Consider the following 115,343-nt stretch of genomic DNA (forward strand, 5'->3'; position numbering starts at 1 on the left):
AACATATAAACACTCATTTGGCGCTACTCGAATCTCATTAGCAGCTTGCAGTAGTGGTGCAGGGTGAGGTTTACGCTGTGCTAATGAGTCTCCGCCAAGTACAGAGGCGGCTAACTTTAGTTCAGGAAAATGAGGTAACAGCACATGCGTTAGGCCAATGGGTTTATTGGTGACGATTCCCCAAGGAATTTGGTGTTGATCAAGCTTTTCAATAAGCGCTGCTACCCCAGGGTATAAGCAGGTATGCTCGGCAATGTGATTTTCGTAGTAATCGAGAAATTCAATACGCAATTGTTCATAATCAAAGTTTTTTAATCCCGCACCAAAGCCCAGTTCTATCAAGCCTTTTGCACCATCTGAAGCAACTGGTCGATAACGCTCGCGTGGAACTTTGGGTAAACCGTGACTGGTTAACACCGCATTTAATGCCTCGCCAAGGTCATTCGCGGTATCGAGCAGTGTGCCGTCTAAGTCGAACAAAACACCTTTGTAATGTGGTGCGCCATTTAATGTTGATGACATCGTCATTAGCCGACCTTTTGACAGCAGATAATATAGTTAACGTCTAAACTGCCACCCAGTTTATGATTTTCTGTGATCGGGTTGTAGTGAATACCAGTAGCATCAATACATTTCAATCCGCTACTTTCAGCCCAGCCTATTAGTTGCGATGGTCTAATGAATTTGTCGTGATCATGGGTGCCATCAGGCACAATCTTTAAGACCTTTTCAGCTGCTAAGATTGCAAGTAGGTATGATTTAACTGTTTTATTTAATGTAGAAAAGAAAACATAGCCGTTTGGTTTTACCATGTCTGTACAAGCTTGGATGATAGAGGCTGGATCGGGCACATGCTCCAGCATTTCCATACAAGTCACCACATCGAAGTGCTCAGGGCATTGCAGTGCTTTTTGCTCCGCTGGGATTTTCTCGTAGTTAACATCTACACCAGATTCCAGTGCATGCAGCTTAGCAACATTTAGTGGCTCTTCGCCTAAATCAATGCCAGTAACCTTAGCGCCTAATTTAGCGAGGCTTTCTGACAAGATACCGCCACCACAGCCAACATCAAGCACTTGCTTTTCAAACACTGACTCAACATGCTGCAAAATAAATTGACGTCTGAGTGGGTTAACTTGATGAAGCGGTTTAAAGTCGCCCGTTAAGTCCCACCATTGGCTAGCAACTTGTTCGAATTTAGCGATTTCTTGAGGGTTTACATTGATTGAGTCTGACATAGGAGGGTTTCTAATTGCTTGAGTCTCTATATTATTTAATTGGGATTTTAAACTAAGCGTTTAGCGAAACCTAGCGCTGAGAAAACAAAAAAACTAATAAAGTTGCTCACATGAATTCAAGTACTAATTCAGGCGACAGTTTGAGTGAAAAAGCTGAATATCGTTCAGGTTTGATAAGACTAAATCTCGCTAAGATTGATTTTCAATCACTAACTACTTAGATTGAAGAAGAGAAAGCGATCGATATTAAGTCGAACAATAATTAAAAAATAACAACAATAAACAGCATTAACAGAGCAAAATTATTATGAAAAGCGTCATAGAACAATTAGCCAATTATAAAAGTGTTCATTTAAACAAGAACAATATCAAAAGCCATATCGTTGGCGTACCGATGATCATATGGTCGATCGCCTTATTGTTAAATATGTTTAGTTTTGAGGTCACAATTTTCGGGCATGAAATGGTTATAGGCTTAGCTATCGTCGCCGCACTTGTTGTATTGCTATACTATTTTGCATTGCATGTGCCGCTAGCCTTGATGATTGCATTGCTCTTTGGACCTTTAGTGATTAGTACACAGTTAGTGGTCGATATGGGGCAACCAGTGCTTATTGCATTGGGCGTCTTTTTTATTGGCTGGGTGATTCAATTTATTGGCCACGCCTATGAGCGAGCTAAACCGGCTTTTATAGACGACATCAATCAGCTGCTGATTGGCCCATTATTTTTAATTGCCGAATTGTATTTTGCGCTTGGCCTAAATAAAGAAATGGCGGATGAAGTTCATCAAAAGGCCGTTGAGAAGCGTAAGTTGTTTGAGCAAGCGAAAGCGGTTTGATTAAAAAGCTGCTTGATCATATAGCATAAGTTTGAAAGAGTACCGGCAAGCACGCTTAGTGGCTTGCCGTCATCTCATGGATTGTGCTGCTATCGTTTGCTGTGAAGTTCTCGCTGCCAATACGATCACCTAGTCCACTTAATACGGTAACCATACCTTTACATACCGCAAGAATTTGTTTGTTTTGTTTAAAATCGTTGGGTAATACAACTCGCCCATTGTCACGGCGAGGGTAACGACCATAATGATGCTTAAGTTGAACGTCATTATTGTCTAAATACAATACGGTCACTAGCTGCTTATTGTCAGACACGGAATCAGTCATCACTTCTCCTGATTAAAAACTAATCTCATATTATACCCGTTCATCGGTGTGTGTCTTTTTTCAGACTGTACTAATTTGTAATCGAAATGTAGTAGGTATAGATGGAGCAGAGAATGTCAGTCCTTGCTAGAAGAAAAACAGAGGGTAATTACACCTTGTTGCTTAATTTGATTTTGCATCCATTAAATCGATTAATTGTAGAGTTTGATTAATAACTGAGCGATTAATGACGAAGTTAGTATTTTAGTCAATATTAAGTCTTTACTTGGCTTTTAAATAATTTAATTTATCGTTTATTTATCAAGTGCTTAATGGCTCTTGTTTGACATGCTCGGCAAAGCTTGAAATTGCTAGCTTTAATATGCAAAACTAACCGCTACAAAGCGTTATGGCATCCCCTTTTTTTGTGGTAGTATGCTGACCTTAAATTAAAATAATAATTTCGAAAATTTCTGTATTAAATAGGGATACCATCGATTTATGTCCGATCTGGCAAAAGAAATTCTCCCAGTCAATATTGAAGACGAGCTAAAAAGCTCTTACCTCGATTACGCGATGAGTGTAATCGTGGGCCGTGCGTTACCTGATGTACGCGACGGTCTAAAGCCTGTGCACAGACGCGTACTATACGCCATGAACGTACTGGGTAATGATTGGAACAAACCTTACAAAAAATCAGCACGTGTTGTTGGTGATGTAATCGGTAAATACCACCCACACGGTGACACTGCGGTATACGACACAATCGTTCGTTTGGCGCAAGACTTCTCAATGCGCTACATGCTAGTTGACGGTCAAGGTAACTTCGGTTCAGTTGATGGTGATTCAGCGGCGGCAATGCGTTATACCGAAATTCGCATGAATAAGATCTCGCATTCTATTCTTGCTGACTTAGAGAAAGAAACCGTTGATTTTGTGCCAAACTACGATGGCACCGAGCAAATTCCAGAAGTGATGCCAACCCGCATTCCTAACTTGTTAGTTAATGGTACCTCAGGTATTGCCGTTGGTATGGCGACGAATATTCCGCCGCATAACTTAACGGAAGTCATTAACGGTTGTTTAGCCTTAATTGATAACAGTGAGCTGACGATTGATGACTTGCTTGAATACATCCCAGGCCCTGATTTCCCAACGGCGGGCATTATCAGTGGTAAAGCGGGTATTATTGAAGCGTACAAAACGGGTCGCGGTAAAATAAAGATCCGTGCTCGCGCTGAAATTGAAGTTGACGACAAATCGGGTAAAGAAACCATTGTCGTTCACGAATTACCTTACCAAGTTAACAAAGCTCGCTTGATTGAAAAAATGGCCGAGCTGGTTAAAGAAAAACGCTTAGAAGGTATTTCAGCACTGCGCGATGAGTCTGATAAAGACGGTATGCGTATGGTCATCGAAGTTAAGCGCGGTGACGTCGGTGAGGTTGTTCTAAACAACTTGTACAAGCTAACCCAAATGCAAGTGTCTTTTGGTTTAAATATGGTGGCACTAACTGACGGCCAACCGAAATTATTTAACCTAAAAGAAATGCTTGAAGCTTTCTTACTTCACCGTCGTGAAGTAGTGACTCGTCGTACGATTTTCGAATTACGCAAAGCACGTGACAGAGCCCATATCTTAGAAGGCTTATCAATTGCGCTTGCTAACATCGACCCAGTTATCGAGCTAGTGAAAAGCTCAGCTAACCGCAGAGAAGCTGAAGAAAAACTAGTTTCGCAAGGTTGGGCATTAGGTAATGTTGCTGGCATGCTTGAAGCGGCTGGCTCAGATGCAGCTCGCCCTGAGTGGTTAGAGCCGCAATACGGTATTCGCGATGGTCTTTACTACCTAACACCAGAGCAGGCTAAAGCAATTGTAGATTTACAGTTGTACAAGCTTTCTGGCATGGAACACGAAAAGATTCTAAACGAGTACAAAGAGTTATTAGACTTAATTGCTGAACTACTGCACATTCTTAACTCGCCAGCGCGTTTGATGGAAGTGATCAAAGAAGAGCTAGAAGCGATTCGCGATGAGTTTGGTGATGAGCGCCGCACAGAAATTACCAGTGCTTCGCATGATATTTCACTTGAAGACTTGATTAACGAAGAAGACGTTGTTGTAACGCTTTCTCACGAAGGTTATGTGAAGTACCAAGCACTAACAGATTACGAAGCACAGCGCCGTGGTGGTAAAGGCAAAGCGGCCACTAAGATGAAAGAAGAAGACTTCATCGAGCGCTTATTGGTGGCCAATACCCACGATACTATTTTGTGTTTCTCAAACCGCGGTAAACTTTACTGGTTGAAGGTTTATCAATTGCCACTGGCGAGTCGCACGGCTCGTGGTCGTCCAATTGTTAACTTACTACCACTAGAGAGCGATGAACGTATCACAGCAATTTTACCAGTGCGTGAGTACGAAGAAGACAAATACATTATCATGGCGACTGCGTCTGGTACGGTGAAGAAAACGCCATTAACGGCATACTCTAACCAACGTGCTAACGGTATTATCGCCTTGAACCTACGTGATGATGATACGCTGATTGGTGTTGATATTACCGATGGCTCGAACGATATCATGCTGTTCTCTGATGAAGGTAAAGTAGTTCGCTTTAACGAGAAACAGCGCGATAGCGAAACTGGTGAAGTCAAGCTTGATCCGGAAACCGGTGAAGAGTTGTTAGCACTTCGTCCTATGGGTCGTACCGCAACCGGTGTTCGTGGCATTAACCTTGAAGATGGTCAGAAAGTGGTATCACTTATCGTACCGAAAAATGGTGGCGCGGTCTTAACCGTTACTGAAAATGGTTACGGTAAGCGTACAGAGCTAGCTGAATACCCGGCGAAGAGCCGTGCAACCAAAGGTGTTGTATCAATCAAAGTGAGCGAGCGTAACGGTAAAGTCGTTGGTGCAGTTCAAGTTGAAGATAACGACGAAATCATGATGATCACTGACAGCGGCACACTAGTACGTACGCGTGTTAACGAAGTGAGTGTTATTGGCCGTAACACGCAAGGTGTTCGTTTAATTCGTACCGCAGAAGATGAGCATGTGGTTGCACTTCAACGTATCGATGAAATCGAAACCGAAGAGTTAGTTGACGGCGACATTGTTGAAGGTGAATTAGCTGAAGGCGAAACCGTTGCGGCAAGCGAAGCAGCACCAGCGTCTGACGCTGAAAGCTCAGCTGAAAACCTCGATGGCGAGTCGTATAGCGATCCCGACGCCTAACGCCCAAGGTATAAGATAAAGGAAAAATGGGCGGCTTATCCGCCCATTTTTTTTCGCTAGAGAAAATGATAGTTATTAAATAGTTAGAAGGAAGTTTTGAGAATGTCTGCAACCTATAATTTTTGTGCAGGACCAGCGATGTTACCAACGCCAGTGATGTCAAAGGCACAGACTGAATTTACCGATTGGCAAAATAATGGCTGCTCAGTGATGGAGCTCAGCCATCGCAGTAAAGCCTTTATGCAGCTCGCTGCCAAAGCCGAAGCAGATCTCAGATCACTAATGAACATCCCTACTAACTATAAAGTGCTATTTATGCATGGCGGTGGTCGTGGTCAATTTTCGGCGGTACCACACAATTTATTACCTGAGAGCGGAAAAGCGGATTACGTGATTTCAGGCTCTTGGTCAAAAGCTGCAGCCAAAGAAGCCGCTAATTACGGTGAAATTAATACCATTGAAGTTGTCACTAAGACAGGTGACAGTCAAACGGTGCTAGCACCAGCTGATTGGGTATTGTCTAAAGATGCAGCTTACGTGCATTACTGTCCGAACGAAACTGTGGATGGCATTGAAATCTTCGATATTCCAGAAACGGGTGATATTCCGCTGGTTGCCGATATGTCGTCAACAATCATGTCGCGCGAAATCGATGTTAGCCGCTTTGGTTTAATTTACGCCGGTGCGCAAAAAAATATTGGCCCGTCCGGTCTAACCATCGTCATTGTTCGTGAAGACTTATTAGGTAATGCCAGATTAACTACGCCATCTGTACTTAATTACGAATTCGCTGCTAACAATGATTCAATGTATAACACACCACCAACCTTTGCCTGGTATTTAGCGGGCTTAGTGTTTGAATGGTTAACCAAGCTTGGCGGTGTTAAAGCTATCGAGCAAGTAAATAGAGAAAAAGCGGCGTTGCTTTACGACTATATTGATAGCAATGACTTCTATGTCAATAACATTGATAGCCAGTATCGCTCGTTAATGAATGTGCCATTTTGGTTAGCAGATGAATCGCTAAATGATGCCTTCCTGGCAGAGGCTGAGCAAACGGGTTTATTGGCATTAAAAGGCCATCGCAGTGTTGGCGGTATGCGCGCTAGTATTTATAACGCCATGCCATTGGCAGGCGTACAAGCATTAGTAGACTTTATGACGGATTTCGCTGACCGTAATAAATTGAACTAAATAGAGTCACTAAATCAAAGTGATTAAAGAGATTGAAGGAAGTTCTATAGTGGAACAATTAACACTACAACCGATCAACAAAATTGACGGTGAAGTATTTTTACCGGGCTCTAAGAGCCTTTCAAACCGCGCCCTATTAATTGCCGCATTGGCAAAAGGCACGACGAAGATTACTAACTTATTAGTGAGTGAAGATATTGAGCATATGCTCAATGCACTCACGAGCTTAGGCATTGAATACCAATTAAGCGATTGCGGCACTGAATGCATCGTGGCTGGTAACGGTGGCTTTTTCAAAGCGGAAGCGCCACTTGAGCTATACCTAGGTAACGCGGGCACGGCGATGCGTCCACTATGTGCAGCATTAGCGGCGAGTGAAGGTGAATTCGTATTAACGGGTGAGCCGCGCATGAAAGAGCGCCCAATTGGCCACTTAGTTGATTCACTCAACCAATTAAATGCCGATATTGAATATCTAGAAAACACAAATTACCCGCCATTAAAAATCAAAGGTAAAACCCTAGGTGGCGATCGTGTAACCATTGACGGTTCAATTTCAAGTCAGTTCTTAACGGCAATTCTGATGATTGCACCGTTATTACCAACTGATACAAATATCGAAATTGAAGGTGAGTTAGTGTCTAAACCTTACATTGATATCACGCTTGATATTATGGCCAAATTCGGTGTTGACGTTGAAAATCAAAACTATCAATCATTCATTGTCAAAGGTCAGCAAAGCTATCAAGCACGTGAACGCTACATGGTCGAAGGTGACGCATCGTCTGCTTCTTACTTCTTAGCGGCGGGGGCGGTTAAAGGCGGTGAAATTACTGTCCATGGCGTAGGTACCTCAAGTGTTCAAGGTGACAAGCATTTTGCTGATGTGCTGGAGAAAATGGGCGCTGAAGTGATTTGGCAAGAAGAGTCAATCACGGTTAAAGGCAGATCATTAACGGCAGTTGATATGGACATGAACCATATTCCAGATGCGGCAATGACAATCGCAACAGCTGCTTTATTTGCCAAAGGTACGACGAGTATTCGCAATATCTATAACTGGCGAGTCAAAGAAACCGATCGCTTATCGGCAATGGCGACTGAGCTACGTAAAGTAGGGGCAGTAGTGGAAGAGGGTGAAGATTACATCTCAGTTACACCGCCGGAGTCGCTAACACACGCTGCTATTGATACCTACAACGATCACCGCGTCGCGATGTGTTTCTCGCTGGTGGCGCTAAGTGACACCCCAGTGACAATTAACGACCCTAAGTGTACAGCAAAAACCTTCCCTGATTACTTCGATAAATTAGCTCAGGTTTCAAAATAACCCTACCAAGTATCTTGTTGAACCTGATCTAGATCAACTTTTGCACTATAGGTGCATTAAAAGTTGAACTAGTCAGGCAACAAGCCTTCTAAGTAAAGCTAAAAAATAAATCGGCGCGCTAGCGAAAGCTCAAGAAATATTAAAAAACAAATTTTTGAACGCTTTTCCCTAGCATTTCCCGTATAATGCGCCCGATTTGCGACATTAGGAGATAAAATGTATGCAAGAAAGCATTCCCGTAATCACGATTGATGGCCCAAGCGGTGCTGGTAAAGGCACTGTTTCACGATTAGTAGCAAACCAATTGGGCTGGCAACTTTTAGACAGTGGCGCGATTTACCGCGTGTTAGCTGTGGCTTTGCTGCATCACAACATTGAAGTTGAAGAAGAAGAGCCGTTAATTCCTATTGCAGCACATTTAGATGTGCAATTTGAAATTACCGATGATGGCGAAAGTAAAGTCATTCTCGAAGGCGAAGACGTATCTAACAGCATTCGTACTGAAGAAGTTGGCGCACTCGCGTCAAAGGTAGCGGCATTTCCGCGTATTCGCGAAGCGCTATTGCGTCGTCAAAGAGCATTCCGTGTTGAACCTGGTTTAGTCGCTGATGGTCGCGACATGGGCACTGTGGTATTTACTGACGCGCCAGTAAAAGTTTTCTTAACCGCGAGCGCGGAAGAGCGTGCTGAGCGAAGATTTAAGCAGTTGAAGGAAAAGGGCTTTGATGTTAAAATCGGGCGCCTTTTGGATGACATACGTCAGCGTGACGAGCGAGATCAAAACCGTGCGGTTGCTCCGCTTGTACCGGCAGAAGGTGCGTTAATTATTGATTCTACTGAACTTTCTATTGATGAAGTAGTCAGCAAAATCCTTTCATTTGCCAATGAAAAATTAACGCAAACGGAAACCATTTAAACTTTGGGTAAGGACACACAAAGTATTTTTAACAACCCCATGAAACACTGATGTTGATTGGATTATTTATACGAGTTCATATACAGGTATGACTGAAAATTTTGCACAACTTTTTGAAGAAAGTTTAAAAGAGATCGAAACGCGCCCTGGTTCAATTATCAAGGGTACTGTTGTAAAAATCGAAAAAGACAACGTTATTGTTGACGCTGGTCTTAAGTCTGAGTCAGTAATTTCTATCGACCAATTCAAAAACTCTGCTGGTGAAGTAGAAATTGAAGTAGGTTCAGAAGTTGACGTTGCTTTAGATGCGACAGATGACGGTTTCGGTGAAACTGTACTTTCTCGTGAAAAAGCAAAACGCCACGAAGCATGGCAAGTGCTTGAAAAAGCTTACGAAGAAAAAGAAACTGTTATCGGCGTTATCAACGGTAAAGTTAAAGGTGGTTTCACTGTTGAAGTAAGCAACATTCGTGCATTCTTACCAGGTTCTCTAGTTGACGTTCGCCCAGTCCGCGATACAGCTCACCTAGAAGGTAAAGACCTAGAATTTAAAGTTATTAAGCTTGACCAGAAGCGTAATAACGTTGTTGTTTCTCGTCGTGCTGTTATCGAATCAGAAAGCAGCGTAGAACGTGACGAGTTACTAGAATCACTACAAGAAGGTCAAGAAGTTAAAGGTATCGTTAAGAACCTTACAGACTACGGTGCATTCGTAGACTTAGGTGGTATCGACGGTCTTCTTCACATCACTGACATGGCTTGGAAGCGTGTTAAGCACCCAAGCGAAATCGTTAACGTTGGTGACGAGATTCAAGTTAAAGTTCTTAAGTTCGACCGTGAGCGTACACGTGTATCTCTAGGTATGAAGCAGTTAGGCGAAGATCCATGGGTAGCAATTGCTAACCGTTACCCAGAAGGTTCTAAGCTTTCTGGCCGCGTAACTAACTTAACTGACTACGGTTGTTTCGTTGAAATCCAAGAAGGCGTTGAAGGTCTTGTTCACGTTTCTGAAATGGATTGGACAAACAAAAACATCCACCCATCTAAAGTTGTTAACTTAGGTGACACAGTTGAAGTACTAGTATTAGAAATTGACGAAGAACGTCGTCGTATTTCTCTAGGTCTTAAGCAATGTGTACCAAACCCTTGGGAAGAGTTCGCTAAGAACTTCAACAAAGGTGACAAAGTTACTGGTAAGATCAAGTCAATCACTGACTTCGGTATCTTCATCGGTCTTGACGGTGGCATCGACGGTCTTGTTCACTTATCTGACATTTCATGGAACGGCGGTGAAGAAGCTGTTCGTGAATACAAGAAAGGTGACGAAATCACTGCTGTTGTACTTCAGGTTGACCCAGAGCGTGAGCGTATCTCTCTAGGTGTTAAGCAAGCTGAAGACGATCCGTTCAATATGTATCTGACAGATAACAAAAAAGGTGCTATTGTAACTGGTAAAGTAGTTGAAGTTGACGCTAAAGGCGCTAAGATTGAATTAGCTGAAGGTGTTGAAGGCTACCTACGTGTTTCTGACATTTCTCGTGACCGCATCGAAGATGCAACAACTGAATTATCAGTAGGCGACGAAGTTGAAACTAAGTTCATGGGCGTTGATCGTAAGAACCGCACAATTAGCTTATCTATCAAAGCGAAAGATCAAGCTGAAGAGCGTCAAGCGATGGACAACTTGAACCAAGCAGACGATGCTGGTTTCACTAACGCTATGGCAGAAGCATTCAAAAACGCTAAAGGTTAATTTCTTTAGCGCTTAAGGTGAGGAGGTGTTGCTATTTACTAGCCACCTCCTTGATTGTTAACTGCATTAGCGTGATGCTGAATGACAACTGGGAGGTCTAATGACCAAGTCAGAACTCATTGAAAAATTAGCGGAAAGTTTAACTCACATTCCAGCTAAAGATGTTGAATCTGCTATCAAAGAAATTCTGGAATTGATGGCGCAATCTTTATCGAAAGGAGAGCGTATTGAGATTCGAGGGTTTGGTAGTTTTTCTCTACACTATCGTGCACCACGTACTGGTCGTAACCCTAAGACTGGTGAAGCAGTAGAGCTTTCCGGTAAATATGTACCGCACTTTAAGCCGGGTAAAGAATTACGTGAACGCGTAAATGCTTCCTTTGCTTAGTTGCGAAAAATTATAAAAAACGGCATGCTTTCGCATGCCGTTTTTTTTGTCTTTGATTTTTTAAATATTTCCCAATTCTGATTGATTTAATGGTATTTTCATTACGTTGAATTGGACAATAATCATTGGATGTTAGTTTGAAGTTATATTTCACTATTTTTGTACTGGTTGTATTGCTGCTAGTCGCTTTCGCTTTTGGTAGTCAAAATGATCAGCTAATCACGTTAAACTATTTCATTGCTAAGGCAACGATGCCAGTCGCAATGGCGGTAAGTATATTTGCTGGCTTAGGATTTCTTTTCGGCTTGGTATTTATGTTTCTTATAAATTTGCTTAAGCCACTCAAGCGTAAACAAAATAAAGGCTAAGAAATCCTATGCTTGAGTTGTTGTTTCTATTGTTGCCTGTTGCCATGGGATATGGATGGTTTATGGGGCGCAATAGCATTAAGCAAAAAGATCAAAATGCTAAGCAAGATTTATCCATTAAATACTCAACAGGTTTGAATTACCTATTATCGAATCAGCAAGATAAAGCTATCGATTATTTGATTGAGGCGCTCAAAGTAGAAGACGATACCGTTGAAGCGCATTTTGCAATGGCAAACCTTTTTCGCAAGCGCGGTGAGCTCGACCGAGCACTTAAAGTACACGAACACCTAGTACGCAATGGCAATTTGCCAACCAAAGCAAAACAGCAAGCAATATTTGAGCTAGCAAAAGATTTTTTAACAGCAGGTTTGTACGACCGTGCTGAACATATGTTTCATAAGTTGCTCAAGGCAAAACCCTATCAGTTAAAGTCTTTAGGTTATTTAATGCAAATTTACCAATCTACTAAGGATTGGCAGCAGGGCATTGCGCTTAAAAAAACTATTTTTAAACTCAAAGACAAACAACTACTTCATAACCTAGCTAACTTCTATTGCGAACAAGCACTTGAGGCACAAAAACAAGGTGAGTTTATCGCGGTTATTGAGTTATTAGAGCAGGCATTGGTGTGCGATGCTAAATCATGTCGCGCTAATTGGCATTTAGCCGGTGTTTATGAAGAGCATAAGCAATACGAGCAAGCTGCTAAGTGTTATCGTGCTATTTATAAGCAAGACAAAGACTTTTTCCCTGAAGTTATCGAAAAAATGCATAGCTGTTATCGAGCATTGGATGACGAAGAAGCCTTCTACAGCTTTATTAAGCAAGTGTACGATGAAACAGGCACGACGAGCACATTGATTAAATACCTAGAGTTCCTGTCAACGAAATATGGCGCGGACAAAGCCGCGGAGTTTTTATTAGCTGGCCTAAAGCGCAGACCTACCATTCGAGGTTTTAAGCATTTCGTTAAGTTACAACTTGCCAATGAACCGTCTGAAAATCAAAGTGAAAGTTTGGATGTGATCAAGGAGCTTGTATCGGCGTACTTAAAGATGCGTCCAAGATACAGTTGTCGCTCTTGTGGCTTTAACAGCAGCACACACTATTGGTCGTGTCCATCATGCCATGATTGGGAGCAATTAAAGCCTGTTAGGGGTCTAGAAGGCGAGTAGTTGATGTGCAATCACTATTAGTGAACATCAGCTTATCTTGAAACTGCCTTTGTTCAAGCTTTTTTATCTATAATCGATTTTCGTTCTTTTTTATATTCTTGATAAGGCTTTTTTGCTTGATGACAAGCCTGATATTCATCGCCTGATTGGGCGTTATTAATGCATTCACTTTTTTGGTAACCTTGGCCAAGCTCATAAAGCTGTTTATTACTACAACCAAGGGTTAGAAGCGTTAACATTAAGGTAATAATAATTTTCGACATAGTTATCCTAAGGTGCGATGTTAAAAATATATTGGTTAGTGACTTTTCTTTGCTATTAGGACTGCTCACTTATGAATTAGTTCGCCGCTTATCATCGATAATACTGCAAGCGACGAAGGTATAGGTAACTTAATAGTAAGCGGTAATTTATTGCTTTTGACTAGTCCTAAATCCATATAACCTCAGTTACCAAGCAATCAACAGTTTACCTTATTCATATTTAATCTCTAGCGACCAAGTGTTCAATATACCTTGATCTTCAGACCATAAATCACGTACTTGTAATATCCAATCGCCTTTAATTTCGCTACCTATTAGGTTGTTAAGTGTTGGCGTTGACTCTGGAGTATAGATAAACTTGACATTGGATCGAGCGTCACTTTCGACATTTTTCAATACCACAATCTCACCAGATGGCGCTACAAGCTGGATCATTAGATCGCCACGATAGCTATGGTTGATATCGACAGCAACAGATACGTCTGCAATCTCGCCTTGAGCGTCAATACGAATGACATCTTGAATACCTACACGACTATTGTCTGGTATCGCCAGATTAGGATTATTTTCTACCTTAATGGTTTGCTCGGTCGGTATATATGCTATTTCCAACGTCCAGTCATCGAGTCGCCCCTGATCGTCTGTTAGTAAATCCCGGACAGTGAGTTGCCATTGCCCTTGAACTGCCTCTTGCTTAAAGGCTGTCAGTGGCGAGCTGCTATCGTTAGAGTTAAGTAAAAGGTTTAGGTTATCTAATTGACCGCCTTGACCGCTATGCAGCGTAACAGATGTACCCGCAGGAGATTTCAGCTCCACTTCCAAATCGCCGCGATAGGTATGAGAAATATTAACGCTAAGCTGCAACGAGACAACTTTTCCTCGCTTGGGAACGGTAATAGCGTCGATAATGCCAGTTTTATTATTATCTGGTATTAGCAAGTCAGGGCTTGTTTTATGCTTAAACATTACCGTTTCGCCGGTCGGAATAATTTGATCGCCAGTTCTGATTTTTATTTCTCTCGCTAATAGCTGGATATCTGAGATTACTAGCCCAGATTCAGTGCCATCCCATTGCAGCGTTGAAGGATTGGTTTTGGCCGAAAGGAACTCGCCATCCATATTGGTATCGTAAAGATCGTCCGCATCACCGGCATCCTCATTGCGTTCTAGATCACGTCTTCCATCCGCTTGCAATAAAGCACATTGATAATGGCGGCTTTCGGTGCCGTCTTGCCATTCATTTGAGCCATTGCGATCACAGTGGTAAACCGCTAAACCTTTGGAAGGTAGATGGCGATCTAGGTCTAAGTCTTGGCGGTTTTCTACTAAGAAAAACTCATTGTCGTGCTCGGTATGATAAATATACGCTTTGTTATATTCGCCATGGCTAATTTGGTACTCACCTGGCGAGGCAAGATCTATTTCGGTGTCTATCCAACCTGTTAAATAGCGTAAGTAAGCGCAAATTGGCGCTGGAACTTTACCGCGACCAAGATGGTTGCCAGAGCTCATCATGCAATAGCGGCCTAAACCACTGCTGTTACGATTGTCGCCATCGCGGCTGCCATAGTCATATAAATCTGGGAATCGACATAGCATATGTCCACTTTCATGGGCAAATGTGCCTATGCTTAAATCGACGGCTCGTCGACCTAAACTTTGAATCGTATAGAAGTGCGTACGGGTATTACCTTGTTGCAACTGGATAACCGAATTATGAGGCCATAACCAATTTCGGTATTCTGTGCGGCCAGCATACATAAAACTTAGCGCGTCGACGATACCATCGCCACGAGAATCATAGTTTGATAAATCTACGCCATGATCCCTAATCGCCACATTCAACGCTTCTTGTACTAACAAATTATTGACATAAAAAGATTTGTTTTTACTGAGCTTGATTGGACCGATGACATCGTTAGTGTAATCAAGCTTATTAGAAGACATTAGCTGATAATATCGACGTACTGAGCAGAAGTTACCATGCGCAGAGAAGTTAAGGTCATTTAACATCGCATCGACTTGATCACCTGTTATTTGAGTCGTTTCATCCTTAAATTCAACTAATATAGTTAACCCTCGAACATTGCCCGTATTTACCTGACGGCCTGTTAATAGCCCTTGCTTAGGGCCAAAAGTTTGGAATGTTAGATCATTTTCGATAGGTCGTATTTGAGTTAACCTGACATTGTGTTTTTCTTGTTGAACCTCTGCAGCTTCATGTAACTGCCGTTGCATATTTTCTAACGGTTGCTTTCTTATCGGTCGACGGGATGAGGTAAACGTACCTTGATGGACTTGCGCATAGCAAAACAGGCCGAGCTGTTCGTCATAAACGGTTGTGTAACCGTCGAGGGTGGTATAGCGTGCATAAAATTCGTCGCCGTTAACAATAAGCGACACATCTGAACCATTGCGTTGAGGAAAAACTAAAACTTCACCTTTAATTAGACTCATAACAATCTCCCTGAAAGTGTCATCTAATAAATAGTGGCAAACTTAGATTTTGTTAAATATGGACTCTCCAACGACTGTTATTTTCTAGAGTAATAAATCAATATATGACATTAGGGTTTGCCGAGTTGCACAGCACATTTACCATTGTAGTCGTATAACCGATGTTTAACATTTTTTAGATTGAGGGCGCGTTAGTAAACCTGAGCATAAACCTAAGCATAGGCTGCTATTCGCACGGGTAGCGCTGCTCCATCATTCGGATAGATTTTCTGATAATGGTTTTGAGCACATCGGGGTCAATGTCTGCCAGCTTATTGATATATAAACAAGACTTGCCCAGTTTATGTTTACCTAGGCGTGCAAGTTCTTCTGAAAACTCATCGAATCCTGGCATTATATAAACACTGAGTGCTGTTTTACGTGGCGAAAAGCCAGTTATCGGCCATGTTCCGCCTGAACTGGTATTTTGATAGGTATATTTGCTAAAGCCGACAATACTATTGCCCCACATTTTGGCAGGCTTGCCCGTCAGCGTAGTCATCAATTCAAGTAGCGCTAAGCCATCGGTAACTTTTTGAGGGTGTCCTACACTTTCTATAAAGGTTTTAACATCCGCATCATTTTCTTGCGTTTTTAAGGCCATTTATCCTTCCTTGTTATGTCTAATATTGCTGCCTGTATTGTTGCCTTTGTTGTTATCAGTAACTGCTATAAATTTTCTTGTTTTGCGCCGGGGCCGAGTGGCTGACCGTAACTAAATTCTACAAAATTGCCATCGGGATCTTTAATCCCGCAATAGTAACCAACAGGGTAGGGTTCTTGTTTGCACGGCCACACTAAAATACCTTCCGCGCTGGCTTGTTCGGCAATGTTATCGACTTCTGCTTTGCTGGCTAGGGCAAAACCTAAGTGTGAAAAGTCGTTTTCCTGTTGGGCTTTTTCCGGTCCACCGGGCAACACCACAATAATAAACTCATTCGCTTTACTTGGCTCTGCTAACCAAACAATGCGCTTGCCGTCTGGCCCATGTGGTCGACGATCACGCACTATACTGAGTCCAGCGTAGCGTTGATAAAAATCAATACAGGCATCTAAGTTTGCAACATGTAAGGCAATATGGGTTAGACTGGCGTTCATAGCAACTCCAAAACCATCATTAGCAACAAGAAATTAATGCACTATTAGTTTACATAAAGTATAGGAAACGAATGCTCAATAACCTGAACTATAACTTCAAAATACTTGCTCGCGACTGGCATAAAAGGCGCGCCCCCAATCTGAAAACGGTTGAACCAGTGACGGTTGATATTCCCAATTTTAAGCAAGAGCACAATCATATGTGCACTATGATTGTTACCTACAGTGATAATTCCACCAAAGAGCTAATCGCACGAGTGATATATAATCAACTGGCCAAGCGGTGGACGGTTGATGGTATGGAGCTAGCAGTCGAAGTGGTTATCAATGAAGTGTAAATCACACTGCAAAAATAATGACTGATTGCTATCTAAGCGCAAAGCTATCTACAATAGTAAACTGATTGTTTATCAAACTGTTAAGGACGACTGTATTGAATTTACTAAATTGTGATTTTAAAAGCCGTTTGAGTTACTACCTTTCTACTTTTTCTACCCGCTCCAGTATTAACTTTTGCTTTGGAAATTTAAAAGCAGTGTTATTCGCCTTATGGGTTAGTAGTTATTGTAATACCTCATTGGCGACAGAATTTGTTGAGGCAAAAGACGGCGTAAATTTAAGTGATAATAACTTCCCTTGGCACTTAGTGATGGATCGTGGAAAAATTCTCGGCTGCATTTATGACAATAAATACTACTCACTTGGCTCCATTTTAGTACTTGAATCCTTGCCCAGAAAGTGTGGGCAAGCCTCCGATCGCAATGGTATTTGGCAACAGTTGTCCGAATCTGAACTGGCACTGTTTAAACAGAATATAGAGACTCAACAACAACTTGAGCGTGAATCCACCTATATTGGCGCAGAGCCAATTAATCGCGAAGAGGCGCGATTAATTCGTTATTTGCGAAGAGTAAAAGAGTTTGCTGAAAAGTCGCAAGAGTAGTTACGCACTGTTAATTATTCGACTTGCTACCGGAGCGCTTTAGGAAAGCGACAACGTTTGACTTTGCTTTTCAAGCCACTTAGCTAAGTTTTTAGCATTTAAAATATGTATGGTTTGATAACCAGGTTGAACAAATCCTAGCTCGGTTAGTTGCTTAAGACTTTTGGAAACCGATATTCGACTAACACCCAGCTGTGCGGCAATTTGTTCTTGCGATATCGCAACGGCATTAGTGTTATTGGTTTCGCTGGCCATAATCAGTAATAGCTTAGCCAGTCTTGCTGCTAGCGGTAAGCGTTTAAGGTCGTCAATTGCTTCTAAACTTTGATGCAGTCGCGTTGACAGAGACACCAGCAAATCATAAGCAATGTTGGGGAATTGTAGTAATACCTTATTGAGCTTTTCAACGGAGATATAGCCTAGCTCTGTTTCGCCCACCGCCTCTGCCGTATGGGTACGAGGTAGATTCGCAAAAACGACAAATTCACCAAAGCTCTCTCCCGGGAACAACAGTTTGCTAAGAAAATATCGGCCATCTCGACCATAGTTACCCATTTTTACTGCACCAGAAAGTATGATGCTCAGTCCATCTCCGCTTTCACCACGTTGATGAATCACTTCGCCATCACTAAAGCATTGTCGTAATTGCACTGACGCAAGCTGACTTAAGGTGCGCTCAGGCAGGGAGCCCATCATGAGCTGCACATCAGGCCTGTTTCTAGCTTTAAGGTTCATCACTTGATCACGTCATGAAAATGTAAACTAGTTAACATTTATAAGTCAGTACACCTGCTATAACAAGTCGCATATCTTGGATTACCTGCAAAATTAACTAGGAATAAGCATGATAAAGCGGAAGGCACTTGAATTTACCCCAAATTGGCGAGCTGTTGAGGCAATACCCTTAATGCGTAAGAGATTATTTCCTGTGACATTCTTTCCTATCACATTGTTACTTGCGTCACTAGCAAGTGGCTGCGATAGCTCTGGCTCTGGCGAGCAAGCTGCAAGCTCATATACCCAAAAGCATAACGAAGCAGTGCTTGAAAGTTTGCCTTTTGACGATGTGACTGATTTTCAGCAAGCAGAACGTGGTTTAATTGCCCGAGATCCGCAGTTAATGATCAAAAGTGACAGTGGTGAAGTGCTTTGGCAAACAAGCGACTATGACTTTGTACATGGTGAAGCGCCAGATTCAGTTAATCCTAGTTTATGGCGGCAAGCCAAACTTAACGGTATGCATGGACTCTATAAAGTCACGGAAGGGATTTACCAAATTCGCGGCTATGATATTGCCAATATGTCGCTGATCCAAGGGCATACTGGTTGGATTATTGTTGACCCGTTAACTGCCTTTGAGTCTGCACAAGCGGCGATGGCAATGGCGCAAAAACACCTTGGTGAGATAAAAGTCACGGGCTTAATTGTTACCCATAGCCATATTGATCACTTTGGCGGTGCACTGGCAATTATCAATCCGGAACAAGAGCCAAATATTCCTGTGATCGCGCCTAAACATTTTATGGCGGAAGCGACATCAGAGAATATTCTTGCTGGTGTTACCATGGCGCGTCGTGCGGGTTATATGTATGGTCGTAATTTAGCAAAAAGTGCTACAGGTAAAGTCGATTCTGGCCTAGGTAAAGGTTCGGTATTTGGGCGCATGGGCGTGGTTCCGCCAAATCAGTTAATCGACCAAACAGGGCAAACGTTAACGATTGATGGGGTGGAATTTCAATTTCAATACACGCCGAACTCAGAAGCGCCCGCAGAGCTTACTTTCTACTTACCTCAGCACAAAGCGTTTGCTGGCGCAGAATTAGTCTCTCGTCATATGCACAACCTGTATACCTTGCGTGGAGCGAAAGTGAGAGATGCGCTTTCTTGGAGTAATCATATTGAAGATGCTCGCAGACTATTTGGTCATGCCGAAGTGTATTTTGGCAGTCATCATTGGCCAATTTGGGGCAGTGAGGCAATCGACCAATTTTTGCGTGGTCAGCGAGATATTTACAAGTATATTCACGATCAAACACTGCGCTTAAGCTATAAGGGTTACACTCCAAGTGAAATTGCTGAAGAATTAGCTTTGCCACCATCGCTTGCGCAATCATTTTCTAATCGAGGCTACTATGGCACGGTTAACCATAATGCTAAAGCTGTCTATCAAGCTTACTACGGATGGTACGATGGCAACCCAGCCAACCTAAATCCACTGCCACCTAAAGCAAGTGCACAAAAATATATTGCAGCCATGGGCGGCGAAGATTCTGTATTAACATTAGGCAAACAAGCCATAGAGAACGGAGAGTATCGCTGGGCGGCTGAATTACTTAATCATCTGGTATTTGCCAGCGGAAATCGTGATGCAAAAAGTTTACTTGCAGAAGCTTATCGACAGTTGGCATATCAAGCAGAATCAGCACCTTGGCGTGACTCTTATTTAAGTGCCGCACAGGAGCTTACTCAAGGTAAAAGCACAAATGTTATCAGTTTATCCATGATGCGAGACCTGCTTGAACATGCACCCGTTCCTAGATTTTTTGATGCGATGGCGGCGACATTAAATGCTGAAGATGCGCGGGGTGAAGTACTAAGCTTTGTTTTCGAACTAACCGATCGCAACGAAAAGCATGTGCTCTGGCTTGAAAATTCGGTATTGCATCATCGCCCTTATGATGAACAAGAGATGTTAGAGTTTGAGGTGAACGCGCAAATTAGTATTAGTCATTCGCTGTTTATGGACATTGTCTTGGGCGAAGCTAGCTTGTTAGATTTAGCGGGTTCAGACGAGCTAAGCATTGAGGGAAGTACAATTGATTTGGTGAGTTTTTTAGCCATGCTCGACAAACAAAAAGAGCCGTTTAATATTGTTGAACCATAACAGTTCTACGTTGTCAGTTCTAGGCTGCTGGTTCTAGATTAACTGTGAAACCTTTATTTAACCATTAACCCAACATTTCAATAACATTTGGTTAGTTAATGCTTATAAATTAGAGCTGATAATTTCAGCTCTAATTTTTTAGTTAGCCAAAGCATTTTAATACATACCCTTTTCAATACAAATGCCTTCCCACCTTAGGCTACTTGTCGCTTTTACAACTTATCTCTGTATTTTTTGTCTGGAAATAAGTATGTTATCGCGTCATTTGGCTTTAAGCTGTTTCCCCCTAAAAAAATAGCGCGAATAAACTTGGTAAAGCGCAATTTCGGTCAAGAATTACTTGCCAGCGAGATTTAGTATGTCAGCGTCAAAGAGAGAAAAGTACTATGTCTAACCATCAACATCGTTTTATTGAAGTCGTGCGCTATATCGAAGCAAATCTTGATACCGATATCGATATCGATAAACTTTGCCATTTGGTACATTTGTCGAAATTTCACTTTCATCGACAGTGTTCTGCATATTTTGGCATGTCGGTGATATCGCTTGCTCGGCTATTACGATTAAAACGAGCCGCTTATCAATTGGCTTATCGCGATGATAAGAATGTGTTAGATGTTGCGTTGGCGAATGGCTATGAGAGTCATGAAGCATTTTCTCGGGCGTTCAAAAAGCACTTTGATATGCGCCCGTCCCAGTTTAGGAAAACGCCTAATTGGGATCTTTGGCAAACTCAATATGAACCTATATTAACGCTGAGGAATAAAATTGTGAAAAATCAACAAGCATTTCAAGTAGATATCGTCGATTTCCCCAAAACTAAGATTGCTGTCATAGAACATCGTGGTTCGCCAAATTTATTGGGGGCAACTATTCAGCGCTTTATCGAATGGCGAAAGCTTAAAAGACTACCGCCAAGCAAGAGTAAAACTTTTAATTTAGTTTATGACGACTCACGAATTACGTCTCCCGAAGCTTATAGATTTGATGTTTGCTGCCAAGTAGACACTGACATTCAGGCCAATGAACAAGGCGTGGTCGGCAAGGAAATACCTGCTGGGAAATGTGCGAAAATACGACATGTAGGATCTGAAGATACGTTAGGAACAGCCATTGATTATTTATACGCTAATTGGTTAGAAGCATCTGAATATGAACTGCGTGATTTTCCTATTTTTCTTGAGAGAGTGAGTTTTTTTCCAGAAGTTGCTGAGCATGAAATGACGACGGATGTTTATTTGCCGATTCTCTAGCGTAATGCTTAGCGTGTTTTCTCGTGTATCACGAAGTAACTGCGCGGATCGCCAAGCGAGAGATAGCTAATTTTGTTAAAAAAGCTCAAAAATATGACAGAAATATTTCAAAAATGTCTTGCTGTCTTTTTTTGTCGTTTAATATTGTTGAGCCTTAAATTACTTTGTTTTCATTAGCCTCAATTTACTTTAGGTCAATCATCTCATGGCCAACTAAAGGCCACTAGATTATGTGGCCTTTAGTTTTTATGTGCGTTACCAAGTGGAATTACTTTATATAACACAGCTTGGCGGCATGATTATTAAGGGGACTGGTCAGCAGGTGCACGTTGCTCAAGCTTATTAATATGCAGAGTGTCTCGGTCGAACACTTGTCCTCTGAGAATAATCTTATCGATATCGTCGTAGGCATTAACAGTTTTAAGCGGATTACTGTTTAACAGCAATAGGTTTGCACGTTTGCCTTTTTCAACGGTGCCATAATCCTGCGATAAATTATACAGGTTGGCATTATTTATCGTCGCAGCCGCCAAAATACCTTTTAAATCAACACCTGCCTTGTGCATATCGGCTAATTCCCAATTGGTTGCTAGCCCAGGTTGAGAAGCAAAAGTCGGTGCCGGTGGTGTATCAGACCCCAGCAAAATGGTTGCATCATGGTCATATAAATACTTGAGGACTCGCTGGCCGTTGGTTTGCTTGGCACTGAATCGCTCGATGATCAGTTCGACAGGTGGCTTGCCCCAATCTTTGTGCATCTCAACATTAAACCATTGGCCTGCGTTTGATTGATACCAAGTTATTTGCCACGGAGGTAATACGGTTTTGTATTCAGTTTGGTCGATATGGTCTTCAACCATTAGATCCGTCAATGATCTGATAACATTTAATGTCGGCTGATAGGCGATATCTTGGTTAAGAATTTTGGTAAGAACACTACTGACTTTAGGGGGAAGTACTGCTTCATTTGATAACTCTTGCTCTTCTAACCAATTCCATAAACCATGCCCCATCACTGAAATCTCGGCGTTTGCCGCAATATCCTGCATATCGGTTGCATTGGCATGTGCCATGGTTGGTAAGTTGAGTGTTTTTGCGTACTGTGTAAGCTCATTTAATGTCTCTTCACTTACCATTGGTATGTTGTCAGCCAAATCAAAGCCGTTTTCAATATACACTTTTGCACACACAGCGCCGTCGTTTTTTAATCTTAATAAGCTTTGTTTGGCTTGATGCGCATGAGTTATCGCCTCGGTCGTTTTAGGATCTGTGTCTTGGGCTAGGTAGTATGGACGCTCATGATGTAGATGTTTATGAAGAATGCCTTGAGCGTTATAGCCATTAAATACAGGCATAGCACCACAGAAAAATGCATCGGGTGTTAAACCACTTTCATGAAACCGCTTAATACCGTCTTTAGTATTTGACGGGTCGATAACTTGCGTAACGCCATAATACAAATAATTAGTGCCTTGTCTGGCAAGAAAAGCGGACTGCATATGCGCAGCATTGGCATCCAAAAAATCTATCCCCGGCATGGTTTTTAAGTGCACATGGCTATCGGTTAACCCCGGGATAAGGTATTGATCACTACCATCAATCACTAATTTTGCTGTTGGCGGCTTTGTTAAACTACCTATTTGGCTAATGCGATTTCCTTCAATTGCAACCCAATGATTGGCTTTGACACTTATTTGATGCTTATCAATAGGTGAGATTATTGTTGTACCTTCAATTACCAAATCAACGTCAGGCAAACTGGTTGAGCTTATATTGGCTGAGGCAGTATTGGCTACGCTAAAAAAGGCTGAGCAATAAAAACACGCTAATAATCCATAGCCTAAAACTTGTTTTTTCATGAAATTCTCCTGTTAAAGGCATGACCTTAATAAAGGAGAGAATTCTGTATCTAAGTTATCTATAATAATTGTCTAAAATTTTTCTAAAATAATTAAAAAGCAATACTATTCAGTTGTTTAAGTGGTCATCAATGGAATCTTTTCAGCTTGGGAATTGGCGTGTTTCACCAAGGTTAAATCAACTAACACTCGAGAATACCGAGCAAAAACTCTCCATTACGCCCAAGTTAATGCAACTTCTGCTGGTGCTTGTTGAACACAAACATCAACCTATTGGGTTAGACGCACTAATTGAAAAAGTATGGCCGCAGCGTGTAGTCGCAGATAGTTCGGTTTACCAAGGTATTGCTCAGTTACGTAAAGTGCTTAGTGCGGACGACCAACACCAACAATACATTGAGCGCATTTCAGGGCAGGGCTATCGAATTGCGCCAGATATCGCGATTGAAGTCTATGTCGATGAGTCAGGCACGTTAGACTTAACGCCTGATTCACAGAACACTGCTAGCCACAATAAGAACTGGTTGCTCGGCATTTGCACATTGTTGGTTGTGGCTGCGTTGTTCATCGCCATCAATATTCAGAGTTATAGTCCGAAAAGAGAGGCTGACTCATCGCAATATTTTGAGCAATTTACGTTAGCAAATCACTTACTCTCTCAGCAAGATGTCGCACAACTAGAACAAGCTAAACAAATTTATTTAGAGGTCATTGAGCAAGACAGAAAGAATGCCGAAGCACTTAACGGCTTGTGTAATAGTTATCGAATGTTAGCGATATATGGCAGTGTTACTGAGATTGAGCGAGACACCTTGTGCCAACCCTTGTTAGAAAAAGCATTTGCTCATGCTCCCAATAATGCACAAGTATTGGCTTCTGTGGCTCGCCAGCATTTTGAGCAAGGCCAAACCAGCCAAGCGGAAGCCTTGTTCGAGCAGTCTTTGGCAATAAACCGTAATGACGCCATGACTTGGCATTGGTATGGTCGCCTGAAACGCAATCAAAATCAGGTAACTGACGCGCTTGCGGCTCATCAAAGCGCATTTAAGCTTGCACCGAATGATCCTATTGTGCTGCGCGGGCTAGCATATGCTTATTTAAACAACAGAGATTTAACTAATGCGCGAAAGTACTTTGAACGCAGCGTTGTAATTTCCCCTTACTTTAAGCACAAAGCACTGTATGAGCTAGATTTTTACCCATTGAATCAATCGCGAGCTGCACATTATTTAAATTGGTACAGGCAACATCAAGAAAGCTACGTTAAAAAATATCCTGCACACAAACTTAGCCACATTTTGTTCTTGTTAAGCGTAAATCAAGGGGCGTTAGCAACAGAGATTTTTGATCGGTTTGATGATGTTAATAGCGTGCCGCAACACTTTTTATTTTATGTAAAGGCATCATTGGCTTTGTATTATCAAAAACCAAACGAGGCGCTTGCTTATTTGCAGCAGCGCTATCAACTGGCGCCTGAGCAAAATCATTTTGTGATGCCATATTTATTCGCTTTAGTTCAGCTTAATCATGCTGAAAAAGCATTAACGTTATTTAAAAAGCACTTCCCAGAAATAGTCGCACTCAAGCAGGTGACAAACGAAAATATAGGGCAATATTTATTGCTTGCTAGGCTATATGAAGCGACAGAAAAAAGGCGTTTGTATCAAGACGCCTACGAGCGGCTACTAGCGTTTGAGCAAGAATCTACGCTTAGTATTGAGCAACAGCTACTTTGGAATGAGTTAAATGGCGATGATGCTAACAATGTCGATTTGCTCAACAAGTTACTGAATAATGGCTGGTTGCCTGATTTTAATGACAATATGTTTTCAATTGAGCGCTATCCAACACTTGCTGGCTCGAATAACAGTGCAAAAAGCTGGTTGGCTAAGCTAAATAATATTCAACGTTGTATTTGGCAACATACGCAGTGTGAAATAAATTGATGTCTGCGTGCGGCGGTAAGACGGGGTTCTAAATTTATAATTGAACCAACTGTATTTAGGAAAAAATTTACTAATACAAGTTTGAGTTTAAACAGCCACATTGCAAAAATATGACAGAAATATTTCAAATTCAGCTTTGTGTCTCTAAAGTTTTGTTGTATCATGCCCGCCCAATCGAATAGCAGCAATGCTGTGCATTTCAATTAACTCATTTTATTTATTTCTCGCCCATCTGCTTATGCAGTCGGCGGTTTTGCGCGCGCATAATTTTTATGAGCTGAAATTATAAAGTCGAGTTGATGAATTGAGTTGCTGCATTCATCAAGGTTGGTACTCAACAGGAAGAGTTAAAACCTCACGAAAAAACACAACAATTTTTTTATTGAGGACAAACATGAACACCACTAAGTCGCCATTAAATCTGCGTCGTACTTTAAACCCTATTTCAGCCGCAATTGCATTAGCCGTAGCCGGATTTGCTGCTACTCCTGTACTAGCGGAAGAAGCTGATACTGATTCAAATATTGAATCAATTACCGTGACAGCGACCAAACGCTCTCAGGTTATTTATGAAGTACCAATTGCCATCAGTGCTTTCTCTGGCGATGCATTAGCCTCTCAAGGTATTAGCGACATCACCGATGTTGGTAAATTTGTTCCAAACCTAAACATTACTGGCTTCTCTGCAGGTCATAACTCATCTGCTAACCCGTTTATTCGTGGTATCGGCTTGCAAGATCACTTGATCACCACAGACCCAGGTGTAAGTGTTTACGTTGATGGTGTTTACTTAGGTCGCCAAGTTGGTCAAAACTGGAACCTTCAAAACATCGAGCGTATTGAAGTATTACGCGGTCCTCAAGGTACTTTATACGGTCGTAACTCAATTGGTGGTGCAATTAACATCATCACTAAACAGCCAGACGAAGAAGCAATCACCAAATTTAGCTCAGAAGTTGGCACACGTGGTCGCGTTAAAGCAAGCGTATTTACCAACCAAGCAATTACTGACAACTTAGCGATTAACTTTAACCTTGGTTACAACCGTCGCGGTGGCTTAGGTGAATTCATCAACCTACCTGATGCTAAGTATGATGTTGGTGAAAACCGTGAATACTACGGTCGTTTCTCTGCGAAATACACAGTAAATGAAGATTTATCATTCACGTTAACTGCTGATATGAATGACGGTGAAGGTGGTACTCGTCCTTACACTACGTTAATTGATGAACTACCAAACGGCCGTTACTACCAAAGTGGTCTGCGTAACTCTGATGTAGCGACTGATCGTTACGACAACGCAACTGGCACTATTGAAACGTCAGAAGTGAGCAATGAAGCTGACGGTTTCTCATTAACGGCTGATTACAACATTACTGACGAGTTAGGCTCTAAGCTAATTTTCAGTAAGCGTTCTTCTGAGTACAAAGCGGGTCTTGATGATGACGGTACTATTGTCGCACTAGATCACTTCCCAGAGCGTGGTGAAGCAGACCAAACCTCTGTTGAATTACAATTCAACGGCTATGTTGGCGATGTCGATTTCGTGACTGGTTTATACTGGTTCGAAGAAGAAGGTAGCAACCGTCAAGATGCTGCAGAAGCAAGCTTTAACGGTGGCCCAACTAAACTTGAGTTAGACCAAAAAACTACAAGTAAAGCAGTATTCTTGAACGTTGGTTACGACTGGACAGATGAATTACGTGTTACTGGTGGTATTCGTTACACTGAAGACGAAAAAGAAGCATCTGCAAACGTATTTGACCCTGTGGGTACTGTATTCTCAGAACGCGATTGGGATGAATTCTCTTGGGAATTAGCGGCGAACTACACATTTGACAATGGTTTAAACTGGTACGGTACTATCCAAACAGGTTACCAATCAGGCCAGTACCCAGCACGTCCATACTTCTTAATTGGTCAGTTTTTCGCTGAAGGTGGTTTTGACAATCAAGAACAAGCCGCAGCAGCAGTTCAAGCGAACAATGACTTCTTAGCAAGTGACAACATCAGCGCGATTAACTACGAAACGGGTTTCAAAGGTCAGCTAACACCTGATTTCAGCATGAGCGTTGCATTCTTCAATACTGAGTATGAAGATTTACCATACCAAGTAAATACAGCAACAGACTCTGGTTTTGACACGAACAACTTGATTGTTGAACAAACCTCTCGCGGTATTGAATTTGAAAGTACTTACTCAGTAACTGATAACTTCACGCTACACACGAGCTTTGGTTTTATGGATGTTGATGTAGATGAGCAAAACGGCATTAAGCCAGTTGCGCCATTAACACCAGACTTAACGGCATCAATTAGCCCGTCTTACGAGTTTACGCTTGAAAATGGTGCGTTAATTACTTCGCGCATGGACATTTCATACCGTGACGAAATGTACGGTGAGCCAACTTCAGATGCACGTCGCATGACTGAAATTGAAAGTCGTACAACGGTTAACTTTGATATTAAGTACGCGCCAGCAGGTGCTGACTGGGATATCTCACTTTACGGTCGCAACATTTTTGACGAGCGTTACGAAGATGCACGCCTAAACACAGGTGATTACATCCTAGTGATCATGAGTAACGATGCAAGCGAGTTCGGTTTACGCTACTCATCAACATTCTAAGCTCACGCTTAAGAGCGTAAAACAGCGAGAATAAGCTGAAATTAGCTCTCAAAAAAGTAAAGCCAGTTAGCGGTAACGTTAACTGGCTTTTTTAATGGCTAGCTTGTTAAAATTTGTGCTAAAGAAGAACTTAGCTTACTTCGTTTGGCTAAGGCTTATTGACGCGGGCAATAGCACCTTGCACTAAGCGTTCGGTTTTAACAATGGCTCTGGTATGCGTTCCGCTACCAGCGATCCCTCCTTTATCATGTAGCTCTACTTCAAACTGATAAAGTTTTCCTGCCATGCCGATGTAGGTCGCAACAGCTTTGATTTCTTGATTATTCGGCGTTGCGGCAAGGTGATTAACGTTAACATTAACGCCAACAGATAATTCGTCACTTTGCAGCATAGGTTTCATTAGGCGAGCAGCTGCTAATTCCATTAATGCAATCATTCTTGAGGTTGCGAACACTTCAGGAAAATTATCATCTTTATCAATTGGTAGGTCGCTGGCGAGATCTTTCGATTGAACAGTATAAATTAGTGCTAGGCTATCCTTAATTTCCATGGTTAATTCCCTATTGCAGAAGTGGCTTTAAGTCGAATGTGTTGAGCATATCAATATAAGTTAGCTTATTTAATTTACTTCAGCATAGTTAATCTCATTAAAGCTAACTAAGAGCTGAGCTCACTTAATGACGAAATCACACGAACGCCACTAGGAACAAGCTCAGACGAATTTCTTCTGTACCAAATCGGTTGAATACCAGCATTCAGCGCGGGCATTACGTCTTTGGTTAAACTATCTCCCACCATATAAGTGGACGATTTATCTGCGTTAATTTTAGCCAGTATCGCAGCAAGAAATTCAGGTTCGCCTTTAGCAATGCCAAGGTTAGCTTGGCAAAAGTAACCGGTAATAAATTGACTCAAGCCGACTCGAGCAAACGCTTGTTCGATTTCTGATGCTGAAGATTCCGCTGCACCAGTGGCAATATAAATTACCGCATGGCCGGTAAGCTGTGAGAGCAGTTCATATGCACCATCTACCGCTTGAACGGTTTCCCATTCACACATTTTGCCTTGCTCAGTGGGAAAATCCACCATTAGAGTGTCTCCCCAATCAAACAAATATACCGGTTTCATATTGCTCCTAATTAAATGCGTATAGGTTTATTTTCAGATACTTGTTGCTAAATAGCGCTTATCTGCTTTGTTATCGTTGCAATTGAAACATAGGGTTGTAAATAACTCCCAAGGGGTTTCCGAATGGGTCTTGGACGACGCCAAGTTTGATACCTCCACCAACATCAGTGATTGGGTTAAGTTGCTTGGCACCTAAATCGAGTAGTTTTTGGTAAGTGACTTCAACGTTGTTCACCCCCCAATAAGCGATAACATTTGAGCCTTTTTGCTTCTCGCCAGTCGGCATTAAACCAAGTTCGAAGCCTCCGATATTAAAGCCAACATAGTAGGGCTCGTCAAAATACGGGGCAGTGCCGAATGCTTTAGCATACCAGTGCTTGGCTTTGTCAATATCGTCCACCATATAAACGCTTGTTCTTAGACCTAGAATTTGAGCATCCTTTGAATTAGCTTTTAAGCTCTCCGAGTTGGGTTGACTATTGGCAGAAAAAGATAAATAAGGAAATAGCAGTAGAATACAGATTAAATACTTCATTAGTTTTTATTCTTGTTGATAAATTGTGATGGTTTTTTCACGTTAAGGCTGGAGTGCCTAAGCCATAAAATCTAACTTTAATTGTTGAATCGATGCAAGTATTGAAGTGAGTTAAACCGAGTTGAAGCAAATAATTCGATCAAATAGTAAGTGCGTAAGGGTAAATGACCTAGACACATCGTTAGCGATTAGCGTCAATTCGCTAGATATTTGAACAATTTACAAACGCAGTGCACAAGTTTATCGTAATAAAACAAAAATAACTAAAATGGTAAGGATAAAGTATGTGGAAATGGATAGGAGTGGTTGTCGCGTTTGTTATTGCAGGGGTTACAGGGTATTGGTTCAGCCTTGATAAAAACATCCGTTATTTGATGTTGAATCAGCCGGAAAGTACCAATGTTTTATTTTGGACAACTGCACAGCGCGATGCCGGTTTTCAAACATTGGAAAAGTTAGATGTTATTCCTTTTAATATTATTGAGAAGGGTAAACTGTCTCATGAGCTAGATATTGAGCAGCCATTAGTCGTAGCTGATGACGCTATCGAGAAGTTTTTCAAAGAGCAACGAATAGCTGGCTTAGTGGTATTGCAAAATGGCGATCTACGTTATGAAAAATATGGGCTTGGTTTAACTCGTGATGACAAATGGACAAGCTTTTCTGTGGCTAAATCGGTTACTTCCACATTAGTCGGTGCGGCTATCAAAGATGGTTATATTAAAAGCCTAGAAGATACGATCACTGACTATATTCCAGACTTGAAAGGCAGTGCCTATGAAGATGTTACTTTGGCACAGGTATTGACCATGACATCTGGCGTGGCGTGGGACGAAGATTACAAAGATCCAAATTCTGACGCGTCTAAATTTAACTTTCATACGCCTGAACCTGGGGTCGACGCAACGGTCAGCTATATGCACCAGCTTGAGCGCGCAAATCCAGCGGGCTCTACCTTTGTGTATAGTACGGGTGAAACAAGTTTAATTGGCTTGCTGGTCACTAATGCGACAGGAAAATCACTGTCAAATTACCTGTCTGAGAAAATTTGGGCAAATCTGCCTGTTCAACAAAACGCTTCTTGGCTACTTGGCCCAACAAATCAAGAAATTAGTGGCTGCTGTATTCAAGCAACAACGCGAGATTTTGCCTTATTTGGTGATTTCGTGCTTAATGGCGCGCAAGTCAATGGAGCTTCTATTGTGCCTGAAGACTGGTTTGCTGTGGCGACCAGTAACCAAGTTGAGCTTGGTGAAGGAGACGGTTATGGCTTTCAATGGTGGACTTCAGCAAAAGGGCATTTTGAAGGCAAAGGTATTTTTGGCCAAGGACTATATATCGACCCTGAGCACCAACTGGTGATTGCTGTTAATGCTAATTGGGAAGGGGCGATGACGCCTGAGAGCTATCAATCAAGAAAAGCCATGTATCAGTATTTTGCTGAGCTTTTTGCCAACAATAACGTTAATAAAGTGGCGAGTAACTAACTGAGAAAAGTAGTTTATTGCAGCTTTTAGATGAGTCTTAAAATCGAAAATAAGCGCTGACAGCAGTTATCTATCGGCGCTTGTTCTTTTTTTGCGCGCTCTACTTAGCCGGAATTTTTGTCGCTTGCCATGCCACTACTTGCCAGATGCCGTCGCGTTTTAGCAAAGTGCCAGTATTAAAGTAGGTTTGTTTAATCGCTTTAGCCTTGGCATTTTCTTTGTGCATTAGTTTAAATGCGACAATGGCTGTATCACCGTAGACGCGAATATCAGTATCTTCTGCCCAGTATAAAGGCGGTAAAGTATCGCTATTTTCATCAGCTTTGCTGTTTTCTTTTATTCCCTGAATGATATAGCTTTTATCAAAGCGCGTACCAGATGAGCTAGTGTAGATAAGATCCTCAGCCCAAAACCTTTGATGATTAGCTAAATCGTCATTAACTGAATTGGCCAAAAAGTTATTCAGTAGTTGGCTGATTACCGCCTTTTCGTTGGCTTTGGGTTTTATTTCTTGATTCACGTCTAGATTAGTAGTCGCCGAGGCAAAAGCGATACTGCTAAATTGGCTACAGGTGATAAGTAGAAGTGCAATAATGAGTATGTTCATTGGTAACCTTATTCTTTTTATTTGTTATTACTAGCTTGCTATTCTTTGTTAATCAATATGTTGACTGGTTTTCTTGTATCGTATTTATGAGAAATTAGCGCTTAATAAGTTATTTATTCGCCATCTGATGGTGGTTTTTCTTCCATGATGCCAATCAAATTCTCGTCAGGATCACGAATAAAACCAATCCATAAGTCGTGATCAGGCATCTTAGCGGCAAACGCTGGTGGGCGTTCAATGGCAACACCTTTAACATTTAACTGCTCAAAATACTGCTCTATATTAGTGGTTTGGTAGTAGATCACTGATGTGTGATGATCTTGCTCACTTCCTTGCAGCGTTGTTAGCATTAAACGAATATCGCCTAGCTCAAGAAATGCTAGATTGGGTGGCACTTCAAAAGCCAGTGGGATATTGAGCACCTTGTGGTAAAAATTAAGGGCTTTGGGTAAGTCACTAATCGCGATAGCAATTTGTTTGATTGATAGATCACTCGTTGACAGCTTAGTGGCGTCTTGTTGTGTTGGTTCCATCGCCGATATTTCCTAAGGCACTTATATTTGATGACAGCATAGTAAATATTGTTAAAAGTATAAATGCTTAGTATAAATGTCAGAGTAGGTATATATCTGCTAGCAGCCTATTCAGGTACTATCATCTCTAGTGTGTAGCTCGACTGCTCGGTTCCCACTAACTTTTTCAGCTGTGGTAGGGCGGTTTCCAGTTCACTTGCGAGCTGCCATGGTGGGTTAACAATAAATAAGCCAGTACCTGTCATACCGTATTGCTCAGAATCAGGTGTTAAACATAGCTCAACCTTCATTACGTTTTTTAGCTGGCTATTGGTGATGCTTGCTTCCATGGTATCGATAAAGTGACGCTGCACCACAGGGTACCAAATCATATAAGTACCCGTGGCAAATTTTTTCTGAGCTTTAATGACCGCATCAACGGCTTTTTGATAGTCACTCTTAATTTCAAATGGCGGGTCGATCAGTACAACAGCGCGGCGTGTTGGCGGTGGCAGTTGCCTTACTAACCCTGCGTAACCGTCTTTTTGAAAAACATTGGCTTGCTTCCAACCCTGACAAAATTGCTCTAGCAGGGCGATATCCGTATTGTGTAATTCGAACAAACGGGCGCTATCTTGCTTTCTGGTATGATATTCGGCAACTGCTGGCGAACCAGGGTAAAGGCTTAAACCTTGCTGGTTAAAGCTTTTGATCAGCTCTACATAGTTGGCGAGTAGTGGCGCTAGGTTAGGCGCACTGTACAACTTGCCAATACCTTGTTTGTACTCGCCTGTTTTCTGTGCATATTCATCTTGCAGCTTGTACATGCCAGCGCCAGAGTGAGTGTCGATATAACTGAACCCTTTTTCTTTTTCAGTCATATAGTTAAGCACATAGTGCAACACACTGTGTTTTAATACATCGGCGAAATTGCCGGCGTGAAAGGCGTGGCGATAACTTAGCAAAAGAATTCCTTACTGAATGGTATGTGGTAATTGGTAATGGGCAAGATAGGCTCTGGCGATATCTTTACGGTGCTTAATCGCATATTTGAACTTGGTAGATTCTGTATGAGCGGCGAAATAATAGTACTGGCCATCTTTTTCAACCACGCCAACAAACCAGCCTTGTGCCATCGTCGGGCTATAGGTTCCTGCCCCAGTTTTACCGTAAATTTTATAATCAAGTGTGTCGTGATTAAGCATTAAGGGCTTAAGCAATTCATAGGTACTGGCTTTTAGCGGTAGTTGTTTAGTGTACAGTCGCTGTAAAAATTTCACTTGTTCGATAGGTGAGATTTGTAAGCTAACACCTAGCCAGAACAAATCGAGACCAGCACTAATATCGCGGTTTCCGTAATCGAATGCATTAAGGTAATTCTGCATGCGCTCACCACCTACTTGGGTCGCAATAGCGCGATAGATAGGCACATTGGAAACTTGATAAGCCGAGCGCAAGGTATGCTCGCCTGCCGTCCAACTGCTCGGCCACCATTTTTCTGGTGGGTAAGTGTTGGTGTCAGCGCGCATAGTCTGCTCAAGATCGCGAACAATACCTAAATCTAAGGCTATCAACGAATTTGGAATTTTAAAGGTCGAAAATGGGCTAAAGCGCGTGTTAGCCCATTGTTCGTTATGAACTATTAACTTGTCTTCAGCGGTAAGCAGTACAAAAGTACATTTGCTGTCTGCTTGTTCACAAGGCAGGCTCGCTGGCGTGTTCGTATTTTCAGGTGCAGCTACAGTCGCATTGACCCAGGTTAAATAAACAATCGTGCTTAATGCAACGCTTGAAAGTGCCTTGCGAAATATTTCCATTTTTTTAATCATTGCCTTCCTTAAATTGGTCATTGCTTTTGTTAAATGAACAATATGTTTAGCTTTTTCAGTTAAATCAGATTAGTGAAGTGCCGCACGAAATGGCAGTTTTTCACAAATAGCCGCTTCAGCAATTAATATTTCTTCCAAGCGCACATCTACCTCAGTTTTTTCAAAGTACTCGTAAGCCAGTTCAACAAACAAGTTTTTGTGTTTTTCTTCCGATTTAGCAATGGCAACGTAAAAATCTTTGTCTTTACCTGCAGGTAATGCCTCAGCAACTAGCGCGAAACGCTCATGACCGCGGGCTTCAATAACACCTGCGACTAACAAACGATCCATTAAAAATTCATCGCGACCACGGCGAAATAGAGCGCGGATTTCTTTAATGTAATTGTCTTTTTTATCGTCAGCTAGTTGCACGTCACGGGCGATTAATAGCTTTAATACTTGTTTAAAGTGAATCAACTCTTCTAGCGCTAAGTCGGTCATCGCTTTCACTAACTTTAGGCGATCAGGATAGTGTGACAGCATTGACATGGCCATGCCTGACGCTTTCTTTTCTGCAGCTGCGTGATCTTGCAAAAAGGCATCAAAATCTGCCATTACAGCTTCAGTCCATTCAAATGGGGTGTGGTACTTCAATTCAAACATAGCGATATCGTCTTCTAGAGCGTAAATTACAAAGCGCTAGCGAGTCATTTTACTAGCACTATAAAAGGCGGCGATTTTACCAGTGTTAGCGCTTTTGGCAAAGCATTAACAGGGCTGCTTGTACGCTTTTAAATGGATAAATGAGCGAGTTGGCTATCAATGCGGCCATTGCGGGTTGATGCTATTTTTAGCGGATGATTAATTTTGTTCCACTCAGTGACTTTGCCTTTCATATTAATCAGCGGAAATTCCCCTTGCGTGTTGCTGGGTAATCCTAAAAACGCAATAAGCTTGGCAAAGCTGTCAGGCGCTGCAATATCTAGGGTTAATAAGTCTTGTGGGCGATTGGCAAAATAATGAGCTACACCTTGTTGGTGTTTATCATAACAAGCCATTAAAAATTCATCGCTGGCGATATTTTCTATTGTGAGTGGTGCAAACACTTGGTTAAAACAACGCTTTAAATGAGGATTAAAACCGCCATCGTCACGTTGCAAATTTTGATACATACGGCTTAGCAATTGGCGAATTGACGGCAGCCACTTATCAAGGTCACGGGTTAAATAGATAAACTTGCTGTTAGGGTAGTGCTTATCTAGTGCTTGGTAATCACAAAACACGGGCGTGTCAGCAATCACTTGGGCTTCCTCAAGACAGCTTTGCAAATAGGCAGTGTGGGCAGTTTTGTAACCCAGCGCCAACATAGTGACACATATGCTAGTCGTTGCAGTGCGCGGTAAGCCAATGATCCAGATTTTCGGTGCTGCTGATAAATCTTGAGCAAGAGCAGGAGAATGGTGAGTTGATAGCGGGTTGTTCATAAACAGCGAGAATCGATCAGAGTGAATAGCGAATAAGATGATAAAGCCGCGAGATTATAACAAATCATCTCAGGCTAGCTAAAGTGGGTTATCAAATTTGGTCCCTTAAAAGAAGATTTCTTAAATGCACTTTATCCAAATGCGAAGCAATAAAAAGAAGTTATTAGCCTTGCCAGTTGAGTCTATATCCAGCGACGCACTTGCTCACAGTATTCGTGGTAAGGCTCACCAAATAGTTGGTTGAGCATTCGCTCTTCCGGTTTAATTTGAAATTGCGTCATATAGCCAACAAATACGCCACACCAAACAAGGGTGAAGGGGTGTTGTAAATACACGGCGTAAGCGATTAGCATCAATAAAAATCCCAAGTACATGGGGTTACGTGTAATTCGATAAATCCCCGTTTTGACCAGACTTGAAGCGTCACTTGGCGTCATCGGGTTTACCGTCGTTTGGGCTTTTCTAAATGCATAAATGCCAGCAAAAATAACCAAAGCGCCAAGCAATAACAAAGCGCCAGCAAGCTGAACGCCATAGTCGCTTGTAAAGGAAAAAGTAACGGTAAAGTGCGGTAGTAGTTGGTGAGTAAACCACATCAGCAGCAACGATATTACTACCAACAAAACCGGAGGTATTTTAAGTTCAAGTTTTTCCATTTTTCCCTGTTTTCCTCTTTTTATATTCCTTAAATACAACTGCGAAGCCTAGTTATTGCCAATAAATGTGTACGCTGATAGAACCTTGTTTTGTCGCTAATCTCAACTAGCTAAACTGGCGCGTATCAATCGCTTAGGTATATACTGCCAGTCCCGAATATTCTAATAAATATTATTTTTATGAAAAAATTATCTTCTGTAATGCTAGCCAGTGCAGCTTTGCTGTCGGTTGCTGGCTGTAATGATAAGCCTGCAACTGAATCAGAAAGCGCCACTAAAGCCGAAATGACAGCGGAAATGGCTGCAAAAGCTGCGATGACCAATTCAGCCGAAGTGTTTAATCAAAGCTATAACAGCATCAATGGTGAACAATTAGCAGAGCATGTAAAAGTGCTAGCGTCAGATAAATTCGCGGGTCGAGCGCCATCAAGCATTGGTGAAACGCTAACACTAGAGTACTTAACTGAGCAATTTAAAGCCTTAGGGTTAGTGCCGGGTAATGGCGACAGCTTTTTACAACAAGTGCCTTTAGTGTCTATTGAAGCATCGACTGATATGGCGTTATCAATCGGCGGTAAAGACTACAAATTTAAAGAAGATATGGTAATGAGCTCAAGCCGCATTACTGAGCTATCTGAGCTAAAAGATTCTGAGCTGGTTTTTGTTGGTTACGGTGTGAACGCGCCTGAATATAACTGGAACGATTACGAAGGGTTAGACGTTAAAGGTAAAACTGTGGTCATGCTCGTTAATGATCCGGGTTTTGCCACCAAGAACCCTGAGTTATTCACTGGTGAAGCCATGACCTACTATGGCCGCTGGACATACAAATACGAAGAAGCCAGCCGCCAAGGCGCAGAAGGCGCAATTATTATTCATGAAACTGCCCCAGCATCTTATGGTTGGAATGTGGTGAAAAATTCATGGACTGGCGCGCAATTTGGCTTCCAACGTGATGATAACAACATGGGACGCGTTGCCGTTGAAGGTTGGATCACCAGTGAAGTTGCCACCGAGTTATTTAATAAAGCAGGTTTAAACTTTGCTGAAGCGAAAATGAATGCGGCAAAAGGTAGTTACCATGTCGATATGGGCGATTTAACGGCTTCCGTGACCGTGAAAAACACGATCAAAAAATCAGTGTCTAACAACTTTATCGCGACCTTACCAGGCACCAAAAAATCAGATGAGCACATTATTTACAGTGCTCACTGGGATCATTTAGGCACAGATACAGCACTTGACGGCGACCAAATCTATAACGGCGCAGTTGATAACGCGACGGGTACAGCAGCACTGATTGAAGTGGCAGAAGCGTTCACTAAATTAGATGTAAAACCAGAGCGTTCAATTACTTTCTTGGCGGTAACTGCTGAAGAACAAGGTTTGTTAGGCTCAAAATTCTATGCTGCGAATCCTGTTATTCCTGCCAACAAAACTGTTGCCAACATCAATATGGACGCACTGGGTGTTAATGGTAAAAGCGCCGATGTTGCGGTGTATGGTTTAGGTCAATCTGAGCTAGATAACTACTTAACGAAAGCGGCGGAAAAACAAGGCCGAGTCATTTCAGGTGATCCTCGCCCAGCGGCGGGTATTTACTACCGCTCAGATCACTTTGCCTTTGCTAACATCGGTATTCCAGCGTTATACGCGAAAAGCGGTGCTCAGCCTGCTGATGAAGCAACAGCGAAGTTACGTGAAATGTTAGATCCGAAACTGAAGAAGTGTTACCACAACCTTTGTGATGAATATTCTGATGAGTGGGATTTATCTGGCGCAGTGCAAGATATGCAGGCATTTTTTGAAATTGGCTATGAGTTATCTAGCGAAAATGTATGGCCAAAATGGAGCGAGAGCTCTGAATTTAAAAGACAGTAACTACCGTTTTTTAATGATTTAAACGCCTCGCTTACACAATGAAAGCATGCGATTAAAATTGGCGTTTAAAATAAGTGATTAAAAGGGAGCCATAGTGCTCCCTTTTTTGGCTCTATTCGTTAACTATAAGTGAGCATTATTGTTTAGCCGTTCGTTATATTCAATCTCATGCGAATGCACACTGGTCAAGCCTAGGTTCGCATAGTAACCTTTTATTGAAAAGTTAGGGAATACAAGGAGTTGTTTTGATTGCCGTAGACAATTTAAGCTTTAGTCGTTACCAAGGTGGTCGTGAGTTTCCAATTTTGCGAGAGTTAAGCTTGTCGCTAATTAAAGGCGAACAGCTTGCTTTACTGGGCGATAGTGGCTCTGGTAAAACAACACTACTCCATATTCTTGCGGGCTTATTACCTGCAGACCAAGGCTCAGTGTCTATTGACGAGTTTGAGCTTACCGAAATGGGGGACACGGACCTTGCCTTATATCGTCGTCAATTGGGGCTTATTTTCCAACACTATCAATTGCTTGATTGCCTAACGGTTAAGCAAAATATTCTGTTTCAATTTCAACTAAATTTTCCAAAGCAAATCGCACACGAATTTGATGCACTCGTTAAGGCACTTGGCTTAGCGCACAAGCTAGATGCTATGCCGCATGAGTTATCAGGTGGTGAACAGCAGCGCGTTGGTATTGCTCGAGCATTACTCAATCAGCCGAAATTAGTACTTGCCGATGAACCCACAGGCAACTTAGACCAAACTCGCTCTCATCAGGTGGTTCAGCTACTAACTAAGCTTTGTCGAGAGCGCGACGTTAATTTGGTAATGGTAACTCACAGTCAGCAACTTACTGACTATTTTGATCGTGTTGAAATTTTAAGAGACGGTCAATTTGCTTAGCTCAAATACAGCACGTGTGATTGATGTGAATGCCATTTGGCGAATTCTCGTTACGCATATTGCTTTTTATCGCCAACGCCCGTGGTTAATGGCGTTATTCGTATTGGGCTTTAGTTTAGGTAGTGCGCTACTTACGGCAATTACAGGGCTGAATCAAGAAGCTAAAACCCGATATAGCCATTCTTCTGCGCTTATTGAAAACCCCGTTACGCATATTATTCAGCCGCTAATTGGCCAAGAATATCTTCCTGGTGAGCTCTGGCTGAAACTTCGAAAAAACGGATTTACGAATGCGCAGCCTATTTTACGTGGCAGATTAACGGCAACAACAGGGCAAACGCTTAATATTCAGGGGATAAATTCATTGCTTTGGCTGCAAGCAGGAACCAGCAGTCAGCAACAAAAGCAGCAGCAACAAGAGTTGGTTAGCCGTTTATTTGATTCAACTAGTACCAGCAATTCAAATGACGCAGATTACGATGACATGAGCTTTGATAATAATGCCAATAGTGCCGCGTCACCAAGTATTTACTCACCGCTTACAACCTTGTTTGTTGATAGCCAATTCACGCAAAGACTAGCAACTAAAACAGCAAACGGCGATGCAACAGCAAGCAGCGAGATGACAGTAAATGGTGAAGCTGTAAAGTTGGCACCTGTGTTTGAGCTCAATTCGCAACAGGCCCAGCCACTAGTCAAATTTGTTGATGGTATCGGGCTATGGGCAATTACCGACTTAGCACTTGCTGATCATTTGCTCGATGCACAAGGTCAGTTAAGTTTTATCGAGCTTAGCGAGTTAACACGCGATCAAATTAGTAATATCGAAGCATTAATTGCTGGTCAAGCGAGGTTAGTTCAAGCAGATCAACAAAATTTTGATGTGCTTTCCGGTGCATTCTTTTTCAATTTAACGGCACTGGCACTTTTGGGTTATGTCGTTGCGGCGTTTTTAAGCTATAACGCGATTAAGCTCACCATGTCGGCGCGCAAGAAATTACTCAATCAGCTGTATTTGCTGGGCTGCTCGAAAAAAAGCATTCAAGTGAGTTTAATCATAGAGCTTGTCGCCGTGAGTGTGATCACCGCCTTGATAGGTGCTTGGGGTGGCTACCTCATTGCCAATGCGCTAGTGCTCGATGTGAATCGCACATTAATGGGGCTTTATCAGCTAGAAAAAGCCTTAGTGGTTAACTGGCAATGGACTAATGTTGCTATTGGCTTTGTACTAAATGTTAGTGCGCTAGCCTTTATGTTGATTAGCCAGATTAAAGGTTTAAAACAATATCGTCAAAAACTGTTTATTGCCTTGCTGTTGCTGACGAGCGTTAGCTTTTTGTGGCTGTTTAACTTTGCCGACACTAAGTTTCAAGCTTTGCTACTGTGTTTTGCTATTTTAGTGATGTTTATTCTACTGGTACCAAGGCTGCTTAATGGTTTATCAAGAATTCGCTTAAGCACCAGCACAACATGTACAAAGCATCCGTTAATTCAGTGGCTACATGGTGATACCAAACAACATATTAGCGATCTCACCATCGCCATTGTGGCGATATTAGTCGCGTTGGGCAGTGCGATTGGCATGCAGATTATGGTGACAAGTTTTAGCAAAACACTGAATGCCCATTTGGAAAAGCAACTAAGCGCTGATATTTATTTACGCACAGACAAGGTAACTGCGGAATTTCGAGCGATGCTGAGTGCCCAGCCAGAGGTGAAGCAGGTGAGCGTTTATTTCCAAAGTGATGGTGAAGTGCAAACGCTACCCGCCAAACTTGCTAGTTTTGGCGATAGTCACTTATATTACCAGCATATTTCACTAACCAGCGGCAAGCCAGTAAATATCAGTCACTTTGCTGAAAATGGCTGCTTGGCTAATGAACAAGCAAGCATTAGATTTGGTATCAAACTTGGCGATAGGGTGCACTTCAAACAGAACGCGATAGACTTTCCGTGTCGTATTTCGGGCTTTTTCTACGATTATGGTAACCCACTAATGTCATTTTTTACGCTTGAAGCTCGCCATCAATTAGCAAAGCTGAGTGGCCGTCATTATGGTTATTCGATTCGATTGGCTGAGGAAGATACATCGGTTGAGCTTTTTAGTGAGCGCTTAATCAACGAGTTTAATCAAGACAGCAGCAAAATCTTACCCAATAAGCGCTTTAAACAATTTGCCAATGCACTGTTTGAAAACACCTTTGTTGTCACCAAAGCCCTCAACGCCTTTATTTTAGCGATTGCATTGCTCAGCCTTTGCACCAGTTTATTGAGTTTAGGCGCTAACCAACGCAAACAGCTAGTTATATTGAATCATCTGGGGGTAACTCAACGTCAGCTATTGATAATGAAGCTTTTGCAAACCAGTATTATTGTGTTGTTTACTGTGTTGTTTGCTTTGCCCTTAGGGCTGGCACTTGGCGTAGCATTGTTAAAATTTGTGATGCCGATTGCATTTGGTTGGACGATTCATTTCCATTTGGATAGTCCTGCAATTATACAAACATGCCTGCTGCTAATGGTTGCCGCTATGGTCTGTGCCTATCTTCCCTTGCGGCAATTGGCTTATCGCCATGCAACTCGCCGTTCACCTAGCCGTTCACTTGGCCGTTCACCCAAGCAGCTAAAGAGTTAGTCAAAAATCATGGACAGAATCACCGTGAAATCTCAATCCCTAAGCATGTTAATGATTATGGCTATGTTGTTCGTATTCGGCTGCCAGCCAATGAACAAGACGAATGACAATGCAGGCGAAAGCTCAGCATGGCAAACAGCAAGTGGTGAGCAGGTTAAAAAGGGAGTGCCCTTGGTGTTTCCTCAAGATCATGGTGCTCATCAAAAACAAGGTATCGAGTGGTGGTATTTAACCGCCAATTTAACCGCAACCACAGGCGAAACCTTTGGCGTTCAGTGGACGTTATTTCGCACCCTAATGCCTATGGTTAATATGCCTATGGTTAATGCTGGTGAAAAATTAAAAGAACCTTCAAACAAAGATAATTCGACTCAAACACAGTTCAACTGGTGGGATAACAATCTGTATTTTGCCCATTTTGCTGTGCAACACCAACAGCAGCACGTTGCCTTTGAGCGTTTTGCACGGGCAGGGCAAGCAAGTGTGCGTCACTCACCATTTGTTGCCGAAATTGATAATTGGCAGTTAGCAAGTCAAGGCAGTTCATTTCTTCCGCTCACACTCAATGCCGCTGATGGTGATTATCGGCTCAATATCTCATTGAGTGATAGCCCACGTGTATTGCATGGCGAACAGGGTTATAGCCAAAAAACGGGCGCAGGGCACGCGTCATATTATTACAGCTACCCATTTTTAGCGGTGAATGGTGAACTGACCTTTGCGGGCAAAAAATATCAAGTATCGGGCAATGCTTGGTATGACCGAGAGTGGTCTGCAAGTTTGTTAAGTCAAGAACAGCTAGGTTGGGACTGGTTTAGCTTAGTGCAAGATGAAGCCAGCCAAAATGCACATGAAAACATGAGCGCCAAGGTTCACCACAAAGAAAGTGCTGACTATGTAAAGGGGTTAATGGTTTTTTGTATTCGAGGCGCAGCACAAACCTATGACTATTGCAGCGGTAGTAAAATTAGCAAACGCGGCGAGGTGAGCCATATCAATCAAGGAGATGTTGATATTAACGTCGTCGATACCGTTACTTTGGATGGCCGTAAATATCCGCGGAAGTGGCAAATCAAAGTGCGTGATATGCCTGCTATATCAATAGAGACGATCACGCGAGATTCACGCAATCAATTGACGTTTCCTTATTGGGAAGGGCGAGTAAAGGCCAGTGGTGGCTTTAATGGGGTAGGTTATGCAGAGCTGACAGGCTATTAATTTGTTTCGTATAACATGATAAAAACAACATGATTTTATTGTTATTTTATTCAAATCGGGTGCTAAAATCTAAAGCATATACAACAGGATAATTAATAGAAGGAGGCTGTACTATGTACTTAGTACGCTTGATTTATGCGAGTCGCAAACCAAGAGATATTGTCGATGACAGTATTAATGATATTCTAGTCTCAGCTCGAAAACACAACAGTGCTAATAGTATCACTGGCTTATTGTGTTTTAACCGCAAATACTTTTTACAGTGCATTGAAGGCTCTCGTAAGAAAGTAAACGAAACCTACCAGCGAATATTAACAGACGAGCGCCATGAAGACATTATCATGCTCGATTATTGTGAAATCGTAAAACGTGAATTTACTGACTGGAGCATGGGCTATATTCCTGATTCTTCATTAACACACGATATTAATTTAAAATTCTCTGGTAGCTCTGAATTTGATCCATTCGAAATGTCAGGCGAAAGCGCACATCAGATGATGCTGGAGTTAAAAGAACAAGTGCCTGTGGTTGATTAGCCATCACGTTAAATGACAGTGCAATAAAGCTTAATAAATTTTAATCGGCCGATGGTTTTTATCGGCCTTTAACATTAGCCCTTAGCGTAAGCCTAGGCATATGTTGTTCACAATTTTATACCCAAGCGTTTAATTCAAGTTGGCTGAGCTAAATGAATTTCCGCTAACAAATAACAGGGAAATGTTGAAAGCGATGGTCGAATAGCTGTCTCATCTCCAATGACTATTGGAGTAAGCCATTGTTAGCCCAGTTCTAACATGAAAAAATAACAGCCAAATACCATTAGAATAAACAAATAAGAGAGCATGGCTATCCGTTCGGGAATCGCATGTAAAATTAACTGAGGCATTATTTTTATCGATGTTAAAGTGGGAATAAAGAAATTTGAATACCGTTCAAATTTTACAACCATACTGTACGGTTTATTCACGAGTAACTTAACTCCACTCCAATAGGCAAGGATAAAAGTTGAAGCGCCTATTACTTCGATTGTTGCCATAAGTTCCATGCCAATCATTATCTCTGGCCCCGCAATGAATAGCGTAATGACTAAGGCGATACCTTTCCAACCTGCGTTCACTATTTTATGCTTTAATTGTTCAAACATACTTACCCTTTCTGTTTAATAGTCTAATCATCTAGCTGTGCTTTTATTCCACCAGCGTTCGTCCTACCCATTCCCAATCGGGTGATTGAAAACTACTGAGATCGACAGGATAAATATCTAGGTTTACCGTGCCTATAATATGCGTTGAAATACTGGCAGGTGGATTTTTAACAAATATCAATACAGAACTCTTTCCTTTGGTGTTAACGATGTGCTTGTATTCTTCATCAGTATTTAATGGATCAAATGTGATCGGAATAGTCAGGTATTGGTAGCGGTGAGGTGCCTTCCAGGCTTTAGTAATACGATAGATGTAATCAGGTTTAATGAATTGAAAGCTGTGTTTTATGTCATCAGGAACATCGTTAAACGGAATAATTTCCGCAAGCATAATGGTTTCTGCCTCACTTTGGCGAGATGCAATATAGTCTTGCAGCGCTTGCTCATTCTCTTTCGCTAGCTCACCTTGGGTAAGCAAAGGTTGTGTGATTGGTTCGTAAAGTTCTAGATTAAACTTAGCGATGTCGTAAGCATCGTAAATTTTTGATAAAAAATCAGTTATTTCAATTTGCTCGCAATTAACTTTATTCAACTGCTCGTACAGTGCCCCATTTAGTGCTTCGTTTTCTTCAATCCATACTTCTAGTTTCTCTAGGGTAATTTTAAGTTTGGCTTTAACTAAAATGCTCAACTCTTCTCTTGGCGCTAGTTCTGCGTACTCGAAATAATCACATTGTTTAGAAACTGCATGCAAAAATTGCAGCCACTGGAGGCTTTCAACACCTGCTTTAACAGTACGTTGTTCTAAGTTGAGAAACTGTGCTGTTACTTGAAAAGAAAGGAGAAACACAAGGACAGAGGCGAACAGAAATCTCATTGTTACACCTCAATTGAGCCAGAAAGTTTGGAGTTGTCGAGTTGGGTTAACGGTACAAATACCATTGTAAATCAAGTCCTTTTGACGCGGATTGCAAGTACCAGCGTAATAGAATAGCCATGTTAATTCAATGGCTTATATGTACGCATAAATCTGTAGTTTCCACCTTATCTATTGTTGAAATCAGCCTTTGCGTTAAAACCGTATTGTTGCACCTTATTTCCAGTTACCAGTATTCCATGTAACTGATACAGTTTAATACTGTTTTTATTTGTAGCTTGGTTTAGCTAATATCCATCTCTTATGATTGCCAGCAAGCCGTTTAGGGCTTGTTGCGAGTACTGACATTCATCCGCAAAACACAGGTATTTATGAAACTGACGTCTTTTGACCCTAGCAATCAACAAGCTTTAGGCGAGGTAGAAGTTGCCACTAGTGAGCAAATTCACGAGTGCATTCAAGGTGCAAAAGCCTATCAAAAACAGTGGCGACAATTGCCATTGGCTGAGCGCGTTGAAATCGTATACAAGGCATTTATGTCGATATCGCCTTATAGTGATGAGCTTGCAGTATTGCTGTCAAAAGAAATGGGTAAAGATATTGATCGCAGTACTAGCGAAGTACGCGGCGCTATTTTTGCGGGTAGTCATTATGCCAAAGAGGCGGGCGCGGCATTATCACCAAGAAATGATGGCAGTGATATAAGCTATCGAGCATTGGGCGTATGCGCGGTTATATCACCGTGGAATTATCCGTTGGCAATGGCGGTTAACTTAATAGTGCCTGCACTCATTGCAGGCAACACTGTGGTGTTTAAACCATCAGAGCAAACGCCATTAATTGCCGAGCAGTTCATCGCGCACCTAAATCAGCATTTACCTAAAAGTTTAATAACTATCGTTCATGGTGATGGCGTGGTGGGAGAAGCGCTAGCTGGGCATCAAGATATTGCTTTAGTTGCGTTTACGGGCTCGCAAGCGGTGGGCAAAAAGATTATGAAATCAGCGGCATCAAGTTTAAAACGTTTAATAATGGAACTTGGTGGCAACGATCCAATGATTGTTTTAAAAGATGCGGACTTAGATGCCGCTGCACGTTTTGCCGTTGCTAGTAGCTTTGAAAATGCTGGGCAAATGTGCACATCAACTGAGCGTATTTATGTTGAAAAAGCCGTCGCTCAAAGTTTTATAGACCGGGTTGTAACAATTGCTAGTTATTACCAAACAGGTGCCTGGGATGAGCCAAATGCCCATATCGGCCCAATTGTGAGTAAAAAACAACTGGTTAAAATTACTGAACATATGGACGATGCCCGAGAAAAGGGCGCGAATGTACTACTTGGTGGTGATGTTAAACACGGCAACTTCTTTAACCCAACAGTGTTAACGAATTTGTCGCCAAACATGCTGATGGAGCAAGAGGAAACTTTCGGGCCAGTTGTCGCTATTGCTGAGGTAGATTCTGTTGCTGAAGCCATTTATCGCGCGAACGACTCTGATTACGGCTTAGGAGCTGTAGTATTTGGTCGCGAACAAGTCGCAGAGGTCGCCAACCAATTAGAAGCCGGCATGATTGGTATTAACAAAGGTGCTGGTGGCGGTGGTGCTAGCCCTTGGGTAGGGGCTAAGCAAAGTGGTTTTGGCTTTCACGGCGGTTTTGACGGTCATCGTCAATTCGCGCAAGTCACCGTAATTAGTTAGCGCCCCCACGTAGTTTGAGTAAAGCTATTTAAATTAAAGCTAGTCAGAGTAAAGGTTATCATTATATGTTAGGTAAAGGTTTTTATGTTGTTGAGCACGAGCAGGGAGCCGAGAACGATAATATTCCGCTTTGGGGCAACAAAGGGGAAAACCCTGCAGACCTCAGCGCTAACGCTTCAAATCAAGTAAATTTGGTGCCTGTACCTGAAGTGCCGGGTGCATTTCAATTGCTCAATGTATTATCGCATGAGGAATCTAACCGATTGATTGATATCGCTGAAACACTTGGCTTTAACCAAGATGCTGCGGTTTCACTTCCTAGGCATATTCGGCATAACGACAGCTTAACTTGGCTTACCGACGATACCACAGAGTCACTTATTTGGCAGCGCTGCCAAGCTGCAATGTCGGCTGGTATAGACGTGATTGGTGGTATGGCGCCGCTTGGCATTAATCAACGCTTTCGTTTCTACAAATATGGCGAAGGTGATTTTTTCAAACCACATACCGATGGTTCATGGCCAGGTAGTAAATTGATTGACGGTGTACACGTGCAAAACGCGTTCGACGACCGCTACAGTCAAATGACCTTTTTAATACTGCTTTCGGAAGACTTTGAAGGTGGCGACACTCAATTTTGGGTTAATGATGCCGAGCCTAACAGACCTGCGCAACGCGATCAGCCAGCTAGGCAAGTGAATGTGAGAACACCAGCTGGCAGTGTATTGTGCTTTCCTCATGGTATGCACCCATTGCACTGCGTGCACAGCTCAGAGCCAATCACTCGGGGAACGAAATACATTATTCGCACTGATTTACTGTTCCCTCTCGATTAGTAGCGTGGTGTAACCGTTTCGATAGCGCTGAGGTTTAACCAAAAATTTAGCCTAGCGCTCAAGGTTGTATTCTCTTTAAAGAAAACAGCAATGAGCGTTACTTGCGGACTTCGATAATTCGCGTTAGCTGCTGCTCTAAATCTTGCGTTTGGCAAAAGCCCAATGCCAGAGGATAAGCCTGATTCTCTTCAATAAAAAACAAAGCAGGGAAGCCTTGAACCTGCAATTGCTGACTCATGGTAAGGTGCTGTTGTAACTTTTGTTCGATCACTGGCGATAAGAGTACTTGCAAAAATAACTGACGATCTAACCCTATCGCCGTAGCGCAATCGGCCAGTGTATCAACTAACGCTGGATTTTTTGCTTGCTGGTAGTAGGCGGCTTGAATGGCTTCTACCATCAGGGGCGCGCTGTCTTGCTGAATATGTTCAGCGCTAAGCACTGCGCGACAAGCTGGGTAAGTTGAACGATAGGGCGTATTAAGCTGCCAAAAGTCGTGATTAAATTTTGCCTGTGATCTTGCTTCGATTTGATGCCAATATTGAGCAATGGTTTGTTGAAGCTCAGCGGGCATTGGCGTTGTGCTATCGGGAGCTAACCCACCCATGATCCAGTCAACTTCTGCCTCTGGGTGATTCGTCAGAAACGATGTTAATTCAGGAGCAAATCCGTAACACCATCCACACATAGGGTCCATTACGTAGACTAGTCGCACAAGTACCTCTTTTTATATTTGGTTATTTTGTAATACAGATTGTTTTTAAACACTTATTTCTTAATACATACACAATTGCAAGCTAGCAACGATGCTTTACCATATATTCTATGGGATCAAGCGCGTTGACGGGTTTACTGCAAGTGGAACTGCATGATTGGCTTTGATGATTGCTGCTCCTTGTTCACTTCGAACAAAACGTAGAAAACTTTGTACTCTTTCTTTTGGTTTATCCGATGTTATTAAATACAAATTTCGGGTTAGCCCATATGTTTTGTTAAGCACATTATCCGTTGTTGGAAAAATACCATTAGTGCCGATCGGTGCTATTTTGTTATCGCTTTGCGACACTCTCACTAGTGTCGTCATCCCTATCGCGCCACGCTTATTTGCAATTGCTCGCGCCATTTGCCCAGACTTTTTCTTAATTTGAACGTTTTTCGCAAGCGTTAACTGAGCAAAGCAGGGCAATTTGGCCAAGAATACTTCAGTATCCACTTCATTCGCGGGCCTAATAAACGGCGCTATTGCAATGTCTGCGCCTCCAAGTTGTTGCCAGTTAGTCACCGAGCCACTGTATATCGCACATAATTGCTGCTCAGAAATCGAATCAACCTTTACGGTGTGATTCACTCCCATTACAACCGCAACTTTAGCAAAGGGATGCATGCGCAAATTTAGTTTAGCTAGTTGGCTGTGATCAAATCCATGGCTAGCCATTGCGATATCAATTTTATTGCTCGTCAATGCCGCTATACGTTTTTTAGGGTTTAAGCCTTTACCTATTTGAATATTAGGTGCATTGGCTCTTTCCAAATAGTGTTTAGCCAATGCTTCAACAAGCGGCTTAACGCCGGTTGAACCATCAATCACTATAGCTCCATTATTTTTTGAGTGGGCTGCGAAACTGGCAAAAGCAAGAAACAATAGACTTAGCGCTAACTTATACAATTGGAAATCTCTGATGTGATTGATCTTTATCGTAACTAGACTGTCTATTTTAAAAACGAAAAAGTCAATTACTTGGTGTAATTGATACTAGCGTGCTTAGCATCGTAATATGAAGACAAGAGACATGCACTAAAACGAGAGGAGCTGAAGAGTTCGCTATGTTTTCTTCTTAACGGCTTTTTTGCGCAACAACATATAAGTGTTTATTTGGCCAATCATCGTTTTCTAGGTGTCGGCAGATACAGTTATTGGTGTTTAGCAGCTCTAAAATAGAAGGTATTCCAATGGCAGCGTGATAAAGCTCTTGCCCAAGAAATGGGTTACTGCCTTCTCCCGGACTATCTACGGCACCACTGGTAAAAATGATTATCCCACCCGCACTAAGAGAGTTTAGTAATTTATCTAGAACGGCACTTTGCGCCTCTAATGGCACATGCCAAATGCTGTCCCATGCTGAAATGAAGTCGTATTTATGTGGCGGTTGCCACTCACAAATATCTGCGTGATGAAAAGTTAAATCAGGGTGTCGAAGTTCCGCTAATTTCAGCATCTCCTCAGAGTAATCTAGTCCTTCAACTTCAAAACCGTTAACAAGAAGCAGTTCAATAATACGACCACTGCTTCCACAACCAATATCTATAGCTTTGCCATTACCATTTGAGAAATTAATCGCTCTTTTGTGTTGTTCGATGCCATTATGACGGTTGAAATTTGAGCCATTCCAATGTTCAGCTATTTTGTCGTAATTTGACGCTTGTTGTTTGGTGTCCATGTTATTTTTTGGTTCCTTTAAAGTGATCTCACTATAGTTACTGAAAATGTGCAGCGAACTAAAACTGAAAAAGCGTTATCAATACGATCGACCAGCTTACTATATTTTGTTACGGCACTTGATCTAATCCCTTGATTTACTCATCAGCCATTTGGACGTAAAGCCTGCACTACCAAATAGAAAAACGACTCCCGTTAACCAAGGTAATCCTCCTGCCCAGCCATTCCATTGAATTTTGGCAAACCCAAACACAAAAATATATGCAACAAGTGCCCAAACTAAAACTACGCTAATTAAATTTCCTATTTGTGAAGGCATGTTTTTCTCTTTCATAGGTTTTTAACCTACACCAAACTGAATAATTAAAAGATCGATGTCGGAGTCTGAATCATTAATTAAACCGTGTTCTCCAAAAGGTTTATTTTTGATCATATCGCCTTTTTTAACCTTAACTTCCTGATTATCAATGGTCATTGTTCCAGAGCCTTCAAGAATTATATACATTTCTTCGTTGTTACCATGTTTATGGTAACCAACAGTTGATTGGGGAGGGATAATTTGTCTGTCGATAAAGTCGCAGTTACTAACGAAGTCAGATTTAGCCCATATTTCATACAATTCAATAGAGCCTATTCCTCCATGTGCAGAGTGCTGTATTTGTTTTTGTGTTTCTAAAAAGTTGCGAATCATCTGTGAACTTCTCTAAGTGTATAACGTCCTGTTTATTCCTTGTTTTGCCCTGTGCTTTTAACAGGAAACTTACCTTTGATAGCAAACCAAAGACCTGTAAAACCAAACGCGAAAAAGAATAAAATGGCATTAATAACTGACGGCTCAGATCTATTCTCTGATACTAAATCACCGTTACCTAATTGACCTAAAAAATACCAGATAGATAAAACAAAAGCAGTTAAGCCAATTAAGCGACCTAAGTAATTATGTATCTTTCCTGTTGTAATGCACATAACAAAAATGACTAAGCAAAATTAAGTAGTGAGCAACGCTACCACCTACCTAAAGCATTGTGTCGTAAACACTTAAGAGGACTGAAACCTAAAATGCCAAGCGTTGCGAATATGCTTAAATTTATTGTTATGCAACATTTTTTACGTTTAACTCTGGACTCAAGCGACTTATTAAAAAAGACTCCAGCGCAGGAGACATATAAGACTGATTTTTTAGGTTTATAGTCAATACGATATCGTTGTTAGACAAAGCTTCTTGAACTTTGTTTGCTTTAAACAGCCAATAATACAAGCGACTCCCAATGTCTTTTTCACTCATATCGACATAGTGAACCTTACTTGCTGTAAAACTAATCAAAACATAGACACCAGCTTGTTTCTCAAATGAAGCCCATAACTTATCTGGGTTACCATTTTCACCTAGAAGATCTGCTACTTGGTGAACATTGAACTTAGTATCAACTCTATGTTTATTAGTGAAACTAACCACTTCATTAATTGTTTTACTCAAGTCTTGAAACATATATCCGTCTCGGTTTCATAACGAATGATATGGACTCCCCGCTCGGCATCTTTCTCTAGCGAGTGTGCCATAGTGAAGTTGATAAGTAGCTTCAATTGAGGAGAGTCCATATGTCACTAATTAAAGCAATTGGCATCGATTTAGCCAAATCTGTTTTCAGTATCCACGGTGTCGATAGTCATGACAAGTGTCAATTACGAAAAACCGTTAAGCGAAACAAACTGTTAGCTGAAGTTGCTAAGTTGCCAGCGTGTATCATTGGTATGGAAGCGTGCTCAGGCGCACACTACTGGGCAAGAGAGTTTACTAAGCTTGGCCATGAAGTACGCATCATGGCCTCAAAGTTCGTGATTCCGTATCGCCAAAACGAAAAGAACGATGCCAACGACGCTGAAGCCATTTGTGAAGCGGTGACCCGTCCCAAAACGCGCTTTGTCACCATCAAAAGTGAAGAGCAACAAGCCGTGCTTTGCCTACACCGTATTCGCCAAGGGGCTATCAAGGACAGAACCGCACTCATTAATCGGCTTCGGGGCTTACTCGCAGAATTTGGTATTATCATGCCCAAAGGACGTTATCCGGCACAACATGCCATTAGTGGCATCTTAGAAGATGGTGAGAACAACTTACCCATGCTCGCTAGAGAGCTACTAAGTGACTTATGGCAAGACATTAAAGCATTAAACCAGCAAATTCTTAAACATGACCGAAAGCTCTATCAACTCGCGAACCAAATGAACGCGGCAAGGCGCTTAATGACCATTCCTGGGGTTGGCGAAATCACGGCAACGGCGGTTGTTGCGACGGTGAGTGATGCAAAAGATTTTGATACCAGCCGCGCCTTTAGCGCTTGGATTGGTCTAGTACCTAGGCAATACACGACAGGTGGGCAAGTGAAACTTGGCCGAATCAGTAAACGTGGCGAAAAACACATTCGCACCTCACTCATTCACGGTGCTCGAGCCGTAATAGCCAACTGCAAACATAAAACAGACAGAACCAGTTTATGGGTAAAAGAGCTGATTGAGCGACGAGGATTTAAACGGGCAACCGTCGCGCTTGCAGCCAAGAATGCACGGTTGATATGGGCATTGCTTCGAAGTAAAAACGAATACCAAATAGATTATGTAAAATAGAAAAGATTGAAGTTGTAGAGGTAACCCTAACGGTTAACCCCACCGCGTCTTAGCATGAGCGATTGACGATAACACGGTCAGACCGAGAGCATAAAAGCCTGTTTAGTCGGGAAGCGCATTTCTTGAAAGAGAAGACGCTGTTTAACGAATGAGGCCATGCTCAAGCGCAAATCATCAGGGCGATAGCACAAGCTGTTACGGCAGTATGCTAATAAACGCCGAATGTAGAGCTGCTGTCAGATCTTCTTGTTGTCAGAGGCTGCTTGTGCTTGACAAAGGGGAGTCCATGTAGCCCGCTTAACGGGCAAATAATAGCTTAGCTAAAATTAGGAGCGCAGCGACGGGAGCTAAGCTTTATTTGTCCCGTTGAAGCACTTGTTAACTGATAGCTTAATGTAACCACAAAACCAATACCAACAACCACAGTTAAATGCGTTTACCAAAAATGCAATAACACCTCGCCACTACACCACCAAATTTATAATTTGAGCCTTTTGCACAATGCTAGTTTGAACAACCAAATAAACAAAGGCGAAAACTCATTTGCAACAACTGCCCAAATTATCGTTTTTCACAAAAACCAGAAAAACAAGTTACCTTGAATTAGTGGTGACAGTTAACGCTTAAATAAACGGCTAAAAATGCTTGGCTATACTTGTGAGTGAAGCGAACCAAGCCAAGTGTTTTTAGTCCGATTTGATTTTCTTGTTATGGCTGCTTTACGTATCGTCTAAATCTTTCAACAATTAACGGTATATACTCTTCATTCTCGTTTGAATACCTCCCACTCCCTAAAATCGCATCAATACATACTTCTGGAGTATTCTCCTCCAATAGAACTCTATAAGGTTGACGCCTAAGGCCATTTCTTATTTCTTTGCTCGCTTCCTTAGGAAGACAGGAAAGTAATTGTTTATATTCTTTTTTGCCAAAATCAAACGAGGTAGCTAAATAATCTTCTCCAAAACCTATATTTACACAGATGGTATATAAGTTATCCTCAACCTTGGCAATCATAGGTACTCCCATCGGTTCAAAGTGGTGCCGTTGTCCTCTAGGCGCTCCGGCTTTGAGCATATACATACCGTAGTCAGGTTTGAAGTTTAGTAACTCGGGCTTGGTTAAAGCAATGGGACTTAGCAATCTATGAACAGTATCCCAATTTTCATCTAGTTCATTCACATCTATAATGGCAATATGATTACGTTTAGTCACGTCAAATATTGATAATTGCCGTCCATTACAAAGAGCATAATATCTAACTCTTATGTCTGGGTGGATTGCGTAGCTAAAAGCCTGTTCAACGTTTTTCCCTTTCAGAATGTCTTCGTTAGGGCCTTTAGCATCAAGGATGAGCTTTGGACTGTTGGAAACTTCTAGAACATAGTCAGGGATTATATTAATTTTTCTTTTTTGAGAGCCAATATATACAAATGGGTGTTCTAAGCTCCTCGATCTGATCATCTTGTTATTGCCAGAAGGTGTATATCCTAGCTTGGTTAAAATTGGTTTAACAATATCCTCTCGTACTGCATCTTCTTTATATTCCAGATCATTTAAAATTGAGAAATCAAATTCTTTAAACATTACATCAACTTCTTTAAAATTATTAGAGACTCTGTAGCCATAACGCCTGGTTAAGAGGCAATAAAATAGTTGGCTAAAATTAGCGACGAAGGAGCAAAAGCCAACTGTTTTTTGTGATCTTGCCCCGATAAAGTGGACACGCTCCATGTTTAATTTACTGCTGACTCAAATTCAGCAGGTGTTTGATATCCTAAACTCGAATGTAATCGCTGTCTATTGTAGAAGTTATTTAGGTAACTCTTTAATAATGCGTGTAATTTATTTGCCGATGAGAATGTATTGCCGCGAATGAGGTCTGCTTTAAGCGAATGAAAAAAGGACTCCACTTCAGCATTGTCTGTGCAACATCCAGGGCGATTCATACTGGCCTCTACGTTATTGCGTTGTAGAAATTGCTGCACGACGTGCGCGCGGTATTCAGCGCCCCTGTCGGTGTGAAAGAGTAAACGTGTTTGAGGCTTTCGTTGATGTAGTGCTTGGCGCAAAGCGCTAAGGGTTAATGCTGTTGATTTCTTCGCCCCAAATGCCCAGCCCACGATTCGACGAGAGAATAAATCAATCACGACAGCTAAGTAGTGCCACCGTTTACCCACTTTAAGGTAAGTAATGTCGCCCGACCATTGTTGGTTGATACCCTCAGGCTTCTCAAGCGATTGGCGCTTGTTCTCAATTTCCTTATAGAAAAACTTCACTTTCGCGGTTTTACGGTAGGTTTTGACGGCACGGGCGACAAGACCGTACTCGTGCATAAGCCGTGCTACTCGCTTTTTACTTGTTCGAATACCGAGCCTTTTGAGTGCCTCAAACACCCTGGGACTACCATAGGTATGAAGGCTGGCATTAAATACGTTTTTTATGTTGTTTAGCAATGTCTTATCGGCCAGCACTCTATTCGAAGGGGAGCGGTGTAGCCATGCGTAATAGCCACTACGTGACACCTTTAACCAAGTACAAAGGTACTTAACACCTAAGGCTTTTCCGTGCCTTTTGATGAATCCAAATCGTGCTGATGTACTTCCGCCAGATACCGTTGCCACTTTTTTAGCAGGTCATTCTCCTGCTTTAAGCGTTCATTTTCTCGTTGGAGTTGTTTGATTTTATTCAGCTCTTGTTTGGAGGGGAGTTCACTCATTAATTCCTTGTTGCTTTTATAGCGCACGGGTAAGTTAAATTTCCCCTCTCGATATTCTTTACGCCACCGGCTTAACATAAAGGGATGAATATCGAGCGCATGAGCAACATCCTTTGACATGACATCGTCTTTTAAGCTTAGTTCGACGGCTTTGATTTTGAAATCAACTGGGTAAAACCATGTTTTTCTGGGGTTGGTATATCTGGGCATAATGGCCTCCTCATTGAGATAAGGAGGTGTCCACTAAAATGGGGGAACTACATTGTCCTTGTTAAACAGCTTGTTATATTCTCAATTACTCAAAACCATTTTGATCGCTTTTTCCAAACGCTCTTCATCATCTGCTAGATGCTGGTAATCAGCGTATGGCAATTGACCATCATTGAATTGTTTTTCGAAGAAGATTTTTAAGCGCCATTCGTCTGGCTCATCTTTTCCGAAATCAAAATCGATTCCACCAACTTCGGGAGTTTTGAATATATCTACACCTATACCATGTGTGCGATAAAACCAGTTCGTTCCGGGAATTTGATTTCTTCCTCGATATGCTTGCCCCAAAATCTCTTTCGCATCATCCAGTTTATAGGAATGAACCAAAACCTCTTTTGCCCATGCCATAACACCATGCCACAAAGGAATTAGATTTCTGATTAAATCTTCGTCTTTCACAAAACTTCCCTGAGAATATAACGCCTTACTAAAAGGCGGAAAATGCTTGGCTATACTTTGCGACGAAGGAGCACAAGCCAAGCATTTTGCGTCCTTTTGAGTAACTTGTTAGGCATTCATTTCCTCGTTTTGCTTAACTCTCGAAACAGCTAAACCCAGCGCGACTGCTCTTTTGTAGTGATGTTCCTCTAAACCAACAGGTATGAGCTCAAAACCTGAATTTAATAACCACCTCGTTCTATGGCGCCCATCTTCAAAGCCCACGGTTAGTTTGCCATCAACTTCAGTAAGATACATATCAGCAGTGCAAAATGCTGTTTTTACAAAAGGAATATCATAAGCGAACCAGCTAGTCTTTGGCTCACCTGACCAAATGCCAATATAAAAATTTCTATCAACCTTCCACAAAGCTTCTAATACAGCAGCTCTAACCCAAGTTGGTTTGTACTCTTTTTGTGTTGATTGGATTCTCATGATGCCTAACGCCCAAATAACGGGCTTAAAATTGTGGGCTAAACTTGAGCGAAGCGAAAAGCCCGCAGTTTTAAGTCCCAGTTGATTTGTTTGTTATGTAATTTACCTTACTTTACCAAGAGTTAGATTGAAAGCTAAACTCAGAAAGTATACGTACCAAACCAGCCATTTACTCGCCACCACAACACACTGAACCTGAATTTTGAGCCGTAAACTGTTCTCGAAAAAATCACTAAATGCTAACGGCGAAAAACACATGAACGTGCAGATAAATTCAGAAAAAGGTGCTTGCTCTGATTAACTTTCATCCTTGAATTTGTGGTGGTACATAACGCCGCAATAAACGGCAAGTAATGCTTGGCTAAACTAAGCGAGGTACGAGCGCGAGCCAAGCGTTACGCGTCCGTTTGATTGTTTTGTTATGTAATTTTTCTTACTTTACTGAGGGTTAGATTAAAAGCTAAGCCCAGAAAGTATACGTACAGAACCAGCCAGCTACTCGCCACCACAACACGCTAAATCTGAATTTTGAGCCGCTAGCGGTTCTTAAAAAATGCACTAAATACTAACTGCGAAAAACACATGACCGTGCAGATAAATTCAGTAAAGGGTGCTTGATTTGATTAACTTTCATCCTTGATATTGTGGTGGTACATAACGCCCAAATAACGGGCTTAAAATTGTGGGCTAAACTTGAGCGAAGCGAAAAGAGCCCGCAGTTTTAAGTCCCAGTTGATTTGTTTGTTATGTAATTTACCTTACTTTACCGAGAGTTAGAATAAAAGCTAAACCCAGAAAGTATAAGTACCCAGCCTGCCAGCTACTTGCCACCACAATATGCTAAACCTGAATTTTGAGCCGCAAACGGTTCTTGAAACAAGTATTAAACGCGAACGGCGAAAAACACATGAACGTGCAGATAAATTCAGAAAAGGGCGCTTGATTGGATTAACTTTCATCCTTGAATTTGTGGTGGTACATAACGCCGCAATAAACGGCAAGTAATGCTTGGCTAAACTAAGCGAGGTACGAGCGCGAGCCAAGCGTTACGCGTCCGTTTGATTGCCTTGTTATGTAATTTACCTTACTTTACTGAGGGTTAGAATTAAAGCTAAGCTCAGAAAGTATACGTATCGAACCTGCCAGCAACTCGCCACCACAACACACTAAACCTGAATTTTGAGCCGCAAACTGTTCTTGAAAAAAGTACTAAATACTAACGGCGAAAATCACATGAACGTGCCACTTAATTCAGAAAAGGGCGCTTGATTTGATTAGCATTCATCCTTGATTTTGTGGTGGTACATAACGCTTAAATAAACGGCTGAAAATGCTTGGCTATACTGGTGAGCGCAGCGAACTAAGCCAAGCGTTTTTAGTTGATCTTGCCCCGATAAAGTGGACACGCTCCATGTTTAATTTACTGCTGACTCAAATTCAGCAGGTGTTTGATATCCTAAACTCGAATGTAATCGCTGTCTATTGTAGAAGTTATTTAGGTAACTCTTTAATAATGCGTGTAATTTATTTGCCGATGAGAATGTATTGCCGCGAATGAGGTCTGCTTTAAGCGAATGAAAAAAGGACTCCACTTCAGCATTGTCTGTGCAACATCCAGGGCGATTCATACTGGCCTCTACGTTATTGCGTTGTAGAAATTGCTGCACGACGTGCGCGCGGTATTCAGCGCCCCTGTCGGTGTGAAAGAGTAAACGTGTTTGAGGCTTTCGTTGATGTAGTGCTTGGCGCAAAGCGCTAAGGGTTAATGCTGTTGATTTCTTCGCCCCAAATGCCCAGCCCACGATTCGACGAGAGAATAAATCAATCACGACAGCTAAGTAGTGCCACCGTTTACCCACTTTAAGGTAAGTAATGTCGCCCGACCATTGTTGGTTGATACCCTCAGGCTTCTCAAGCGATTGGCGCTTGTTCTCAATTTCCTTATAGAAAAACTTCACTTTCGCGGTTTTACGGTAGGTTTTGACGGCACGGGCGACAAGACCGTACTCGTGCATAAGCCGTGCTACTCGCTTTTTACTTGTTCGAATACCGAGCCTTTTGAGTGCCTCAAACACCCTGGGACTACCATAGGTATGAAGGCTGGCATTAAATACGTTTTTTATGTTGTTTAGCAATGTCTTATCGGCCAGCACTCTATTCGAAGGGGAGCGGTGTAGCCATGCGTAATAGCCACTACGTGACACCTTTAACCAAGTACAAAGGTACTTAACACCTAAGGCTTTTCCGTGCCTTTTGATGAATCCAAATCGTGCTGATGTACTTCCGCCAGATACCGTTGCCACTTTTTTAGCAGGTCATTCTCCTGCTTTAAGCGTTCATTTTCTCGTTGGAGTTGTTTGATTTTATTCAGCTCTTGTTTGGAGGGGAGTTCACTCATTAATTCCTTGTTGCTTTTATAGCGCACGGGTAAGTTAAATTTCCCCTCTCGATATTCTTTACGCCACCGGCTTAACATAAAGGGATGAATATCGAGCGCATGAGCAACATCCTTTGACATGACATCGTCTTTTAAGCTTAGTTCGACGGCTTTGATTTTGAAATCAACTGGGTAAAACCATGTTTTTCTGGGGTTGGTATATCTGGGCATAATGGCCTCCTCATTGAGATAAGGAGGTGTCCACTAAAATGGGGGAACTACAAGTCCGATTTAATTTTCTTGTTATATGGCGCGTACTAATCAGGTAATTTCTCTAGCCAATGTCTGATCAGCTGAATAACTTCAGCGATACCTGATTCACACTCTTCCTCTTCTGCAAATTGCGATGTCATTAGTTGATGAAGAATATCATCCAATTCTTGAATCAAATCATAATTTACATTTTCGAAAGCTTTACCGTTTAGCTCAAGGGAATCTCTAAGCTTTGATATTGACACGTTTCCATCTTGAAAAGATGCTAATGAACTATTAATTCTCAGCTTTAAAGATTTATTCGACATAGTCTTGTGCCATATAACAATTTATTATCCGACAAAATGTCCAACTTTCTACCGATATTTTGTCCAATAGTATTCTTAATAATTTTTAACCATACCTTAAGCTTATAATTTTACATAGCTTTTCATTGACGATTTTTTTGGGTTGGAGAAAGTTGGACAAAATGTCCACGATCCTGAGATCTTGCAAAATTTACCGTTACTGTATATAAATACAGCTCTAGGGCTTGGTAATATATTATTGAGGGAACAATAATGAAATCGCAGTTTTTAATGTCTATTCATGACTACATGTATCAACGCCGATACGCAAAACGGACGATTGCTGCTTATCTTAAAGTGATTGCCGATTTTATTCGGTTCCATGAGTTTACTCACCCTAAAGATCTGCATGATAAAGAGGTAGAGGCCTTTCTTACTCACATTGTCATAAGCAAAAATGTTGCGCCCAAAACACAAGCTTTAGCGCTAAACGCGTTGAGTTTTTTATACCGCGAAATTTTTAACAACCCGCTTGGAGTAGAGCTAGTATTTGTGAAAAGTCAGCGGCAAACCAAATTGCCTGTGGTGTTAACCAAGGGAGAAGTTAAGCGGCTAATGAGCTTTATTCCTGCAAAACATCATTTGTTGGTAAGTTTACTCTATGGCAGCGGACTACGTTTAATGGAAGCCGTGAGATTAAGGGTGATTGATGTAGATACCGACTATCAGTGTTTACGTATTTTTAACGGCAAAGGTGGCAAACACAGAGTGGTTACCTTAGCGCCTGAATTAATTCCGAAGCTTACTGCGCAAATTGACCAGGTGAAGTATTTGTTGTCGTGTGATGTTGAAAATAATCGCTACAGTGGGGTTTGGCTTCCACACCGTTTACGTGAAAAATATAGTGGTGCAAACAAAACTTTGATTTGGCAGTATGTATTTCCTGCAAGCAGGCTAAGCATTGATCCTGAAAGTGGGTTACTTAGAAGGCATCATATCAACGAAAAGCAGATCCAACGAACGATAAAACAGGCCAGCGCAAATGCACAAATAGACAAGCATGTAACACCGCACACATTGCGACACTCGTTCGCAACCCATTTATTGCAATCAGGTGCTGATATCCGAACGGTGCAAGATCAACTAGGGCACAGCGACGTTAAAACTACACAAATTTACACCCACATATTGCAGCAAGGCGCAAATGGGGTAAGAAGCCCTCTGTCTGACCTATAGAAATCTGATATACAAAAAGCCCTGACTTACAAAATCAGTTAAAAAAGCCGCTAAGTTGCGCAAAATAGGGCAGCTCAGCGGCTTTTAATTCAGTTACTTAGGCAGTAAATGATTATTTGCTTTGCGAGGCTAAGTATTCGTCGTAAGTACCAGCAAAATCGGTATAACCGTCGGCAGTGATTTCGATAATACGCGTTGCCAAGCTTGAAACGAATTCACGGTCATGTGATACGAACACTAAAGAGCCTTCAAATTGCTCTAATGCCATATTTAATGACTCAATCGATTCCATATCCAAGTGGTTAGTTGGTTCATCCATCACCAGAATATTTGGCTTTTGCATCATGAGCTTGCCAAATAACATACGCCCTTGCTCACCACCAGATAGCACTTTCACTGACTTTTTAATGTCGTCGGCAGAGAACAACATACGGCCTAAAAAGCCTCGAATCGTTTGTTCATCGTCACCTTCTTTACGCCATTGGCTCATCCAGTCGAATAGGTTCATGTCTTCTTCAAATTCGTGAGCGTGATCTTGCGCGTAGTAACCAATGTTGTGGTTTTCTGACCATTTCACTTCACCCGAATCTGGGGTTAATTCGCTCATTAAGGTACGTAAGAAAGTGGTTTTACCAACACCATTCTCACCAATTACCGCAATACGCTCACCAACTTCTGCCATTAAGTTGATGTTTTTTAGCACGTGTAAGTCATCAAAGCTTTTGTTTAAGCTTTCAATTTCAATCACGTTTCTGAACAAGGGCTTTTCTTGCTCGAAGCGAATAAATGGGTTAACACGACTTGAAGCTTTAACTTCATCTAATTGAATTTTATCAATTTGCTTAGCGCGTGATGTGGCTTGTTTCGCTTTAGATGCGTTAGCCGAGAAGCGCGCTACGAACGTTTTTAACTCAGCAATTTGTGCTTGTTTCTTCGCGTTGTCAGCTAATAAACGAGCGCGGGCTTGCGTAGCCGCTAGCATATATTCGTCGTAGTTGCCTGGGTAAACACGTAACTCGCCGTAGTCTAAATCTGCCATGTGAGTACACACTGAGTTTAAGAAGTGACGGTCATGGGAAATAATGATCATGGTTGAGTCACGTTCGTTTAACGTGTCTTCAAGCCACTTGATGGTGTGAATATCCAAGTTGTTGGTTGGCTCGTCCAGTAGCAGAATATCTGGATCAGAAAACAGCGCTTGGGCAAGTAACACACGTAATTTCCAACCCGGTGCAACTTCACTCATTTTGCCGTAATGCTGATCGGTTGGGATACCGACACCAAGCAGTAATTCACCGGCGCGGCTTTCTGCGCTGTAACCGTCCATTTCGGCGTAAAGTGATTCCAAATCGCCAACACGCATACCGTCTTCTTCGCTCATTTCTGGCAAGGCGTAAATGCGATCGCGCTCTTCTTTAACTGCCCACAATTCGGTGTGACCCATAATAACGGTATCAACTACCGAGTAGTCTTCGAAAGCAAACTGGTCTTGGCGAAGCTTACCAATGCGATCGTTTTGATCTAGGCTAATGTTGCCGCCAGTTGGCTCTAAATCGCTACCTAAAATTTTCATAAAGGTAGATTTACCACAGCCATTGGCACCGATAAGACCATAGCGGTTACCGTTACCAAATTTTTGTGAAATGTTTTCAAACAGTGGCTTAGCACCAAACTGTTGGGTGATATTGTTTGCAATTAGCACGTGATATTTTCCTTAGTGGAGCGGCTAGCGATTACATGCCAGCGCTCGCAATTTAGATAATTTTAAATCTGTTTCGTCTTGTTTAAGCAGCCAGTGCTGTTGCTAGCGCTGGCGTCGTTTATTCTTGTTTGCTGCGGGTTTCTCAGCAGAGAACTTTGATTTCGAACTACTTGGTTTTGAATGACTCGGCTTCGAATTATTGGGTTTAGACTGATTACGCTTATCATTAGGGCGCTTTTTACCGCTAGTGCCTGACTTTTTATCGTCACCTTGTCTATCAGTAAACTGGTCGCTACTAAAGCGAGTTAACCCTTTCTTGCCACGGTTGTTCGAGCTGCGTTTTACGCCTTCGCCTTTTTTATAGCCTTGCGCATTATTTTTGCCTTTACCGCCTTTTTTGTGATGCTGATAGCTACCTTCTTGCTTGCTTTCAGCTGGCACTAAACAGCCGGGTTTGTTACCAATAAGCTTGTGGGCTAAGCCCATTTTGGCTAAGGCTTCACGAATAAGCGGCCAGTTGTTTGGATCGTGATAGCGCAATATCGCCTTGTGCAGTCGGCGCTGGCGACCACCTTTAGGCACAGGCACACTTTCGCTGTTTTTTCTAACATTGCGCAGTGAGTCGATTTCAGTGTGATAAAGCGTCGTCGCATTGGCGAGCGGTGATGGATAAAAGTTTTGTACCTGATCTAGCTTAAAGTCATTCTCTTTTAGCCATAGTGCCAAGTTCACCATATCCATGTTTGTGGTGCCCGGATGTGCCGAAATAAAATACGGGATCAAATACTGCTTTTTGCCTGCCGCTTTTGAGTATTTATCGAAAAGCTCTTTAAAACGATAGTAGCTGCCCATACCTGGCTTCATCATTTTATTCAGCGGGCCTTCTTCGGTGTGCTCAGGGGCTATTTTTAAGTAGCCGCCAACATGATGCTCAGCGAGCTCTTTCACATAAGCAGGGTCTTCTACTGCAAGGTCATATCGCACACCAGAGGCAATCAACACCTTTTTAATGCCTTTCACATTACGGGCTTTACGGTAAAGGTTAATGGTTGGCGTATGGTCGGTATCTAAATGACCACAAATGGTCGGCCAAACACAACTTGGCTTACGACACGTCGCCTCAGCTTTTGGGCTTTTACAGCGCAGCTGATACATATTCGCGGTTGGGCCGCCTAAATCTGAAATAACGCCGGTAAAGCCCGGCACCTTTTCTTTAATGTCTTCAATTTCTTGTAAAATTGACTCTTCTGAGCGCGATTGAATAATACGGCCTTCGTGCTCGGTAATCGAACAGAAGGTACAGCCACCAAAGCAGCCACGCATGATGTTAATTGACGTTTTGATCATGTCGTAGGCAGGAATTTTTGCCTTGCCATATGCTGGATGTGGCACGCGTTGATATGGCAGGCCAAATACGCCATCCATTTCTGCTTCTGATAGCGGGTAAGCAGGCGGGTTTAACCAGATAATGCGGTCGGCATGCTTTTGTACTAGTGGCTTGGCACTGCCGGGATTCACTTCTTGATGGAAAATACGTGACGCATGGGCGTACAGCATTTTGTTATCGCGGACTTGCTCAAAGGTTGGCAAGTTAATGTAAGTGGTTTCCCACGGCTTACTTTTCTTTTCCCACGTTTTATTTCTGAAGTCGGCTATCTGAATAGGTTGCGCTGCTTTGGTGATATCTTTTTCTGGTTCAACCGTTTGTACATCAGTGTTGCCTGAACTTTTAGCCGAGTCGCAAGCGTCACTCGCTGTCGTATCAATGTATGGGCTTGGAATTGGGTCAATTTTCCCCGGTTTGTCAATTGAGCGGGAATCAATACCTTTCCAACCGGGTAGGGCGTGCTTGGCTAAAAATGCGGTACCACGCACGTCAGTAATGGTGCTAACATCTTCACCACGAGCAATACGATGGCTAACTTCCACTAACGGGCGCTCGGCATTGCCATAAATTAAAATATCGGCCTTGGCATCGAATAAAATTGAGCGACGCACTTTTTCTGACCAGTAATCATAATGAGCAATACGGCGCAGGCTGGCTTCAATACCGCCGAGCACTACAGGCACATCTTTATAGGCTTCTTTACAGCGCTGCGAATAAACAAGAGTGGCACGATCGGGGCGTTTACCCCCTTCGTTGTTCGGTGTGTAGGCATCGTCGTGGCGTAAACGTCGTTCAGCGGTGTAGCGATTGATCATTGAGTCCATATTGCCGGCAGTTACGCCGAAATATAGATTTGGTTTACCCAGCTGCATAAAGGCTTCTTTAGAATGCCAATCAGGCTGGGCAATAATGCCTACGCGAAAGCCTTGCGATTCCAGCATACGACCAATCACCGCCATACCAAAGCTTGGATGATCAACATAGGCGTCGCCCGTTACTAAAATAATATCGCAGCTATCCCAGCCGAGTTCGTCCATTTCTGCCCGCGACATTGGCAAAAACGGCGCCGTGCCATAGCATTCTGCCCAGTATTTTGGGTACTCAAACAAGGTGGTTTTCGGCTGTGGAATCATTAAGTTGACCTATATGTAACCAATGTATAAATAATCAATCGCTAGTAATTGTTAGCTAATTGGCCGCTAAATCGCTAGCAGGCGCGCGATTATAGCAAACTAAATGATCTGTGTTTAGCGCCAACTTTCTTTAAACAATTCGATAGCTTAATAAATTACGACTAAGCTTTGTTTTAGTTAGAGTTTTTTGAATCTGCTGAATTCATCGGCAAATGAACCCAGTTGGTGACAAGTGGTTTACATTTTCTTAACGGAAAAAATAAGGTATTTTATGTCGCCATTACAACAGTACTAACAATATTACGCACGATAACGTGTGCAATAACACGCAGTGCCGCGCATTAACGCACGAAAACGCATCAGGAATTTAAACACTATCATGTATAGTACCTATATTGCTCGACAGGCAATTTTAGACAGAAATGCCAACACCATTGGCTATGAGTTGTTGTTTCGCGACAGCCCTAAAAATGAGTTTCCACTGATTGACCCTGACGTTGCCAGTTCGAAACTGATTATTCAAAACCATATACATGGCGATATCGAAGCCATCACTATGGGGAAAACGGCATTTATTAATTTTACCGAAGAGTGCCTAGTTAATAAGTTTCCTTTATTGTTTGATCCCAATTCGATTGTTATCGAAATTATGAGTAAGGGAAGCGATATCGCTCGACTGCTTAAATTAGCGAAATTATATCATCAACGTGGCTATCAGCTAGCTTTAACCGAGTACGATACCGATCCAAAGTGGGATGTTTTCTTCCCGTACATTGCCTTTATTAAGGTTGATATTGACGTTATTAACCCAAAGCGCTTATTTGCTGTGACCGAGCGTATAAAGCCGCATGATATTAAGTTAGTTGCCGAAAAAGTTGAAAGTAACTTGCAGTTATTGTCGCTGGTTGAAGTGGGCTTTAACTATTACCAAGGGTACTTTTATCACGAGCCAGAAATCATTGAAGGGCAGACTCTAGCGCCTGTGAAAGCGCAAATGATGCAGCTAATGAATGAGGCATTTAAGACCCCGTTAGATTACAACGCGATAGCCGATATCATTAGTCATGATGTGCAATTAAGCGTTGGCTTGCTGAAAATGGTCAACAATGTTGCGACAGGAACTCGTGTAGAGATTACTTCGCTAAAACAGGCGGTTGCTTACTTGGGCGAAGAAAAAGTTCGTCAGTTTGTTTCTATTTTGGCACTGTCAAAACTTACCACAGAAAAAACGGAAGAAGCGGCTAAGCAAGCGCTGGTGACTGCAAAGTTGATGGAGGCGATCGCCAGCCAAGGAATGTTTATTGAAATTAAAGATTTGGCATTTATTACTGGGTTGTTAAGTTCGATTGACGTTGTGCTGGGCCAGCCGATTAGTGAAGTGGTTAAGCAAATTCCACTAGCACAACAAATTGAGTTGGCGTTGCTAGGTAAAGATGGATTGTTAGGTGAATTATTACAGCTCACCACAAGCTATATTCTTGGCAATAGTGATGATATTAATAGCTTAATTGATACTTACATGTTAGACGCGCAGGTAATTCATCAAGAATTTGTGGCAGCGAGCAAGTGGTGTCAAAGTTTTTCTAATTAACTTACAGCCAGGTTTCAACTAAATTGATTTAGCTGAGCTCAGCTAAGTGGAGTCGAGTTAAGGTACGTAAAGCTAATATTAATAATTAGCAGGCCAAAATAAGAAAGACTTGCTAGTTAGCTAAATTAATAATTACACTGTGTTTATGAAAAGTGCTTATCGCAAGCACTTATGAAAATATGCCTGATATTCATAAGTCGCTGGATAAACATCACGCATCACGATGAAATTTTGAACAATATGTCTGGTTGCCTTAAAATCTAGTTACTTTAGCCCGTCTAATAGCGAATATTTTGTCCATCAAAGCCTTATTGACAACTACATTTCTCATCTTCTCGGTATTTTGCACAAAAACTCCCGCGCGCGAGCACATCAACATTGGCTATGGTGTGAATAACAGCCCGCCATATGCGTTAATTGAGCAGGAACAGCTAACAGGAGGAGTGATTTATGACATTGCAGTACAGGTGGCTAAAGAGCTCGGTTTAGATATTAATTTTGTGTTTCTCCCTAGAACAAGAGTTGAGCAATATTTGCTTGATGGTACGTTAGATGTTTACTTTATTTCTAACCCAAAGTGGATAACCGCACCTGAAATTATTTGGTCAGAGCCAATGTTTGATGAACAAAACGTTATTGTTCAACTCAGTGGTGAACAAGATTATACAAAACTCAGTGATCTTTATGAGAAGCGCATAGGTACTGTACACGGCTATATTTATCCGGCCTTAACAGCTGCGTTCGAGCGACAAGATATTTATCGGTCAGATGTAAAGTCACTGCAAGATAACTTTCAACGTCTCGATAAGGGCTGGATTGATGGCTTTGTTGGCTCTGATATTTTGATTCACCATGCATTGCAAAAAAGTGGTGAAGACGAACGCTTTCAAATAGCCAGTTATTTAGTCAGTCGTCATGACATTCGTACGGCGATATCACCAAAGTCGAAAGTTTCTGTTGCTAAACTGCTTTCGGTTATCAATCGCTTAACGTCAGACGGTGTTATTGACAAAATATTAGCGGGTTATATCGAACATTAACCTTAGGGTTAATGACAAGTATAAAATTGATTATTATCATAGGGTTTCTAACTCTTTTGTTTTATCGGCCAGCGAATATCGTGGCCTAAGTCTTCTCTTTTGCATTATAAAAATAGCTTATATAGCCTAGCGTCAATTTTTATCTGCCTTGCGCTAGGATATCTCACTTTCGCCGTATTTGATTTACTGCCAGCAAGCTTATATGGCATGTGTTACTTTGCCTTTGGTTTACATTTAAATGTATTTGATGCAAAGCGCGTTGCGGATACAGTCAGTTTTATGATCAAAAACATCAGCGTTTGTTTCGTGCCTGCTGGTGTTGGCATTATGAATTACTTTGACCTGATTAGAGCGAGTGGCTGGCAATTGTTGCTGTTTACCATTATTTCGACCTTTGCGCTGATGATAATCGTCGGCTGGCTTTATCAAACTGCGACAACAGGGAAAAGTCGAAAACGTGGCCAACTGGTTTCAAAATCAACACCTGAGTCGCTAACGGGCAAGTCGCCAACGTCCAAGCCACGAACACCTAAGCCACCAAGTGAAAGGGAGCAAGCCTTATGACGAGTGCGCTAATACTCGAATTTATTGTGTACTGCTTGCTGACCTTAGTGATTTATCAAGCATGTGCAAAGCTCCAGCAACGCACCAAACGTATTTGGCTTAACCCTATGGTATTAGCCATGTTGGTTATCATTCCGTTATTGTTGATTAATAACATCAGCTATGAGCAATATTACCAATACACTCAGGTTTACACTTTCTTACTAGAACCGGCTGTGGTTGCGCTAGGCTTTCCGTTATATCAGCAATTGCACACCATACGAGATGAAATAACGCATGTTTCTTGGGTGCTCTCGGTCGCAATTATCATTATGTTAGGCGCTAATTTGGGCATGGCGATGTGGTTGTTCCAGCAGCAAGATGTCGCGGTGTCGTTATCGTTAAAATCGGTAACAACACCAATAGGCTTAGCGTTAACGGAACAATTAAAAGGTGTGGCAGCGATTACTGCGGTTGGCATTATTGTCGCCGGTGTAGCTGGTGCTGTATTGGGTCCTAGATTGCTTAACGCGCTAGGCATTAGCGATAGTAAATCGCAAGGTTTAGCGATTGGCTGTGCAAGTCACGCATTGGGTACGGCGACTATTACGTCAATTAGCTATCAGCACGGCGCATATGCCTCGCTTGCATTGATTTTATCTGCGTTATTAACGGCGATTTTCTCGCCTGTGCTAACGCCAATTATATTTAGCTTGCTTTAGCCAAAATACTAAAATGGCGAAAACACAGGAATGACCAAAATACCTGAATAGATAAATGAATAGCTAAATGAGTAGCGATAGAACAACGTTAATGGAAAGTCAGGCGCGCTTGTTAAACTTCTTGAGATAGTGAGCGAAATAGCCGAGTGCGAAGAACAAGGTACCGGCTATTGCGCCTGCAAGATGCGCATCAATGGCGACAGAGGCATCTATTAAAGTGGCGATATGATCGCTGGCCCCTTGCGTTTGTTCCATCATCACTTTTACCCAAAGCCCTAAAAACAAAAATATCCCTGTTTTTTCATTGTTTACAACGTCTTTTAACGCCCCCCAAGCAAATAAACTATGCAGTACCCCAGATAAACCAACGTAATGGCTTAAATCGCCAAAAACCAATAAATAAAGGCTAATAAATAGCATAGAGAACATAATTAGGGTGGCATACAAAAACGCACGATAAAAATGTCGATGTAACGCGGTGATAAGCGCCAAACCCGAGATATTAAGTAGCAAGTGAATGCCATTTGTGTGAAATAAATGACCCGTGAAAAGGCGCCAATACTCGCCGCCGTGAATCGCGCTGCGATAAAAGTCGAAGCTGGCAACGTGCTGTTCAAAAAGGTAGGCAATCAAAATAGCTAAGAGAATTAGCAATGAGCCCGCTAATTGCTGCCAAGTTGAGCGATCAATATAGGTAGAGGAAAACAAGCTTTGTAATTTGTCCAAGCTAATTTACTATTTGCCGCTAGTGTAATGAGTTGAGAGAAACATGGCTAGAGCCACATGTGATAATTGCCAAAGACCGCCTGCTCGATGTATCTGCCAATATGTTGCCAAGGTAAATAATCAAGCCGAGGTCGTGATACTTCAGCATCCAAAAGAAGTTGACCACCCCAAAGGCAGTGCAGACTTGCTGTTAACGTCATTATCAAATAGCCGCCGTTTTGTGGGCGAGAACTTTGACGAACACGCTGATTTTCAAGCCTTTCTTAGAGGCATGCTTAATGAAGAAGGTAAAGAAAGCAATGACAATAACGAAAACAATGTACATAACTTAGTTAGGAAAAAACTCTATGTCATGTTTCCGGGTGAGCATTCGAGTGAGGTTTCCGCCAAGGTTATTGCACAGCCAGAAGAAACAATTTTGATTGTTATTGATGGTACTTGGAAAAAAGCTTACAAAATGTTCCAACTGTCGGCATGCTTGCACCAACTGCCGCAATTGCATTTACCGAGCGGTTTAGCGAGTTGTTACGATATTCGTAAAACACAGAAGGAAAATGCGTTATCAACCTTAGAAGCAAGTTGTTACGCATTGGGCATTCTAGAACAAAATACAGAAAACTACGCAAGTTTGTTAGAAAACTTTGCGCAATATAATCAACATCAGTTATCGTTTAGAAAATCAGCGCGTTAATACGGGTAGTAATGCACGCGTTAATGCAAGCAGTGATGCACGTTCAGCGGTTTATCAAACAATTCATCAAATAATTATCAGGTAGTCAGGTTAATGAAAAAACACTTTTTATCCTTGAGTCTGTTAAGCATTGCCTTAACTTGTTCATTTAGCAGTGCAGCCTTTAGCGAAGTTAAAGTTCGTGAAACTAGAGAGCCTGAAGCGGCAACAGGGCTAACCCAAAAACAAGTAGTGGTTGGCAATGATTATATGGTGGCTGCTGCTAACCCTTATGCGAGCCAAGCTGGCTACAACATTCTGGCAAAAGGTGGCAGTGCGGTGGATGCCGCAATTGCCGTGCAGTTAGTATTAACCTTGGTTGAGCCGCAATCATCAGGTATTGGTGGTGGCGCATTTATTTTGCACTGGGATCAAGCCAATAAACAGTTAACAACGGTTGATGGCCGTGAAACTGCGCCAGCGAAAGCGTCTTCTGATATGTTTCTTGATAAATCAGGTAAACCAATCAAATGGATCGATGCTGTGGTTGGTGGGCGCTCAGTGGGGGTGCCTGGCGTGCTAAGTGGGTTAAAAGCAGCACACGATAAATACGGTAAATTACCTTGGGCAGCATTATTTGACGAGGCAATAACCTTGGCCGACCAAGGTTTTATAGTATCGCCGCGATTAGAAAAATTGGTCGCGATGAAGTTTAACCCTGGCATTGTAAAGTTACCGGAAATTGCTAATTACTTTTTTCCTAACGGTGAGCCTATTAAAGCAGGGCAGCGCTTGGTGAACAAACCGTTAGCAGAAGTTTACCGCACTATCGCTCGGGAGGGCGTTGAGGCGTTTTATCAAGGTAAAATTGCCCAAGATATCGTTAATGCGGTTCACAACGCAGAAATCGCACCAGGTAGCTTATCGCTCAAAGATATGAAAGATTATCAGCCAAAATGGCGAGAAGCAGTATGTGGCGACTATCACAGTTATCAAGTGTGTGGCATGGCACCACCAAGTTCAGGTGGTATTGCGGTTATCCAAATTTTGAAGCAGCTTGAACCTTTCAAGTTGTCTAAACTGGCGTATGACAGCGCACAGCCGTGGCATTTATTTACACAAAGCTCGCGTTTAGCCTTTGCTGACCGAGATAAATATGTCGCTGACCAAGATTTTGTGACCGTACCTATACAGGCATTGTTGGCAGATACATACTTAGATCAACGAGCCCAGTTAATTCAAACTGAAAAAGACATGGGGACAGCGCAAGCAGGGCAACCCGTTGCCCTTAGCTACGCGACAAATGATAGCTTTGAGCTGCCATCTACTAGCCATATTTCAATTGTTGATGGCCATGGTAACGCAATTTCCATGACTACAAGTGTTGAAATGGCATTTGGCTCAGCGGTGATGGTGCATGGCTTTATCCTCAATAATCAATTGACAGATTTTGCGTTGTCACCAGAGCGCAATGGGCAACTGGTTGCCAACCGCGTTGAGCCGTTTAAGCGCCCAAGAAGTTCAATGGCACCTATGATGGTATTTAATCCTGATGGTAGCCTAAAACTTGTCGTTGGCTCACCAGGTGGTAGCCGCATTATTAACTACGTTGCGCAAACTATTGTCGGCGTTTTAGATTGGCAGTTAAATCCTCAGCAAGCGATAAATTTACCGAAAATTACTAACCGCAATAAGGTGACAACACTGGAAAAGGGGACTGCCATTGCTGCGCTTAAAGGTGAGTTTGAAGCGAAAGGACACAAAGTGATGGTGCGTGACCTTAACAGTGGTGTACATGCCATTGAAGTGAAAAATGGTAAGCTTTATGGCGGCGCAGACCCTCGTCGCGAAGGTAAGGTCTTGGCCAAGTAGGCGTGTTGTTAAATTAATTCGCTAAGGATTATCAACAAAACAAAAGGGCTTCCAACTGGAAGCCCTTTTTGCTAGTTAAATGGAAGTTTTTGGTCTTTCTAAAACGGATCTTTTAAAATTTTATCGATCACCCAGCGGCCATCAACTTGTTTTAAACTAATACGTTTAACGTCTTTAACTCGCTCATTTTGAAAATAACCGTCGAAGTACAATACGATATCGGCGTTATCTTTAAATTGCTCTCGCACTTTGACACCGGTATCGTCAGGTTTAATTTCTACTTTATCAAACTGCATATTAAAAATATGGCGACTTACTGCCGTTGGCGATTTGTAGTGTAGTAAGATGCGAGCAAGCTTAGGTGTGCATACCATAGCGGCTTTTTTAACGTCTTTCTGATTATAGAGAGCGTCAAAAAACGCAACGGCGACGAGCTCAGGGTTGGCAAGCTCAGTAATTTCTTCTTCGCCAGTGCAACCGGTCAATAAAAATGAAAAGGCGGCGATAATGCTAACAAGTCGTTTCATAATTCCTAAAAAATAATACCTAAATAGTGTCCATGGTTTTCGCTATTGTATGCATAACTCCAAGCTTGATGCACTAAAAAAGGCGCTAAGTGCGCCTTTTTTAATCAAATCAGTGGTTTATCTAATGTTCAGATAATTATTGAACTAACTCTTTGTCACTAAAGCTGTCTGAGAACAATGGGCTAGTTAAGTAGCGCTCTGCAGAGCTTGGTAAAATAACGACTACATTTTTGTCTGCGTTTTCTGGTAATTCCGCTAAACGCTTAGCTGCTACAACCGCTGCGCCAGAAGAAATACCCGCTAAGATACCTTCTTCTTTCATTAGGCGGTGTGCCATTTCCATCGCTTCTTCATTCGAGACTTGCTCAACTTGGTCAACTAAATCTAAATCTAGGTTACCAGGGATAAAGCCAGCGCCAATACCTTGGATTTTGTGTGGACCAGGGGTTAAATCTTGGCCAGCTTTAGCTTGGGTAATGACTGGCGAATCTGTTGGTTCAACAGCAACTGAAATTACGTCTTTACCTTGTGTTTTCTTGAAGTAACGGCTGGTACCTGAAATTGTACCACCAGTACCAACACCAGCAACGAATACATCAACTTGACCGTCAAGATCGTTCCAAATTTCTGGACCTGTTGTTTCTTCGTGAATTTTCGGGTTTGCTGGGTTATCGAATTGACCAAGTAAAACGTAACGCTCTGGGTCTGAATCGCGAATTTCTTGTGCTTTTTCAATCGCACCTTTCATGCCTTTAGCACCTTCGGTAAGCTCAAGTTTTGCACCCAGTGCTGCAAGTAGCTTACGACGCTCAAGGCTCATTGTATTTGGCATTGTTAACGTAATTGCATAGCCGCGTGCAGCTGCAACAAACGCTAGCGCAATACCTGTGTTACCACTGGTTGGCTCGATAATTTCTTTACCTTCGCCTAGCAAACCTTTTTGCTCTGCATCCCAGACCATACTCGCGCCAATTCGGCACTTAACACTGAAGCTTGGGTTTCTTGCTTCAACTTTTGCGTATACGTTACCGCCAGTCACACGGTTAAGCTTAACGAGTGGCGTGCGACCAATACTGGTTGAGTTGTCTTGAAAGATAGAAGTCATGTTCGGATCCTGTAGAATATTCTTGTTAACAATATAGAATTGTTGGAATTACTCCATTAGAGTAGCTAGATATTACAAAAAAAAAAGTGATATTTCGTTATATCTTATATGCAAAAATGGAATAACGAAATTACGAATTTAGATCAATTTTTGGTATTTTTATGACTCAATTTACAGGTACATCCGAATATATCGCTTCAAAAGAATTGCAGCTTGCTGTTAATGCCGCTATTGCACTTGAGCGTCCATTGCTCATTAAAGGTGAGCCAGGCACAGGTAAAACTATGCTTGCTGAGCAGCTTGCTGCAAGCCTTGATACGCAGCTTATTCAATGGCACATCAAATCAACGACAAAAGCACAGCAAGGCTTATATGAATACGATGCGGTATCTCGTTTGCGTGATAGCCAATTGGGTGATGAAAAAGTAAAAGACATTGGCAATTATATTGTTAAAGGTAAGTTGTGGCAGGCTTTTACGCACCAACAACGCCCAATCTTGTTAATTGACGAAATTGATAAAGCGGATATTGAATTTCCAAACGACTTGCTACTAGAGCTCGATAAAATGGAATTCTTCGTTTATGAAACGCAAGAGCGCGTTGTCGCCAAACAGCGCCCAATCGTGATTATTACCTCTAACAACGAAAAAGAATTACCTGATGCTTTCTTGCGTCGTTGTTTTTTCCACTACATTAACTTCCCTGATAAAGCTGAAATGCAGGCGATTGTGGATGTTCATTTTCCTGGTATCAAAAAGCAGTTGCTTGACCAAGCACTCGCCTCGTTCTTTGAATTGCGAGACATTCCAGGTTTAAAGAAAAAGCCATCAACGTCTGAATTAATTGATTGGTTAAAACTGCTACTCGCTGAAGATATTTCACCAGAAGTATTGCGTGATAGTCAGCAATCAAAAGCCATTCCACCACTTCACGGCGCTTTGTTAAAAAATGAGCAAGATGTCCATTTATTTGAAAAGCTAGCCTTTATGAACCGCTCAGGTCGATAAATTATGTTGATAGACTTTTTTCTAAAAGTTCGTGAATACCGTGTACCAAGCACGATTCGTGAGCTATTGGATTTAATTCGCGCGCTTGAGCAAAACGTGGTGTTTGCTGATATCGACAATTTTTACACCATTAGCCGCGCAATTTTAGTCAAAGACGAAAGTTATTTTGATCGCTTTGATCGCGCCTTTGCTGATTATTTCAAAGGAGTGGAATCGCTGGATTTAGATTTGTCGTCTATTCCTGAAGACTGGTTGCGTAAGCAATTAGAAAAAACCTTGAGTGAGGAAGAAAAGCAAGCAATTGAGGCGATGGGCGGTTTTGATAAGTTAATGGAAACCTTGGCTGAGCGTCTGAAAGAGCAAGAAAAACGCCATCAAGGGGGTAACAAGTGGATAGGTACAGGTGGTACATCGCCGTTTGGTGCCTACGGCTATAACCCGGAAGGGGTTCGCATTGGTCAAAATGAGTCGCGTCATCGCAAAGCGGTAAAAGTGTGGGACAAACGTCAATACCGCAATTTGGATAACCAAGTTGAAATTGGTACACGCAATATCAAGGTGGCATTGCGTAAGCTTAGACAATTCGCACGCAGTGGCGCGAGTGAAGAGTTGGCAATGGATGATACGATTTCCGCGACCGCGAAAAATGCGGGTTATCTAGATATCAAAATGAAGCCTGAGCGCCATAACGCGGTTAAGGTGCTGATGTTTTTCGATGTTGGCGGCTCAATGGACGATCATATTCGCGTTTGTGAACAGTTGTTCTCGGCGGTACATACCGAATTTAAACATTTAGAGTTTTTCTATTTCCACAACTGCCTGTACGAACAAGTGTGGCATGACAATGCGCGGCGCTATAACGAAGGTATGGATGTATTAGATGTTATCCATAAATTTAGCCGTGACTATAAGGTGATATTTGTTGGTGACGCGACCATGGGACCATACGAAATTACCTACCCTGGCGGCAGTGTTGAACATTGGAACCAAGAGCCGGGCAGTGTTTGGATGGAGCGAGTTACCGATCATTTTGATAAAGTGATCTGGCTAAATCCGCAACCTCAAGAAGCATGGCATTACTATCCGTCTATCAACATTATGCATCAATTGGTTGATAAGAAAATGTACCCTATGACGATATCAGGGTTAACTGAAGGGATTAAAGCGCTGCTCTAGGGTAGCGCTTTGCTTATGTTTAAACTGCTTAAATTGCACAGTTAAACAAACCAGATCAAATAATGTAATTTCAATAAGTTAATTTTGAATTTACTAAAACAACAGCACACCTAGAAGGAGCAATTGGTGGCTACCGATTTGCAATCATCTGACTTGGATGCGACCAAGTCACAAGTCAACGAAAATAATAGTCTGCATGGTAATGTGCAAGCTAATCCACAAGCTAATCTGCAAGATAATCAGCAACATAAAGCAGACAGGAGCTTAAACGACCATTCACGTGATAGCTCAAGCGATACACCTAATGGCATTTCAAGCGACACCTCCAGTAATAAGCTAAGTGAAAAACCTAGCGATAGTCCAAATAAGCTTACTTCTCACCAAACTACTCAAGCTACAGGCGCACTATCAGATCATCATTTAACAGGTGATGAAACTCGGCAAATACTCACTCCGTTCGCTTTTAAAATAGATAAATCATTATTCGGATTACCACTGGCATCGCCATTTAAGCGGGGCAGTGCTATCGCTATTGATGGTTTGTTAATTGCAATGCTAAGCAGTGCACCAGGAGAGCTACTGGCAATTGTGATCGCCATTACTTTATATCGCTTGGGTAGCCAGCAACGCGCAGAAGAAATGGGTTACACGAAAGGGCGTAAGCGTCGAAAAATTATGCGTTTTGTTGCGGCATTTAGTGTTTTTGTCGTTTTACTTTCTGTTTTACCAGATGCTTTCGATGACTTAGGTTGGTCTGATAGCAATAAATATTACGATGGTGGATACAGTGGTAAAGGGTATACCGATTTGAATTCGGTAATAGACCAAGAAGAAGCAGTGTCGGTCAGTGATCAATTAATGATTAGCGTGGCCTTTGGCAAGGTGGTATCAGAGCTTAGTGATAGTGATTGTGAAACTGTCGATTGCTGGTATCAAGCCCTATCGCCAAGTGTCACTATTTTGAATGAAACCAGCATTTCCAATGAAAATAAACAAACCTTGATTAACGAAACTGTCACTGGGCTGGAAGTGCCTGCTGATCAACAACAAGCGCTTATTTCAAAGCTTAGTGCCTTACTTACCGAGACCGAATCAGATGAAAATGCGAGTAGTAAACAGCTTATTAGCGACGATCTTGCCACGGTAGCAGAGCTAAACGCTAAAAGCGCAGACCAAGCTAACCAAGATAATCTGCATAACCTAGATAACCAAGAAAGCAAGTCATCGAGTACCGAAAGCCCTTCGACAGCAGACAAGCCAGTGTACTCACTTGTCGAGCTTGTTAAAGGTATTATTCACGACTTAGGACTAGGTTTTGGTTGGGCAGCGTTTTATTTTACCGCGCTAACTGCGGTATGGGGCGGGCAAACACCGGGTAAAAAACTATTCGGCATTCGCGTAATTCAGCTTGATGGTACACCATTATCGATATGGGATAGTTTTGGTCGATACGGCGGCTATGGCGCCGGCATAGCGACGGGCCTCTTAGGATTTATACAAATTTTTTGGGATGCTAACCGTCAAGCGATTCACGATAAAATATCAGCTACTGTCGTTATTGATACAAGGGCGTGATCTAAGGCTAAGATTCAATAAAAAATAATCGCGTTGACATATCCTGCTGACACTTCGCGTTAACACATTCCGTCAACAGAAGGAGAACAACAATGAATTGGCGTAATTATATCCTTGCATACGTGCTGGGCATGGCATTCTTTAGTACTTCATTAAAGGTGTCAGCTGACTCACTGCCATTTATCGATGAACTAAAGATATTCGAGCCATATCTAGGTAATTGGGAAGCGGTGTTCGAGGAAAAAGATGGCCAACCGACGGTTATAGACGTATCGCGTTGGGAAAAAGCCTTGAATGGCACAACACTGCGCACTCTCCATTCTATTAATAACGGTATGTATGGCGGAGAGTCACTGATTTTCTTTGATAAAAGTAAGCAGCAGTTAGTGTTTTATTATTTCACAACCGCAGGTTTTTACACTCAAGGAACAATTGAGGTATTAAGCGATAACAGCTTTGTTGCCTATGAAGAGGTAACAGGTAATAAGGATGGCATAACCAAAGTGAAATCGACCAGTACGATGTCGCCCGATAAGCTCACCGTATCGACCAGCTACTTAAAAAACGGGCAATGGACTGAGCCAGAAAGCCGCACTTATCGTCGCAGTGATAAACAAGTGAAGTTTAAGTAGTTTTCAATTAATTGCTTAGTCTTTTAATAAATAAGAATAATAAGAAAAGGAATTCTAATGCTAAAAATAAAGTCTGTAGCCTTATTAATGTTGTGTTTGGTGCTAGCTGGCTGTTTGGAAAGTGAGCTTGAAAAAAGTCAAAAAGAGCACTTAGCTCAATATCGGCAAAATATTGAAAATATTATGGATAGCTACGCTAATAGCGCAGCAGCGGCTAATAGAATTCAAGAGGTTCATCAAGCACATATCACGGTACTCGATAATTTAACTAAGGTAAAAGAGCACTTCTCGCAATTTGAACAAGAGCAAAAGCTGCAGACTATTATTGGCTTATATGATTCGGCTCTGACGCATTTGATTGTTCGTCAAATTCAGATACTGGAGCTAGGGCAACCCATGTGGAACGCCGATATTGATAAGTTTCAGCAAATCAAAGAGGTAAATTATTACCACCAGCACCAAGCAGTACTGTCTGAATTACTGGCCATGCTAGACGAGTACAAAGACTTAATTTTAGACCACCACGAAAAGGTGAGAGTGGACTTGGTTGAATCTTCGCTAGATGAAGACGATAGAAAGCAAATTTGGCCAGCGTTGAATGGCCAGATTACCATTTATCTTTACTCCATCAAACCGAAGCTAAAACTTATTCAAAAAAGGGCAGAAGCCGAAATGGAAATCGCTGAGTTCTTACACGAGCATCAGGCTGACTATATTGTTTCTCAAGAGCATGGCTTGCAGTTTAAAACACCTTGGATTTTGCATACCTATCAAACCAAATTAAAACTGTTAGGGGTTTTATAGCTATCGATTGCCAGTAGGCAAGTAGGCAAGTAGGCAAATAGGCAATTAGTGTTTCTAATATGCCTACAGTTTGCTACCAATTCGATAAAGTTGCTCTGCGTTCAGAAAATGTAATACGTGGTGCCCGCAATTAGCAGCCATTATCTTCAACCGTATAAACCGGCGGTACGGTCTCAGATTGAGCTTGGGTATATCGGAAATAGCACGAGTCGTCTTGTACTTGGTTGTCGCCATCAAAATCGTAACCGATATAAGTAAAGTCAATTCCTTGTTCTTCAAAAATAAATTCATCAGATACATCGATACGCTTGAATATATCTGTGTTGTCCAAATGACCCCATTTCAGGCGTAAATCAATACCGTTGCTTAAATCAATTGTGCCGTCGTTATCTAAATCAACATCAAGTAAGTCGGCACGACCAGCAACAGGCTGAGTTGCATAGCTTGGCATTTTTGATTTGAGAAAAACAAGGTCGTTTGCTACTTGCACGCTAGTACTAATTTGTGTGAGCACATTCGCTCTGGCATCTTTAGAAAGATCTAAAAACCTTGGCAATGCAACTGCAGACAGCACACCTAAAATCACAATAACCACTACCAATTCGATCAGGGTAAAACCTTGATTATTTGGCTTTATCATTAGTACCTCTTTATCTAATAACTGTTTAATGTTGGTAATACTCCGCATAGGGCGATACGGAATCAGCGCGCTAGTCTAACAAAAACAGACTTAAATGTTAAAAAGTGTATTGATAATGCGAAAATGTGTAATAACAACTGCGTTGGTATGTAGGAGGGCCTTGTTGTCTAAATACTTGCAAAGGAATTAATTAGATTGGGTGTTAATAGAAAAGCCTGATTTCATTTGCCAAGAAGTTAAGAAGCTAAAAAGTTAACAATAAAGTCAGCTATTTGAGTTTTAACGATTTATTCTTGTGAAAAATCGAGATATTTAGCAATCACCGCCTCACGCTTATTATTGGCGATATAGCTAGCAAGTTCGCGATTAAATTCATCCCTTAATTGAGGGTCGCGAAAGCCAGCATAGGCATTAACCTCAGGAATCGCGTAGTGTTCTTGAATTTTATTTAGGCTAGCCGCACGTTGGATATTGTCATCTGAATTAGCTGCTTGGCTCAAATAGTAATAAAAAATATAGTAGTCTAGTATGATGATATCAGCCCGATGCGTGACTAACATTGCCGGAAACTTAGACATGTCGTGCAATTCACGATAGTCCGTACTTTCAACAGCTTGAGCGAATGCTTCGCCAAAATATCCTGTTGCTCCTTGAAATGATACGACCGACACGTTATTAGTAGCGCTATGAAGGCTCTGCGCTTGTTGCTGACTTGCTTCACTTCTTGATGATTCTTCGTTTGGCGCTAAATTGTCTATTTGCGTTTTTGTTGGTAACAAAGACGAGCTGGCAATATCACTAAGCTTATTAATACTTAGCTTGTCAGCAAGCCGAGTGAAAATGGTTGGTCTGTATTTGATGATAGGTGCGGAAAAATACAGTTTGTCGTTATCTTCTTGATAAAAGGTGGGAACAACAACATCTGCATCGCCGTTGATCACCATTTGTTTAGTGCGATGCAGTGGCGCATAAGTAAAGGAAACACGGTGACCTAAGCTTTTCAGCACTTGTGTGACTATGTCTAAATCTATACCACTATTGGTTTTTGCAATCATATGTGGCGGTGCATCATCACTGGCGATGACCAATGTAGCGCACAGGGCAGTCGTGCTGTAAAAGCTCGCCACCAAAGCCATCCATATTGCAAATCTCAACATGCTACTCCTTTTTTGTATTTAACCCGCAATATTTTAAGTTAGTTTGATGCATTATGTGCTTGATTAAACGCAAGGCAATAATAATCAGATTATCGCCAAGCGTAACTGATTTTGGTAAATATTGTGCGTCTTTCCTGTTTTAATGACCCAATAAAGTCATCCTCAAAACTGTTGTCTGAATAACCTAAGAAAAATACCGTGTGCGGATTTAGCTTATAGGCATATATCAACTGTGTTGCTAAGCTGCGCTCTTGCTCACTAAAAAAGCTCAGCGGATTATTGTCTGGATTGTAATCAATATCTTGATAGACAAGGCTCAGCTTTAAAGAGCTTTGCACATCAAAGTAATAGCGTAGCCTTAAATCGGTTAGATTAGCGGTAAAAACGTTTTGGCTGTCTGCATCAAGCTCGCTATAGGTGTGATATAGGTCAATTTCAAGATGAGGGTTAGGGTGCCATGTAACATTACCAATTAGCTCAACGATATCACCTAAGCGGTCGTTGTCGTAATCGATTTTCTCCCCTAATGTACCTTCAAGTGATACATAGGTTTTATTATTTGGTCTAAGTTGCCCAAAGAAGCGCCATTGCTTTTCATTAAAGCGTTTGGTGTTGCCATCGATAGATAAATTGCTGCTGTCTTGTCGCAAACCCACTTTATTCGCATCGACATAAATTAACTCTACACGCGACAAGAGTGGGCCGTCGGCAAAAGCATAAAATGATTGCTCTCGGTTAATTAATTCACCGTTTTCATTATGCTGAATGGCGTATTTACTGCCGACATCAATTGTTGACCAAAGCGCTTGTTCATCTTGGTAAAAGCTGCGGACTACATTAATTTGATCGTTGACGTAATCAACGCGATTGATAAATCCTAGGTCGGCACGAAAATCCTCACCATACCATTGTCGCTGCGCATCTAGCGTCCAGTATTCAGAATCGTGAAGATATTTGATCTGGTAGGCGTTGTCAGAAAAACTTCCGTCTTTTTGACTGCGCAACACTTGTTCATTGGGTGAACAGTTGCTTCGACAAAATTGTGTGAACAGGTCTTGTGGATACTCGGTATCACTTGCTAACCATTGAAACTTCAAGGAGTTTGCTCCGTTAATGCGATAACTGCCATCAAGGCCAGTGACATAGTTATGGTAGTCGTCAGCACGTCGAAACGTTGAAATAACCCCCAGTGTCACATCTTGGTTAATATCATAAAGGTAGCGTAAAGCACCTGAGTGACTTTCTGTATCCAAAGAGGCGATATTCGCGCTAAGGTTGCCAGACAAGATGAAATTAGTTTCTTCATCATGGCTAACAAATGCACCAAAGTTATGTGAACCTTGGCTGCCGGTTAACTTTGCGCCGTAATCAGGATCGGCAATATTACGGGTGTATACGAGGTCAGTAATGCTTTCAAAGTAGTGTTGATTTTCAAGAAAGAAACTGCGTTTTTCATCAAAAAACAGTGAAAACTTGTTGTTAACTTTGAGCTGGCCTGCATCGGCTTCAACGGTTGAAAAGTCGGGGTTAAGTGTCGCGTTAAACAATGTTTTAGGGGTGATCCCCCAGCGCAAATCTAGGCTAGCTTCAACATCTGTTTCACTTTGCCAATCAGATTGCGGGTCGTAGATATCGCGTTGCTCATCATAACTGGCAACAAGTGCTGGAGTAATTTGTAAGTTTTCTCCGATTTCCGCTTGCTCAAAGCCTTCTGCCATTGGGTATTGGCATAGCCAACAGGCATTGTCACGATCGAGCTTTACACTGGAAATGCGTAATCGTTGCTCACGCGGGTAGATGCGTACCAATTCAAATGGCCATTGCTGAATGCTTTTATTCTCATCAAAATTTAATATTTGGTAAGGGATTGCCATTTCCACTTGGTAACCAAATTCCGTCACCTTACCGTATGAATGCCAAATACCGTCCCATAATTCATTCGGTAATCCGGTAATTTCATTGAAGGTTTCATCGTTTTGTACGCCGTAGGGATTCACAAAAAAGTTATAACTTAGGCGGCGATTGTTCAGCGGATCAATGATAATACCAACAACATCATCGAACCACTTAGTGTCACGCTCACCAATTGAGCTGATCATTTTGTCTGGGTTAGGATCATGTGCGATAAACGCGACAAGCAGCTCTTTACCGTTGTCGATGATGCGCGCTTCGGTCTTTACTGGGCTCGGTGTGTTTTCGTATGGGCTAGTCACATTATCGAGAGAAATAACTTTTGCTTGTTGCCAAACCGGATCGCTTAAGTCACCGTCTATCACAGCATTGAGGTTGGTATGAGGGATGGCGATTGATTGTTTTGCTTGTTGGGTAAATGGCGTGGCAAATTGAGAAAAAGAACACGTTAACAGGGCAACTGCTAATCCCTGACGACATCTGGCGAACATCTTAATAGCCCTTGATTTTGTTATTGTTGTTGTTTTATTGGGCAAGTATTGTGTCAGAATATGTATGAATAGACAAACGTAAGTTAACGCTGCTGTTAACATTTATTTTACATTGCTTTTACTGTTAATTAGAACGTTACTAGTAAAAATGAAGAGGCTATAGGTTATGCCGTTTAGTTGGTTCGATATTTTCGCCATCATTATTTTTATTCTCTGCTGGGCTGGATATACGGCATTTGCACGCAAGCAAGCAAAAACCACGAATTGTATTGCTCGTTGCTTGCATCAGCACCGAATTCATTGGATGTACGAGCTAATGACTCGTGATGTTCGAGTAACTGAAGCTGCACTACTTGCCAATTTAGAACGCAATATCGCTTTCTTTGCCTCAACGTCACTACTGGTTATCGCCGGTATATTGACCTTGTTTGCGCAAATCGAAAAATTGGAGGGAGTGATTGCGTCGCTACCTTTTGCTGACCCGTCGAATCACCTTGCGATACAACTTAAACTGGCCTTATTGGCATTTATATTTGTACTAGCGTTTTTCCATTTTACTTGGTCAATGCGTCAATACGGTTTTTTGAACGTTATGATAGGTGCTGCACCTATTGATTTAGCGGGAACAAACCCCAACTTAAAACAATACGCTAAGCAAATGGCCGTTGTTCAAGACCAAGCCGCACACTCCTACAACTATGGACTGCGCTCCTATTATTTCTCGTTGGCCGTAATTTGTTGGTTCTTTCACCCTTGGTTGTTTGCGTTAGCAAGCTTAGTTGTGGTTTACACCTTGTACATTAGAGAGTTCAAGTCGAAAGCGGTTCGTGCGATTACAGTTGCGCAAGATCTGTTATGGGTTGAACGAGAAAAGGGTGACGCTAATGCAATTAATCAAACTAAGGCATCAATTAAACGTTAAAACTCGACATGGCTGGGCGGTAGTTACTAAGTGGCAGAACAATTTAAATATTATACGGTGAGCGATTTTGATCGTTTTGATTGCGTTAAACTCTCGAAAACTATTTATTTAGCGCTTGCTTACTTATTACGTGGCTACCTAGTGTGGATGATGTCGGTCACCAACTTCAATGACAGGGTAGGAATTATTCAGTGGATTTACCCAGAGCCCAAGTTATTCTACCTAAATTTGGCATCCGGTAGCTTAGGCCTATTAGTTTTGCTGCTAGTGAGCTTAAGGCGTCCTAATGCGAATTCATGGGTGAAAGCTGTGTGGCCTCATACATTAAAGATGATACTGGCGGCATTAGTGATAGATAGTGTGATTGTGTTTGCTGGCTATTATTGGTGGCAGTTAACGGATGTGAGTGTGATGGTGGCGCAATTATCAATCGCCTTAATCGTCGCTGCACCATGTTTGTTGAGTAAACGCTTAAAGCTAAATTTGGTTGAATTTCCAGAGCCGTTACCAGAAAAGTAACGGCTGTTTCGAATTGATTATTTGCCAAAGCCTTGGTCAATAATCAAATTTTTGCCTTCGGCAGCTGTTCTTGCTAAATCATCGCAACGTTCATTCTCAGGATGGCCTGAATGGCCTTTAACCCATTTCCATTCAATTTCGTGGCGCTGAACTTCTTCGTGTAATTGCTTCCATAAATCAACGTTTTTTACCGGCTGTTTGCTGGCAGTTTTCCAATTGTTTTTTAACCAGTTATGAATCCAATTAGTAATGCCTTGACGCACGTACTGGCTGTCGGTCGTAATGGTCACTTTACAACCTTCTTTGAGTGTTTGTAGCGCTTTAATCGGCGCTAAAAGCTCCATGCGATTATTGGTCGTTTGTTGGTAGCCTTGTGATAACTCTTTTTCGTGCGCTTTATATATAAGTAGCGCACCATAGCCACCTGGGCCGGGGTTGCCGAGACATGAGCCATCGGTATAAATATGAACGTGCTTTTGCATTAACTACTGCCTTTTGCGGTTTAAGGCCAACAAGTATTTGATTATTGGCGTTCGTACGCAGATAAATAGGGCGTTTGATGACCAATTTATTTTCGATGTACGATTTTGATTGTGCTGTTTTTATTATGCAGTTTTTATTATCCTATGAAGCTCCGCCAGAAAGCCAGCACATTTGCGCTGGTTCGTTGTTATTAAAGGTGTTAAGTGTCAAGCCCAGCTAAGCAAGAAGAGCGTTTAATCGTACTGGATACCGAGACTACCGGTATTAATCCAAAAGAAGGCCACCGTATCGTTGAAATTGGCTGTGTTGAGATGATCAACCGTCAACTGACCGGGCGAACCTACCATGCCTACATTAATCCTATGTTCCAAATGGAGCAGGAAGTTATTGACGTTCACGGCTTAACGAACGAATTCTTAGCCGATAAGCCACTGTTTAACCAAGTTGCCCAAGAGTTTATCGACTTTATACGCGGTGCTGAATTGGTTATTCACAATGCGCGATTCGACGTTGGCTTTATGGATCACGAATTCGGTATGGTTAATGCTGGTTTACCGATGACGGATGATATATGTACCGTTACCGATACGCTGAAAGTATCGAAAGATGAATTCGGCTCGCCAAAAACGTTAGATTTTCTTGCCAAGCACTATCGGGTAGACAAGCTTGTTGACCGTACCTATCACGGCGCTTTGATTGATGCCCAGTTATTGGCTTACGTCTATATCGAGATGACGCGCAAGCAGGCAACATTTAATTTAAGCGCGGATGAAGGTGATGGTGGGGCGCTTGCTGGTGGTATTCGCCGTTTAGCAGAAAATCGAGCGCCATTAAAGATTGTTCAAGCTTCTGCCGATGAACTAATAGCACATGAAGAAAGGCTCGCAATTGTAGAGCAAAAAGGAAGTTCACCACTATGGTTAAAATAAGTCGACTGCTGGTTGTTGGTGCGTTATCGCTAAGTTCGCTCGCCCACATTAGCCAAGCAGTTGAACAACAGGAAGAAACCTCGCCGCAGTCAAACACTATGACCATGGCTGGCAACAAGGCTATGGCTAACAATATGTCAATGGACGCCAGCAAAGACAAAGCCATGGCGCAAAAGCCAAGTCCTAAAATAGATTATTACGACGTTGACAACGTTACCAACCAAATTCCTTATTTTGACAACCGTTTTCGTATTGATGCCCAGCTTGATGAAGTCACCTTGTTGTTTTATCGAAAAATGGGTTCACCACCGATTATTTTAGTACGACCTGACGGCAGCAAGGTCAAAGTGAACCAGCATGATAAAGAAAGCGTCGAGTGGTACGACGATCGCACGTTTGACATGATCAAAATGAAACGCCCGATGCCGGGCCCGTGGCAAGCGATTGGGCAGATTCAACCAGGTAGCCACATCATGGTGATGTCGGAAGTACGTCTTGAGGTCGCGCCATTACCTAATATTATGCTGTCAGGTGAAACGATTAAAATGACGGGTAAGTTATTTAATGGCGAGCTTGCTATAGATAACCCTTCTTTTAAAGACGTTGTTCGATTGGATGTAGACTTCTACAGTACTAACAACTCTGCTTATAACAATTTTGGTGCTGAGCCGGTTAAGCTAACTTCGTTTCGCGACGATGGTCGAAACTTAGATGAATATGCCGACGATGGTATTTTTACCGGTGAGTTTGAACTGAACTTTTCCCCAGGTGAGTGGATTCCGCTATACCTAATTAAGCTGCCGATGGCGAGCAGGGAGCTTAGACAACAGCCAATAATTGTTCATAACAACCCTATTACTTTAACCGCTGAAACAACGATGGATTCGCAAAGTAAGCATCTGCTTAATATTGCTATTGATGATACGCATGTAGATCCAGACAGTATGGTATTCCAAGGAAAAGTCACCTTTCCTGATAAACAAGTAGAAGCATTTTCAATAATGGAAGGTCAGGGTAGTGAGCGTATTCATGAAATTAGCTACACTGAACCAGGCGTTCATAGAGTCAAGATTAGTGCATTTGGTGAAACCCGAAATGGCCGAGAGTTTAGGTTAGTCGTGCCAGACTTTTCATTTAATGTTGACCGCGATCCGAATGAACTGGTGGCGACGGTAAATGAAAATGGTGAAATTGTTCAGGTTAGCCAAGAAGAAATTGATCAGCTTGCGGGTAATGAAGAACCGAAATTATCCATTGAAGAAGAACTTGAACTACTAAAAGAAGAACAAGCGGCGATAAAAGCAGCAGAAGAAAAAGAAACTTTACTATTTATCGGTATTGGCAATGGTATTATTTTAGTAATTGCTGCACTTGGCTACGGTATTTTTCTATTTCTTCGTAAAAGAAAAACTAAGCAAGCTGCTGAAAAAAGCGAATAAATCACCGGAGTTTGATGCTATTTCACCCTTATTGGTTGGCATTTGTGCACTTGAAAAATAATCTCAAAAAAGTGGTTGACGGATAGGGAACAGATCCGTAATATTCGCTCCGCATTCAACGAGATGTTGTTGATTAGCAGAGTTTTAAACGCGGAGTGGTAGTTCAGTTGGTTAGAATACCGGCCTGTCACGCCGGGGGTCGCGGGTTCGAGTCCCGTCCACTCCGCCAATTAAAATTCTGATTTTGCATTAACTGCGGAGTGGTAGTTCAGTTGGTTAGAATACCGGCCTGTCACGCCGGGGGTCGCGGGTTCGAGTCCCGTCCACTCCGCCACTTAATGTAAAGTATTAATCTTCAGTTTCAGCGACGCAGCAATATACAGTTTGTATAAAAGCTAAATGCGGAGTGGTAGTTCAGTTGGTTAGAATACCGGCCTGTCACGCCGGGGGTCGCGGGTTCGAGTCCCGTCCACTCCGCCAAGTCGTTAGATGAATTCAAATAAAGAAAATTCTTATCGGTAATTTTTAATGTAATTGTTGATAAGTAATACTGCGGAGTGGTAGTTCAGTTGGTTAGAATACCGGCCTGTCACGCCGGGGGTCGCGGGTTCGAGTCCCGTCCACTCCGCCAAATCTTTATCTGAATGAATACTTTGAATATTAAGAATATACATCCTTAACAATAGTTTTAAGGATATTACTGCGGAGTGGTAGTTCAGTTGGTTAGAATACCGGCCTGTCACGCCGGGGGTCGCGGGTTCGAGTCCCGTCCACTCCGCCAACATTCTTAATCGATAAGTAATAAAAACAAAATAAACGAATTGTTGAATACAAAACTTCTATTAGGTAACTTATTTAAGTTCTATTAAATAGGAATATCTAAATAGTAAATGCTGCGGAGTGGTAGTTCAGTTGGTTAGAATACCGGCCTGTCACGCCGGGGGTCGCGGGTTCGAGTCCCGTCCACTCCGCCAATATTTACTGATAGTCTACTAGAAAAATATTTTCTCGAGACCAACACTTTTATTTCTTATTATCTATTTGTTTTTACACTGTAAAACAGCGTAAACAATCATATTAACTTTCCTTGCTCTAATTTAATTATTCCCTCAAAAACTTTACTTTTCGAGTTTACCTTTAATCTTATTATCTGTTCATAACGCATGTTTTGACACCCGCTATAAACGATTACTTACAAACGACTTCTCGTCTTTGAAATCAGCTTCTCTTAGCATACTTCTTAATTATTTTGATAATTGGTAGGTTAGTCGATGAATGAGCGAGTAAAAGTAGGGCCAAATCGGTTTATCGTTGGTTTATGTCTTTTCTTTTTGACACTTTTTGCGCAGTCAGCGAATCAAATTTACTTGTCATATAGTAGCGAGCAAGAAGTCGCTGTAAATATCCCACTAACCCTGGGCTTCCTCTCTGTATTAACAATTCCAGCATTATGGATAGGCTTAGTGTTAGGCTCGAAGTTAGGACTTGGTTTACAGAACACACAGAGAACTGATCAACTCGACTTCAATGGACACTCTCAGCTAGATAGAAAGCCGAGAGAGCCCGCGCTAAGGTTTACTGGAATGAGTGCAGGAATCGTTTATGCCATCAGTTTTGGAGTATTTCTTGGAGTTTTATTGCTTTTACTTCGCGACTTGCTGCATCCATATTTACCTCAAGCACTACCTGAATACGGTTTTCGTGGATTAGAAGGGGGCATACTCGTATCGTTTGGTGCCGCGGTTGGTGAAGAGGTTTGGTTTAGATTTGGTTTGTTAACATTAGTGCTTTATATCTTTTGTCAGTTGACAGGAAAAATTCAACCTTCAGAAGCTATGGTAAAGCTTGCTATTGTATTTATTGCGACATTATTTGGTTTAGCTCACTTACCGCAACTCGCTGCTTTTCAAGCGTTCACTAATTTCGCGATTTGGGCAACTATTTTGGGTAATATATTAGTGGGTAGCTTATACGGCTGGTGCTTTTGGCGATTTGGCCTTGTGTCGGCCATAGTTGCCCACTTTAGCGTTGATATTGTGCTCCATGTCTTACCAGCCACAGCATTATATAGTGAATACGTTAATAACTGATAAGAGCTATTAATTGCCTTTAGATAAATAAAGCTCTTGCGTATTTATAGCGTTTTAAAGGCTAAATTATACCGATCTATGCTGGTTAACTTGAGTCTCTAGCACTTGTTCTTGCTCGTGTTGACAGTAGAGTTGGTGGATTAATTGATCTTTTTCTTGCCACTGCTGATTTAGCCATAGCTGGAAACTTTCTTTGAACCCAACATCATCAAAATAGTCGCCGATCATCGCTTGTTCGATATCAATTGCTTCGATGTTAACAACGATTTTACCTAACTTACCTTTAAGCATATCCTTCATGACATGGCCTGGGTTGTCTGGGTAGAGCAGGGTAACGTTGAGTACCTTGTCAAATTGCTCCCCCAAGGTCGCTAACGTAAAGGCAATACCACCTGCTTTGGGTTTTAACAGATAATTAAATGGACTTTGTTGCTTTTCATGTTTGCTTTTCGTGAAACGCGTACCTTCAACAAAATTGATAATGGTAGTTGGATGATCCCTAAACGATTGACAAGACTTTTTCGTTGTTTCGATATCCTGGCCTTTTAGATGGGGGTGCTTTTCTATAAAAGCTTTGCTGTAGCGTTTCATAAAAGGCATATTCAACGCCCAACAGGCCATTCCTAAAAACGGTACTTTTCTCAACGATTCTTTAAGGAAAAATTTAGGCTCGGGCGTATGTTGTCTGGCAACTTCAGCGATCACCAAAATATCTAACCAACTTTGGTGGTTAGCTAAAATTAAGTACCAAGCGTCTTTACTTAGATTTTCTGCGCCATTTACTTGCCACTCTACGCGATTTATTAGTCTTAAAATCAGCGTATTATTGTATGTCCACAGGCGGTATACCGTGTGCATAGGGCGGTGTAATAAATAGTGAAAGTGCTTGATAGGTATAAGTGTTTTAAGTAAACCGCCGAGAAAAACTAAGGTACCGCTAAAAGCTAAATTTAAACAAAATAAGGCAAAAGCAAAAGGCATTAAAACAAAGCTAGGCAATCCAGTTAGCATTTTTACTCCATCACTACTTGTTGATATCCCAATCATTATTTTAAGTTTATGGATGGTGTGAGATATCTTTCATAAAAATGACATATTACCGATATTTATTTTAAACAGGTACCGTTATGTTTGTCACAAATGTACGCTGAAATCTTAGCTTGAAGGGATAATGTTATTTAAAATCAAGGCTATAGGATAGTTATTTGTTTTTCATAAAGCATAAAAAAACCTGCCGAAGCAGGTTTTTTATTTATGTTTTATTAGCGCTAACGATTAAGCAGCATGCTCTTGGCTATCAGCCATTTCTGCTAGTAATGATTTTGCCGCAGGCAGGTCCATTGGGTCAAAGTCATCTACATCGATTACAGCTTTACGACCTAACTCAGTCTTACGCAGGTGCTCGGCTTCACTTTCTGTGATGGCATTTGCCGCAAGACCTTTTTCAGCCACTTCATTTAAGCGGAAGAAAGGTAGCTTTTTACCGACAGCACGACAGACTTTATCGTAAATTGGCTCGGCAGCAAGAATGTCGTCTAACGTTTGCTCAAGCATACCTACAACATTTTCTGGCTCGCGAGTTAAGTACTGGCCTTGACCAATTCGGTTACGCGTTTCACATGGCGTTTGTAGAATCTTAGCGACAGCGTGGTCAAGTTTGTCAGATGGCTTAGTTAACCAGCTACCAAATGGCAAGATAACCGCACGTAATGCTACTGCAACTGCTTTGTTAGGGAAGTTGCTTATTAGCTCGTCAATTGCAACTTGTGTTTGGTACAAGCTGTCTTCAACTGCCCATTGTAATACTGGCAAGTCAGCAGATTGACGACCTTCGTCATTAAAGCGTTTTAATGTTGCTGAGGCTAAGTACAAGTGACTTAGAACATCACCTAAGCGCGCTGAAATACGTTCGCGACGTTTTAAATCACCACCTAGGGTTAGCATCGCGATATCAGATAACATGGCTAAGTTAGAGCTAAAGCGTGTTAACAATTGGTAGTATCGGCGCGTACCGTCGCTGTATGGTGATTTAACAAAGCGAGAGCCTGTTAACGACATCCATAAGCTGCGGAAAATATTGCTTGTTGCAAAACCAATGTGACCAAATAATGCGTGATCGAAGTCATCTAATGCTTGTTTGAAGTTGCTGTTACCGGCCGCTTCAAGTTCAGCTAAAACGTAAGGATGACAACGGATTGCACCTTGACCGTAGATGATCATGTTACGGGTTAGGATGTTTGCACCTTCAACCGTGATAGCAACTGGTGCACCTTGGTAGCCGCGTGCTAAGTAGTTAGCAGGGCCCATACAAACGCCTTTACCACCGTGAATATCCATCGCATCTGTCACAGATGAACGCATTTTTTCGGTTAAGTGGTATTTAGCAATTGCAGAGATTACCGACGGCTTTTCACCTAAGTCGATACCGCCTGTTGACATAGTTGTCACAGCATCCATTAGGTAAGCGTTACCGCCAATACGTGCCAATGCTTCTTCAATACCTTCCATTTTACCGATAGGTAGTTTGAATTGACGACGAATGCGGCTGTAAGCACCTGTGGCAAGTGCGATAGATTTAACACCACCAGCACTGTTTGAAGGCAAGGTAATTGCGCGACCAACAGACAAACACTCAACTAGCATACGCCAGCCTTGACCAGCCATTTTCGGGCCACCGATAATAAAATCAAGCGGTACGAATACTTCTTCACCTTGTGTTGGACCATTTTGGAATGGCACATTCAATGGGAAGTGACGACGACCGGTAATAACACCGTCTAAGTCAGTAGGAATTAGGGCACAAGTAATACCTAGGTCTTCTTCTTCACCAATTAAACCTTCTGGATCGTAAAGTTTAAATGCTAAACCAAGCACAGTAGCTACTGGTGCAAGTGTAATGTATCGCTTGTCCCAAGTTAGCTTCATACCAAGGACTTCTTCGCCGTTAAATTCGCCTTTACAAACGATACCGAAATCAGGGATAGAGCCAGCATCTGAACCTGCTTCCGGGCTTGTTAATGCAAAACAAGGGATCTCTTCACCTTTCACTAGGCGTGGCAGGTAGTAATCTTGTTGCTCTTTTGTACCATAGTGCTGTAATAATTCACCTGGGCCTAAAGAGTTAGGTACACCAACTGTACTTGCTAATACTGAGCTAGCACCCGTTAGTTTTTGTAATACACGAGATTGTGCGTAAGCGCTGAATTCAAGACCACCGTATTCTTTTTTGATGATCATGGCAAAGAACTTGTTGTCTTTTAAGTATTGCCAAATCTCAGGAGACAAGTCAGCACGTTCGTGAGTGGTTTCCCAATCGTCAACCATTTTACAAACTTGCTCAACTGGGCCATCTAAGAATGCTTGCTCTTCCGCCGACAAACGTGGTTTAGGGAAGTTATGAAGCTTTTGCCAGTCCGGGTTACCACGGAATAGATCAGCTTCGAACCAAGTTGTACCTGCGTCAATCGCTTCTTTTTCGGTACGAGACATTTCAGGCATGATGCCCTTAAACATTTTAAGTAAAGGCTTACTGATGTATTCCTTTCTGAAGCTTGTCATGTTTAAAGGTAATGCGATGGCGGCAAAAACTAACCAACCAATAACAGAAACAACGTTAAATACAGTACCTACTACCATCAGTATGCCAAATACTAAGGTGTAGGTTGTTAGAGCGGCTCTGGTATAAGCCATAAACCAGCTAAGGGCAATTGCGCTGGCGAACCAAATTAAAGTTTCCACTTACTTTCCTTACTTATTAAAGAGGTCAGACCACTAAAGGTTAGCTCGTAGATGAAAAAAATTCAATTAAAATGTCGAATAAATCAATAAATCTCACGTAAGTTTTGTTGAAGCGTTATAATTTCGAGCTTAGCGAGCCAATCTATTGGCTTTTGTTTTTAGGTTTTGCTATCTAGTTTTTGAAATTTGGCTTGTCACTATCGTCGTTGTTAGATCATGGTGACTAGCTTATTAGCTTTTAATTGAGGTAAATAAAGCGTCTATGTGTGAACTTCTTGCCATGAGTGCAAATGTGCCAACGGATATCTGCTTTAGTTTTGCGGGCTTAATGCAGCGTGGTGGTAATACAGGGCCCCATAAAGATGGTTGGGGGGTTACTTTTTATGAAGGCAAAGGGTGTCGTAGCTTTAAAGATCCGATGCCGAGTGCCGAATCCAAAATTGCCCAGTTAGTAACAGATTACCCGATCAAGAGCGAGTCTGTGATTTGTCATATACGCCAAGCCAATTCAGGCGCAGTTTGTTTAGAGAATACTCATCCATTTGTTCGTCAGCTTTGGGGTAAAAATTGGACTTATGCCCACAATGGCCAATTGAAAAATTTTATTGAGGCGTTGACAGTTGAGCATCATATACCTGTTGGCACAACCGATAGTGAGCATGCGTTTTGTTGGCTGCTCGATCAACTTTATATAACGTTTGGTCGCACCCAACCAGCACCGGAAGTGTTGTTTAATTTTATTGCCGATCACGCGCAGCAAATTAATCAGCTAGGTGTGTTTAATCTAATTTTGTCTGACGGCGAGAGCTTATTTGCATTTTGTTCAAATAACCTTCACTGGATTACCCGACGGGCGCCTTTTGGCCAGGCACAGTTGATTGATGCCGATATCGTCGTTGATTTTAAACAAGAAACGAATTCAACCGACATAGTCACTGTTATTGCCACTCAGCCGCTCACCAATAATGAAAAATGGCACAAGATGGAAGCAGGGCAGTGGCATGTGTTTAACAGAGGGCTCTGTGTGTTTGGCTCGCCAACTTAAAAGCGACTACTTTATACGTGCTTTGGTTAATACAGAAATCAAACAGCAACCATGTGTTGCTGTTTAATTTTTATAGAAATGACGGATTGGTATTTGCCATTTAGCGGCTTACAAAAACGTTAGTTTATCGTTATTGCAAGTGAACTTATGTCTAGTGAACTTGTGCTAAGTGAGCTTTTAGTTAACAGTCAAAGAAGACAATTGTGCTTGAAACTGCTCAACGCCGCCTTTTTGTTGAAACAACTTCACCATCAAATAATCAAGTTCAGGTGCAAACCACGCATAGGTGACACGCTTTTTGTCTACCACTTCACGTTTTAAGCGAATCGTTTTTACTAAACCATACGGCAGCATCAATTCTTCTTCGCCATCATACTCGTAAACGTAATTTTTGATTTTGCCAGAGGTACCAACCACCGGATAAACAAAATGTTGCGGCTTTTGTGCTTGGTCATCATTGGCAATTAAGTTCAAACGGTTTTGTAGGTGATAGCTAAGCTTGTCTTGAATATTGGTAGGAAAGTTTATATCGCGAGTACGCTTTGTTTTTACATTAGTTGCTTGATTGGCTTTAACGTCGTATTGCCATTCATAATATTTGTCTTTGCCAGTGCCTTCACGGTTATAGGTATAATGGCTTGGCGTTACTTTGCCGCCTGCCACTTCGACAATTGAAGTTTCGGCGCGGCGATCAGAAAAAATCATCCACTCAATATCCGTGTGATAACTGTATTTCGCTAAACCATTCTCTAAGTATTCAAGTTCGCGTGTAGCGCTACCAACGGCTTTAGATTTGCGCAATATGGTATATTGCGCAGTAAAAGGACTTACAAGAGGGGACGCTAATTGTTCACCTTGGGATGCATAAGCAGGTGATAAAGCGCTTAATGAACCAGCAGCCAATGCGGCCAATAGCCATTTTTTCAACATCAAAATTACCTCATCAGGAATGTACGCAAAAGAGTAGCGTTATACCAATCCACATAAATAAATGTTCACTCAGCTTGAGATAAAACGTTTTAATGCAAGGAGCATGTTTGCTCGTCATAGTTACTCTATTTCAAAAACATGCAACACAGCAGTAAAGCGTTTTAGCCAAGCCTTTCAGGAGCTTTTCAGCTGCTCAATTGCTGCGCAAAATTTTCTAGATGTAGAGCAACTATATCGGAAAATTTTTTTTTGTACTTAAACCGCTGAAATAGCTCTGAGTAGAGCATATTATTATGCGGATTGGTATTATTCTTCGCTTGCATATCCTGACATAGGCAAAGGTGTGTCATCAAGTATTGCTTTTTCGTCCACCATTTTTAATCGCCCTTGGCATAGCCATTTGACGACAAGTGGGTAGATACGGTGCTCTTGTTCATGAACTCTAGCAGCTAGCTCGTCGGCTGTGTCATTCTCAAATACAGGCACTTTCGCTTGCAGAATAACTGGGCCACCATCTAACTCTTCAGTTACAAAATGAACACTAACGCCATGTTCGTCGTCACCTGCATCAATGGCGCGCTGATGCGTATTCAAGCCTTGGTATTTGGGTAACAGAGATGGGTGGATATTAACAAGTCGACCTTGATAATGTTGAACAAATGCTGGCGTTAAAATGCGCATAAAGCCAGCAAGCACAACAACGTCCGGTTGATACTTATCAATGGCTGCCATCAAGGCGTCATCATAAGCTTCTCTAGTGGCAAAATCATGATGGGATAGTGTGGTGGTGGCGATATCGGCGTTGGCAGCACGTTCTAGGCCATAAGCGTCAGCTTTATTCGATAATACGCCAACCACTTGGCCCGGATAATCTGGCGATTTGCAGGCGTCGATAATCGCCTGCAAATTAGTCCCACTGCCAGAAATTAAAACGAGAATTCGGCAGGACATTTAGCTTACTCCTGACCAATAACGACTTGTTCTTGATCTTCTGCTTTGGTTTGGATTTCACCAATGTGCCAAGCTTGCTCGCCGTGTGCCTTAAGAATTTCAAGACTTTGTTCAACAGCATCTTGAGGCACAGCGATAATCATACCAACACCACAGTTAAAGGTACGGTACATTTCATGGGTTGTAACATTACCTTTTTCTTGTAACCAATTAAAAATGCTTGGCCACTGCCAAGATGTTTCATTAATAACTGCTTTAGCATTTTCAGGTAGTACGCGTGGAATATTTTCCCAGAAGCCACCACCGGTAATATGTGATAGCGCATGAACGTCTACTTCTTTGAGCAGTGCAAGTACAGATTTAACGTAAATCTTCGTTGGTTCAAGTAAGTGTTCGCCAATTGATTTACCGTCAAGTAGCTCGTTGGTGTCACAACCGCTTACTTCTAGCACTTTGCGAATTAATGAGTAACCATTTGAGTGCGGGCCAGAAGAGCCAAGAGCAATCAGTTGGTCACCAGCGGCAACTTTTTGTCCGTCTAATACTTTTGATTTTTCAGCAACGCCAACACAGAAGCCAGCAATATCGTAATCGCCTTGATGATACATGCCAGGCATTTCAGCAGTTTCACCGCCAACTAACGCACAGCCTGCTTGCACGCAGCCTTCAGCAATACCGTTAACCACACTTGCGGCAACTGGAACGTCTAACTTAGCGGTTGCATAATAATCAAGGAAGAACAGTGGCTCCGCCCCTTGAACAATTAAGTCGTTAACACACATAGCAACAAGATCGATACCAACCGTGTCGTGTTTTGCTAAATCAATCGCTAAACGCAATTTTGTGCCAACGCCATCTGTACCCGCTACTAACACAGGCTCTTTATAACCAGTTGGTAATTGGCAAACCGAGCCAAATCCACCTAAACCACCCATTACTTCTGGGCGAGTTGTGCGCTTTACCGCGCCCTTAATGTTTTCTACTAACTCATTGCCTGCATCGATATCGACACCAGCGTCCTTATAGCTTAGGGATTGCTTTTGTTCGCTCACGAGAAACCTCAAATTGTTCAAAAGGATTTTTGAAAGCGCATATTCTAACAGCGCATTTAGGGAGATAAAATCTTTATCAGAAATTATTTTTAAGTGAAAACTTTGTCGCTAATTATGTTAAGATCGACACTATGAAATTGATTCAATTAAACAAAATGTTCCACGCGCTGGTATTAATTTTAACCACATTTAGTATATTTTCAGCAGCAGCGATTGAAGTAACTGATTTGTATCAAGCAAAAGTCGCGGTTGACTCGCAAGCAAACAAAGATCGCAACCAAGCAATTAAAAAAGCCATGGCGGCTGTGTTACTTAAAGTGGGTGGTCAAGAATCGGTATTAACCAATAGCGAAGTAAAGCGACAGTTAAGTCGTTACAATCAATATCTCACGCAATATCGCTACGAGCGCGATAGCGAACAGCTCTTTCTCGTGGCGATGTTCGATGAAAACAAAATCAACCAATTATTCCAACAACAAAACCTAGCCATTTGGGGGAGCTTACGCCCGCAGATTTTAGTTTGGCTGTTAAATGAAAACGACTTGAACCGAGAGGTAGTGGCTGAATCAGCTGGACTTCCTTGGCCCAAACAAGTGAATGATTTTTCTGAGCAGCGCGGCCTGCCGTTATTATTACCGCTAATGGATCTAGAAGATTCGCTGCAAGTAAACGTAACTGATTTATGGGGGCGTTTTGCCGATGCAACTGAACAAGCAGCGGCAAGATACTTTGTTGATGCCAACTTAATTATTCGAATTTCAAACAGCAGCTTGTTGAGCGAGCAAGATCAGCAAGTGGCATGTGAAGGCGTGCTATGCCAACAACCTAGTTGGTATGCGGTTGATTGGTCGCTATTGGCCGAACGCCAGCAGTTTGGTGAAACCTATGAAGGAAGTGATGTGGCGGCGCTATTATCACAAGTATTAAAAGATGTTGCGTCTGTGGTTTATCAAGACTACGCGCTATCTACCGATTTGAACAATGAATTGCTAATCGACGTGGCTAATGTTGACTCATTAACAAGCTATGTCGAAATTCATCAATTTCTAACTGCTTTGTCAGCGGTTGAGTCGGTAACTTTAGTCGAAGCAGAAGAACAAACTAGAACATTTAAGCTTAATTTACTCGGTTCAAAAAAAGCCTTATTGGCGTCACTTAAATTAAATGATCAGCTACAACAGTATATCGACCCTTTAGTTGGCGAAGAGCCAGGTGCAAACCCTGTGTTTTATTGGAGAAAACAATGAAGCAAGATGCACAATTAGCACTGGCTGTGCACTTGCCTGATGATGAAACGTTTGAGAGTTATACTGGCAACACTAATCTAACAGTACTCAAAATTTTACGGGATTTCGTCAGCCAATTAAGGTTTTCGCATACTCATAAAACGCAAAATTCAACGCAACCTGATTTGATTGAAACGGTCAATAGTTTTTATTTATTTGGCTTATCAGGCGCTGGTAAATCTCATTTATTGCATGCCGCCAGCAACTATGCCGACAGCTTAGGTAAAACCTCATTGTGTCTGCCAATGTCTGAGATTATTGAGATGCCAGTTGAAGTGCTGGAAGGGCTTGAACAAATTGATTTAATTTGTGTTGATGATATTCAGCTGATTCGCGGTAATATGGTTTGGCAACAAGCAATATTTGACCTGTTTAATCGCGTTAAAGAGCAGGGCAAGCAAATTCTGATTGCGGGCACAAACTCAGTGCAAGACCTGTCACTAGAGTTACCTGATCTCAAATCACGATTGAGTTGGGGTTATGTTGAGCAGCTAAAACAATTAACCGACGATGAGAAAATGGCGGTGGTTGCAAGGCGCGCCCGTCAGCGTGGCTTAAATATTCAACCAGACGTAATTAAGTATCTATTGAATCATTTTAGCCGTGACACAACCGCTTTAATTCAATACTTGGATACACTCGATAAGTTGTCGATACGTGAACAACGCAAAATTACTATTCCATTTATCAAAGAAGCGCTAGCCAATAGTTAGACAGCTTGTTGTTTAGCGCTTTTCGTCACTTTTTTGTCATTTGCCTTTTTCTTAGTTTGGCTTCCTATCAACTAAGGTAGTCATTGATTTGTGTTACTGCGTTTCGGTAAAGGTTTACTGTAGTAATGGTATTGACGATTACTGGTGTTAGCAGAGGTGCCATCGTTAGCACTTTTTGCCCTTGCTCGGCCATTAGTGTTTGGGCTTAGTGACAGATTGTCTCGCCAACTGGCACCAGCAACAAAAGGGATTGCTGCAGGTAGTTCAGCAATTGCTGCTTGTGCATCGAATTCTGGATAAACAAAGTTGGTTGTATAAGCGGCGCGATCAACAATTTGTGGTTGAGATAGTCGGCCACGCTGTCCCCACTCAACGATGTAGTCGTTGCGATTATCATTGACGTTGTTAGGGTTATTGGTGACCGCAACATCGCGCTGAACGCCATATCTATGTTGCATCATTAACTCTTCAAAGAGCATGGCAAAGTCTTCACGTTCAGTGCTAAAACCATAAAAATGCACTGCCTTGTCTGGTTCAAACAGTGTACGAACATCTTGTGGTAAATACGCCTTTTGAATGTCTGTTGCATTACCCGTGTTGTAGCGTACTTGCGCCAAATCTTTCATTACTTGGCTTTCCAGTGGGCTAAATGCGGTGAGCAACTCAGAGCGGGCCGCATTGTCTAGCGCAGCATCTAACACGCGGGCTTGGCTATTTAGCGATGACCAGTTAGTTTGTGGAAAGAAATCATTGGCATGGGCAAGCTCGTGGTAAAGCAAGTAGCCAAGTGGGTAGGTAAGTGCTGAAAGCGGACGTTCTACTCGCTCATCTTTAGCGTAAAATTCAAATGCGTAATCGTTGTCTTTAACGTAACGCCATGGAATCGCAAATTGTAAATCATCGCCTAAACCTGAACGAAAATCTGGCGCTTCGTTAATTGTGTCGCGCTGTCGTGGTGTTAGCCAAAAGTTCTCTGCATCTAGGTAGATAGCACCGGTTGCCGCCCAGTAAAATGATGGTCTAACATCATAGGCAATAACAACCGCTGTTGTTGCTCTGAGTAACTGCTTAAAGTCATCGTGAGGGTCGAGTTGCTCTAAAAATGCTTTAAAGTTATCGCCCATCCATTGATGAGAGACTACTACTCTGTTCATCACATCATCGACACTTGGTGTTAACGTTTGTTGTGCCAGTAGTGGAAGTCGCTCTAATGTGCATGAGGAGTTGAGAGCATTGCTATAAACACAATTGGCTAACTGATTCGCATAGGGGCTATTTGGGTTATACGGAAATACGCGGGCAACGCGATCGTCAAAATAAGCAGCATTGCTAATACTTTCAGCTTGTTCTACCAATATCGTGACAGTTTCTGAGGATTGACGGTTATTAACATTAGCGCTGACTTCAAATGAGAAAAGCGTATCTTGTGAAACTGCTGGCGCGTTAAAAATCAACACATTGTCACTGGTACTACTGAGGCTTATTGAAGGCCCTTGGGTTTGTCGCCAATTGACATTAGATAAGGTGACAGCTTCATTTTGCCCACTAAATACGCGAAGTGATACCTTATTCTGCGCTAATACGGCTTGTCCCGTCGGGATGGAAAGTGTGGCGTTATCTGCGGAGACATCAATCGCAGCGTTTAAGGTTTTCGCTTGCCCATTTTCATTGAAACTCACTTGGAATTGATAGTTGCCACTTTCTGTCGGAACTACCGATAAAACTTTGTGATTGGTTGTGACAAGGTCGATTGCTTGTCCACTGGCTTGCGACCAAGTAATGTTGGAAATGTTAGTATCAGGTGCATGTAGGATGAGCTCGGCGGCCTGATTAGTACTAACGTTGTTGCCATCAATAACAATCTCAGCGTTTTTTGCTGCGCTGCCACTGTTGTTAGGGCTTGGTTGAGTTGTTGAGTCACCCGAGGAGCCACCGCCGCAGCTATAAAGCGTTGGTAAGGCAATGATAAATGCACAGTTAATTAGTTTTTTATTCATGCTAAAACTCCTGTGAATGACTCAAAATAAAGGTGGTTACTCTTCACCCTTCTTCTTTCTGATACTTAACCCGAGCTCTTGACCTCGATATTTCGCGTAATAAGTACCACCAAAAAACATCAGGCTGGCAAATATTAGTTCAATCAATGGGTAAAGCTTATTGGCTGACACCCATAAACTGGTCAAGCTGTGTAGGAAATACCACATGACAATAAAATTAGACCAGGCAAAGGTATAAGGATTTCCTTTAAACATACCCTTAGCTGGAAAAAATAACGGCACTACGAATAAAACTAACGCTAGCCAAGGGCCAAGTGAGCTTGGTTCAAGCACCAGTAACCACAGTGGCATAAATGCCAATAAACCAAAGTAGCCAATTAGGGCTATTTTTTTATAGGTTGCAGTGTTGATGGATTTCATTGAAGTTAAGGCCTATTTAACTAATGGGCTACAGCAAAGCACTAACATTTTCTGGTGGACGACCAATAACGGCTTGTTCACCTTTAACCACAATGGGGCGCTCCATTAGTTTAGGAGTAGCGGCCATGGCGGCAAATAATGTATCGTCATCTGCGCCTTTTAGTGCTTGCTCTTTAAATTCGGTTTCTTTAGTGCGCATCATATCAATAGGTGCAACCGATAATTTTTTTGCTAAATCGCGCAGTGCATCTTCAGACAATGGAGTTTTTAAATATTCCACTACTTCATGCTCAGCATTAGCAGATTCGATAAGTTGAAGTGTTTGGCGGCTCTTTGAGCAGCGTGGATTATGGTAAATAGTTAACATAAATTTTCTCAGTGTTTACATGTTAGATACGCTTGCAGCAATGGTTTACAAGCGTTTTAGTTTATTTTGTTGGTCTTCAAATTGTAAAATACGGGCTTTAATTCGCTTTTGGATTAGTGGTTTCCCTTCCGCAAAATTATAGCCAGTTTGTAACTCGTCAATTGCTTTAGGGTAAGCGCCTAGTAGGGCATAAACTTCTGCCTGTGTGGTATGCATCAACGCTGTTTTTTTCGCTTTGCGGTAAACTTCATTTAGTAAATCGTAAGCAATAAAGTGCTTTGGCTTGACGAGTAAGAAATCTTGTAGCACTTGTTCAGCTTGATCGTATTGTTGGTTTTTTTGCAGTGCATTAGCATAGTTCAATGCCACCACTTGGTTGTTCGGCATTAGTAAATTTAGCGCTGCTAACATGTCGATTGCACTTTGATAATCCTCTAGTTCGAGGTAGGTATCAGTTAAAGCGTCAACATAAAACAAGTTACGTTTGTCATTAGCCAGCAACTGCTCTAGCAACTGTTTTGCTTGGTTATAATCTTCATTAGCAAAATAGGAAAGTGCTAAACCATAGTTAGCCGCTTCTTTAATGGCATACTGTTGCTGTTTAAGAATGTGCTGAAATTGTGTGATATTGTTTTTCGGCTCACCTTGATATCGCGCTTGAATGCGCGCTTTAGCCAACTCAAATTCTAGGCTAGGTGGCAGCTGAGTTCTTGGGTAATTTTGTGCTCTTAAACGGGCATCACTAATTCGAGATTCTGGCAGTGGATGCGTCAATAGCATTGCCGGCGGCTTAGATTTATAGCGGAACCGTTCAGCCATCTTGCCAAAAAAGTTCGGTGCACCCATTGGATCAAAATTACTATTCACCAATAACGCGATGCCGACGCGATCTGCCTCTTTCTCGTTGCCTCGCGTGTAATTTAATGAGGCTTGCTGGCTTGCGGCAACACTGGTACTTAGCGCCGCAATACCAACGGTTGGGTTAACTAAGGTCAGCAAAACCCCACCGAGCATACCTGCTAGCGTGAGCGGTTGGTTGGCTGATTGCGCTTCCAGCCGACGAGCCAAATGGCGCTGAGTAACGTGTGATATTTCATGGGCAAGTACTGACGCTAGTTCACTTTCCGTATCAGCTGTAGTGATAAGCCCAGAATGCACACCAACATGGCCGCCGAAGAAGGCAAAGGCATTAAGTTCATTGTTGTTTAATACAAAAAACTTAAATTTGTAGTTAACATCTTGCGCATTTCTAACCAAGCGGTTACCAAGGTGGTTAAGGTATTCGGTGATCACCGGATCGTGCAAAATAGGTTGTGTGGCCCTTAAATGGCGCATCATGGCGTCACCGACCACCCGTTCTTTATCGATTGATAAAATACTTGAGCCGGCAGCCCCTATTTCAGGTAATTCATTTTTGTCTTGTTGTGCATTAATAGGAGAACTACCAATGGTTAAGCACAGACCAATACTGAGTAAAACAGGTTTAAGCTTAAACAAAATTATCCCACTTCATTGTTATTAGAGTTAGCTAGACCAGCGATAAGTGCATCTTTGTGATGTTTGATGGCTTCTTGGAAAAATCTAGCGATATTAGGTCCTTTGACCTCAACGATTTCAAATGATTCATCCAAATAGCCAATTAATCTTTCAACTCTGCGGTAAATATGACGGATCAGCGCGACATCCGCTTGATCGCCGTTTTCAGCGGTTATCATAATAAATGACATTAAACTGTTAACGCGAAATAAGCGGCGCATCGCTTCTGGGATCCAGCGTTGAAATGGACACATGGGGTGATCGATCATGTTGTGATTCATTCGTTGACCGCGAATGACAGGGTAGCAATGAAGCTCATAGCCCATGTCGTTGTATACATGACGCAGGCTGACTTGTGGTTTAATCGCAACTGTTATCTCACCACTATTATCAACATTGCCTTTTAGTAAATTTAGATTCCAGTACTTTTTATCTAAAATATTGGTGTAGCCACTTTCAAACCCGTGACTGAGGATACCATCAAGTTCACCTGCCGAACTGGCGACCATATGATAGAGCGCTGAAACATCTCCCCAAGTGAGCTGCTTTTTTAAAGCGTTTATTTCTTTTAAATCGACTGTTTCAGGTAAATCCAGCATATATACACAAATGGTTGAAAACAAAATTAAACTACGACACTTGTTGTATTCGATTGTCGCAAATTAGATAATCAAACAAAAGAGCTGTGTAACAATTTACAATGAATTATCAGTATGACGCCAGTGGCGAAGTGTGCCCGTTGCCTTTAGTTAAGCTGCGAGTGTTACTGAAAAAAATGAAAATTGGTGATAGTTGTCGATTATTAATAAAAGACACGGGATCGAAGAGCGATATTCCCAAATTGCTCGACAAACTTAATTACCCATACACGTCAATCATCATTGATGATGGGATTCAAGAACTCAATATTAGGATCAGGTAACAATTTTATGGTCAGGTTTTTTAAAGACTGGTATACGCGCAAGTTTTCAGATCCGCATGCCGTCACGCTCGTGGTTATTCTGGTGACGGCGTTTTTGGCGGTATATTTCCTAAGCAGCTTGCTAATGCCAGTATTTGTGGCAATGGCGATTGCCTTCTTACTTGATTTGCCAGTTAACCGCTTAACTAATGCCGGAATTAGCCACAGTTGGTCGGTGATTATGGTAGTTGCTGCATTTGTCGGTGTCTCGTTAATCACTTTCTTAGGGTTGATGCCAATAGTGTGGCAGCAAAGCACGAACTTGATGCAAGAAGTGCCGCATATGGTCACGGAAGGTCGTACTTATTTGATGACGTTACCGGAAAAATATCCAGAAATTGTTCAAGCTGAACAAATAGAGCATATGATTGCGCTGACAAACGACAAATTGTTGGAATGGGGACAAGTGGCGATTGAGGCAACGTTAAACTCACTTTCTGACTTAGTCGCCTTGATTATTTATCTAATACTTGTGCCGATCATGATCTTCTTTTTCCTAAAAGATAAGCGAGAATTACTGACAGGCTTTAGTCGATTTTTACCTAAAGAGCGTCGTATGGCGAGTCAAGTCGGTAAAGAAATGAATCAGCAGATCCTTAATTACATTCGCGGCAAATTAATTGAAATATTGATTATTGGCGCAGTAAGCACGGTGACCTTTATTTTTTTAGATTTACGCTATTCAGTGCTACTTGGCGTATTGGTTGGTTTGTCTGTACTCGTACCTTACGTTGGCGCAACCCTAGTAACCCTACCTGTGATGTTAGTGGCCTTGTTCCAATTTGGCGTTAGTCCAGAATTTGGATACGTAATGCTAGCTTACGGAATTATTCAAGTACTCGACGGTAACTTGCTAGTACCGGTGTTGTTTTCCGAAGCGGTAAACTTACATCCGGTGACCATTATCATCGCAGTTATCTTCTTTGGCGGTATGTGGGGCTTTTGGGGGGTATTTTTCGCTATTCCATTAGCAACATTAGTGAAAGCCGTTGTTAATGCGTTTCCAAATACGCCACTTGACGAGGAGCAGTCTGTAACTGCGTAACGTCGTTAAATTAGGCGAAACTTAGCTGCACGTAAAAATAAAAAGCCCTGCTTGTTAAACTCTCAAGCAGGGCTTTTTGTCTGTAAAAGGTAAATGTAACCAGTAATAAGCTTATACTTGGTTAAGTACTTCTAATACGACTTCGTGATGGTTTTTCGTTTTAAACTTGTTAAATACGTGACTAATCTTTCCATCTAAGCCAATTAAAAAACTTAAACGGTGAATACCGTCGTATTCTTTGCCCATAAACTTTTTCAATCCCCAAACACCGAAGTCATCAGCCACTTTGTGATCCACATCTGATAATAAAGTGAAGTTAAGCTCATCGCGCTGGCAAAATTTATCTAAACGTTTGCTTTCATCAGGGCTAATACCAAAGACAACCGTGTTTAGGTTGTCTAGCTCACTTTTACTATCTCTTAATCCTTGTGCTTGCACTGTACAACCAGGTGTCATTGCTTTTGGGTAAAAGTATACAAGTACTTGCTGCTTGCCGATGTAATCTTGTAATGATACCGCATCGCCGTTTTGGTCAGGTAACGTAAATAATGGGGCAGTATCGCCAACTTGTAGTGTATTCATATCTAAATCCTGCGTTATATTTGTTATAGCATTGCTGATGGTTGCACATAGCCGCCTAGCTACTGCTTATGGATACAGCCTTGAATATCGAACTGCTGGCAAAGTTCTAAAAAGTCAGTTTCGATAGTATCAATACTCGTGTCTTGATTGACCGTAAATTCAATGCTGGCACTCATATTGTTGGTAACAGGGTCAATATCTGACTTTAATGACGAGATATCTATCTGTCGATTTGCGAAAAAAGCGGTAACCGCTTTTAAAATACCTGGCTGATCAATCCCAGTGTATTCTGCCGAGTACATTTGAGTCTTATCGAGCGTATGGTAGCCAGAGGTACGTTTCATCATGGTGATAAGTTCAAGCTCAACGGCCATGGCGGGCAAACGCGCTTCAATTTGATTGATTGCACGCATGTCGCCTTGCAGTAACATGATGAAGGAAAATTCTTTACCAAATATCGCCATACGACTGTCAAGAATATTACATTCACACTCGCTTGCTAGGTTAGTAAGCTCACTGACACTACCGTTTCTATCTGCGCCCATGGCAGTTAGTACAAGATATTGAGACATTCGTCGCCGTTTTTTGAATAAATAAAGGGCGGCATTGTAACTTACTTAACCTTAAATTATTAGTTACCTACAAAAAATTATCGCTAACGGTGGAATTATCGCCACAAATCACCGACTAAGCGGCTTTCACCTTGTTATTAGCATGGCTGCCAAGTACCATGAGCGCAGTTTGTTGTAGTGAAAATAGTTAACAAGTTTACGGGTATGTTTAGAGGAAGCATTGTCGCTTTAATTACGCCATTTACCGAGCAAGGGCAAATAGACTATAGCGCCTTAGCTCAGTTGATTGATTGGCATATAGCTCAAGGTTCGCAAGGGCTGGTAATTGCTGGAACAACGGGTGAGTCTGCTACCTTATCAGATAATGAAAAAATTGAGCTGGCCCGCTTTAGCGCAAAACAGAGCGCAAAACATAGTGCAGGGCGTATTCAGGTGCTTGTCGGTAATGGTTCCAATGCCACAGCGCACGCTGTTGAACTTACTAAGCAACTCAACGATACCGGTATCGATGGCTACTTAACGGTCACCCCGTATTACAACAAGCCAACTGAACAAGGTTTACTAGCACACTACAGCGCGATTAACGCAGCGAGCGAATTACCCATACTGCTTTACAATGTGCCAAGTCGCACGAGCTGTGATTTATCGCCAAAGCTTGTCAGCCTGCTTGCGGAACTATCTCACGTTTGCGGCATCAAAGATGCGTCAGGTGAACTATCTCGCATAGATGAACATCGCCAGTTATGCCCAGAAAACTTCGCGCTGCTTAGCGGTGACGACGAATCTGGCACAGAGTTTTGTAAACTCGGTGGTGACGGTGTAATATCAGTGACCGCTAATGTGATGCCAAAGGCAATGGCGCAAATACAGCAGCTTATAGAACAAGAAAAATTCCAGCAAGCTGAGTTAATTGACCAGCAGTTGGCAAAATTACATAAAAATTTATTTGTTGAGTCAAATCCAATCCCAGTTAAGTGGGCGATGAGCGCAATAAACCGTTTACCTAGCGCACATATGCGTTTGCCTTTATGCCAATTAACTCCTGCAGGGCAGGCTGTTATGTCGGCAACGTTAACTGACTTAACACAACATTTTCAGGAGATTTAATGAGTCGTCGTAGTCTTTTATTATCGGTATTAGCACTTTCCGTTTCGGCATGTAGTAGTGTTCGTCATAACCAAGCTTCCGGCGATTTTGAATATGCAACTGGCGAAGAAGCAACGCCATTAGTCGTGCCGCAGTCGCTAGATAAGCCAGCAGCGAAGAGCGACTTTAAGGTTGCTAATGTTAAAATTACCCAAGGTCCAGTGGGTCAAGCCGTAGATGTTCGAGCACCATCGCTGGTTTTGCCTATCGCAGCATCTTCGCGTGTTGTGCCAGAAAATGATGATGCCATTATTTGGTTTGATAAAGTGCTTGAAGACAAGGACTTGGCAGAATTCATTGAATTAGCCGTTAAAGATACCTTGCTGGAAAGCAGTGTTGAGCTTAATAGCCTTGCTGATAAACCGTTATCATTTGAGTCTGATTGGTTTCACAGTGAAGAAGAGTCAGGCTGGATCTTCAAACAAGTAGACGCCTCTGAAAGTATGCGTTTTCGCTTTGACCTAACAACTAAGCCACATGGTCGTAGCGTTTCATTGCAAGTCTCGATGATTGACTATATGAAAACCGACCAATCAGGCTCAACTAAAACACCAAACATTATTGACAAGCATCGCGCGGAAATGGCGTTGCTTAATGAAGTTACAGCAACTGTTGATTATAAATATCGATTGCAGCAACGAGAAAATCGCTTAATGCGCGCTAATCAAAAATTAGTCACTGTGGGTGAAAACCCTCAGGGTGAAGCGGCTTACGTGGTTGAAATGGAAACAGACTTGTTATGGTCAAACCTACCGATCTTTTTTGAACGATACGGTTTTGATATTGCTGACTTGAATGAAAGTAAAAAGATTTACTTTGTCGACTTCACGAAACCAGATATTAGCCTTTGGGATCGAATTTGGGGCGATGATGTGCCGGTTATTGATCTTGGCAACGCCAGCTACCAATTCCACTTGAAACCCTTGGCTGAATCGCAAAGCACCGCACTAACCATTTACAATAGTGAACAACAAGCATTAACGAAAGAAGTGTTAGAGCAAATCTTCCCAGTAATGGAACCTGCGCTTTCTTTCCGAGATTTGTAAGCGTATTACTGAGTGCTAACAAGTAATACATAACAAAAAACTCCGTTTATCGGAGTTTTTTGCTTTTAAGGAATTGTTTCGCCTGAATGATGACGTCGTCTAGTGCTTGTTATTTAGGTTATTCCACTGCTTACGCGCAAAAACTTAAGCGGCTTATAAGTTTTTTGTTTTGTTAAAGCTAGGTAATGCGTCATCTTGCGCTTTTTTCGGACTGCGTGGTAAGGTTTCTTCCAAGTCGTTCAAGCCTTTTTTACGCATTGGTTTTTGTGCTGTTTTATGCACTGTACTAAAGTTACCAACGATAAATAAAAATACCGCCACGATAATAAGAATAACTACCCAATGATTATCCATGCGGATAAGCTCCAATATTCATAATATAAGTGTCGTAGAGTTCGTCTAAATTGCTCAAAATAGCCGATTTCCCGGCAATTTCTGCCTGTGCAATACAATCGGCTAGGCAATCTAGGGTTAAGCTAGTTTGAAAATCACTTGCACTGTCAAAATGCGAGATATGCCAAGGCTCTGCGGCAACGCCACCTCGGTATTTATCGTAAGGAAAGAAAAAACCAAAGTCACTAGCGTGCTGAGCAAGCCATGTACTTAACCGGTGCATTGGCCCGCCTGCCTGGTATTCCCATTGCTCAAGCTTAAGCGTTTGATTGTCACTAAGCAGGTTACTTGCGTAAACGTCTAGGTCTGTACCCCAATGATGGCGGCTGGCGCCGGGCAGGGCAGAGAATAACATAATAGCTTTGATTTTTTCTAAATCGCTAAGCGAGCTAATATTGACTGCTTGCTCATTGATATCAAGCACAGGCAGTTCGCTATTAAACTTTCTATTCCAGATACTCAACTGTCGCTCAAAAGAGCGGAAGCTGCTGGCAAGTGTTAATGTTAATTGCTCGTGAGCGGCGGCTTCAACCATGGATTGCCAAGCATGGTACACCTGATGGTTTATGCCGTGACGTTCATCCAGCCATTGAATATGCTGGGCTTCCATACCTGTTGCCGCTGTTACAGTTATCGATTTAGTCAAATTTCACTCGTTTATACAATTCGCTCAGTGTCTTTGGGAAAATTATTCGGCTTATTTACCCTGCTGAAAAGGGTGTGTTAGGCGTGCTAAGCAGCGCCTTTGGGGCACAAAATATTGACCATGCTGTGATAATAAATATCGACAAGCTTAATTAAATCGTCACAAGAAACGCATTCGTTCACTTGATGAATTGTCGCATTGCATGGACCAAGCTCGATAACTTCTGCACCTGTAGGTGCAATAAATCGGCCGTCAGAGGTACCGCCAGATGTCGAAAGCTCAGTTGCTTGCCCCGTTACCTGTTCAATTGCATTTACCACGCCGTCCAATAAAACGCCGGGCTCGGTAATGAATGGTTTACCGTTGTATGTCCATTTAATGTCGTAATCAAGCTGGTGACGAGTCAGGATTTCATTAACGCGATCAACAATCGTTTGGTCGTCTAATTCTGTGCTGTAACGTAAATTAAACAGCGCAGTCAGCTGACCCGGTACGACATTAGTCGCGCCCGTTCCACTGTGGATGTTGGTTAACTGAAAACTGGTGGCAGGAAAGTAATCATTACCTTGATCCCATTCAGTCTGACTAAGCTCAGCTAACGCAGGGGCGGCAAGGTGAATGGGGTTAATGACATGATCAGGGTACGCAACGTGACCTTGTTTGCCTTTGATCACTAACTCGCCAGAAATAGAGCCACGACGTCCATTTTTAACCACATCACCAACTTGGTGCGAACTTGATGGCTCACCAACAATGCAGTGATCTATCTTTTCATTGCGCGCTTCAAGCGTGTCAATGACGCGCGTGGTGCCATTGATAAACGGTCCTTCTTCGTCACTGGTAATTAAAAAGCTAATAGAGCCCTGATGATCAGGGTGATCGGTAACAAAGCGCTCAGTGGCCACTATCATTGCAGCCAGCGAACTTTTCATATCGGCAGCGCCACGACCGTAAAGCATACTATTATGGATAACTGGGTTAAAAGGCGCGGTGTTCCACTGCGTTAAGTCACCGGGTGGCACAACATCGGTATGGCCAGCGAAGCAAAATAACGGTTGTTGTTGGCCTTTTCTTGCCCACATATTGGTTGTGTCTTCAAACACTAAACTTTCAATGTCAAAGCCAAGCGGTGCTAATCGCTCAGCCATTAACTGCTGGCAACCCGCGTCTTCTGGCGTGACAGATTCACGTGCAATTAACGCTTTCGCGAGCTCAATAACTGGATGGTTCATTATAAAAATTTGTCAGCGAAAATATCTGCTTTAAAGCCTACCACAACTTGTTCGTTAACAAGAGTGACTGGGCGTTTGATGAGCGTGGGCTCTGCTAGCATAGCGGCTTTGGCAGTCGCTTCGTTTAAGTTATTTTTAATATCGTCGGCTAAATTACGAAAACTGGTACTGCGTTTATTAAGTAATTGCTCCCAAGTTGCTTTTTCAAGCAAAGAAGTCAGTAGCTCATCACTTAGGCCGTCTTTGCGAAAGTCGTGGAAGTCGTGCTCAATATTTTGCTCTGCTAACCATTTTCTTGCTTTTTTTACTGTGTCACAGTTTGGAATGCCGTATAGGGTTGTCATGTTAGTCTCTTATAATGCTGTAATTATTATGGCCAAGGGCATCAATGGCTTTATTGATTAGGTTATCTTTCACCAGAATATAATCAGTGTCGAACGTCGAAATCGCGAATATACTGATTTTCTCAGCCGCTAGAATACTTGAAATACGGGATAAAATACCCGTTAGGCTAAAGCCCAAAGGGCCGACAACTTCCAAAGCTCGCCAATCTTTTTCCACATCTTCACTGTCCAGAGTAATGGCTTGCGGCAACACCAATGATACTTCGTCGTAAGTTTTGGCAATAAAGTAAATAGGCGCTGAAAAAGCTTCCGGTGGAATGGTACTTTCTGGCGCTAAACTATGTATCGCAAAGGTTTCCGAGAGCAATTGTAATGTCAGAGTGTTACTGGTCATATTTGCGTCTATTGTCGGCATTAAAGAGTTTGTATCTTAGCAAGTTTTACCGCTGTTGACTAACCGCTGGTTTTAGCGATTTGTATACAAGAATTATAGTTTTATGCAGTTAAGCGTAAATTTGAGCGAAAACACCTAAAAAGCTTAGGTAAAGATCGCTTTTTAACGCCAGTAAATTGCCAAGTTGCTCAAATTGGGTAAAAAATGATATCCACAAAACCTGTGGATAAGTTTGTTAGCAAACCATGGGAAAGGTTTAAAGCTTATGAATTATAAAGGAAAATATAATGGCTCGTTTTTTGACTAGTTAAACATCAGCAAAAAACAGGATAAAAGGGTTAAAAATAGCGGCTTTTATCAAAGCCGCTACAATTTGGTGCATCATAACCAATTAAATTAGCTTGATATGGCGAAAAGTGTCAGACTTTTTTACTTATCTGCTTGAATTGCCGTCAATGCGATGGTGTATACAATATCATCAACTAGCGCGCCACGAGATAAGTCGTTGACCGGCTTAGCCATACCTTGCAGCATTGGGCCAATACTGATCAAGTCAGCTGATCTTTGTACAGCTTTGTACGTCGTATTACCAGTGTTTAAATCTGGGAACACAAATACGGTTGCTTGACCGGCAACTGGACTGTTTGGTGCCTTTTTCTTGGCTACATTTTCCATAATTGCCGCATCGTATTGCAGTGGCCCATCGATTATCAAGTCAGGTCGTTTTGTTTTAGCGATTTCTGTCGCTTTTGTTACTTTTTCAACATCAGCGCCAGAGCCCGAAGTACCTGTACTGTAACTGATCATTGCAACTTTCGGCTCAATACCAAACTGCGCTGCAGAATCGGCAGATTGAATTGCAATATCAGCCAGTTGCTCAGCATCTGGATCTGGGTTAATCGCACAATCGCCATACACCAGTACTTGATCAGGTAACAGCATAAAGAATACTGACGACACTAGGCTAGAGTCAGGTGCTGTTTTTACCAGTTGCAGTGCAGGGCGGATGGTATTAGCTGTCGTGTTCACGGCACCTGAAACCAGACCATCAACTTGACCAAGTTGTAGCATCATAGTGCCAAGTACAACGTTGTCTTGCAGCTTTTCACGTGCCACAACATCGGTCAAGCCTTTGTGCTTACGCAGTTCAACCATAGGGCCGACGTAGTTTTCGATGATCTCTTTTGGATCTGTGATAATCACGCCCGAAGATAGGGTGATACCTTGTTGCTCGGCTAAACGTAGAATTTCTTCTTTGTCGCCCAATAGCTGACAGCGGGCAATGTTGCGCTCTGCACAGATGGCAGCAGCTTTAATCGTACGAATGTCATTTCCTTCCGGTAAAACAATGAGCTTATCGGCATTACGCGCTAACACCGTTAGCTTGTGTCTGAAAGCTGGTGGTGAGAATTGACGGTTAACGGCTACGTTTTCAGTGAATTCGCCTACCCAGTCGTGATCAAGGTGATCGGCAACAAACTGCTTCACTTTGTCTTGGCGCTGAACATCATCTTCTGGCATTTCTGGGTTAAAACTCATGATATAGCGAGAAGTTTGCCAGGTATCAGATTGCACTGAAAGCACAGGTAAACCAGCATCTAAGGCTTGCTGACAAAGCGCTTTTACATTGTCGTTTGGCACATAACCGTTAGTTAATAGTAGAGCGCCAACTTTAGTACCGTTTAACGCTGATAAACAAGTAGCAACGATAATATCAACGCGATCGCCCGGAGTAACAATGAGTCGACCGGCAGCTAAGTGACTGGTTAAGTTAGCAACTGAGCGGGCACAAAATGAAACGCTACGAATTCGGCGGTGTTCGTAGTCACCTTCGTTGAGTACATCAGCACCTAAATAATCTGCAATATCTTTAACGCGTGGCGCGATTAAATCATGCTCCCAAGGAATGGTACCGAGTAATCGAAAACGTGCATCGTTAAAAATGCTAAGGTTTTGCCAACTGTCTAAATCAAGTGTTGGCTGAGCGTCGTGTTCTCGCGGCAGCAAACCATATTCGTCAGTATCTGGCGAATTGACTTTGTTAATGATACAGCCGACTAAGCGTTTACTTTTTAAACCACCATATGTTGCGGCAGAAACTTCAATGCGATCTTCAAATTCTTCCAGTGAATCATTATCAGGTGACGCAACCAAGACCACATTAACCGATAGGGCTTGTGATACTTCGCGATTAAAGCGCGCGGCATAAGGTTGTCTGGTGGTGGGAATTAACCCTTCAACGATAACAATGTCGTACTCTTGCGTTAGCTTGCTGTAAGTTTCTACAATTTGCTCTAACACAACTTCAAGATCGCCATCGCCCATTTTTTCTTCAACATAACTAATCGGTAAGCTAAGTGAATCTGGGTTGGCACTTTCTACTTTTCGGCCTCGGCGCACATTGCGCGCTGGCTGTGAAATAGGCTTGTAATGAACAACATTAAGGCCTTGCTGCTGACAAGCGTGATATAAACCGAGTACCACACTGCCAAGGCCAACACCAAAGCCAGCAGGGACTAACATAACTTGATGTGACATGAGTTATCCTTGAATTAATTGGTGAGTTTGATTGGCAATAACCCACTCTTCGTTAGTCGGCACAACTAACACTGCAGGTGATTGAGCGGTAGCAATGTTAAGTGACTTTCCGCGAATGGCTTGGGCATTTAGCTCAGGGTCAATTGCTACACCAAGCACGGCGAGTTGTTTTACGATTTGTTCGCGCACGTAATCAGAATTTTCACCAATACCACCAGTGAATATAATACCGTCTAATTTCGATAAGCTTACCGTCATTGCGGCAAGTGACTTAGCAATAGTGAAACTGAATACATCTAAGGCCAGTTTTGCTTGCGGGTTGTTTTGTTCTAGCGCTTGCTCTTCAAGCGTACGGCAGTCGTTGCTAATGCCTGATAAGCCTAATAAGCCACTTTCTTTGTTAAGCATAGTATCAACTTGCTCAACCGTATAACCACAGTGTGTGGTCAGGTGGAAAATTACGCCAGGGTCGATATCACCACAGCGTGTACCCATAGTAACACCCGCTAGCGGCGTGAAGCCCATGCTAGTATCAACGCTTTGACCAGCTTCTATTGCAGCCAAACTACAACCATTGCCTAAATGCACTGTGACTAAACTTAATGCTTCTATGTCTTTGTCTAACATGGTGGCTGCTTCGCGACTGACGAAGTAGTGGCTGGTGCCATGGAAACCATATTTGCGAATGCTATGTTCTTTATACAACTGTTGTGGCACAGCATATAAAAAGGCTTTGTTTGGCATGGTTTGGTGGAATGCCGTGTCAAAGACCGCGACTTGTGGTAAATCAGCAAATGCCGCTAACGCCGCTTCAATACCTTGTATATTGGCAGGGTTATGAAGTGGTGCTAGATTGCTGAGACTTTTCAGTTGCGCCATGACTTCATCGTTAATCAAGGTTGGTTGATGATACATTTCACCACCGTGTACTACACGATGACCAATAGCGACTATGCTTTGAGTTAGGCTGTTCGTTTGTAAAAACTCGATTAAT

At 42.1% G+C, this 115,343-nt stretch carries 110 protein-coding genes and 6 tRNA genes (2 of these 116 cut by a window edge); 54 read left to right on the forward strand and 62 right to left on the reverse strand.

Features of this window, described 5'->3' with window-relative positions; genetic code table 11:
• Both DXX92_RS08175 and ubiG read right to left on the reverse strand, forming a co-directional pair.
• Positions 1 to 528, reverse strand: the 5' portion of a protein-coding gene (locus tag DXX92_RS08175) for an HAD family hydrolase (RefSeq protein ID WP_116000004.1). The gene continues 180 nt to the left of window position 1, outside the view; 528 of the gene's 708 nt are visible here — the first part of the coding sequence; it begins with the start codon at positions 526 to 528; its stop codon lies beyond the left edge, outside the window.
• On the reverse strand, positions 528 to 1,238 hold the full coding sequence (gene ubiG, locus DXX92_RS08180; protein WP_116000005.1) for a bifunctional 2-polyprenyl-6-hydroxyphenol methylase/3-demethylubiquinol 3-O-methyltransferase UbiG: 711 nt from the start codon (positions 1,236 to 1,238) through the stop codon (positions 528 to 530). The genes DXX92_RS08175 and ubiG overlap by 1 nt, the downstream gene beginning before the upstream one ends.
• Positions 1,239 to 1,545: 307 nt before the next feature.
• Here ubiG and DXX92_RS08185 point away from each other — a divergent pair, with 307 nt between their 5' ends.
• Complete coding sequence (locus tag DXX92_RS08185; RefSeq protein WP_116000006.1) at positions 1,546 to 2,079, forward strand: DUF962 domain-containing protein; 534 nt, start codon at positions 1,546 to 1,548, stop codon at positions 2,077 to 2,079.
• A gap of 55 nt (positions 2,080 to 2,134) precedes the next feature.
• Here DXX92_RS08185 and DXX92_RS08190 read toward each other — a convergent pair whose 3' ends face one another.
• Positions 2,135 to 2,404 (reverse strand): DUF2375 family protein, encoded by a 270-nt coding sequence (locus tag DXX92_RS08190; protein ID WP_116000007.1) that lies wholly within the window; start codon positions 2,402 to 2,404, stop codon positions 2,135 to 2,137.
• A 480-nt stretch (positions 2,405 to 2,884) separates the two neighbouring features.
• Between DXX92_RS08190 and gyrA the strand changes: the two genes are divergently transcribed.
• From gyrA to lapB, 8 genes are all read left to right on the forward strand, one after another.
• Positions 2,885 to 5,620: a DNA topoisomerase (ATP-hydrolyzing) subunit A gene (gyrA, locus tag DXX92_RS08195; RefSeq protein ID WP_116000008.1), complete on the forward strand. Its 2,736-nt coding sequence runs from the start codon at positions 2,885 to 2,887 to the stop codon at positions 5,618 to 5,620.
• 102 nt (positions 5,621 to 5,722) lie between these two features.
• Positions 5,723 to 6,814, forward strand: coding sequence for a 3-phosphoserine/phosphohydroxythreonine transaminase (gene serC, locus DXX92_RS08200; RefSeq protein ID WP_116000009.1), 1,092 nt, complete (start codon positions 5,723 to 5,725; stop codon positions 6,812 to 6,814).
• A gap of 49 nt (positions 6,815 to 6,863) precedes the next feature.
• Positions 6,864 to 8,144 (forward strand): 3-phosphoshikimate 1-carboxyvinyltransferase, encoded by a 1,281-nt coding sequence (gene aroA, locus DXX92_RS08205; protein ID WP_116000010.1) that lies wholly within the window; start codon positions 6,864 to 6,866, stop codon positions 8,142 to 8,144.
• 220 nt (positions 8,145 to 8,364) lie between these two features.
• A complete protein-coding gene (cmk, locus tag DXX92_RS08210) occupies positions 8,365 to 9,060 on the forward strand; it encodes a (d)CMP kinase (protein WP_116000011.1) in 696 nt (231 codons plus the stop codon).
• Between the two features lie 88 nt (positions 9,061 to 9,148).
• A complete protein-coding gene (gene rpsA / locus DXX92_RS08215) occupies positions 9,149 to 10,813 on the forward strand; it encodes a 30S ribosomal protein S1 (RefSeq protein ID WP_116000012.1) in 1,665 nt (554 codons plus the stop codon).
• A gap of 100 nt (positions 10,814 to 10,913) precedes the next feature.
• On the forward strand, positions 10,914 to 11,201 hold the full coding sequence (gene ihfB, locus DXX92_RS08220; RefSeq protein ID WP_116000013.1) for an integration host factor subunit beta: 288 nt from the start codon (positions 10,914 to 10,916) through the stop codon (positions 11,199 to 11,201).
• Positions 11,202 to 11,374: 173 nt separating this feature from the next.
• Entirely contained in the window at positions 11,375 to 11,569 is a 195-nt protein-coding gene (locus tag DXX92_RS19405) for a lipopolysaccharide assembly protein LapA domain-containing protein (RefSeq protein WP_428977359.1), read from the forward strand.
• Between the two features lie 8 nt (positions 11,570 to 11,577).
• Positions 11,578 to 12,747 carry a lipopolysaccharide assembly protein LapB gene (gene lapB / locus DXX92_RS08230; protein WP_116000015.1) on the forward strand — a complete coding sequence of 390 codons (1,170 nt, stop codon included), beginning with the start codon at positions 11,578 to 11,580 and terminating at the stop codon, positions 12,745 to 12,747.
• 53 nt (positions 12,748 to 12,800) lie between these two features.
• Here lapB and DXX92_RS08235 read toward each other — a convergent pair whose 3' ends face one another.
• From DXX92_RS08235 to DXX92_RS08250, 4 genes are all read right to left on the reverse strand, one after another.
• On the reverse strand, positions 12,801 to 13,010 hold the full coding sequence (locus tag DXX92_RS08235; protein WP_116000016.1) for a hypothetical protein: 210 nt from the start codon (positions 13,008 to 13,010) through the stop codon (positions 12,801 to 12,803).
• A 210-nt stretch (positions 13,011 to 13,220) separates the two neighbouring features.
• On the reverse strand, positions 13,221 to 15,467 hold the full coding sequence (locus DXX92_RS08240; RefSeq protein ID WP_116000017.1) for a M6 family metalloprotease domain-containing protein: 2,247 nt from the start codon (positions 15,465 to 15,467) through the stop codon (positions 13,221 to 13,223).
• A gap of 226 nt (positions 15,468 to 15,693) precedes the next feature.
• Entirely contained in the window at positions 15,694 to 16,110 is a 417-nt protein-coding gene (locus DXX92_RS08245; protein WP_116000018.1) for a DUF1801 domain-containing protein, read from the reverse strand.
• A 65-nt stretch (positions 16,111 to 16,175) separates the two neighbouring features.
• Positions 16,176 to 16,604 carry a VOC family protein gene (locus DXX92_RS08250; protein ID WP_116000019.1) on the reverse strand — a complete coding sequence of 143 codons (429 nt, stop codon included), beginning with the start codon at positions 16,602 to 16,604 and terminating at the stop codon, positions 16,176 to 16,178.
• Between the two features lie 71 nt (positions 16,605 to 16,675).
• Between DXX92_RS08250 and DXX92_RS08255 the strand changes: the two genes are divergently transcribed.
• Positions 16,676 to 16,942 (forward strand): hypothetical protein, encoded by a 267-nt coding sequence (locus DXX92_RS08255; protein ID WP_116000020.1) that lies wholly within the window; start codon positions 16,676 to 16,678, stop codon positions 16,940 to 16,942.
• Between the two features lie 239 nt (positions 16,943 to 17,181).
• A complete protein-coding gene (locus DXX92_RS08260; protein ID WP_181901721.1) occupies positions 17,182 to 17,547 on the forward strand; it encodes a DUF1496 domain-containing protein in 366 nt (121 codons plus the stop codon).
• Positions 17,548 to 17,586: 39 nt separating this feature from the next.
• Here the strand turns inward: DXX92_RS08260 and DXX92_RS08265 are convergent, their stop codons facing one another.
• On the reverse strand, positions 17,587 to 18,282 hold the full coding sequence (locus DXX92_RS08265; RefSeq protein ID WP_116000022.1) for a Crp/Fnr family transcriptional regulator: 696 nt from the start codon (positions 18,280 to 18,282) through the stop codon (positions 17,587 to 17,589).
• A gap of 109 nt (positions 18,283 to 18,391) precedes the next feature.
• On the opposite strand from DXX92_RS08265, the gene DXX92_RS08270 reads away from it, so the two are divergent.
• The gene (locus DXX92_RS08270) at positions 18,392 to 20,431 is read left to right on the forward strand and encodes an alkyl/aryl-sulfatase (RefSeq protein ID WP_245961433.1); all 2,040 of its coding nucleotides are present in this window, start codon (positions 18,392 to 18,394) and stop codon (positions 20,429 to 20,431) included.
• A 386-nt stretch (positions 20,432 to 20,817) separates the two neighbouring features.
• Positions 20,818 to 21,684, forward strand: a complete 867-nt coding sequence (locus DXX92_RS08275; protein ID WP_116000023.1) for an AraC family transcriptional regulator — start codon at positions 20,818 to 20,820, stop codon at positions 21,682 to 21,684.
• Positions 21,685 to 21,986: 302 nt separating this feature from the next.
• On the opposite strand, the gene DXX92_RS08280 is transcribed toward DXX92_RS08275, so the two are convergent.
• Positions 21,987 to 23,543 carry an amidohydrolase family protein gene (locus tag DXX92_RS08280; protein WP_116000024.1) on the reverse strand — a complete coding sequence of 519 codons (1,557 nt, stop codon included), beginning with the start codon at positions 23,541 to 23,543 and terminating at the stop codon, positions 21,987 to 21,989.
• Between the two features lie 131 nt (positions 23,544 to 23,674).
• Here DXX92_RS08280 and DXX92_RS08285 point away from each other — a divergent pair, with 131 nt between their 5' ends.
• Positions 23,675 to 25,489 carry a winged helix-turn-helix domain-containing protein gene (locus DXX92_RS08285; protein ID WP_116000025.1) on the forward strand — a complete coding sequence of 605 codons (1,815 nt, stop codon included), beginning with the start codon at positions 23,675 to 23,677 and terminating at the stop codon, positions 25,487 to 25,489.
• Between the two features lie 394 nt (positions 25,490 to 25,883).
• Positions 25,884 to 28,118 (forward strand): TonB-dependent receptor, encoded by a 2,235-nt coding sequence (locus tag DXX92_RS08290; RefSeq protein WP_181901722.1) that lies wholly within the window; start codon positions 25,884 to 25,886, stop codon positions 28,116 to 28,118.
• Positions 28,119 to 28,266: 148 nt separating this feature from the next.
• Here the strand turns inward: DXX92_RS08290 and DXX92_RS08295 are convergent, their stop codons facing one another.
• The 3 genes from DXX92_RS08295 to DXX92_RS08305 form a co-directional block, all read right to left on the reverse strand.
• Positions 28,267 to 28,668 carry a thioesterase family protein gene (locus DXX92_RS08295; protein ID WP_116000027.1) on the reverse strand — a complete coding sequence of 134 codons (402 nt, stop codon included), beginning with the start codon at positions 28,666 to 28,668 and terminating at the stop codon, positions 28,267 to 28,269.
• A 107-nt stretch (positions 28,669 to 28,775) separates the two neighbouring features.
• Complete coding sequence (locus DXX92_RS08300; RefSeq protein ID WP_116000028.1) at positions 28,776 to 29,246, reverse strand: HAD family hydrolase; 471 nt, start codon at positions 29,244 to 29,246, stop codon at positions 28,776 to 28,778.
• A 70-nt stretch (positions 29,247 to 29,316) separates the two neighbouring features.
• The gene (locus DXX92_RS08305) at positions 29,317 to 29,781 is read right to left on the reverse strand and encodes a VOC family protein (RefSeq protein WP_220347640.1); all 465 of its coding nucleotides are present in this window, start codon (positions 29,779 to 29,781) and stop codon (positions 29,317 to 29,319) included.
• A 284-nt stretch (positions 29,782 to 30,065) separates the two neighbouring features.
• Here DXX92_RS08305 and DXX92_RS08310 point away from each other — a divergent pair, with 284 nt between their 5' ends.
• On the forward strand, positions 30,066 to 31,268 hold the full coding sequence (locus tag DXX92_RS08310; protein ID WP_116000030.1) for a serine hydrolase domain-containing protein: 1,203 nt from the start codon (positions 30,066 to 30,068) through the stop codon (positions 31,266 to 31,268).
• A gap of 100 nt (positions 31,269 to 31,368) precedes the next feature.
• Here the strand turns inward: DXX92_RS08310 and DXX92_RS08315 are convergent, their stop codons facing one another.
• The 7 genes from DXX92_RS08315 to DXX92_RS08345 form a co-directional block, all read right to left on the reverse strand.
• On the reverse strand, positions 31,369 to 31,875 hold the full coding sequence (locus DXX92_RS08315) for a nuclear transport factor 2 family protein (RefSeq protein WP_116000031.1): 507 nt from the start codon (positions 31,873 to 31,875) through the stop codon (positions 31,369 to 31,371).
• Positions 31,876 to 31,988: 113 nt separating this feature from the next.
• Entirely contained in the window at positions 31,989 to 32,408 is a 420-nt protein-coding gene (locus DXX92_RS08320; protein WP_116000032.1) for a VOC family protein, read from the reverse strand.
• A 107-nt stretch (positions 32,409 to 32,515) separates the two neighbouring features.
• Positions 32,516 to 33,352, reverse strand: a complete 837-nt coding sequence (locus tag DXX92_RS08325; protein WP_116000033.1) for a 23S rRNA (adenine(2030)-N(6))-methyltransferase RlmJ — start codon at positions 33,350 to 33,352, stop codon at positions 32,516 to 32,518.
• 9 nt (positions 33,353 to 33,361) lie between these two features.
• On the reverse strand, positions 33,362 to 34,216 hold the full coding sequence (locus tag DXX92_RS08330; protein WP_181901723.1) for a class D beta-lactamase: 855 nt from the start codon (positions 34,214 to 34,216) through the stop codon (positions 33,362 to 33,364).
• A gap of 69 nt (positions 34,217 to 34,285) precedes the next feature.
• Entirely contained in the window at positions 34,286 to 34,858 is a 573-nt protein-coding gene (locus DXX92_RS08335) for a tRNA-(ms[2]io[6]A)-hydroxylase (protein WP_116000035.1), read from the reverse strand.
• Between the two features lie 128 nt (positions 34,859 to 34,986).
• The gene (locus tag DXX92_RS08340; protein WP_245961543.1) at positions 34,987 to 35,562 is read right to left on the reverse strand and encodes a sulfotransferase; all 576 of its coding nucleotides are present in this window, start codon (positions 35,560 to 35,562) and stop codon (positions 34,987 to 34,989) included.
• Positions 35,563 to 35,861: 299 nt separating this feature from the next.
• Entirely contained in the window at positions 35,862 to 36,374 is a 513-nt protein-coding gene (locus tag DXX92_RS08345; protein WP_281269078.1) for a methyltransferase family protein, read from the reverse strand.
• 246 nt (positions 36,375 to 36,620) lie between these two features.
• On the opposite strand from DXX92_RS08345, the gene DXX92_RS08350 reads away from it, so the two are divergent.
• The 5 genes from DXX92_RS08350 to DXX92_RS08370 all read left to right on the forward strand — a co-directional run bounded on the left by DXX92_RS08350 (position 36,621) and on the right by DXX92_RS08370 (position 43,504).
• Positions 36,621 to 38,216, forward strand: coding sequence for a M28 family metallopeptidase (locus DXX92_RS08350; protein WP_428977360.1), 1,596 nt, complete (start codon positions 36,621 to 36,623; stop codon positions 38,214 to 38,216).
• 245 nt (positions 38,217 to 38,461) lie between these two features.
• A complete protein-coding gene (locus DXX92_RS08355; RefSeq protein WP_116000038.1) occupies positions 38,462 to 39,115 on the forward strand; it encodes an ABC transporter ATP-binding protein in 654 nt (217 codons plus the stop codon).
• A complete protein-coding gene (locus tag DXX92_RS08360; protein ID WP_220347641.1) occupies positions 39,108 to 41,750 on the forward strand; it encodes an FtsX-like permease family protein in 2,643 nt (880 codons plus the stop codon). The genes DXX92_RS08355 and DXX92_RS08360 overlap by 8 nt, the downstream gene beginning before the upstream one ends.
• A gap of 9 nt (positions 41,751 to 41,759) precedes the next feature.
• On the forward strand, positions 41,760 to 42,968 hold the full coding sequence (locus DXX92_RS08365; protein WP_116000039.1) for a lipocalin-like domain-containing protein: 1,209 nt from the start codon (positions 41,760 to 41,762) through the stop codon (positions 42,966 to 42,968).
• Between the two features lie 113 nt (positions 42,969 to 43,081).
• Entirely contained in the window at positions 43,082 to 43,504 is a 423-nt protein-coding gene (locus DXX92_RS08370; protein WP_116000040.1) for a BLUF domain-containing protein, read from the forward strand.
• A gap of 242 nt (positions 43,505 to 43,746) precedes the next feature.
• On the opposite strand, the gene DXX92_RS08375 is transcribed toward DXX92_RS08370, so the two are convergent.
• Both DXX92_RS08375 and DXX92_RS08380 read right to left on the reverse strand, forming a co-directional pair.
• Positions 43,747 to 44,112: a hypothetical protein gene (locus DXX92_RS08375; protein ID WP_116000041.1), complete on the reverse strand. Its 366-nt coding sequence runs from the start codon at positions 44,110 to 44,112 to the stop codon at positions 43,747 to 43,749.
• A 43-nt stretch (positions 44,113 to 44,155) separates the two neighbouring features.
• Entirely contained in the window at positions 44,156 to 44,989 is an 834-nt protein-coding gene (locus DXX92_RS08380) for a hypothetical protein (protein ID WP_116000042.1), read from the reverse strand.
• A 371-nt stretch (positions 44,990 to 45,360) separates the two neighbouring features.
• Between DXX92_RS08380 and DXX92_RS08385 the strand changes: the two genes are divergently transcribed.
• Both DXX92_RS08385 and DXX92_RS08390 read left to right on the forward strand, forming a co-directional pair.
• Positions 45,361 to 46,689 carry an aldehyde dehydrogenase family protein gene (locus tag DXX92_RS08385; protein WP_116000043.1) on the forward strand — a complete coding sequence of 443 codons (1,329 nt, stop codon included), beginning with the start codon at positions 45,361 to 45,363 and terminating at the stop codon, positions 46,687 to 46,689.
• A 65-nt stretch (positions 46,690 to 46,754) separates the two neighbouring features.
• Positions 46,755 to 47,525 carry a 2OG-Fe(II) oxygenase gene (locus DXX92_RS08390; protein ID WP_116000044.1) on the forward strand — a complete coding sequence of 257 codons (771 nt, stop codon included), beginning with the start codon at positions 46,755 to 46,757 and terminating at the stop codon, positions 47,523 to 47,525.
• A 97-nt stretch (positions 47,526 to 47,622) separates the two neighbouring features.
• On the opposite strand, the gene DXX92_RS08395 is transcribed toward DXX92_RS08390, so the two are convergent.
• The 7 genes from DXX92_RS08395 to DXX92_RS08425 all read right to left on the reverse strand — a co-directional run bounded on the left by DXX92_RS08395 (position 47,623) and on the right by DXX92_RS08425 (position 51,451).
• Positions 47,623 to 48,240: a DsbA family protein gene (locus DXX92_RS08395; protein ID WP_116000045.1), complete on the reverse strand. Its 618-nt coding sequence runs from the start codon at positions 48,238 to 48,240 to the stop codon at positions 47,623 to 47,625.
• Between the two features lie 108 nt (positions 48,241 to 48,348).
• Complete coding sequence (locus DXX92_RS08400) at positions 48,349 to 49,191, reverse strand: substrate-binding domain-containing protein (protein WP_342768044.1); 843 nt, start codon at positions 49,189 to 49,191, stop codon at positions 48,349 to 48,351.
• A gap of 169 nt (positions 49,192 to 49,360) precedes the next feature.
• Positions 49,361 to 49,963, reverse strand: coding sequence for a class I SAM-dependent methyltransferase (locus tag DXX92_RS08405; protein ID WP_116000047.1), 603 nt, complete (start codon positions 49,961 to 49,963; stop codon positions 49,361 to 49,363).
• Positions 49,964 to 50,086: 123 nt separating this feature from the next.
• The gene (locus DXX92_RS08410) at positions 50,087 to 50,296 is read right to left on the reverse strand and encodes a hypothetical protein (protein ID WP_116000048.1); all 210 of its coding nucleotides are present in this window, start codon (positions 50,294 to 50,296) and stop codon (positions 50,087 to 50,089) included.
• Between the two features lie 6 nt (positions 50,297 to 50,302).
• The gene (locus DXX92_RS08415; RefSeq protein WP_116000049.1) at positions 50,303 to 50,653 is read right to left on the reverse strand and encodes a cupin domain-containing protein; all 351 of its coding nucleotides are present in this window, start codon (positions 50,651 to 50,653) and stop codon (positions 50,303 to 50,305) included.
• Between the two features lie 32 nt (positions 50,654 to 50,685).
• A complete protein-coding gene (locus DXX92_RS08420) occupies positions 50,686 to 50,928 on the reverse strand; it encodes a hypothetical protein (protein ID WP_116000050.1) in 243 nt (80 codons plus the stop codon).
• A gap of 127 nt (positions 50,929 to 51,055) precedes the next feature.
• A complete protein-coding gene (locus DXX92_RS08425) occupies positions 51,056 to 51,451 on the reverse strand; it encodes a hypothetical protein (RefSeq protein WP_116000051.1) in 396 nt (131 codons plus the stop codon).
• A gap of 110 nt (positions 51,452 to 51,561) precedes the next feature.
• On the opposite strand from DXX92_RS08425, the gene DXX92_RS08430 reads away from it, so the two are divergent.
• On the forward strand, positions 51,562 to 52,587 hold the full coding sequence (locus tag DXX92_RS08430) for an IS110 family transposase (RefSeq protein WP_116000052.1): 1,026 nt from the start codon (positions 51,562 to 51,564) through the stop codon (positions 52,585 to 52,587).
• A gap of 708 nt (positions 52,588 to 53,295) precedes the next feature.
• Here the strand turns inward: DXX92_RS08430 and DXX92_RS08435 are convergent.
• From DXX92_RS08435 to DXX92_RS08460, 6 genes are all read right to left on the reverse strand, one after another.
• Complete coding sequence (locus DXX92_RS08435) at positions 53,296 to 54,174, reverse strand: type I restriction enzyme HsdR N-terminal domain-containing protein (RefSeq protein WP_181901726.1); 879 nt, start codon at positions 54,172 to 54,174, stop codon at positions 53,296 to 53,298.
• A gap of 149 nt (positions 54,175 to 54,323) precedes the next feature.
• Positions 54,324 to 55,516, reverse strand: a protein-coding gene (locus tag DXX92_RS08440; protein ID WP_116000054.1) for an IS3 family transposase whose coding sequence is annotated in 2 segments (ribosomal slippage) — positions 54,324 to 55,208 and positions 55,211 to 55,516 — 1,191 coding nt in all. Because the reading frame shifts where the segments join, the coding sequence is not laid out codon by codon here.
• An 81-nt stretch (positions 55,517 to 55,597) separates the two neighbouring features.
• The gene (locus DXX92_RS08445) at positions 55,598 to 55,975 is read right to left on the reverse strand and encodes a DUF6896 domain-containing protein (protein ID WP_116000055.1); all 378 of its coding nucleotides are present in this window, start codon (positions 55,973 to 55,975) and stop codon (positions 55,598 to 55,600) included.
• A gap of 108 nt (positions 55,976 to 56,083) precedes the next feature.
• A complete protein-coding gene (locus DXX92_RS08450) occupies positions 56,084 to 56,449 on the reverse strand; it encodes a plasmid fertility inhibition factor family protein (RefSeq protein WP_116000056.1) in 366 nt (121 codons plus the stop codon).
• A gap of 1,415 nt (positions 56,450 to 57,864) precedes the next feature.
• A protein-coding gene (locus DXX92_RS08455) for an IS3 family transposase (protein ID WP_116000054.1) occupies positions 57,865 to 59,057 on the reverse strand; the annotation gives its coding sequence in 2 pieces (ribosomal slippage) (positions 57,865 to 58,749 and positions 58,752 to 59,057; 1,191 coding nt in all).
• A gap of 86 nt (positions 59,058 to 59,143) precedes the next feature.
• Positions 59,144 to 59,407 (reverse strand): hypothetical protein, encoded by a 264-nt coding sequence (locus DXX92_RS08460; RefSeq protein WP_116000057.1) that lies wholly within the window; start codon positions 59,405 to 59,407, stop codon positions 59,144 to 59,146.
• A gap of 252 nt (positions 59,408 to 59,659) precedes the next feature.
• Here DXX92_RS08460 and DXX92_RS08465 point away from each other — a divergent pair, with 252 nt between their 5' ends.
• Positions 59,660 to 60,622 (forward strand): integron integrase, encoded by a 963-nt coding sequence (locus DXX92_RS08465; protein WP_116000058.1) that lies wholly within the window; start codon positions 59,660 to 59,662, stop codon positions 60,620 to 60,622.
• Between the two features lie 112 nt (positions 60,623 to 60,734).
• On the opposite strand, the gene DXX92_RS08470 is transcribed toward DXX92_RS08465, so the two are convergent.
• Both DXX92_RS08470 and DXX92_RS08475 read right to left on the reverse strand, forming a co-directional pair.
• Positions 60,735 to 62,324 carry an ABC-F family ATPase gene (locus tag DXX92_RS08470; protein WP_116000059.1) on the reverse strand — a complete coding sequence of 530 codons (1,590 nt, stop codon included), beginning with the start codon at positions 62,322 to 62,324 and terminating at the stop codon, positions 60,735 to 60,737.
• Positions 62,325 to 62,426: 102 nt separating this feature from the next.
• A complete protein-coding gene (locus DXX92_RS08475; protein ID WP_116000060.1) occupies positions 62,427 to 64,844 on the reverse strand; it encodes a YgiQ family radical SAM protein in 2,418 nt (805 codons plus the stop codon).
• Positions 64,845 to 65,223: 379 nt separating this feature from the next.
• Between DXX92_RS08475 and DXX92_RS08480 the strand changes: the two genes are divergently transcribed.
• From DXX92_RS08480 to DXX92_RS08495, 4 genes are all read left to right on the forward strand, one after another.
• Entirely contained in the window at positions 65,224 to 66,435 is a 1,212-nt protein-coding gene (locus tag DXX92_RS08480; protein ID WP_116000061.1) for an EAL and HDOD domain-containing protein, read from the forward strand.
• 389 nt (positions 66,436 to 66,824) lie between these two features.
• The gene (locus DXX92_RS08485) at positions 66,825 to 67,475 is read left to right on the forward strand and encodes a substrate-binding periplasmic protein (RefSeq protein WP_181901727.1); all 651 of its coding nucleotides are present in this window, start codon (positions 66,825 to 66,827) and stop codon (positions 67,473 to 67,475) included.
• A gap of 99 nt (positions 67,476 to 67,574) precedes the next feature.
• Positions 67,575 to 68,039 (forward strand): CidA/LrgA family protein, encoded by a 465-nt coding sequence (locus tag DXX92_RS08490; RefSeq protein WP_147301946.1) that lies wholly within the window; start codon positions 67,575 to 67,577, stop codon positions 68,037 to 68,039.
• Complete coding sequence (locus DXX92_RS08495; RefSeq protein WP_116000064.1) at positions 68,036 to 68,740, forward strand: LrgB family protein; 705 nt, start codon at positions 68,036 to 68,038, stop codon at positions 68,738 to 68,740. The genes DXX92_RS08490 and DXX92_RS08495 overlap by 4 nt, the downstream gene beginning before the upstream one ends.
• Before the next feature lie 99 nt (positions 68,741 to 68,839).
• Here the strand turns inward: DXX92_RS08495 and rrtA are convergent, their stop codons facing one another.
• The gene (rrtA, locus tag DXX92_RS08500) at positions 68,840 to 69,466 is read right to left on the reverse strand and encodes a rhombosortase (RefSeq protein WP_245961434.1); all 627 of its coding nucleotides are present in this window, start codon (positions 69,464 to 69,466) and stop codon (positions 68,840 to 68,842) included.
• 43 nt (positions 69,467 to 69,509) lie between these two features.
• Here rrtA and DXX92_RS08505 point away from each other — a divergent pair, with 43 nt between their 5' ends.
• Entirely contained in the window at positions 69,510 to 70,157 is a 648-nt protein-coding gene (locus DXX92_RS08505; protein WP_116000065.1) for a tRNA-uridine aminocarboxypropyltransferase, read from the forward strand.
• Positions 70,158 to 70,250: 93 nt separating this feature from the next.
• The gene (ggt, locus tag DXX92_RS08510) at positions 70,251 to 72,008 is read left to right on the forward strand and encodes a gamma-glutamyltransferase (RefSeq protein WP_116000066.1); all 1,758 of its coding nucleotides are present in this window, start codon (positions 70,251 to 70,253) and stop codon (positions 72,006 to 72,008) included.
• Positions 72,009 to 72,106: 98 nt separating this feature from the next.
• Here the strand turns inward: ggt and DXX92_RS08515 are convergent, their stop codons facing one another.
• Both DXX92_RS08515 and cysK read right to left on the reverse strand, forming a co-directional pair.
• Positions 72,107 to 72,535 (reverse strand): hypothetical protein, encoded by a 429-nt coding sequence (locus tag DXX92_RS08515; RefSeq protein WP_116000067.1) that lies wholly within the window; start codon positions 72,533 to 72,535, stop codon positions 72,107 to 72,109.
• A 136-nt stretch (positions 72,536 to 72,671) separates the two neighbouring features.
• Positions 72,672 to 73,640 (reverse strand): cysteine synthase A, encoded by a 969-nt coding sequence (cysK, locus tag DXX92_RS08520; RefSeq protein WP_116000068.1) that lies wholly within the window; start codon positions 73,638 to 73,640, stop codon positions 72,672 to 72,674.
• Between the two features lie 161 nt (positions 73,641 to 73,801).
• Between cysK and DXX92_RS08525 the strand changes: the two genes are divergently transcribed.
• The 5 genes from DXX92_RS08525 (at position 73,802) to DXX92_RS08545 (ending at position 78,834) form a co-directional block, all read left to right on the forward strand.
• The gene (locus tag DXX92_RS08525; RefSeq protein ID WP_116000069.1) at positions 73,802 to 74,647 is read left to right on the forward strand and encodes an AAA family ATPase; all 846 of its coding nucleotides are present in this window, start codon (positions 73,802 to 73,804) and stop codon (positions 74,645 to 74,647) included.
• A 3-nt stretch (positions 74,648 to 74,650) separates the two neighbouring features.
• Positions 74,651 to 75,823: a vWA domain-containing protein gene (locus DXX92_RS08530; protein WP_116000070.1), complete on the forward strand. Its 1,173-nt coding sequence runs from the start codon at positions 74,651 to 74,653 to the stop codon at positions 75,821 to 75,823.
• 126 nt (positions 75,824 to 75,949) lie between these two features.
• On the forward strand, positions 75,950 to 77,398 hold the full coding sequence (locus tag DXX92_RS08535) for an RDD family protein (RefSeq protein ID WP_245961435.1): 1,449 nt from the start codon (positions 75,950 to 75,952) through the stop codon (positions 77,396 to 77,398).
• 131 nt (positions 77,399 to 77,529) lie between these two features.
• On the forward strand, positions 77,530 to 78,030 hold the full coding sequence (locus tag DXX92_RS08540) for a hypothetical protein (RefSeq protein WP_116002358.1): 501 nt from the start codon (positions 77,530 to 77,532) through the stop codon (positions 78,028 to 78,030).
• Between the two features lie 57 nt (positions 78,031 to 78,087).
• The gene (locus tag DXX92_RS08545) at positions 78,088 to 78,834 is read left to right on the forward strand and encodes a hypothetical protein (RefSeq protein WP_116000071.1); all 747 of its coding nucleotides are present in this window, start codon (positions 78,088 to 78,090) and stop codon (positions 78,832 to 78,834) included.
• Positions 78,835 to 78,964: 130 nt separating this feature from the next.
• Here DXX92_RS08545 and DXX92_RS08550 read toward each other — a convergent pair whose 3' ends face one another.
• The 3 genes from DXX92_RS08550 to DXX92_RS08560 all read right to left on the reverse strand — a co-directional run bounded on the left by DXX92_RS08550 (position 78,965) and on the right by DXX92_RS08560 (position 83,033).
• Positions 78,965 to 79,474: a prepilin-type N-terminal cleavage/methylation domain-containing protein gene (locus DXX92_RS08550; protein WP_116002359.1), complete on the reverse strand. Its 510-nt coding sequence runs from the start codon at positions 79,472 to 79,474 to the stop codon at positions 78,965 to 78,967.
• Between the two features lie 287 nt (positions 79,475 to 79,761).
• Positions 79,762 to 80,631, reverse strand: a complete 870-nt coding sequence (locus tag DXX92_RS08555; protein WP_116000072.1) for a substrate-binding periplasmic protein — start codon at positions 80,629 to 80,631, stop codon at positions 79,762 to 79,764.
• Positions 80,632 to 80,720: 89 nt separating this feature from the next.
• On the reverse strand, positions 80,721 to 83,033 hold the full coding sequence (locus tag DXX92_RS08560; RefSeq protein WP_181901728.1) for a carbohydrate binding family 9 domain-containing protein: 2,313 nt from the start codon (positions 83,031 to 83,033) through the stop codon (positions 80,721 to 80,723).
• Positions 83,034 to 83,199: 166 nt separating this feature from the next.
• Between DXX92_RS08560 and DXX92_RS08565 the strand changes: the two genes are divergently transcribed.
• Positions 83,200 to 83,955, forward strand: a complete 756-nt coding sequence (locus DXX92_RS08565; protein ID WP_116000074.1) for a DUF599 domain-containing protein — start codon at positions 83,200 to 83,202, stop codon at positions 83,953 to 83,955.
• 30 nt (positions 83,956 to 83,985) lie between these two features.
• Positions 83,986 to 84,474, forward strand: a complete 489-nt coding sequence (locus DXX92_RS08570; protein ID WP_116000075.1) for a DUF2919 family protein — start codon at positions 83,986 to 83,988, stop codon at positions 84,472 to 84,474.
• 17 nt (positions 84,475 to 84,491) lie between these two features.
• Here the strand turns inward: DXX92_RS08570 and rnhA are convergent, their stop codons facing one another.
• The gene (gene rnhA / locus DXX92_RS08575) at positions 84,492 to 84,956 is read right to left on the reverse strand and encodes a ribonuclease HI (protein WP_116000076.1); all 465 of its coding nucleotides are present in this window, start codon (positions 84,954 to 84,956) and stop codon (positions 84,492 to 84,494) included.
• A 204-nt stretch (positions 84,957 to 85,160) separates the two neighbouring features.
• Between rnhA and dnaQ the strand changes: the two genes are divergently transcribed.
• The 9 genes from dnaQ (at position 85,161) to DXX92_RS19105 (ending at position 89,415) form a co-directional block, all read left to right on the forward strand.
• Positions 85,161 to 85,886: a DNA polymerase III subunit epsilon gene (gene dnaQ / locus DXX92_RS08580; RefSeq protein WP_116000077.1), complete on the forward strand. Its 726-nt coding sequence runs from the start codon at positions 85,161 to 85,163 to the stop codon at positions 85,884 to 85,886.
• Positions 85,874 to 87,325 carry a TIGR03503 family protein gene (locus DXX92_RS08585; protein ID WP_116000078.1) on the forward strand — a complete coding sequence of 484 codons (1,452 nt, stop codon included), beginning with the start codon at positions 85,874 to 85,876 and terminating at the stop codon, positions 87,323 to 87,325. The genes dnaQ and DXX92_RS08585 overlap by 13 nt, the downstream gene beginning before the upstream one ends.
• A 152-nt stretch (positions 87,326 to 87,477) precedes the next feature.
• Positions 87,478 to 87,554: transfer RNA gene (locus tag DXX92_RS08590), tRNA-Asp, on the forward strand.
• 28 nt (positions 87,555 to 87,582) lie between these two features.
• A tRNA-Asp gene (locus tag DXX92_RS08595) sits at positions 87,583 to 87,659 on the forward strand.
• Positions 87,660 to 87,728: 69 nt separating this feature from the next.
• Positions 87,729 to 87,805, forward strand: a tRNA-Asp gene (locus tag DXX92_RS08600).
• 74 nt (positions 87,806 to 87,879) lie between these two features.
• Positions 87,880 to 87,956: transfer RNA gene (locus DXX92_RS08605), tRNA-Asp, on the forward strand.
• A gap of 73 nt (positions 87,957 to 88,029) precedes the next feature.
• Positions 88,030 to 88,106: transfer RNA gene (locus DXX92_RS08610), tRNA-Asp, on the forward strand.
• Positions 88,107 to 88,222: 116 nt separating this feature from the next.
• Positions 88,223 to 88,299 (forward strand) — tRNA-Asp (locus tag DXX92_RS08615).
• 609 nt (positions 88,300 to 88,908) lie between these two features.
• On the forward strand, positions 88,909 to 89,415 hold the full coding sequence (locus DXX92_RS19105; protein WP_181901729.1) for a CPBP family intramembrane glutamic endopeptidase: 507 nt from the start codon (positions 88,909 to 88,911) through the stop codon (positions 89,413 to 89,415).
• Positions 89,416 to 89,481: 66 nt separating this feature from the next.
• Here the strand turns inward: DXX92_RS19105 and DXX92_RS08625 are convergent, their stop codons facing one another.
• Both DXX92_RS08625 and fadE read right to left on the reverse strand, forming a co-directional pair.
• Entirely contained in the window at positions 89,482 to 90,426 is a 945-nt protein-coding gene (locus tag DXX92_RS08625; RefSeq protein ID WP_116000080.1) for an acyltransferase, read from the reverse strand.
• Positions 90,427 to 90,690: 264 nt separating this feature from the next.
• Positions 90,691 to 93,153, reverse strand: coding sequence for an acyl-CoA dehydrogenase FadE (gene fadE / locus DXX92_RS08630; protein WP_116000081.1), 2,463 nt, complete (start codon positions 93,151 to 93,153; stop codon positions 90,691 to 90,693).
• A 262-nt stretch (positions 93,154 to 93,415) separates the two neighbouring features.
• On the opposite strand from fadE, the gene DXX92_RS08635 reads away from it, so the two are divergent.
• A complete protein-coding gene (locus DXX92_RS08635; RefSeq protein WP_116000082.1) occupies positions 93,416 to 94,198 on the forward strand; it encodes a class II glutamine amidotransferase in 783 nt (260 codons plus the stop codon).
• 177 nt (positions 94,199 to 94,375) lie between these two features.
• Here the strand turns inward: DXX92_RS08635 and DXX92_RS08640 are convergent, their stop codons facing one another.
• From DXX92_RS08640 to purM, 3 genes are all read right to left on the reverse strand, one after another.
• The gene (locus DXX92_RS08640) at positions 94,376 to 95,128 is read right to left on the reverse strand and encodes a DUF3108 domain-containing protein (RefSeq protein WP_116000083.1); all 753 of its coding nucleotides are present in this window, start codon (positions 95,126 to 95,128) and stop codon (positions 94,376 to 94,378) included.
• A gap of 306 nt (positions 95,129 to 95,434) precedes the next feature.
• Entirely contained in the window at positions 95,435 to 96,079 is a 645-nt protein-coding gene (gene purN, locus DXX92_RS08645) for a phosphoribosylglycinamide formyltransferase (RefSeq protein ID WP_116000084.1), read from the reverse strand.
• Positions 96,080 to 96,084: 5 nt separating this feature from the next.
• Complete coding sequence (gene purM / locus DXX92_RS08650) at positions 96,085 to 97,131, reverse strand: phosphoribosylformylglycinamidine cyclo-ligase (RefSeq protein WP_116000085.1); 1,047 nt, start codon at positions 97,129 to 97,131, stop codon at positions 96,085 to 96,087.
• A gap of 131 nt (positions 97,132 to 97,262) precedes the next feature.
• Between purM and DXX92_RS08655 the strand changes: the two genes are divergently transcribed.
• Entirely contained in the window at positions 97,263 to 98,378 is a 1,116-nt protein-coding gene (locus DXX92_RS08655) for a DUF2066 domain-containing protein (protein ID WP_116000086.1), read from the forward strand.
• The gene (gene hda / locus DXX92_RS08660; protein ID WP_116000087.1) at positions 98,375 to 99,130 is read left to right on the forward strand and encodes a DnaA regulatory inactivator Hda; all 756 of its coding nucleotides are present in this window, start codon (positions 98,375 to 98,377) and stop codon (positions 99,128 to 99,130) included. The genes DXX92_RS08655 and hda overlap by 4 nt, the downstream gene beginning before the upstream one ends.
• Positions 99,131 to 99,210: 80 nt before the next feature.
• Here hda and DXX92_RS08665 read toward each other — a convergent pair whose 3' ends face one another.
• From DXX92_RS08665 to DXX92_RS08685, 5 genes are read right to left on the reverse strand one after another with little or no spacing between them, the layout of a single operon-like run.
• Complete coding sequence (locus tag DXX92_RS08665; RefSeq protein WP_116000088.1) at positions 99,211 to 101,127, reverse strand: hypothetical protein; 1,917 nt, start codon at positions 101,125 to 101,127, stop codon at positions 99,211 to 99,213.
• A gap of 36 nt (positions 101,128 to 101,163) precedes the next feature.
• Positions 101,164 to 101,547 (reverse strand): DUF2069 domain-containing protein, encoded by a 384-nt coding sequence (locus tag DXX92_RS08670; protein WP_116000089.1) that lies wholly within the window; start codon positions 101,545 to 101,547, stop codon positions 101,164 to 101,166.
• Positions 101,548 to 101,575: 28 nt separating this feature from the next.
• A complete protein-coding gene (gene arsC / locus DXX92_RS08675; protein WP_116000090.1) occupies positions 101,576 to 101,914 on the reverse strand; it encodes an arsenate reductase (glutaredoxin) in 339 nt (112 codons plus the stop codon).
• A 45-nt stretch (positions 101,915 to 101,959) separates the two neighbouring features.
• A complete protein-coding gene (locus tag DXX92_RS08680; RefSeq protein ID WP_116000091.1) occupies positions 101,960 to 103,411 on the reverse strand; it encodes a M48 family metalloprotease in 1,452 nt (483 codons plus the stop codon).
• Positions 103,412 to 103,413: 2 nt separating this feature from the next.
• Entirely contained in the window at positions 103,414 to 104,049 is a 636-nt protein-coding gene (locus tag DXX92_RS08685) for a hypothetical protein (protein WP_181901730.1), read from the reverse strand.
• Between the two features lie 101 nt (positions 104,050 to 104,150).
• On the opposite strand from DXX92_RS08685, the gene DXX92_RS08690 reads away from it, so the two are divergent.
• Both DXX92_RS08690 and DXX92_RS08695 read left to right on the forward strand, forming a co-directional pair.
• Positions 104,151 to 104,372 (forward strand): sulfurtransferase TusA family protein, encoded by a 222-nt coding sequence (locus tag DXX92_RS08690; protein WP_116000092.1) that lies wholly within the window; start codon positions 104,151 to 104,153, stop codon positions 104,370 to 104,372.
• Positions 104,373 to 104,379: 7 nt separating this feature from the next.
• Positions 104,380 to 105,456, forward strand: coding sequence for an AI-2E family transporter (locus DXX92_RS08695; RefSeq protein ID WP_116000093.1), 1,077 nt, complete (start codon positions 104,380 to 104,382; stop codon positions 105,454 to 105,456).
• A gap of 111 nt (positions 105,457 to 105,567) precedes the next feature.
• On the opposite strand, the gene bcp is transcribed toward DXX92_RS08695, so the two are convergent.
• Both bcp and DXX92_RS08705 read right to left on the reverse strand, forming a co-directional pair.
• Entirely contained in the window at positions 105,568 to 106,038 is a 471-nt protein-coding gene (gene bcp / locus DXX92_RS08700; RefSeq protein ID WP_116000094.1) for a thioredoxin-dependent thiol peroxidase, read from the reverse strand.
• Positions 106,039 to 106,097: 59 nt separating this feature from the next.
• Entirely contained in the window at positions 106,098 to 106,610 is a 513-nt protein-coding gene (locus DXX92_RS08705; RefSeq protein WP_116000095.1) for a glycine cleavage system protein R, read from the reverse strand.
• Positions 106,611 to 106,787: 177 nt separating this feature from the next.
• Here DXX92_RS08705 and dapA point away from each other — a divergent pair, with 177 nt between their 5' ends.
• Together dapA and bamC are read left to right on the forward strand one after the other, a co-directional pair.
• Positions 106,788 to 107,717 (forward strand): 4-hydroxy-tetrahydrodipicolinate synthase, encoded by a 930-nt coding sequence (gene dapA, locus DXX92_RS08710; protein WP_245961436.1) that lies wholly within the window; start codon positions 106,788 to 106,790, stop codon positions 107,715 to 107,717.
• Positions 107,717 to 108,802, forward strand: coding sequence for an outer membrane protein assembly factor BamC (bamC, locus tag DXX92_RS08715; protein WP_116000097.1), 1,086 nt, complete (start codon positions 107,717 to 107,719; stop codon positions 108,800 to 108,802). The genes dapA and bamC overlap by 1 nt, the downstream gene beginning before the upstream one ends.
• Positions 108,803 to 108,955: 153 nt before the next feature.
• Here the strand turns inward: bamC and DXX92_RS08720 are convergent, their stop codons facing one another.
• From DXX92_RS08720 to DXX92_RS08750, 7 genes are all read right to left on the reverse strand, one after another.
• The gene (locus DXX92_RS08720) at positions 108,956 to 109,156 is read right to left on the reverse strand and encodes a hypothetical protein (protein ID WP_116000098.1); all 201 of its coding nucleotides are present in this window, start codon (positions 109,154 to 109,156) and stop codon (positions 108,956 to 108,958) included.
• Positions 109,149 to 109,841 carry a M15 family metallopeptidase gene (locus DXX92_RS08725; protein WP_220347642.1) on the reverse strand — a complete coding sequence of 231 codons (693 nt, stop codon included), beginning with the start codon at positions 109,839 to 109,841 and terminating at the stop codon, positions 109,149 to 109,151. The genes DXX92_RS08720 and DXX92_RS08725 overlap by 8 nt, the downstream gene beginning before the upstream one ends.
• 86 nt (positions 109,842 to 109,927) lie before the next feature.
• A complete protein-coding gene (gene dapE, locus DXX92_RS08730) occupies positions 109,928 to 111,073 on the reverse strand; it encodes a succinyl-diaminopimelate desuccinylase (RefSeq protein ID WP_116000100.1) in 1,146 nt (381 codons plus the stop codon).
• A complete protein-coding gene (locus DXX92_RS08735) occupies positions 111,073 to 111,417 on the reverse strand; it encodes an ArsC family reductase (protein WP_116000101.1) in 345 nt (114 codons plus the stop codon). The genes dapE and DXX92_RS08735 overlap by 1 nt, the downstream gene beginning before the upstream one ends.
• A 1-nt stretch (position 111,418) precedes the next feature.
• Positions 111,419 to 111,811 carry an ACT domain-containing protein gene (locus DXX92_RS08740; protein WP_116000102.1) on the reverse strand — a complete coding sequence of 131 codons (393 nt, stop codon included), beginning with the start codon at positions 111,809 to 111,811 and terminating at the stop codon, positions 111,419 to 111,421.
• Between the two features lie 429 nt (positions 111,812 to 112,240).
• Positions 112,241 to 114,349, reverse strand: coding sequence for a phosphate acetyltransferase (gene pta, locus DXX92_RS08745; RefSeq protein ID WP_116000103.1), 2,109 nt, complete (start codon positions 114,347 to 114,349; stop codon positions 112,241 to 112,243).
• 3 nt (positions 114,350 to 114,352) lie between these two features.
• On the reverse strand, positions 114,353 to 115,343 hold the 3' portion of the coding sequence (locus DXX92_RS08750; RefSeq protein ID WP_116000104.1) for an acetate kinase. It continues 206 nt past the right edge of the window; the window shows 991 of its 1,197 coding nt (coding positions 207-1,197); the start codon falls outside the window, past its right edge — the gene reads right to left on this strand; it ends in the stop codon at positions 114,353 to 114,355.

This window comes from Thalassotalea euphylliae (genome assembly GCF_003390395.1).
GTDB lineage: Bacteria > Pseudomonadota > Gammaproteobacteria > Enterobacterales > Alteromonadaceae > Thalassotalea_F > Thalassotalea_F euphylliae_C.

Bases quoted from the DNA above. Each gene is read 5' to 3' on its own strand.
- ubiG (WP_116000005.1), bottom strand. From the start codon at position 1,238: ATGTCAGACTCAATCAATGTAAACCCTCAAGAAATCGCTAAATTCGAA.
- DXX92_RS08185 (WP_116000006.1), top strand. From the start codon at position 1,546: ATGAAAAGCGTCATAGAACAATTAGCCAATTATAAAAGTGTTCATTTA.
- DXX92_RS08190 (WP_116000007.1), bottom strand. From the start codon at position 2,404: ATGACTGATTCCGTGTCTGACAATAAGCAGCTAGTGACCGTATTGTAT.
- gyrA (WP_116000008.1), top strand. From the start codon at position 2,885: ATGTCCGATCTGGCAAAAGAAATTCTCCCAGTCAATATTGAAGACGAG.
- serC (WP_116000009.1), top strand. From the start codon at position 5,723: ATGTCTGCAACCTATAATTTTTGTGCAGGACCAGCGATGTTACCAACG.
- cmk (WP_116000011.1), top strand. From the start codon at position 8,365: ATGCAAGAAAGCATTCCCGTAATCACGATTGATGGCCCAAGCGGTGCT.
- rpsA (WP_116000012.1), top strand. From the start codon at position 9,149: ATGACTGAAAATTTTGCACAACTTTTTGAAGAAAGTTTAAAAGAGATC.
- ihfB (WP_116000013.1), top strand. From the start codon at position 10,914: ATGACCAAGTCAGAACTCATTGAAAAATTAGCGGAAAGTTTAACTCAC.
- lapB (WP_116000015.1), top strand. From the start codon at position 11,578: ATGCTTGAGTTGTTGTTTCTATTGTTGCCTGTTGCCATGGGATATGGA.
- DXX92_RS08235 (WP_116000016.1), bottom strand. From the start codon at position 13,010: ATGTCGAAAATTATTATTACCTTAATGTTAACGCTTCTAACCCTTGGT.
- DXX92_RS08240 (WP_116000017.1), bottom strand. From the start codon at position 15,467: ATGAGTCTAATTAAAGGTGAAGTTTTAGTTTTTCCTCAACGCAATGGT.
- DXX92_RS08245 (WP_116000018.1), bottom strand. From the start codon at position 16,110: ATGGCCTTAAAAACGCAAGAAAATGATGCGGATGTTAAAACCTTTATA.
- DXX92_RS08250 (WP_116000019.1), bottom strand. From the start codon at position 16,604: ATGAACGCCAGTCTAACCCATATTGCCTTACATGTTGCAAACTTAGAT.
- DXX92_RS08255 (WP_116000020.1), top strand. From the start codon at position 16,676: ATGCTCAATAACCTGAACTATAACTTCAAAATACTTGCTCGCGACTGG.
- DXX92_RS08265 (WP_116000022.1), bottom strand. From the start codon at position 18,282: ATGAACCTTAAAGCTAGAAACAGGCCTGATGTGCAGCTCATGATGGGC.
- DXX92_RS08270 (WP_245961433.1), top strand. From the start codon at position 18,392: ATGATAAAGCGGAAGGCACTTGAATTTACCCCAAATTGGCGAGCTGTT.
- DXX92_RS08275 (WP_116000023.1), top strand. From the start codon at position 20,818: ATGTCTAACCATCAACATCGTTTTATTGAAGTCGTGCGCTATATCGAA.
- DXX92_RS08280 (WP_116000024.1), bottom strand. From the start codon at position 23,543: ATGAAAAAACAAGTTTTAGGCTATGGATTATTAGCGTGTTTTTATTGC.
- DXX92_RS08285 (WP_116000025.1), top strand. From the start codon at position 23,675: ATGGAATCTTTTCAGCTTGGGAATTGGCGTGTTTCACCAAGGTTAAAT.
- DXX92_RS08290 (WP_181901722.1), top strand. From the start codon at position 25,884: ATGAACACCACTAAGTCGCCATTAAATCTGCGTCGTACTTTAAACCCT.
- DXX92_RS08295 (WP_116000027.1), bottom strand. From the start codon at position 28,668: ATGGAAATTAAGGATAGCCTAGCACTAATTTATACTGTTCAATCGAAA.
- DXX92_RS08300 (WP_116000028.1), bottom strand. From the start codon at position 29,246: ATGAAACCGGTATATTTGTTTGATTGGGGAGACACTCTAATGGTGGAT.
- DXX92_RS08305 (WP_220347640.1), bottom strand. From the start codon at position 29,781: ATGAAGTATTTAATCTGTATTCTACTGCTATTTCCTTATTTATCTTTT.
- DXX92_RS08310 (WP_116000030.1), top strand. From the start codon at position 30,066: ATGTGGAAATGGATAGGAGTGGTTGTCGCGTTTGTTATTGCAGGGGTT.
- DXX92_RS08315 (WP_116000031.1), bottom strand. From the start codon at position 31,875: ATGAACATACTCATTATTGCACTTCTACTTATCACCTGTAGCCAATTT.
- DXX92_RS08320 (WP_116000032.1), bottom strand. From the start codon at position 32,408: ATGGAACCAACACAACAAGACGCCACTAAGCTGTCAACGAGTGATCTA.
- DXX92_RS08330 (WP_181901723.1), bottom strand. From the start codon at position 34,216: ATGATTAAAAAAATGGAAATATTTCGCAAGGCACTTTCAAGCGTTGCA.
- DXX92_RS08335 (WP_116000035.1), bottom strand. From the start codon at position 34,858: ATGTTTGAATTGAAGTACCACACCCCATTTGAATGGACTGAAGCTGTA.
- DXX92_RS08340 (WP_245961543.1), bottom strand. From the start codon at position 35,562: ATGTTGGCGCTGGGTTACAAAACTGCCCACACTGCCTATTTGCAAAGC.
- DXX92_RS08350 (WP_428977360.1), top strand. From the start codon at position 36,621: ATGACAGCGGAAATGGCTGCAAAAGCTGCGATGACCAATTCAGCCGAA.
- DXX92_RS08365 (WP_116000039.1), top strand. From the start codon at position 41,760: ATGGACAGAATCACCGTGAAATCTCAATCCCTAAGCATGTTAATGATT.
- DXX92_RS08370 (WP_116000040.1), top strand. From the start codon at position 43,082: ATGTACTTAGTACGCTTGATTTATGCGAGTCGCAAACCAAGAGATATT.
- DXX92_RS08375 (WP_116000041.1), bottom strand. From the start codon at position 44,112: ATGTTTGAACAATTAAAGCATAAAATAGTGAACGCAGGTTGGAAAGGT.
- DXX92_RS08380 (WP_116000042.1), bottom strand. From the start codon at position 44,989: ATGAGATTTCTGTTCGCCTCTGTCCTTGTGTTTCTCCTTTCTTTTCAA.
- DXX92_RS08385 (WP_116000043.1), top strand. From the start codon at position 45,361: ATGAAACTGACGTCTTTTGACCCTAGCAATCAACAAGCTTTAGGCGAG.
- DXX92_RS08390 (WP_116000044.1), top strand. From the start codon at position 46,755: ATGTTAGGTAAAGGTTTTTATGTTGTTGAGCACGAGCAGGGAGCCGAG.
- DXX92_RS08405 (WP_116000047.1), bottom strand. From the start codon at position 49,963: ATGGACACCAAACAACAAGCGTCAAATTACGACAAAATAGCTGAACAT.
- DXX92_RS08410 (WP_116000048.1), bottom strand. From the start codon at position 50,296: ATGAAAGAGAAAAACATGCCTTCACAAATAGGAAATTTAATTAGCGTA.
- DXX92_RS08415 (WP_116000049.1), bottom strand. From the start codon at position 50,653: ATGATTCGCAACTTTTTAGAAACACAAAAACAAATACAGCACTCTGCA.
- DXX92_RS08420 (WP_116000050.1), bottom strand. From the start codon at position 50,928: ATGTGCATTACAACAGGAAAGATACATAATTACTTAGGTCGCTTAATT.
- DXX92_RS08425 (WP_116000051.1), bottom strand. From the start codon at position 51,451: ATGTTTCAAGACTTGAGTAAAACAATTAATGAAGTGGTTAGTTTCACT.
- DXX92_RS08430 (WP_116000052.1), top strand. From the start codon at position 51,562: ATGTCACTAATTAAAGCAATTGGCATCGATTTAGCCAAATCTGTTTTC.
- DXX92_RS08435 (WP_181901726.1), bottom strand. From the start codon at position 54,174: ATGTTTAAAGAATTTGATTTCTCAATTTTAAATGATCTGGAATATAAA.
- DXX92_RS08450 (WP_116000056.1), bottom strand. From the start codon at position 56,449: ATGAGAATCCAATCAACACAAAAAGAGTACAAACCAACTTGGGTTAGA.
- DXX92_RS08460 (WP_116000057.1), bottom strand. From the start codon at position 59,407: ATGTCGAATAAATCTTTAAAGCTGAGAATTAATAGTTCATTAGCATCT.
- DXX92_RS08465 (WP_116000058.1), top strand. From the start codon at position 59,660: ATGAAATCGCAGTTTTTAATGTCTATTCATGACTACATGTATCAACGC.
- DXX92_RS08475 (WP_116000060.1), bottom strand. From the start codon at position 64,844: ATGATTCCACAGCCGAAAACCACCTTGTTTGAGTACCCAAAATACTGG.
- DXX92_RS08480 (WP_116000061.1), top strand. From the start codon at position 65,224: ATGTATAGTACCTATATTGCTCGACAGGCAATTTTAGACAGAAATGCC.
- DXX92_RS08495 (WP_116000064.1), top strand. From the start codon at position 68,036: ATGACGAGTGCGCTAATACTCGAATTTATTGTGTACTGCTTGCTGACC.
- DXX92_RS08505 (WP_116000065.1), top strand. From the start codon at position 69,510: ATGGCTAGAGCCACATGTGATAATTGCCAAAGACCGCCTGCTCGATGT.
- ggt (WP_116000066.1), top strand. From the start codon at position 70,251: ATGAAAAAACACTTTTTATCCTTGAGTCTGTTAAGCATTGCCTTAACT.
- DXX92_RS08515 (WP_116000067.1), bottom strand. From the start codon at position 72,535: ATGAAACGACTTGTTAGCATTATCGCCGCCTTTTCATTTTTATTGACC.
- cysK (WP_116000068.1), bottom strand. From the start codon at position 73,640: ATGACTTCTATCTTTCAAGACAACTCAACCAGTATTGGTCGCACGCCA.
- DXX92_RS08525 (WP_116000069.1), top strand. From the start codon at position 73,802: ATGACTCAATTTACAGGTACATCCGAATATATCGCTTCAAAAGAATTG.
- DXX92_RS08530 (WP_116000070.1), top strand. From the start codon at position 74,651: ATGTTGATAGACTTTTTTCTAAAAGTTCGTGAATACCGTGTACCAAGC.
- DXX92_RS08540 (WP_116002358.1), top strand. From the start codon at position 77,530: ATGGCATTCTTTAGTACTTCATTAAAGGTGTCAGCTGACTCACTGCCA.
- DXX92_RS08545 (WP_116000071.1), top strand. From the start codon at position 78,088: ATGCTAAAAATAAAGTCTGTAGCCTTATTAATGTTGTGTTTGGTGCTA.
- DXX92_RS08550 (WP_116002359.1), bottom strand. From the start codon at position 79,474: ATGATAAAGCCAAATAATCAAGGTTTTACCCTGATCGAATTGGTAGTG.
- DXX92_RS08555 (WP_116000072.1), bottom strand. From the start codon at position 80,631: ATGTTGAGATTTGCAATATGGATGGCTTTGGTGGCGAGCTTTTACAGC.
- DXX92_RS08560 (WP_181901728.1), bottom strand. From the start codon at position 83,033: ATGTTCGCCAGATGTCGTCAGGGATTAGCAGTTGCCCTGTTAACGTGT.
- DXX92_RS08565 (WP_116000074.1), top strand. From the start codon at position 83,200: ATGCCGTTTAGTTGGTTCGATATTTTCGCCATCATTATTTTTATTCTC.
- rnhA (WP_116000076.1), bottom strand. From the start codon at position 84,956: ATGCAAAAGCACGTTCATATTTATACCGATGGCTCATGTCTCGGCAAC.
- DXX92_RS08585 (WP_116000078.1), top strand. From the start codon at position 85,874: ATGGTTAAAATAAGTCGACTGCTGGTTGTTGGTGCGTTATCGCTAAGT.
- DXX92_RS19105 (WP_181901729.1), top strand. From the start codon at position 88,909: ATGAGTGCAGGAATCGTTTATGCCATCAGTTTTGGAGTATTTCTTGGA.
- DXX92_RS08625 (WP_116000080.1), bottom strand. From the start codon at position 90,426: ATGCTAACTGGATTGCCTAGCTTTGTTTTAATGCCTTTTGCTTTTGCC.
- DXX92_RS08635 (WP_116000082.1), top strand. From the start codon at position 93,416: ATGTGTGAACTTCTTGCCATGAGTGCAAATGTGCCAACGGATATCTGC.
- DXX92_RS08640 (WP_116000083.1), bottom strand. From the start codon at position 95,128: ATGTTGAAAAAATGGCTATTGGCCGCATTGGCTGCTGGTTCATTAAGC.
- purN (WP_116000084.1), bottom strand. From the start codon at position 96,079: ATGTCCTGCCGAATTCTCGTTTTAATTTCTGGCAGTGGGACTAATTTG.
- DXX92_RS08655 (WP_116000086.1), top strand. From the start codon at position 97,263: ATGAAATTGATTCAATTAAACAAAATGTTCCACGCGCTGGTATTAATT.
- hda (WP_116000087.1), top strand. From the start codon at position 98,375: ATGAAGCAAGATGCACAATTAGCACTGGCTGTGCACTTGCCTGATGAT.
- DXX92_RS08665 (WP_116000088.1), bottom strand. From the start codon at position 101,127: ATGAATAAAAAACTAATTAACTGTGCATTTATCATTGCCTTACCAACG.
- DXX92_RS08670 (WP_116000089.1), bottom strand. From the start codon at position 101,547: ATGAAATCCATCAACACTGCAACCTATAAAAAAATAGCCCTAATTGGC.
- arsC (WP_116000090.1), bottom strand. From the start codon at position 101,914: ATGTTAACTATTTACCATAATCCACGCTGCTCAAAGAGCCGCCAAACA.
- DXX92_RS08685 (WP_181901730.1), bottom strand. From the start codon at position 104,049: ATGCTGGATTTACCTGAAACAGTCGATTTAAAAGAAATAAACGCTTTA.
- DXX92_RS08690 (WP_116000092.1), top strand. From the start codon at position 104,151: ATGAATTATCAGTATGACGCCAGTGGCGAAGTGTGCCCGTTGCCTTTA.
- DXX92_RS08695 (WP_116000093.1), top strand. From the start codon at position 104,380: ATGGTCAGGTTTTTTAAAGACTGGTATACGCGCAAGTTTTCAGATCCG.
- bcp (WP_116000094.1), bottom strand. From the start codon at position 106,038: ATGAATACACTACAAGTTGGCGATACTGCCCCATTATTTACGTTACCT.
- DXX92_RS08705 (WP_116000095.1), bottom strand. From the start codon at position 106,610: ATGTCTCAATATCTTGTACTAACTGCCATGGGCGCAGATAGAAACGGT.
- bamC (WP_116000097.1), top strand. From the start codon at position 107,717: ATGAGTCGTCGTAGTCTTTTATTATCGGTATTAGCACTTTCCGTTTCG.
- DXX92_RS08720 (WP_116000098.1), bottom strand. From the start codon at position 109,156: ATGGATAATCATTGGGTAGTTATTCTTATTATCGTGGCGGTATTTTTA.
- dapE (WP_116000100.1), bottom strand. From the start codon at position 111,073: ATGAACCATCCAGTTATTGAGCTCGCGAAAGCGTTAATTGCACGTGAA.
- DXX92_RS08735 (WP_116000101.1), bottom strand. From the start codon at position 111,417: ATGACAACCCTATACGGCATTCCAAACTGTGACACAGTAAAAAAAGCA.
- DXX92_RS08740 (WP_116000102.1), bottom strand. From the start codon at position 111,811: ATGACCAGTAACACTCTGACATTACAATTGCTCTCGGAAACCTTTGCG.
- pta (WP_116000103.1), bottom strand. From the start codon at position 114,349: ATGTCACATCAAGTTATGTTAGTCCCTGCTGGCTTTGGTGTTGGCCTT.